At 48.2% G+C, this 115,343-nt stretch carries 111 protein-coding genes, 2 tRNA genes and 5 pseudogenes (2 of these 118 running past the window's edge); 46 read left to right on the top strand and 72 right to left on the bottom strand.

The genetic code is table 11. The annotated features are described in order from the left end of the window. The 3 genes in view from FERRO_RS07835 to FERRO_RS07825 are tightly spaced (each overlapping or abutting the next) and all read left to right on the top strand, a layout consistent with a single transcriptional unit that may run on beyond the window. Positions 1-413, top strand: partial view of a DUF6088 family protein gene (locus FERRO_RS07835; RefSeq protein WP_056930310.1) — the 3' portion only. The gene continues 208 nt to the left of window position 1, outside the view; the window shows 413 of its 621 coding nt (coding positions 209-621); the start codon falls outside the window, past its left edge; its stop codon occupies positions 411-413. Further along, positions 406-1,422: a nucleotidyl transferase AbiEii/AbiGii toxin family protein gene (locus FERRO_RS07830; protein WP_056930309.1), complete on the top strand. Its 1,017-nt coding sequence runs from the start codon at positions 406-408 to the stop codon at positions 1,420-1,422. The genes FERRO_RS07835 and FERRO_RS07830 overlap by 8 nt, the downstream gene beginning before the upstream one ends. Then, entirely contained in the window at positions 1,403-2,332 is a 930-nt protein-coding gene (locus FERRO_RS07825; RefSeq protein WP_056930308.1) for a phage exclusion protein Lit family protein, read from the top strand. Before FERRO_RS07830 ends, FERRO_RS07825 begins: the two co-directional genes overlap by 20 nt. Positions 2,333-2,334: 2 nt before the next feature. Here FERRO_RS07825 and FERRO_RS07820 read toward each other — a convergent pair whose 3' ends face one another. The 4 genes from FERRO_RS07820 to FERRO_RS07805 are packed head-to-tail and all read right to left on the bottom strand — an operon-like array spanning position 2,335 to position 4,858. Continuing rightward, complete coding sequence (locus FERRO_RS07820; protein ID WP_056930307.1) at positions 2,335-2,784, bottom strand: hypothetical protein; 450 nt, start codon at positions 2,782-2,784, stop codon at positions 2,335-2,337. Beyond that, positions 2,781-4,136 carry a recombinase family protein gene (locus FERRO_RS07815; protein WP_056930306.1) on the bottom strand — a complete coding sequence of 452 codons (1,356 nt, stop codon included), beginning with the start codon at positions 4,134-4,136 and terminating at the stop codon, positions 2,781-2,783. The genes FERRO_RS07820 and FERRO_RS07815 overlap by 4 nt, the downstream gene beginning before the upstream one ends. Beyond that, positions 4,133-4,618 (bottom strand): DUF2924 domain-containing protein, encoded by a 486-nt coding sequence (locus FERRO_RS07810; protein ID WP_056930305.1) that lies wholly within the window; start codon positions 4,616-4,618, stop codon positions 4,133-4,135. Before FERRO_RS07810 ends, FERRO_RS07815 begins: the two co-directional genes overlap by 4 nt. Further along, positions 4,619-4,858, bottom strand: coding sequence for a hypothetical protein (locus FERRO_RS07805; RefSeq protein WP_056930304.1), 240 nt, complete (start codon positions 4,856-4,858; stop codon positions 4,619-4,621). It abuts the gene before it with no gap. A 219-nt stretch (positions 4,859-5,077) separates the two neighbouring features. Here FERRO_RS07805 and FERRO_RS07800 point away from each other — a divergent pair, with 219 nt between their 5' ends. The 8 genes from FERRO_RS07800 to FERRO_RS10715 all read left to right on the top strand — a co-directional run bounded on the left by FERRO_RS07800 (position 5,078) and on the right by FERRO_RS10715 (position 10,392). After that, the gene (locus FERRO_RS07800) at positions 5,078-6,199 is read left to right on the top strand and encodes an XRE family transcriptional regulator (protein ID WP_056930303.1); all 1,122 of its coding nucleotides are present in this window, start codon (positions 5,078-5,080) and stop codon (positions 6,197-6,199) included. 12 nt (positions 6,200-6,211) lie between these two features. Continuing rightward, positions 6,212-6,733, top strand: coding sequence for a hypothetical protein (locus tag FERRO_RS07795; RefSeq protein WP_056930302.1), 522 nt, complete (start codon positions 6,212-6,214; stop codon positions 6,731-6,733). A gap of 118 nt (positions 6,734-6,851) precedes the next feature. Continuing rightward, positions 6,852-7,217: a hypothetical protein gene (locus FERRO_RS10340; protein ID WP_204374802.1), complete on the top strand. Its 366-nt coding sequence runs from the start codon at positions 6,852-6,854 to the stop codon at positions 7,215-7,217. After that, positions 7,214-8,122 (top strand): hypothetical protein, encoded by a 909-nt coding sequence (locus FERRO_RS07790; RefSeq protein WP_204374801.1) that lies wholly within the window; start codon positions 7,214-7,216, stop codon positions 8,120-8,122. Before FERRO_RS10340 ends, FERRO_RS07790 begins: the two co-directional genes overlap by 4 nt. Then, positions 8,119-9,084, top strand: coding sequence for a hypothetical protein (locus FERRO_RS07785; protein ID WP_056930301.1), 966 nt, complete (start codon positions 8,119-8,121; stop codon positions 9,082-9,084). The genes FERRO_RS07790 and FERRO_RS07785 overlap by 4 nt, the downstream gene beginning before the upstream one ends. A gap of 218 nt (positions 9,085-9,302) precedes the next feature. After that, positions 9,303-9,548 (top strand): helix-turn-helix transcriptional regulator, encoded by a 246-nt coding sequence (locus FERRO_RS07780; RefSeq protein ID WP_152975731.1) that lies wholly within the window; start codon positions 9,303-9,305, stop codon positions 9,546-9,548. After that, positions 9,545-10,048, top strand: a complete 504-nt coding sequence (locus tag FERRO_RS07775; protein ID WP_056930300.1) for a hypothetical protein — start codon at positions 9,545-9,547, stop codon at positions 10,046-10,048. Before FERRO_RS07780 ends, FERRO_RS07775 begins: the two co-directional genes overlap by 4 nt. Beyond that, positions 10,045-10,392, top strand: coding sequence for a BRO-N domain-containing protein (locus FERRO_RS10715; RefSeq protein ID WP_056930299.1), 348 nt, complete (start codon positions 10,045-10,047; stop codon positions 10,390-10,392). Before FERRO_RS07775 ends, FERRO_RS10715 begins: the two co-directional genes overlap by 4 nt. On the opposite strand, the pseudogene FERRO_RS10015 reads toward FERRO_RS10715, so the two are convergent. Beyond that, positions 10,320-10,598, bottom strand: a pseudogene (locus FERRO_RS10015) (WYL domain-containing protein); the annotation flags it as partial. The gene FERRO_RS10715 and the pseudogene FERRO_RS10015 overlap by 73 nt on opposite strands. 285 nt (positions 10,599-10,883) lie before the next feature. On the opposite strand from FERRO_RS10015, the gene FERRO_RS07765 reads away from it, so the two are divergent. The 3 genes from FERRO_RS07765 (at position 10,884) to FERRO_RS07755 (ending at position 13,085) form a co-directional block, all read left to right on the top strand. Next, positions 10,884-11,630, top strand: coding sequence for a DCL family protein (locus tag FERRO_RS07765; protein ID WP_056930298.1), 747 nt, complete (start codon positions 10,884-10,886; stop codon positions 11,628-11,630). 661 nt (positions 11,631-12,291) lie between these two features. After that, positions 12,292-12,570 (top strand): type II toxin-antitoxin system TacA family antitoxin, encoded by a 279-nt coding sequence (locus FERRO_RS07760; protein ID WP_056930644.1) that lies wholly within the window; start codon positions 12,292-12,294, stop codon positions 12,568-12,570. Positions 12,571-12,581: 11 nt separating this feature from the next. Continuing rightward, the gene (locus FERRO_RS07755; protein WP_056930643.1) at positions 12,582-13,085 is read left to right on the top strand and encodes a GNAT family N-acetyltransferase; all 504 of its coding nucleotides are present in this window, start codon (positions 12,582-12,584) and stop codon (positions 13,083-13,085) included. Between the two features lie 15 nt (positions 13,086-13,100). Here the strand turns inward: FERRO_RS07755 and FERRO_RS07750 are convergent, their stop codons facing one another. Both FERRO_RS07750 and FERRO_RS07745 read right to left on the bottom strand, forming a co-directional pair. After that, entirely contained in the window at positions 13,101-13,541 is a 441-nt protein-coding gene (locus FERRO_RS07750; protein ID WP_056930297.1) for a hypothetical protein, read from the bottom strand. 83 nt (positions 13,542-13,624) lie between these two features. Beyond that, complete coding sequence (locus FERRO_RS07745) at positions 13,625-14,749, bottom strand: Fic family protein (RefSeq protein ID WP_056930296.1); 1,125 nt, start codon at positions 14,747-14,749, stop codon at positions 13,625-13,627. A gap of 1,578 nt (positions 14,750-16,327) precedes the next feature. Here FERRO_RS07745 and FERRO_RS07740 point away from each other — a divergent pair. From FERRO_RS07740 to FERRO_RS10710, 4 genes are all read left to right on the top strand, one after another. Further along, positions 16,328-17,506: a Fic family protein gene (locus FERRO_RS07740; protein ID WP_204374800.1), complete on the top strand. Its 1,179-nt coding sequence runs from the start codon at positions 16,328-16,330 to the stop codon at positions 17,504-17,506. A 198-nt stretch (positions 17,507-17,704) separates the two neighbouring features. Next, complete coding sequence (locus tag FERRO_RS10210; protein WP_160318121.1) at positions 17,705-17,872, top strand: hypothetical protein; 168 nt, start codon at positions 17,705-17,707, stop codon at positions 17,870-17,872. Beyond that, entirely contained in the window at positions 17,842-18,465 is a 624-nt protein-coding gene (locus FERRO_RS07735) for a host specificity factor TipJ family phage tail protein (protein ID WP_239683498.1), read from the top strand. Before FERRO_RS10210 ends, FERRO_RS07735 begins: the two co-directional genes overlap by 31 nt. 134 nt (positions 18,466-18,599) lie before the next feature. Then, positions 18,600-18,815, top strand: coding sequence for a hypothetical protein (locus FERRO_RS10710; protein ID WP_446718622.1), 216 nt, complete (start codon positions 18,600-18,602; stop codon positions 18,813-18,815). Positions 18,816-18,900: 85 nt separating this feature from the next. Here FERRO_RS10710 and FERRO_RS10005 read toward each other — a convergent pair. From FERRO_RS10005 to FERRO_RS07720, 3 genes and pseudogenes are all read right to left on the bottom strand, one after another. Beyond that, positions 18,901-19,083 (bottom strand): annotated as a pseudogene (locus FERRO_RS10005) (IS4 family transposase); the annotation flags it as partial. Between the two features lie 139 nt (positions 19,084-19,222). Next, positions 19,223-19,753, bottom strand: a pseudogene (locus tag FERRO_RS10705) (DDE-type integrase/transposase/recombinase). A 211-nt stretch (positions 19,754-19,964) separates the two neighbouring features. Further along, positions 19,965-20,660, bottom strand: coding sequence for a VIT1/CCC1 transporter family protein (locus FERRO_RS07720; protein ID WP_056930291.1), 696 nt, complete (start codon positions 20,658-20,660; stop codon positions 19,965-19,967). A 730-nt stretch (positions 20,661-21,390) separates the two neighbouring features. On the opposite strand from FERRO_RS07720, the gene FERRO_RS07715 reads away from it, so the two are divergent. Both FERRO_RS07715 and mscL read left to right on the top strand, forming a co-directional pair. After that, complete coding sequence (locus FERRO_RS07715; RefSeq protein WP_056930290.1) at positions 21,391-22,116, top strand: EI24 domain-containing protein; 726 nt, start codon at positions 21,391-21,393, stop codon at positions 22,114-22,116. Between the two features lie 25 nt (positions 22,117-22,141). Further along, positions 22,142-22,591, top strand: a complete 450-nt coding sequence (gene mscL, locus FERRO_RS07710) for a large conductance mechanosensitive channel protein MscL (RefSeq protein ID WP_056930289.1) — start codon at positions 22,142-22,144, stop codon at positions 22,589-22,591. 82 nt (positions 22,592-22,673) lie between these two features. Here mscL and FERRO_RS07705 read toward each other — a convergent pair whose 3' ends face one another. From FERRO_RS07705 to FERRO_RS07690, 4 genes are read right to left on the bottom strand one after another with little or no spacing between them, the layout of a single operon-like run. Further along, positions 22,674-24,119 carry an acetamidase/formamidase family protein gene (locus FERRO_RS07705; RefSeq protein WP_056930288.1) on the bottom strand — a complete coding sequence of 482 codons (1,446 nt, stop codon included), beginning with the start codon at positions 24,117-24,119 and terminating at the stop codon, positions 22,674-22,676. A gap of 29 nt (positions 24,120-24,148) precedes the next feature. Next, positions 24,149-24,556 (bottom strand): RidA family protein, encoded by a 408-nt coding sequence (locus FERRO_RS07700; RefSeq protein WP_056930287.1) that lies wholly within the window; start codon positions 24,554-24,556, stop codon positions 24,149-24,151. A 15-nt stretch (positions 24,557-24,571) separates the two neighbouring features. Further along, complete coding sequence (locus FERRO_RS07695; RefSeq protein WP_056930286.1) at positions 24,572-26,134, bottom strand: amino acid ABC transporter permease/ATP-binding protein; 1,563 nt, start codon at positions 26,132-26,134, stop codon at positions 24,572-24,574. Positions 26,135-26,155: 21 nt separating this feature from the next. Further along, positions 26,156-26,983, bottom strand: coding sequence for an ABC transporter substrate-binding protein (locus tag FERRO_RS07690; RefSeq protein WP_152975747.1), 828 nt, complete (start codon positions 26,981-26,983; stop codon positions 26,156-26,158). 766 nt (positions 26,984-27,749) lie between these two features. Between FERRO_RS07690 and FERRO_RS07685 the strand changes: the two genes are divergently transcribed. Beyond that, a complete protein-coding gene (locus tag FERRO_RS07685) occupies positions 27,750-28,139 on the top strand; it encodes a hypothetical protein (protein WP_056930284.1) in 390 nt (129 codons plus the stop codon). A gap of 551 nt (positions 28,140-28,690) precedes the next feature. Here the strand turns inward: FERRO_RS07685 and arsB are convergent. Genes arsB through FERRO_RS07670 form a run of 3 tightly spaced genes read right to left on the bottom strand, consistent with a single transcriptional unit; the run spans position 28,691 to position 30,551 of the window. After that, positions 28,691-29,707 carry an ACR3 family arsenite efflux transporter gene (gene arsB, locus FERRO_RS07680; protein WP_056930283.1) on the bottom strand — a complete coding sequence of 339 codons (1,017 nt, stop codon included), beginning with the start codon at positions 29,705-29,707 and terminating at the stop codon, positions 28,691-28,693. A gap of 8 nt (positions 29,708-29,715) precedes the next feature. Then, positions 29,716-30,213 (bottom strand): arsenate reductase ArsC, encoded by a 498-nt coding sequence (locus FERRO_RS07675; protein WP_056930282.1) that lies wholly within the window; start codon positions 30,211-30,213, stop codon positions 29,716-29,718. Between the two features lie 5 nt (positions 30,214-30,218). After that, positions 30,219-30,551, bottom strand: a complete 333-nt coding sequence (locus FERRO_RS07670) for an ArsR/SmtB family transcription factor (protein ID WP_056930281.1) — start codon at positions 30,549-30,551, stop codon at positions 30,219-30,221. A 107-nt stretch (positions 30,552-30,658) separates the two neighbouring features. On the opposite strand from FERRO_RS07670, the gene FERRO_RS07665 reads away from it, so the two are divergent. Both FERRO_RS07665 and FERRO_RS07660 read left to right on the top strand, forming a co-directional pair. Beyond that, on the top strand, positions 30,659-31,090 hold the full coding sequence (locus FERRO_RS07665; protein ID WP_056930280.1) for a c-type cytochrome: 432 nt from the start codon (positions 30,659-30,661) through the stop codon (positions 31,088-31,090). 494 nt (positions 31,091-31,584) lie between these two features. Further along, entirely contained in the window at positions 31,585-32,766 is a 1,182-nt protein-coding gene (locus tag FERRO_RS07660) for a type II and III secretion system protein family protein (RefSeq protein WP_056930279.1), read from the top strand. 22 nt (positions 32,767-32,788) lie between these two features. Here FERRO_RS07660 and FERRO_RS07655 read toward each other — a convergent pair whose 3' ends face one another. From FERRO_RS07655 to bioF, 4 genes are read right to left on the bottom strand one after another with little or no spacing between them, the layout of a single operon-like run. Beyond that, positions 32,789-34,204 (bottom strand): sodium:solute symporter family protein, encoded by a 1,416-nt coding sequence (locus tag FERRO_RS07655; RefSeq protein WP_056930278.1) that lies wholly within the window; start codon positions 34,202-34,204, stop codon positions 32,789-32,791. Between the two features lie 49 nt (positions 34,205-34,253). Continuing rightward, positions 34,254-34,934 (bottom strand): dethiobiotin synthase, encoded by a 681-nt coding sequence (bioD, locus tag FERRO_RS07650; RefSeq protein ID WP_056930277.1) that lies wholly within the window; start codon positions 34,932-34,934, stop codon positions 34,254-34,256. Next, entirely contained in the window at positions 34,931-36,232 is a 1,302-nt protein-coding gene (gene bioA / locus FERRO_RS07645) for an adenosylmethionine--8-amino-7-oxononanoate transaminase (protein ID WP_056930276.1), read from the bottom strand. The genes bioD and bioA overlap by 4 nt, the downstream gene beginning before the upstream one ends. Beyond that, the gene (gene bioF / locus FERRO_RS07640) at positions 36,229-37,380 is read right to left on the bottom strand and encodes an 8-amino-7-oxononanoate synthase (protein WP_056930275.1); all 1,152 of its coding nucleotides are present in this window, start codon (positions 37,378-37,380) and stop codon (positions 36,229-36,231) included. Before bioF ends, bioA begins: the two co-directional genes overlap by 4 nt. 87 nt (positions 37,381-37,467) lie before the next feature. Here bioF and FERRO_RS07635 point away from each other — a divergent pair, with 87 nt between their 5' ends. Further along, complete coding sequence (locus FERRO_RS07635) at positions 37,468-38,244, top strand: ferredoxin--NADP reductase (RefSeq protein ID WP_056930274.1); 777 nt, start codon at positions 37,468-37,470, stop codon at positions 38,242-38,244. A gap of 6 nt (positions 38,245-38,250) precedes the next feature. On the opposite strand, the gene FERRO_RS07630 is transcribed toward FERRO_RS07635, so the two are convergent. Genes FERRO_RS07630 through typA form a run of 7 tightly spaced genes read right to left on the bottom strand, consistent with a single transcriptional unit; the run spans position 38,251 to position 47,031 of the window. Further along, complete coding sequence (locus FERRO_RS07630; RefSeq protein ID WP_056930273.1) at positions 38,251-41,289, bottom strand: efflux RND transporter permease subunit; 3,039 nt, start codon at positions 41,287-41,289, stop codon at positions 38,251-38,253. A gap of 13 nt (positions 41,290-41,302) precedes the next feature. Further along, positions 41,303-42,451, bottom strand: a complete 1,149-nt coding sequence (locus FERRO_RS07625) for an efflux RND transporter periplasmic adaptor subunit (RefSeq protein WP_056930272.1) — start codon at positions 42,449-42,451, stop codon at positions 41,303-41,305. A 26-nt stretch (positions 42,452-42,477) separates the two neighbouring features. Beyond that, on the bottom strand, positions 42,478-43,938 hold the full coding sequence (locus FERRO_RS07620; RefSeq protein ID WP_056930271.1) for an efflux transporter outer membrane subunit: 1,461 nt from the start codon (positions 43,936-43,938) through the stop codon (positions 42,478-42,480). A gap of 3 nt (positions 43,939-43,941) precedes the next feature. After that, on the bottom strand, positions 43,942-44,397 hold the full coding sequence (locus FERRO_RS07615; protein WP_056930270.1) for a molybdenum cofactor biosynthesis protein MoaE: 456 nt from the start codon (positions 44,395-44,397) through the stop codon (positions 43,942-43,944). Between the two features lie 3 nt (positions 44,398-44,400). Further along, positions 44,401-44,658: a molybdopterin converting factor subunit 1 gene (gene moaD / locus FERRO_RS07610; RefSeq protein ID WP_056930269.1), complete on the bottom strand. Its 258-nt coding sequence runs from the start codon at positions 44,656-44,658 to the stop codon at positions 44,401-44,403. A gap of 20 nt (positions 44,659-44,678) precedes the next feature. Further along, entirely contained in the window at positions 44,679-45,167 is a 489-nt protein-coding gene (gene mobB, locus FERRO_RS07605) for a molybdopterin-guanine dinucleotide biosynthesis protein B (protein ID WP_056930268.1), read from the bottom strand. A gap of 46 nt (positions 45,168-45,213) precedes the next feature. After that, positions 45,214-47,031 carry a translational GTPase TypA gene (gene typA, locus FERRO_RS07600; RefSeq protein ID WP_056930267.1) on the bottom strand — a complete coding sequence of 606 codons (1,818 nt, stop codon included), beginning with the start codon at positions 47,029-47,031 and terminating at the stop codon, positions 45,214-45,216. An 87-nt stretch (positions 47,032-47,118) separates the two neighbouring features. On the opposite strand from typA, the gene FERRO_RS07595 reads away from it, so the two are divergent. From FERRO_RS07595 to lplT, 4 genes are read left to right on the top strand one after another with little or no spacing between them, the layout of a single operon-like run. After that, complete coding sequence (locus FERRO_RS07595) at positions 47,119-48,048, top strand: polysaccharide deacetylase family protein (protein ID WP_056930642.1); 930 nt, start codon at positions 47,119-47,121, stop codon at positions 48,046-48,048. Between the two features lie 6 nt (positions 48,049-48,054). Beyond that, positions 48,055-48,513 carry a peroxiredoxin gene (locus FERRO_RS07590; RefSeq protein WP_056930266.1) on the top strand — a complete coding sequence of 153 codons (459 nt, stop codon included), beginning with the start codon at positions 48,055-48,057 and terminating at the stop codon, positions 48,511-48,513. 36 nt (positions 48,514-48,549) lie between these two features. Then, positions 48,550-49,950 (top strand): PhoH family protein, encoded by a 1,401-nt coding sequence (locus tag FERRO_RS07585; RefSeq protein WP_056930265.1) that lies wholly within the window; start codon positions 48,550-48,552, stop codon positions 49,948-49,950. A gap of 5 nt (positions 49,951-49,955) precedes the next feature. Next, on the top strand, positions 49,956-51,260 hold the full coding sequence (gene lplT / locus FERRO_RS07580) for a lysophospholipid transporter LplT (RefSeq protein WP_056930264.1): 1,305 nt from the start codon (positions 49,956-49,958) through the stop codon (positions 51,258-51,260). A gap of 6 nt (positions 51,261-51,266) precedes the next feature. On the opposite strand, the gene FERRO_RS07575 is transcribed toward lplT, so the two are convergent. The 3 genes from FERRO_RS07575 to tsaB are packed head-to-tail and all read right to left on the bottom strand — an operon-like array spanning position 51,267 to position 53,175. Beyond that, positions 51,267-52,022 (bottom strand): uracil-DNA glycosylase, encoded by a 756-nt coding sequence (locus tag FERRO_RS07575; protein WP_056930263.1) that lies wholly within the window; start codon positions 52,020-52,022, stop codon positions 51,267-51,269. After that, positions 52,019-52,462 (bottom strand): ribosomal protein S18-alanine N-acetyltransferase, encoded by a 444-nt coding sequence (gene rimI, locus FERRO_RS07570; RefSeq protein ID WP_056930262.1) that lies wholly within the window; start codon positions 52,460-52,462, stop codon positions 52,019-52,021. The genes FERRO_RS07575 and rimI overlap by 4 nt, the downstream gene beginning before the upstream one ends. Then, the gene (gene tsaB / locus FERRO_RS07565; RefSeq protein ID WP_082601244.1) at positions 52,462-53,175 is read right to left on the bottom strand and encodes a tRNA (adenosine(37)-N6)-threonylcarbamoyltransferase complex dimerization subunit type 1 TsaB; all 714 of its coding nucleotides are present in this window, start codon (positions 53,173-53,175) and stop codon (positions 52,462-52,464) included. The genes rimI and tsaB overlap by 1 nt, the downstream gene beginning before the upstream one ends. A gap of 50 nt (positions 53,176-53,225) precedes the next feature. Between tsaB and ompR the strand changes: the two genes are divergently transcribed. Further along, on the top strand, positions 53,226-53,954 hold the full coding sequence (gene ompR / locus FERRO_RS07560) for an osmolarity response regulator transcription factor OmpR (RefSeq protein WP_056930641.1): 729 nt from the start codon (positions 53,226-53,228) through the stop codon (positions 53,952-53,954). Next, complete coding sequence (locus FERRO_RS07555; RefSeq protein ID WP_056930260.1) at positions 53,954-55,288, top strand: ATP-binding protein; 1,335 nt, start codon at positions 53,954-53,956, stop codon at positions 55,286-55,288. The genes ompR and FERRO_RS07555 overlap by 1 nt, the downstream gene beginning before the upstream one ends. Here the strand turns inward: FERRO_RS07555 and FERRO_RS07550 are convergent. From FERRO_RS07550 to clpB, 3 genes are all read right to left on the bottom strand, one after another. Continuing rightward, positions 55,285-57,216, bottom strand: coding sequence for an ATP-dependent DNA helicase (locus tag FERRO_RS07550; RefSeq protein ID WP_056930259.1), 1,932 nt, complete (start codon positions 57,214-57,216; stop codon positions 55,285-55,287). The genes FERRO_RS07555 and FERRO_RS07550 overlap by 4 nt on opposite strands. A 4-nt stretch (positions 57,217-57,220) precedes the next feature. Beyond that, on the bottom strand, positions 57,221-59,920 hold the full coding sequence (gene mgtA, locus FERRO_RS07545) for a magnesium-translocating P-type ATPase (RefSeq protein WP_056930258.1): 2,700 nt from the start codon (positions 59,918-59,920) through the stop codon (positions 57,221-57,223). Positions 59,921-60,370: 450 nt separating this feature from the next. After that, the gene (gene clpB, locus FERRO_RS07540; RefSeq protein WP_056930257.1) at positions 60,371-62,950 is read right to left on the bottom strand and encodes an ATP-dependent chaperone ClpB; all 2,580 of its coding nucleotides are present in this window, start codon (positions 62,948-62,950) and stop codon (positions 60,371-60,373) included. Between the two features lie 133 nt (positions 62,951-63,083). Here clpB and FERRO_RS07535 point away from each other — a divergent pair, with 133 nt between their 5' ends. Continuing rightward, the gene (locus tag FERRO_RS07535) at positions 63,084-63,809 is read left to right on the top strand and encodes an MlaA family lipoprotein (protein ID WP_056930256.1); all 726 of its coding nucleotides are present in this window, start codon (positions 63,084-63,086) and stop codon (positions 63,807-63,809) included. A 218-nt stretch (positions 63,810-64,027) separates the two neighbouring features. Here FERRO_RS07535 and FERRO_RS07530 read toward each other — a convergent pair whose 3' ends face one another. From FERRO_RS07530 to alaC, 4 genes are read right to left on the bottom strand one after another with little or no spacing between them, the layout of a single operon-like run. Next, entirely contained in the window at positions 64,028-64,471 is a 444-nt protein-coding gene (locus FERRO_RS07530; protein ID WP_056930255.1) for a GNAT family N-acetyltransferase, read from the bottom strand. A gap of 20 nt (positions 64,472-64,491) precedes the next feature. Beyond that, entirely contained in the window at positions 64,492-65,610 is a 1,119-nt protein-coding gene (thrC, locus tag FERRO_RS07525) for a threonine synthase (RefSeq protein WP_056930254.1), read from the bottom strand. 19 nt (positions 65,611-65,629) lie between these two features. After that, positions 65,630-66,949, bottom strand: coding sequence for a homoserine dehydrogenase (locus tag FERRO_RS07520; RefSeq protein ID WP_056930253.1), 1,320 nt, complete (start codon positions 66,947-66,949; stop codon positions 65,630-65,632). Continuing rightward, entirely contained in the window at positions 66,946-68,130 is a 1,185-nt protein-coding gene (alaC, locus tag FERRO_RS07515; protein WP_056930252.1) for an alanine transaminase, read from the bottom strand. The genes FERRO_RS07520 and alaC overlap by 4 nt, the downstream gene beginning before the upstream one ends. Before the next feature lie 57 nt (positions 68,131-68,187). On the opposite strand from alaC, the gene FERRO_RS07510 reads away from it, so the two are divergent. Beyond that, entirely contained in the window at positions 68,188-68,553 is a 366-nt protein-coding gene (locus FERRO_RS07510; RefSeq protein WP_056930251.1) for an Mth938-like domain-containing protein, read from the top strand. A gap of 14 nt (positions 68,554-68,567) precedes the next feature. Here FERRO_RS07510 and FERRO_RS07505 read toward each other — a convergent pair whose 3' ends face one another. Continuing rightward, positions 68,568-69,494, bottom strand: coding sequence for a histone deacetylase family protein (locus FERRO_RS07505; protein WP_204374798.1), 927 nt, complete (start codon positions 69,492-69,494; stop codon positions 68,568-68,570). A 34-nt stretch (positions 69,495-69,528) separates the two neighbouring features. Between FERRO_RS07505 and FERRO_RS07500 the strand changes: the two genes are divergently transcribed. Then, positions 69,529-72,006: a bifunctional acetate--CoA ligase family protein/GNAT family N-acetyltransferase gene (locus FERRO_RS07500; protein WP_082601243.1), complete on the top strand. Its 2,478-nt coding sequence runs from the start codon at positions 69,529-69,531 to the stop codon at positions 72,004-72,006. 56 nt (positions 72,007-72,062) lie between these two features. Here the strand turns inward: FERRO_RS07500 and FERRO_RS07495 are convergent, their stop codons facing one another. The 5 genes from FERRO_RS07495 to aceF are packed head-to-tail and all read right to left on the bottom strand — an operon-like array spanning position 72,063 to position 77,192. Continuing rightward, positions 72,063-72,647, bottom strand: coding sequence for a murein hydrolase activator EnvC family protein (locus FERRO_RS07495; protein WP_056930249.1), 585 nt, complete (start codon positions 72,645-72,647; stop codon positions 72,063-72,065). Next, positions 72,647-73,309, bottom strand: a complete 663-nt coding sequence (locus FERRO_RS07490) for a protein-L-isoaspartate(D-aspartate) O-methyltransferase (protein ID WP_239683497.1) — start codon at positions 73,307-73,309, stop codon at positions 72,647-72,649. The genes FERRO_RS07495 and FERRO_RS07490 overlap by 1 nt, the downstream gene beginning before the upstream one ends. Further along, complete coding sequence (surE, locus tag FERRO_RS07485; RefSeq protein ID WP_056930638.1) at positions 73,306-74,052, bottom strand: 5'/3'-nucleotidase SurE; 747 nt, start codon at positions 74,050-74,052, stop codon at positions 73,306-73,308. Before surE ends, FERRO_RS07490 begins: the two co-directional genes overlap by 4 nt. Positions 74,053-74,072: 20 nt before the next feature. Then, positions 74,073-75,494 carry a dihydrolipoyl dehydrogenase gene (gene lpdA / locus FERRO_RS07480; RefSeq protein WP_082601242.1) on the bottom strand — a complete coding sequence of 474 codons (1,422 nt, stop codon included), beginning with the start codon at positions 75,492-75,494 and terminating at the stop codon, positions 74,073-74,075. A gap of 12 nt (positions 75,495-75,506) precedes the next feature. Continuing rightward, positions 75,507-77,192, bottom strand: a complete 1,686-nt coding sequence (gene aceF, locus FERRO_RS07475) for a dihydrolipoyllysine-residue acetyltransferase (RefSeq protein WP_056930248.1) — start codon at positions 77,190-77,192, stop codon at positions 75,507-75,509. A gap of 142 nt (positions 77,193-77,334) precedes the next feature. On the opposite strand from aceF, the gene FERRO_RS07470 reads away from it, so the two are divergent. After that, entirely contained in the window at positions 77,335-77,889 is a 555-nt protein-coding gene (locus FERRO_RS07470; RefSeq protein WP_056930247.1) for a TlpA family protein disulfide reductase, read from the top strand. A gap of 179 nt (positions 77,890-78,068) precedes the next feature. On the opposite strand, the pseudogene FERRO_RS10700 reads toward FERRO_RS07470, so the two are convergent. From FERRO_RS10700 to FERRO_RS10690, 9 genes and pseudogenes are all read right to left on the bottom strand, one after another. Then, positions 78,069-78,409, bottom strand: a pseudogene (locus tag FERRO_RS10700) (recombinase family protein); the annotation flags it as partial. Between the two features lie 388 nt (positions 78,410-78,797). Then, on the bottom strand, positions 78,798-78,938 hold the full coding sequence (tnpA, locus tag FERRO_RS10695; protein WP_446718618.1) for an IS66 family insertion sequence element accessory protein TnpA: 141 nt from the start codon (positions 78,936-78,938) through the stop codon (positions 78,798-78,800). Between the two features lie 284 nt (positions 78,939-79,222). Further along, positions 79,223-82,321 carry an HsdR family type I site-specific deoxyribonuclease gene (locus FERRO_RS07465; RefSeq protein ID WP_056930246.1) on the bottom strand — a complete coding sequence of 1,033 codons (3,099 nt, stop codon included), beginning with the start codon at positions 82,319-82,321 and terminating at the stop codon, positions 79,223-79,225. After that, positions 82,318-83,343, bottom strand: a complete 1,026-nt coding sequence (locus FERRO_RS07460) for a Fic family protein (RefSeq protein ID WP_056930245.1) — start codon at positions 83,341-83,343, stop codon at positions 82,318-82,320. The genes FERRO_RS07465 and FERRO_RS07460 overlap by 4 nt, the downstream gene beginning before the upstream one ends. 1 nt (position 83,344) lies before the next feature. Next, positions 83,345-84,505: a restriction endonuclease subunit S gene (locus FERRO_RS07455; protein WP_056930244.1), complete on the bottom strand. Its 1,161-nt coding sequence runs from the start codon at positions 84,503-84,505 to the stop codon at positions 83,345-83,347. A gap of 20 nt (positions 84,506-84,525) precedes the next feature. Beyond that, positions 84,526-85,131, bottom strand: coding sequence for a protein adenylyltransferase Fic (gene fic / locus FERRO_RS07450; protein ID WP_056930243.1), 606 nt, complete (start codon positions 85,129-85,131; stop codon positions 84,526-84,528). Next, positions 85,128-86,693 (bottom strand): type I restriction-modification system subunit M, encoded by a 1,566-nt coding sequence (locus tag FERRO_RS07445; RefSeq protein ID WP_056930242.1) that lies wholly within the window; start codon positions 86,691-86,693, stop codon positions 85,128-85,130. Before FERRO_RS07445 ends, fic begins: the two co-directional genes overlap by 4 nt. Before the next feature lie 434 nt (positions 86,694-87,127). Then, positions 87,128-87,328, bottom strand: a complete 201-nt coding sequence (locus FERRO_RS10135) for a hypothetical protein (protein WP_152975730.1) — start codon at positions 87,326-87,328, stop codon at positions 87,128-87,130. Then, entirely contained in the window at positions 87,232-87,441 is a 210-nt protein-coding gene (locus FERRO_RS10690) for a DNA-binding protein (protein ID WP_082601241.1), read from the bottom strand. Before FERRO_RS10690 ends, FERRO_RS10135 begins: the two co-directional genes overlap by 97 nt. A 1,166-nt stretch (positions 87,442-88,607) precedes the next feature. Between FERRO_RS10690 and FERRO_RS10685 the strand changes: the two are divergent. Continuing rightward, positions 88,608-88,969 (top strand): annotated as a pseudogene (locus tag FERRO_RS10685) (transposase); the annotation flags it as partial. Between the two features lie 68 nt (positions 88,970-89,037). Here the strand turns inward: FERRO_RS10685 and FERRO_RS07425 are convergent. From FERRO_RS07425 to FERRO_RS07370, 12 genes are all read right to left on the bottom strand, one after another. After that, positions 89,038-89,114, bottom strand: a tRNA-Pro gene (locus FERRO_RS07425). A 119-nt stretch (positions 89,115-89,233) separates the two neighbouring features. Next, a complete protein-coding gene (locus FERRO_RS07420; RefSeq protein WP_056930238.1) occupies positions 89,234-89,653 on the bottom strand; it encodes a MerR family transcriptional regulator in 420 nt (139 codons plus the stop codon). After that, on the bottom strand, positions 89,625-89,936 hold the full coding sequence (locus tag FERRO_RS07415) for an integration host factor subunit alpha (RefSeq protein ID WP_056930237.1): 312 nt from the start codon (positions 89,934-89,936) through the stop codon (positions 89,625-89,627). Before FERRO_RS07415 ends, FERRO_RS07420 begins: the two co-directional genes overlap by 29 nt. 10 nt (positions 89,937-89,946) lie before the next feature. Beyond that, positions 89,947-92,310 (bottom strand): phenylalanine--tRNA ligase subunit beta, encoded by a 2,364-nt coding sequence (gene pheT / locus FERRO_RS07410; RefSeq protein WP_056930236.1) that lies wholly within the window; start codon positions 92,308-92,310, stop codon positions 89,947-89,949. A gap of 6 nt (positions 92,311-92,316) precedes the next feature. Next, positions 92,317-93,336: a phenylalanine--tRNA ligase subunit alpha gene (gene pheS / locus FERRO_RS07405; protein ID WP_056930235.1), complete on the bottom strand. Its 1,020-nt coding sequence runs from the start codon at positions 93,334-93,336 to the stop codon at positions 92,317-92,319. A 39-nt stretch (positions 93,337-93,375) separates the two neighbouring features. Continuing rightward, entirely contained in the window at positions 93,376-93,735 is a 360-nt protein-coding gene (gene rplT / locus FERRO_RS07400; RefSeq protein ID WP_056930234.1) for a 50S ribosomal protein L20, read from the bottom strand. Positions 93,736-93,747: 12 nt separating this feature from the next. Continuing rightward, positions 93,748-93,945: a 50S ribosomal protein L35 gene (gene rpmI, locus FERRO_RS07395; RefSeq protein WP_056930233.1), complete on the bottom strand. Its 198-nt coding sequence runs from the start codon at positions 93,943-93,945 to the stop codon at positions 93,748-93,750. Between the two features lie 98 nt (positions 93,946-94,043). After that, a complete protein-coding gene (gene infC / locus FERRO_RS07390) occupies positions 94,044-94,643 on the bottom strand; it encodes a translation initiation factor IF-3 (RefSeq protein ID WP_056930232.1) in 600 nt (199 codons plus the stop codon). 49 nt (positions 94,644-94,692) lie between these two features. Next, complete coding sequence (thrS, locus tag FERRO_RS07385; protein ID WP_056930637.1) at positions 94,693-96,606, bottom strand: threonine--tRNA ligase; 1,914 nt, start codon at positions 96,604-96,606, stop codon at positions 94,693-94,695. A 20-nt stretch (positions 96,607-96,626) separates the two neighbouring features. After that, positions 96,627-96,703 (bottom strand) — tRNA-Val (locus tag FERRO_RS07380). 23 nt (positions 96,704-96,726) lie between these two features. Continuing rightward, positions 96,727-98,979, bottom strand: a complete 2,253-nt coding sequence (locus FERRO_RS07375; protein ID WP_056930231.1) for an arginine/lysine/ornithine decarboxylase — start codon at positions 98,977-98,979, stop codon at positions 96,727-96,729. A 37-nt stretch (positions 98,980-99,016) separates the two neighbouring features. Beyond that, a complete protein-coding gene (locus tag FERRO_RS07370) occupies positions 99,017-100,642 on the bottom strand; it encodes a long-chain-fatty-acid--CoA ligase (protein ID WP_056930230.1) in 1,626 nt (541 codons plus the stop codon). 65 nt (positions 100,643-100,707) lie between these two features. On the opposite strand from FERRO_RS07370, the gene moaA reads away from it, so the two are divergent. Genes moaA through FERRO_RS07335 form a run of 8 tightly spaced genes read left to right on the top strand, consistent with a single transcriptional unit; the run spans position 100,708 to position 106,634 of the window. Further along, on the top strand, positions 100,708-101,733 hold the full coding sequence (gene moaA / locus FERRO_RS07365; protein ID WP_056930229.1) for a GTP 3',8-cyclase MoaA: 1,026 nt from the start codon (positions 100,708-100,710) through the stop codon (positions 101,731-101,733). A gap of 3 nt (positions 101,734-101,736) precedes the next feature. Further along, positions 101,737-102,309, top strand: a complete 573-nt coding sequence (mobA, locus tag FERRO_RS07360) for a molybdenum cofactor guanylyltransferase MobA (protein WP_082601240.1) — start codon at positions 101,737-101,739, stop codon at positions 102,307-102,309. Beyond that, positions 102,302-103,573 (top strand): molybdopterin molybdotransferase MoeA, encoded by a 1,272-nt coding sequence (gene moeA, locus FERRO_RS07355; protein WP_056930227.1) that lies wholly within the window; start codon positions 102,302-102,304, stop codon positions 103,571-103,573. Before mobA ends, moeA begins: the two co-directional genes overlap by 8 nt. Before the next feature lie 2 nt (positions 103,574-103,575). After that, complete coding sequence (locus FERRO_RS07350; protein WP_056930226.1) at positions 103,576-104,319, top strand: arginyltransferase; 744 nt, start codon at positions 103,576-103,578, stop codon at positions 104,317-104,319. Between the two features lies 1 nt (position 104,320). Continuing rightward, entirely contained in the window at positions 104,321-105,322 is a 1,002-nt protein-coding gene (locus FERRO_RS07345; protein WP_056930225.1) for a quinone-dependent dihydroorotate dehydrogenase, read from the top strand. 6 nt (positions 105,323-105,328) lie between these two features. Then, entirely contained in the window at positions 105,329-105,553 is a 225-nt protein-coding gene (locus tag FERRO_RS10680; protein WP_275044307.1) for an RnfABCDGE type electron transport complex subunit B, read from the top strand. A 3-nt stretch (positions 105,554-105,556) separates the two neighbouring features. After that, on the top strand, positions 105,557-106,189 hold the full coding sequence (gene nth / locus FERRO_RS07340) for an endonuclease III (RefSeq protein ID WP_056930224.1): 633 nt from the start codon (positions 105,557-105,559) through the stop codon (positions 106,187-106,189). Then, positions 106,182-106,634 (top strand): DUF1841 family protein, encoded by a 453-nt coding sequence (locus tag FERRO_RS07335; RefSeq protein WP_056930223.1) that lies wholly within the window; start codon positions 106,182-106,184, stop codon positions 106,632-106,634. The genes nth and FERRO_RS07335 overlap by 8 nt, the downstream gene beginning before the upstream one ends. Here the strand turns inward: FERRO_RS07335 and dnaQ are convergent. The 3 genes from dnaQ to FERRO_RS07320 are packed head-to-tail and all read right to left on the bottom strand — an operon-like array spanning position 106,611 to position 108,519. Beyond that, positions 106,611-107,312: a DNA polymerase III subunit epsilon gene (gene dnaQ / locus FERRO_RS07330; protein ID WP_056930222.1), complete on the bottom strand. Its 702-nt coding sequence runs from the start codon at positions 107,310-107,312 to the stop codon at positions 106,611-106,613. The two genes, FERRO_RS07335 and dnaQ, sit on opposite strands and share 24 nt — an antisense overlap. Then, on the bottom strand, positions 107,309-107,749 hold the full coding sequence (gene rnhA / locus FERRO_RS07325) for a ribonuclease HI (protein WP_056930221.1): 441 nt from the start codon (positions 107,747-107,749) through the stop codon (positions 107,309-107,311). The genes dnaQ and rnhA overlap by 4 nt, the downstream gene beginning before the upstream one ends. 20 nt (positions 107,750-107,769) lie before the next feature. Then, positions 107,770-108,519, bottom strand: coding sequence for a class I SAM-dependent methyltransferase (locus FERRO_RS07320; protein ID WP_152975745.1), 750 nt, complete (start codon positions 108,517-108,519; stop codon positions 107,770-107,772). A gap of 45 nt (positions 108,520-108,564) precedes the next feature. Between FERRO_RS07320 and gloB the strand changes: the two genes are divergently transcribed. Further along, positions 108,565-109,371, top strand: a complete 807-nt coding sequence (gene gloB, locus FERRO_RS07315) for a hydroxyacylglutathione hydrolase (RefSeq protein ID WP_204374796.1) — start codon at positions 108,565-108,567, stop codon at positions 109,369-109,371. A 45-nt stretch (positions 109,372-109,416) separates the two neighbouring features. Continuing rightward, a complete protein-coding gene (locus FERRO_RS07310) occupies positions 109,417-110,403 on the top strand; it encodes an aldo/keto reductase (RefSeq protein WP_056930220.1) in 987 nt (328 codons plus the stop codon). A gap of 54 nt (positions 110,404-110,457) precedes the next feature. Here FERRO_RS07310 and FERRO_RS10130 read toward each other — a convergent pair whose 3' ends face one another. Continuing rightward, positions 110,458-110,583, bottom strand: a complete 126-nt coding sequence (locus FERRO_RS10130) for a small secreted protein (protein ID WP_152975728.1) — start codon at positions 110,581-110,583, stop codon at positions 110,458-110,460. An 87-nt stretch (positions 110,584-110,670) separates the two neighbouring features. Here FERRO_RS10130 and FERRO_RS07305 point away from each other — a divergent pair, with 87 nt between their 5' ends. Continuing rightward, on the top strand, positions 110,671-112,209 hold the full coding sequence (locus tag FERRO_RS07305) for a transglycosylase SLT domain-containing protein (RefSeq protein WP_056930219.1): 1,539 nt from the start codon (positions 110,671-110,673) through the stop codon (positions 112,207-112,209). Here the strand turns inward: FERRO_RS07305 and FERRO_RS07300 are convergent. The 3 genes in view from FERRO_RS07300 to FERRO_RS07290 are tightly spaced (each overlapping or abutting the next) and all read right to left on the bottom strand, a layout consistent with a single transcriptional unit that may run on beyond the window. After that, positions 112,196-113,869 (bottom strand): ABC transporter ATP-binding protein, encoded by a 1,674-nt coding sequence (locus FERRO_RS07300; protein ID WP_056930218.1) that lies wholly within the window; start codon positions 113,867-113,869, stop codon positions 112,196-112,198. The two genes, FERRO_RS07305 and FERRO_RS07300, sit on opposite strands and share 14 nt — an antisense overlap. Next, positions 113,870-114,919 carry an ABC transporter permease gene (locus FERRO_RS07295; protein WP_056930217.1) on the bottom strand — a complete coding sequence of 350 codons (1,050 nt, stop codon included), beginning with the start codon at positions 114,917-114,919 and terminating at the stop codon, positions 113,870-113,872. Continuing rightward, positions 114,916-115,343: the 3' end of an ABC transporter permease gene (locus FERRO_RS07290; RefSeq protein ID WP_056930216.1), read on the bottom strand. The gene runs 511 nt beyond the window's last position; the window shows 428 of its 939 coding nt (coding positions 512-939); its start codon lies beyond the right edge, outside the window — the gene reads right to left on this strand; its stop codon occupies positions 114,916-114,918. Before FERRO_RS07290 ends, FERRO_RS07295 begins: the two co-directional genes overlap by 4 nt.

Genomic DNA, 115,343 nt, shown 5'->3' with positions numbered 1-115,343 from the left:
AGGTTAGTCCCTCGCCTTTGAAGGTCGCCGAGACGGTCGCCAAGACCACTGGCGCCGTCGTCCAGGTTCACGGTGCCGAAGCGGCGCGTCGGCTCGAGCTGACCACGCAGGTTCCGACCCAGTCGGTATTCGTGACATCCGGCCCGTCGAAGCGCATCCGCGTAGGGAAGATGGAGATCCGTCTGCAGCACGTCTGTCAGCGCAAGTTGGCCTTGGCGGGTCGACCCGCCGGGCTCGCGCTTGCGGCGATGTGGTACCTCGGCAAGACGGAAGTAACGCCGGCTCTCGTCGAGAAGATTCGGCGCAAGCTGGGATCAAGCGAATTCGGGGTGCTGAAGTCAGCCACCAGTTCAATGCCCGCATGGATGAGCGACGCCATCTTCCGGAGCGAGCGGACGGTTGTTCATGCCTGAGTCCTTCCTGCACCTGAAAGCTCAAGAGCAGTCCCAAATCTATCGGGCACTGGCTCCGCAGCTTGCCCGCTCGCCCGTAGTCCTGGAAAAAGATGTCTGGGTCTGCTGGGTGCTGCAGACCCTGTTCACCATGCCCGGCCGACTTCCGATGGCCTTCAAGGGTGGCACCTCGCTATCCAAAGTGTTCGGAGCCATCGCACGCTTCTCCGAAGACGTGGACATCACGCTCGACTACCGTGGCTTGGACGGTTCCTTCGATCCGTTTGCCGAAGGCGTCTCGCGCAATCGGCTGAAAAAATTCAGCGAGGATCTCAAGTCCTTCGTGCGCGATCATGCTCATGGTGTTGTGGCACCGCACTTTCAGCGGACACTGGCAGCCGAGTTCGATGCCGGCGCATTCCAGCTTGAAGTCAGCGATGACGGCGAGCAGTTGCGTGTGCACTACCCGACCGTGCTTGATGCGCCGGGGGACTACGTTGGCAACAGCGTCCTGATTGAGTTCGGTGGTCGCAACATCACCGAGCCGAACGAAAAGCATGAGGTACGGCCCGACATCGCGGAGCATGTCGCTGCGCTCGATTTTCCTCGTTCGAAGGTCAGTGTGCTGTCCCCGGCGCGTACCTTCTGGGAGAAGGCGACGTTGATGCACGTCGAGTGTCAGCGCGACGAGTTCCGTACTGGCGCCGAACGTTTGTCACGCCACTGGTACGACCTGGCCATGCTGGCTGATCTTGCCCATGGGCAAGCCGCTCTGGCCGATCGCGCTCTGCTCGCGGATGTCGTCAAGCACAAAAAGGTCTTCTACAACGCGAGCTACGCCAACTACGACGCATGCCTGGCCGGGCAGCTCAGACTCATTCCGGAAGATGCCGCACTGGCCGCGCTGCGCGATGACTTCCAGCGCATGATCGGTGCCGGCATGTTCATCGGCGAGCCACCCGCCTTCGACGCCATCGCCGATCGTCTGCGCGCGCTGGAAACAACGATCAATGGGTGCAGCAATGGTTGAAGCAGTCATCGCTGTTAAGGCTCTGCTGCAAGGCGCCACGCCTGAGCGAAAACAAGACATTGAGGACCTATGGGATCGCTATGCACCCAAGATCTGCCTAGTCGACGACGCTCGAGGCGTGAACATCAGCGCGGGCAAGGGTCGCATCCAGTTTGACCACAAGACACTCGAGGCAATCTGGCTGCTCGGTTTCAATGGGTGGAGATCAATCGAGACGTACTCTCCAGCGATCATTCTCGCCGGCATCACTGGTGGGGCCCTTGAAGACATACTGCGCGCCGATGGCGAGCTTGCTTCTTTCGAGATGGATTACAGGTCTCGCTCAAATTCAGCTCGATCGATCATCGAAGGGCAAAGTTCGGTGCACACCACCTGGCCGCAAGATGTTCCGCGTCCTGAAGCCGATAGAGAAACGCTCGGCAGCCATCAAGAAATGGCGGCTTTCGACTTAGTCTGTCTGGCGACCGCCTATGTCTTTCTTCATGAACTTCGGCACGTGAAATTTCTCAGTGACGGCGACTACCCCGCCGACCGGCGCGAAGAAGAGATTGCATGCGATGTCTGGGCAAGGTCATTTCTGACCGACAAGATTGGAAACTATGCCCAGTCTGTTGGCCAGGCTTTCAGAAGGGTTCTGGATAAGCGATCAATGGGAATCGCACTCGGTGCAATGATCTTGCACGAAATAACCCCGGAAAGCGCTCGGTGGGGAACAGCGGAATATCCGCCGATTACTACGCGCATCCAGACGATGATATCCGGCAGCCCGCTCGCCAAGGAGTCGCACTACTGGCTCTTCACGGCGTGCTTACTTGTCGGGATATTTCGACAAGCACAGCGACAGCTGCCAACGTACGCGCCGAGCACGAATGAGTTGGTGGAAAAGCTGACAGCTGACCTGGTCACGTAGCATCAACCGCTCACTGTAAGTCTCGCCCGCTGCTCATCCCACAGCGCTGGCGGATCAACCGCCAGATCAAACAGCGTGACGTGGTTCGGCAATGCATCGTCCAGGATGGCCGCCACGATGTCGGGTGCCAGCGTGGTCAGGTTGACCATCCGGCTGACGTAGCTGTTGTCGATCCCTTCCCGGGCGGCGATCTCCTTGAGGGACTTGGCCTCGCCCGACTCCAGCATGGCCAGCCAGCGGTGACCCCTGGCCAGCGCCAGTTGCAACGGCGTGGTGGCCGTGTCCCAGGGTCTGGCCTTGGCTGGTTCGCCCGTCACCGGGTCGATCGGCAGCGTGACCAGCTTGCGCCCGCTGCGCCGCTTGATCTGGATCGGCACCGACAAAGTCAGCCGCCCATCACTGGCCTCGATGACGTCGGGCTCGCCCGTCTTCTGGATGCGGATCTCGCTCATGCCAATGCCTCCTCGGGCTGGGCCGCGCCGGCTGGCTGCAGTTCCAGCACCAGACGCTCGATGCCGTTGGCGCGCAGCCGCACTTCCAGGTCGTTGGGCGACACGATCACCTTCTCGACCAGCAGCTTGACGATGCGCGTCTGCTCGGCTGGGAAGAGCTGCTCCCATATGGCGTCGAGCCGCGTCATGGCGACGGTGACCTTCGCCTCGTCGAGGCTGGGGTCGAGTTCGATCGCTCGTGGCAGGACGTCGCCCAGGAGATCCGGCGATCGCAGGACCGCGCGCAGTTGGTCCAGCACGGCGGACTCAAGCTCTGCAGCCGGCAGCCGTGGCAGCCCAGACGCGCCCGCGTGCTCCTTGTTCTCGCGCTGCGGCACGTAGTAGCGGTAGCGGCGACCGTTCTTCTTGGTGGTGTGAAACGGCGACAAGGCGCGACCGTCGTTGCCGAACACGATGCCCTTGAGCAGGTACGGCACCGTCGCCCGGGTGGCGTTGCCGCGAACCCGACCGTTGGTGGCGAGGATGGCGTGCACCTTGTCCCACAACTCTCGGTCGATGATCGGTGGATGCTCGGCCTGGTACCACTGCTCCTTGTGGCGCAGTTCACCGAGGTAGGTCCGGTTGTTGAGCAGCTTGTAGATCAGCCCCTTGTCGATCGGCTTGCCGTCTCGGGTCTTGCCGTCCTGCGTGGTCCACGCCTTGGACGTCACGCCGTCGAGCTTCAGCTCCTTGAACAGCATCGTGCTGGAGCCCAGTTCAACGAAGCGCTGGAAGATGTGCCGGATGAGCTTGGCCTCACGTTCGTTGGGCACCAGTCGGCGGTTCTCGACGTCGTAACCGAGGGGAGGCACGCCGCCCATCCACATGCCCTTGCGCTTACTGGCGGCGATCTTGTCGCGGATGCGCTCGCCGGTGACCTCGCGCTCGAACTGTGCGAAGGACAGCAGGATGTTCAACATCAGCCGCCCCATCGACGTGGTGGTGTTGAATTGCTGGGTGACCGACACGAACGACACGCCATAGCGCTCGAACACCTCGACCATCTTGGAGAAGTCCGCGAGGCTGCGCGTCAGGCGGTCGATCTTGTAGATGACGACCACATCGATCTTGCCGGCCTCGATGTCGGCCATCAATCGTCGCAGCGATGGGCGTTCCATGTTGCCGCCCGAGAAGGCCGGATCATCGTAGTCGTCTGCCACCGGAATCCATCCCTCGGCGCGCTGGCTGGCGATGTAGGCATGCCCCGCATCACGTTGTGCGTCGATCGAGTTGTATTCCTGGTCCAGCCCCTCGTCGGTGGACTTGCGCGTGTAGACCGCGCAGCGCATACGGCGTTTCAGTGCTTCGCTCATCGACAACCTCCTTTCTTGGAGGTGGGTTTCGTAGCTGACGGCTTGAGCCCGAAGAACAATGGACCAGACCACCGTGTCCCGGTGATCTCCCGTGCAATCATGGAGAGGCTTGGGTACATACGCCCCTGAAAGTCATATTGACCATCGGGGGTTGCCACCACTTTGTGAATTACTCCCTTGTACTCCCGAGTCAACAATGTACCGGCAACCGGACGGTGATCGCGATCGCGCTTTTTGTTCTGGCCCGTTTCTATGATGGTTTTGATGCGACGGTCATTCCGATCCATCAGGTTACGATCAATTTTGCGAAACTCGATTTCCTGCAGTCGGTAGGCAATACGCCGTTCCAGAAACTGACGGTTGTGCGTGGGCATGGGGGTGGCGAAAATCTGTTGCCACAGCGATTTGATTTCTTCGAATGGTGTGTCGGGCAGGTGCGCGATTCGGCCGATCACGCCTGAGACTACGGTTTTCTTGCTCATTCAAACTCCTTTCTGTTTGGTCAGCAGCACCTCGCGGATGGCGCTGCGAACTCGTGATGACGGGTTTGTATGAACGCGTTGTGGTGGGCAGAAGTCAAGATAAGGCGGTTCATTTTTCTCGGCCAACGCATCCGGCTTCGTTCGCAACCGCATAACGCCGAGCGCCAGTATCGATGCGACTTCCGCTCGTCGTTCCTCGATGGTCATTCGGGTTGGGTCAATCAAGTTTGCTGTCATCATGGTCGGGCACTCCATCAATAAAAATTACTTGATGGATATTCTGGGCAAGGAGATCGTCTTTCTCCATCGCAGAATTGACAAGCGTTGCGAACGTCTGCAGGTGACTGCGGAAGTAAGGTCACAGACCACACTTACGCACAATTCATGCAAATAACAAGTAGCAATTAATTCTTGCCTTTCTAAATACGCAATACTAAAATACTGGTTTAGGGGGTAACCATGCTCGAAAAGATTTCGCAAAAATTGATCGGCTACCGCGTCAAAGCCGCGCGCGATGCGGCGGGCTGGACGCAGGATCAACTCACCCAGGAATTGGGCCTGAACGACCGCCAGTCGATTTCTGACATCGAAAACGGCAAGCGCGCGCTGAAGCCCGAGGAACTGCTGGCGCTGTCCGACCTCCTGGATCGTGACATCGAGTTTTTCGTGGATCCTTTTGCCGTGGCTGGAGAAGCACAGTTCTCGTGGCGGACGGCACCCGAGGTTCCTGAGGACAGTCTGGACGGGTTCGAATTGAAGGCTGGTCAGTGGATTGGCCTGCTCCGCTGGCTGCGTGAACGGCAAGGCGGCCGGGCAAGCGTGCTCAAGCGCGCGTTGCGTCTGTCTGCCCAGTCATCGTTCGAGGATGCACAGGATCGTGCAGAGAGTCTCGTTGCCGAACTGGACCTGGGTATCATTCCGGCAGAAACCCTGATCGACAAGATCGAGCGCGAACTGGACATCCCGGTGCTGTTCGTCGATACGGTTGACGCTGGCGAAGGACAATCCATCTCGGGTGCGACATGCCACCTCGAGGAAATGGGCGTCATACTCATCAACCGCAACGAGAGCGAGGCGCGTCGCTACTACGATCTGGCGCACGAGCTTTTTCATGCGCTCACCTGGGATGCGATGCAACCCGATCATCGGGAATCGAATTCCATCGAGGAACGCAACAAGGGAAAACGCATCGAGCAATTGGCGAACAACTTTGCCGCTGCCCTGTTGATGCCGCGCATTTCATTGACCCAACTGATCGATGGCAATCGCCGGGATGACATCCCCCACCTGTGCGAAGTCGCAGCGCTGCTGCGCGTGGCGCCGGTGGCATTGGCGTGGCGGTTGTTCAACCTCAAGCTCATCAGTGACGACACCCGTCGCAATCTCTGTCAAGAGAAGCAGCGACCCTCGGTGTCAGGCCCCCCCAAGCGGTTCTCCGTTGCCTTCGTGCGCATGCTGCACGAGTCATTGGAGAATGGACGACTGTCGGCCCGCAAGGCAGCAAAAGCCATGGGGCTGGGTCTTGGTGGTCTGACCGAACTGTTCGCCCAGTACGATCTCCCAGCACCGTTTGAGTTATGAGGTGCGGACCGTATGCCGAAAACCCGAGTCTTTGCCGATACCAACGTCATCCTCGAAGCATTTCGAACCGGCTGCTGGACGGCAATCAGCAGCCATTTTGCGATCGAAACAGTTCAGAAGTGCGTCGAGGAGACGCTCACCGGCAACCCGTCTGATCCCCGTCACATCGCGGTTCCTCCTGCCGAACTGAACGAAGGTCTTGCCGGACAGCATCCGGTGACGCGCAAGGAACTGGCGTCCGTGGTACTCGCCCATCCGTCCTGCGGCACGCTCGACGATGGTGAGAAGCATCTGCTGGCCTGGCTGCTCGCCAACAACCTGTTGCCTTCGGCCATCGTGGTCGTGACCACCGCCGATAAGGCGGCATTGATTGCCACACACGCACTCGGCTGGCTCGACTGCGCAGTCTCTCTGGAATATCTGGCACGCCAGGCAGGAGTCGGTCGCGCCAACCTCGATGCATTTGCCCTGCAATACCGGGAAGACTGGCTTTCGAGCATCAAGACCAAGATTCGGATGGGCATCATTCCATAGCCGACGGCATGATGGCGCCGTGGTCTTGATTCGTAGACAAGAAATCCGGGCCAACTTCCAGTCATGCCGGGAGGATTGCTTATGAATTTTTGAATGGCTGAATGAAAGGGGAACAGGAATGAAGGTTTTCAACGCTCGGCACTTTCTGCGGCATGTCTCGATGCCGACGCTTCAGGAATTCACTGACGGGCATATCCTTGGCGCGAGGCTGCTCGTCGACTGGACGCAACCTCCCGAGACGCTACCCGCCGCCGTGGCTGATGCGGTTGAAGCCCTCGATGCTTCTTTGCGCGATCCCGCTATTGACCCGACAGGGCGCAAAGCCATCGAGCATGATTTGTGGCTCTGGCATGATGACCTGCGTCGCGCCCACATGATGTCAAACAATCTGGCCATTCAGGAATTCCGCTGTGCCTGTGCCGATGATCAGGCCTCCAGGAGGACTTCGCATCGCGCGACGAGCGTGAAAGCGCCCTCTGGATGATGACCAACCGTGAAAAGACGTTCCGTGATGCCGAACTGCACATCGCCTTCCAGGCCAAGACCAATGGCAAGTACTGGAAGAAGCATCGCATCCAGGCGGGACTCGACCCCACGCGCGACCGCACCCAACTCGAGGCTTTCTGTCACGATGTCGCCAAACTCTACAAGAAGGACGGCGCTGGCGACGGCATCCATATCGAGGTCAGCGAGCGCCCGGTCGATGAAAGCATTCAACTCACGATCTATGTCGAAGGGCCTGTGACTGCCCTCGCGCACTTTGCCCAGAACAATTTTACGCGACTCACGACCCGCATTGCGCTGGAAACAGCCATCGTCTACCATCCCGGCTCAGGCATCGTGGAGACCATCGTCAAGGGAGGTGCGAAGAACCACACCGCCGTGCTGCAACTGTTCGGCAAGCATGTCGTTGCCCAGGAACTCACGCCTGAGGTGATCGAAAAGAAGCGCTACCAGCTCAATGCCCTGCGCGACGGGCTGATGGAGCCATTCGAGGACTGGTCGACCCTCGGTATCGACAAAGTCCGCTTGCGGCGCGCACGTTTCTGTCCGTCAGGAAGTACTGGAATCGCCTTTCAGGTGGAGGCATCCCCCGACAAGGATCAGGACGATGCGATCCGGATTGCCCTCAATGCGCTGAAGGTCGATCGCTCCTTCGAGGCGGAATACAACATGGAAGGAGCTAGCGTCATCGTCTATACAGATACGCGTGACAAGGGAAAGAACCATTATTTCAGCTTTGATCTATTTTCGTCGGGCTCCTCAACGATCAAGAACCTGTCCGCGCAGAATCAGGCCATCGCCAATGCCGTGCTGCTTGCCTTGAATGTCGTCGAGCCAGACGAGCCGACTGAGATCGCCTCGACCGGGGACGAGGAAGGCGAATGAGTCAGGCGCAGGTCGATGCAACGGCGTTGTTTTGCCGGCTTCTGGATCTGGCGAAGCCGGAAATCAATGGGCAGTCTCTTTTGGAAGGACGGGACAAGGTCGCGGCCACGCACCTGCTTCGTGAACGTGTACTGGTGCTGGGCAAGCCGCTCGACTGGGTCACTTGCCCGGAATGCGGCATCGAGACCGCGCACGTGGTACGAGAAAAATCGCCTGGCGAGTTTATTCTGCACTGTCCGGAATGCGCCGACGTGGTGGCACCTGGGCATTTGCGCGAAACCTACAAGGTGGCATTGCAGAAATTTGTTTCGAGCCTGCTGAACGGGCTCGAACTCTCGGTCAACGGCATGAAGCAGATCGAACTCGATCTGATCTGGCGGCTCGGCACGACCGAGAAACAGCGTGGCAAGCCGGTGACATGGTATTTCGCTCGCCGCCTGCATCGGCCGGAAATTGCGATTCGCCTGCGCGAACAGATCACCACAGAAAGAACTACGCAATCCTGCGTCATTTTGACCAGTAGCGAGGTACCGCTTCCGGCGGGCTCGGCACTGACCGAATTCGACGTGCGCCCGCTGTTCACAGTTGGCCGCGTCGGCCAGAGCAAGTTCGAGTTTTTCCCTGAGCGCCAATCGGCACCTGGTCCTCAAATTCTGGATGAGGCATCGCCAAACACCACACTCCGCTACGTCAGAGACAAAGCCAAGGCGTTCATCGATGGTACCGAGTATCCGCTGGAGCCACGCCAACAAAAGATCCTGGTTGCACTGATCGACGATCTGGATCATGAATTGGATAAGGAATCGCTCAAGACCGCTTGCGGATCGCAATCCCAGCGGTTTTCACCCAGCAAGGAGTTTGAGCGCAATCCAGAAGTCTACAGGGCATTCATCCGTTACCTGCGCGACGATGAACGCTACGCTCTGATCATTCCTGACGACGACCGCGACTGGTTGCACTGAACCACCTGTCACCCCTCGCTTCTCCGCAATAACCCGGCTCTGGTTTCAATCCAGCCGGGTTTTTTGCTTTTTAGACCCACCGATTCAATTTGAGGAACGATCTTGAGGAATCTGAGGGACGGTCGGGGGCATCTCGCTTGATGAAATGGACGCATCGGTTAGCAGTGCTGATCCAGGCACCAGCAACCGGTGAACACCCATCATCGAAGGAGATGCAAATGTATGACGAACATCTGAAGACCAGGCATCTGACCCAGCGGGAACTTGCGGATCGCTGGAACAAGTCGGAAGCCACCATAGAACGCTATCGGTCCGATGGCGTCGGCCCCAGGTACCTCAAGATCGGCGGCAAGGTGATGTACCGCCTTGAAGACATCGAGCAATTCGAGCTCGACTGCCTGCACGAGAGTCCGAGCACTAGGGTTGTTCCAGCCTCAGCCACCACGGGGAGGGATCGCATATGAACGATTCCACCATCACAAATGTCGTGTTCGGCCACGTTCTGCCTCTGGCCGAAATGAGCGTCGCTCAGATCGCTGCGTTGCCTGTAGCGCAGTTGCAGGAAACGCATACCAATCTGCTCACGTTGCAGTCGGCCATCAAGGGTGTGCTGGAACGCTTCCATGCTGCTCTCGACCAGCGTTATGCCGAACAGGCTACGGCCGCCCGTCAGGCAAATGGACGTGATTTCGGCGTCTGCCATCTCGATGACGGTCCGCTGCGGATCACCGTCGATGTGCCGAAGCGTGTCGCGTGGGATCAGGTCCAACTGGCCGAGATTGCTCATCGCATCACGGCTTCCGGCGACAAAGTCAGCGACTACATCGACATCGAGTACTCGGTTTCTGAATCCCGTTTCAACGCCTGGCCTGCAACGCTCAAGGAGTCGTTTGCCAAGGCCCGCACCGTCAAATCGGGCAAGGCCAGCTACCGCCTTGCTCTCGTAAAGGAGAATCAACAATGAGCAATATTATCCCGTTTAATTTCGAGAGTCATTCCATTCGCGTTTGCCTCGACGAAACCGATGCGCCTTGGTTCAACGCCAAAGATGTGTGCGGAGTACTGGGTTACAGCAATGCCCGTAAATCGGTTGCCGATCACGTTGATCCAGAGGATGTCACGAAACGTGACACCCTTACAGAAGGAGGCATCCAGCCAACCAATCACATCAATGAATCCGGACTGTATGCGCTCATCCTTGGCAGTAATCAACCCAACGCCAAGAAGTTCAAGCGCTGGGTCAACCACGACAGCACCCGATCCGAGGGGAAGTCGAAGACGGGCCGGAAGTCTGGCCCCAGGACGTAGGACTTGCCCTTGGGGTCGTAGTCGATGTTGCCGGGCGCCAAGTCCTTGTACGGCGCCAGATCCCTGGATGCGGCGGCGGACTGGATGCCAAACCGCGTGACCAAGTCCTGGCGGCGTATCTCCCCGATGAAGCGCACGCGCAACTCCACGAACGCGAGCCGGTCGCGTTGTGGCTGGGTTAGATCTGCAAGCTGTTCGTTCGACATCCTGGCTGGCTCGTTCGGGTTAGCGAATGCTTATACGGGTTATTGCGGAAAGTATATGATCTGCCCTAGAATTTGTCCATTGCTCTATTTTGATTTGTTTGTACATCGCATTGTGATAACCACAAGCGGCGTGGCGATAAAAGGATCGGTACGAGCGCCATGCAGAATTTCGCAGAGCTTCACCTCAAGCCAGAGACGCTGGCGTGATTTACTTTGATGTGCGGGATCGAGCTGTTTGTCGGTAGCGTCGTATCTGCTGTTTGTCAGTAGTGAGGAGAGGAAACCATGGCAAAACCCGTCGAGATTGGACCCCGCAGCTTCCGGACCCAGAAAAGCGCACTGGACCATTACAAGGCACTGCTACACCGGTACCAGGACGGGGATCGTATCTCTGACCCGGGGGACCACGCCGACCTCGTTGCCCTCATCGAACGATATGACCCGATTCTTGAGGAGGTCGGAGAACCGACGAAGGGTAGCGGCCAAATCGATTACTTTGAGCGGCGCTTGAATACTGGTACTGGCTGGAGCAATTCCGGATTCTGGGTCGTACGTCAGGACGGTTCCGCCACAGACTTTTCTTACATCTGGGCCGTCAAAGGTCTACCTGGGGACCGGTCAAAAGACTTCTATGGAGCATGCCGGGAGGCTGTGGCGCTCGACCTCGTTCTGGCCAAGAAGCGTGCCTTCGCAGAGCATGGGGATGCTCAGGGGCAGGTTGCGTGCGAACTGACTGGCGTGATGGTCAGCATCGACGACGCCCATCTGGATCACGCCTGGCCGCATTTTTCACACATCGTTAGTGGTTTTCGGGCTGCTAGGGGATGGTCAGGTGACATCCCAGACGGAGTCGTGTCCCCACCCGCTGACGGGCAGACGACGCCCACATTCGTCGAGAAGGCAGTCGCAGATGCCTTTCGGATCTATCACCACAGCCAGGCAATCCTGCGGATTCTCTCCAAGTCGGCCAACCTCCAGACCGCCAGCCAAGCTCGAAGACCTAAGATTGCACGCCCGGTGCGGCTGCTTTGATTAATTACGGACGCGGGTTCGATTGCGAAAACGGGGATCGAACTGATTGGTGATCGGGACATGTTGACAGAGCCAATTTGAGGCGAAAGCCACGAGACACGAGAGCGGCGGGTAGTAACATTATGATTCCGCGGTGTTCCGCGCCAATCCTCACATGTTCGCAATCACGTAACAGACATGGTTTGAACCTGGCGGCGATTCCACCACCAATAATGAAACCTCAACCGTTCTCGGTTGGGGTTTCTTCTTGTCCGATGGCGCCAGTTCCCGCGTGTTTACGAGGGTTCGTGCGAAAGCCTGCGGACTTCACCGATCAGCCAAAGTGCCCACCCAAGGCCTCTTTCCACTCTCTCCCAGCCATTCTTCTCTCCGACTTCGCTCTCCGAATCCAACCCGAAGTCCGCAAAGGCCACAAGTCAGCGCCATACCGATCAAAGTGTTACGCGCGGATGAATCAAGCGGTTGGATTGCGGCATTGGGTGGCGAAGGGAACCACCATCTTTGCGTTTTGTCGGTAGTTATCGACAACTCCTGACGTATCGCAACGCGGATGCACACGCATATGGCTGAGAGCAGAGGCAACAAAATAGGCAACAAAAAGACTTGTCAGGACAGCGTCCGGACAACTATAATAAGAGCATCTAAAGTCCGGAGGGCCACCATGAGCACCCTGAATATTTCCAAGACCGAACGCATTGACGTCCGAGCAAGCACACCAGTCAAGCAACTGCTGCAGGAAGCTGCGCGCGCTTGTCACAAAAACGTCAGCGAATTCCTGCTCGACGCGGGCGTGACGGCGGCAGCCCAAACACTGGCTGATCGTCGCCAGTTCGTACTGGACAAGGCGCAATGGCAGGCCTTCCAGGAAGCGTTGGATCGGCCGGTGCAAAGCAAGCCGCGCCTGAAGAAGTTGCTGAGTGAGCCCGGGGTCTTGGGTTGAGCGGTGACGCCATAGCGTCACCCTACGCCCCCGTTCGCAAACTGGCAGCAACGGATCAGACCGATGCCTTCGATTGTGGTCAGTCCGGGCTGAACCAGTTCCTGCAGCGCTACGCGCTCGTCAACCAAAAGGCCAACAGCGCGCAGACCTACGTCTGCTGCCAGGGCGAGGTGGTGGTCGGCTTCTACAGCCTCGCTGTCGGTAGCGTCGATCCGGAAGCCGCACCGTCGAGGGTGATGAAGGGGCTGGCGCGCCACCCGGTCCCGGTCATGATCCTGGCCCGGCTCGCGGTAGATAAGGAACATCAGCGCCGGGGACTGGGCCAGGCTCTGCTAAAGGACGCACTGCTGCGAACAGCACAGGCCGCAGACATCGCTGGCATCCGCTGCCTGCTTGTGCATGCCAAAGACGATGCCGCGCGGCAATGGTACGAATCCTGGGAATTCGAGCCCAGCCCGACCGACCCGTATCACCTGTTCCTCATGTTGAAGGATCTCAAAAGCTTATTGAACTGAGGTGATGTCATCACCTCAGAGCACAACCCGATCACGCTGTTCATCCCACAACGCCGGCGGATCGACCGCCAGATCGAACAGCGTGATGTGGTTCGGTAGCGTGTCGTCCAGGATGGCCGCAACTGTCCACGGCGACAACAGCGTCAAATTGATCATCCGGCTGACGTAGCTGTTGTCCACACCCTCACGGCTAGCCAATTCCCGCATGGTTTTCACCTCTCCCGATTCCAGCATGGCCAGCCAGCGATGACCTCGGGCCAACGCCAGTTGCAACGGCGTTGTCGCAGTGTCCCAAGGTTTGGGTTTGATTGCTTTCCCGTTGGGTAACGTAACCAGTTTTCGCCCACTGCGTCGCTTGATCTGGATCGGCACTGACAAGGTCAGCCTTCCATCGCTGGCCTCGCTGACGCCCCAACGGGCGGCCAGTTGTTTTTTATTGAAGTGAACAATATCCATCTTGGTCTCCTTTCGAATGAGTTGGCAGGAGTCCATGAAGGCGTTGTTTTGCCCTCAAGTCAAGGCAATTTCAGGAAGCGCCGCTACTCCGGCAGATCGTTCAGCTCGTAACTGGTGCTCCGCCCGCCCGCATCCAATTTCCGCAGCACGCCCCGCTCAAGCAGGTCGTTGATATCGCGCAGCGCGGTGTCCGGCGAACACTTGGCGACCGCCGCCCACTTGCTGCTGGTGAGCTTGCCTTCAAAGCCGTCGAGCAGCTTGTTGATCAACTTCACCTGTCGCTCGTTTAACGGTATGGTCGCCCAACGCTGCCAGAACCGCGCCTTGGTCAGCACGGCATCAAGCGTGTGCTGTGCTTGGTCGACAGCGCGATGGAGCGTGTCGAAGAACCAAGCGAGCCACTCGGTGACGTCCAGCGACTGTTTCTGGGTCCGCTCCAAGATGTCGTAGTAGGCCTTACGTTCGCGCTGGATCTGCGCCGAAAAACTGTAGAACCGCTGTGGACTGCCATCGGCACGGGCCAGCAGCAAATCACCGATGGCCCGAGCGATACGGCCATTGCCATCGTCGAACGGATGCAATGTGACAAACCAAAGGTGACCAAGCCCGGCCTTAAGCAGCGGCGATTCGTTCGATACACCGTTCACCCAATCGAGGAAACGGCTGGTTTCGTTCTCGAGGCAATCGGCGGGCGGCGCTTCGAAATGTACCCGTTGGCGGCCGATGGGGCCGGATACCACCTGCATCGGACCGGTGGCGTTGTCGCGCCAAGCGCCGATCTTAATCCTGGAAAGTCCGGAGTAGCCAGTAGGAAACAGCGCGGCATGCCAGCCAAACAGCCGCTCCCGCGACATCGGCGCATGGCAGTTGGCGGTGGCATCAAGCACCATCTCGACCACGCCTTCGACGTGCCGATCCGCCGGGGCCAGGGCACCAATGTCCACGCCCAATCGGCGCGCGATGCTCGAACGCACCGATTCGACATTGAGTTGCTCGCCCTCGATCTCGCTGGTCTTGACCACGTCCTCGGTCAGTGTTGCCAGGCTCGCCTGATCGCGCAGGGCCATGCCCACGTCGGCCAAACGGCCCATCAACAGTCCCTGGGCGCGACTGACCTCGGCCATGGGTTTAGCCAACGCCGCCAAGTCGAAGCGCCAGTTCGGCCAGTCACTGGCCTGCCAGATGTATTTATAATCACCGTTATTCATGCGGAGATTATGGTTCACATTCTCCGCATGTGCAAGTTATTCGCCGCACATCGTACGGTGATAAAGATCACCATTCGACGCACAGCAGGCTGCCTCACCTTGGAATGGGTGTAAATGGGTGTGCTTTTGGTCGCTGGACGGACGCGGGTTCGATTTCGAAAACGGGGATCGAACTCATTGGTGATCGGGACATGTTGACAGAGCCAATTTGAGGCGAAAGCCACGAGACACGAGAGCGGCGGGTAGTAACATTATGATTCCGCGGTGTTCCGCGCCAATCCTCACATGTTCGCAATCACGTAACAGACATGGTTTGAACCTAGCGGCGATTACACCACCAATATTAAGGACTCAGACACTCTCTGAGTCCATTTTCTTTTCCAAGAATCCCGCACACGGCGGCTTTGTTTTTAACAAGTTGCGGACTTCACATCACGCCACTGCCTTCAAGATCGAGGGCCATTTTCTCTCTCCGCGCCGATATTCTCTGCCGACTCTCCAACCATGCCGATGCCGAAGTCCGCTAAGGTAAAAATTTCATCTTTTTTTCATTGGATTACGCGCGAACTTGGATGAACGGTTTGATGAAAGAATTGGTAGTGGAAGATATTCTGCCACCGGAAACGTCAACTTTTCGATGCCAAAGCAGCCAGTTCGACTAATGCAAAATTTCATTCGCTTTGAAACGTTCTTCAATGCTTCAACATTCGGGTGTGTGCCCGTAAATAGGCAGAGCACCCCGTACAACGAAGTGGTAGGGCTTGATGAGGCCCCATTGAACTTGCGTTTCGCGGTTGTAGAAGCCGTAACCATTGATCGGGTAGGATGTCCACAATCTAAGAGGTTTCCTTTGCAATCACTCCGTCTGCAATAAGTGTGAGTCTGTATCTACCTGATAGAATGACTGAAAGTGATTCTGACACGGCTTCCTTTGCAATCTCTGCTCGACGCCGTTTCTTGTGTCTCTGGTTTTGCCTACCCCGATTACGGATGACATATTCCGGATTTGAACCCGGTATTTCTTCGAGTAGTCTGGATTCTTGGCTGCCCAGTGATGACTAGCTTGGGCGTGATCCAGCAGTCAATCCTCTGATCGGCTGCGCTTCTGCTGGGCTTTGCGTCGGCGCTCACGCTAGCAGGCCGGGTCGGAGCAGTATCGCTGGTTGGGTGTTTGCGGCACTGGCCGGAAGGTTTTGCCACAAGATGCGCATCTTTTTGTTTGCATTGCTTTTCTCCATAGGTTATTGAGGGATTGGAGACGCAACGGCAGTTATTTTTCAACCCCAGTCGCTATGAAATAAGCAGTTATCCGGAAAATTACGTCCAATTCATCGCGGTATTTACACCAGCGATCTGGACACACCACTCGAACAAATCGTGCGGCCAAACTGGCGGCAGATTGCCGAGTATCTCTATCCCAGATCGGTTCTCGGCTATCGCTCTGCGCAAGAGGGAAAGCCAGATTTGGAAGGGCGAGTTTTTCTAGTTCAGGGAAACCGGGCACGTCGCACTGAATTGCCCGGCCTCACGCTAATCACCATTCCTGGCCCCGGTCCTGTCTTGGGCTTGGAACCTGAATTGAATGACACACCTTACGGCAAATTGTTTGTTTCGTCCGAAGCTCGCCGTCTTCTGGAAAATCTTTATACCGGTCGGGATTCCGCCATACGGACAATGGGGCGCACATGGGTGGAATCACACCTGAGTCGGCTTTGCACGCTGCGCGGCGAATACAAGGTCAACGACCTGCGCGACACTGCCCGGCGTTTGTCAGAGGTGCTGGGACTGGATGCTCAGTTCAAAATCCTGAATGGCATCGTCTCGGCATTGATGCAGACCGGCAAAGCTAGACGTTTAAGTTCCGTTGATGCGCTCGCGCGTGCCGCAGGAAAACCCTACGACCCTGATCGTCTGGTTATTTTTGATGCGCTATTTACCGCTCTGCGGCAGTCGTTTCCGCAGGTACCCGATCCAACCACACCGGGGTTGAGCAGTATCAACTTTGCATTCTTTGAATCCTATTTCTCCAACTACATCGAGAGCACGATTTTCACCGTAGAGGAAGCTAGCGAGATTATTTTTGAAGGCAAGATGATCGAAAAACATCCCGAGGACTCGCATGATGTGCTCGGCACGTATCAGGCCATCACCCAGCAACCTTTCCGGTCAAGCCCTCCGGACAATGAAGATGAATTTCTGGAATGGCTGAAACTCACCAACCATATGGTGCTGTCCAGCCGCCTGGAGAAACATCCGGGACAGTGGAAAGTAAAACTCAATCAGGCTGGTTCTACCTTGTTTGTACATCCCGAATTGGTGCAAGGCACTCTGCGTGAAGGATTCAAACGTGTTGCGCTGCTGGAAGACCCGTTTGCCCGAGCATTGATGGCGATGTTCGTCGTAACCGAGGTGCACCCGTTTCAGGATGGTAATGGCCGAACTGCCCGTTTGGCCATGAATGCCTATCTGACCCAGGCATCCGCCTGTCGCATCATTATCCCGACGGCCTACCGTGAGGATTATTTCCTCCCCCTTAAAGCACTTTCCAGGAATGCCGACCCGGTTCCATTTCTTCGTTCAATGACTCGCGCTCAGGCATGGTCGGCTGCATTTAACTATTCCAACCTCCAGACCACATGGAAACGGATGGCAGCATGCAACGCTTTTGCCGATGACATAACCAGAAACAAGTTACTGTATCCTCACGAAGTGCGCAGCCTCGTTGACGATAATGTCAGCAATAACAAGTCTTATTGACTGAACGACTGGCTGACGTGGGAGAATTTGCTGTTCTGTTGACCCCACTAACATACGGCACGCCTTCCGGTTCAATTCCCAAACGCGCAATTGAACCCGTGTCCACAGCCACTCAACCAGCAACGAAACACCCAGTGAGTTTCCTGATAAGATACTTACCGAATAAGGGATTTTAGTAGGTTTTCGCAGCAGTTCGCAATGAATCGCAGGCGTTGGGAGAACTTAATTGACACGGGGTTTTACCCCACCACCAATACTTTAAAAGCCAACACTAACCGGTTGGCTTTTTTTGCCTGCTACCGCGTGGTCTCTACTACGCCAACGACACCGGTGGCTTGGAAGTCCACAGTGCAAGCTGGAAGATAGAAGTCAGAGCGATTGATGCCGAAGGCGATTCAGTAGGCAACTGGTTTATGCTTGGTAGCGAGAGTATGAGCGCCGCCACAACCACGCCGCAGAGACTGTTTTTCCAATATCCAGTTAGCTTGGGTCGCTATAAAGTGCGTGCCACACGTTTAGATAGCAAGGACACCAACTCCTGTGTCGGGCAAGAGGTGCGCTGGGGTGAGGCCAGAGGCTATCTGGCCGGTGGCGTTGCCTTCCCTGACAACGTCAATTTGGTTGCCATGCGCATGCGCGCCACCGACAACCTGTCGCAACGATCAAGCCGTCTCATCAATTACATCGTGACGCGCAAGCTACCAGTCTGGTCCGCAGACTCTGGATGGTCATCTGCTGTGACCAAGCGCTCGATCGCATGGGCATACACAGACATCCTGCGCGCGAGCTACGGGGCCAAACTCACCGATACTCGAATCGATCTAGCTGCTTTGGCGCAGCTCGATCAGGTCTGGACAAGTCGGGGGGATAAGTTCGACGGCGTGTTTGACCAACAGGTTACTGATTGGGAAGCGCTGACTCGGGCGGCACGCTGTGGTCGAGCGGTGCCTTTCCTATAAGGCGGCATCGTGCGACTTATACGCGATGAGTCTCGAACCATGCCGGTGGCGCTTTTCAGTGCGCGCAACATCGTCAAAAATAGCCTCTAGCATTGGCACAGGTATGCGCGATGTAGGTTGGGAATGGTCTACTCCTGACACCGAGCATTGATCACCTCTTTGATCGTGGATTCATTAGCTTCGAAAATAATGGAAAACTCATAATTTCCCCGGTAGCCCACCGGCCTTCTCTTCAACGCATGGGCATCGACATTGAAAATGTCTATAACGTTGGCGGTTTCTCTGATGGGCAGAAACGTTTTCTCGACTTCCATCGGAACGCGGTCTTTCTTGAATCTCTGCGCAAATAATTGTCCGCTTTCTGGTACATCTATCTGTCCGGTTTTGGCCGTGATCCGCCGAATCACTTTAATATATTCAATCACTAGTGTCCGGTTAAATTCCTCGTAAAATCAACTGATTATTGATATGGAATGCATCTAAAGTGTTTTTTGTATTTGTAAGTTCTTGTTGTAGCGTATTTTTTTCGAACAGTGTGAGAGATAAAATCTGTAGCAAAGTGTAGAGCGAAGCCTCCAAATTAAGGCGTTTTTTGACAATGGCTACGAGAACATAAACCGGACATGGACGCCCCTAGTTTGCCAAGTTTTCAATCGATGATAGCCAGAAGGAAAAGATTGCACCCATACATTCGAACTTTTGGCGGGATAGTCAAGTTAACTGATCTTGGACGAAATAGCCCCATCATTCGGTCACCTCAGGCTGCTTCCAGTGCACAAATATCACGCCAATCTGCAAAACGTCGCCCCATCACCTCACGGTAATGTACTTTTTTCAGTAGATGCAGGCCAGGGCGAAAATGATTGTTAATGACAGAAAACGTGGAAAGAAACCACTGTGCCTCACCAGGGGACTTAAAATGACGTCTCCGTCGCTCCCGTTCTCGTGTTAGCTGATGAGAATTCTCGGCCCGGTTGTTGGTGCCCATATCCCGAATATGCTCAACACTCGGCATCACATCCGCTTTGGCTGCTGCATAGCTCCCCTGTTTATCGGTAACGATGCATCGGGGTGTACTTTCTTATCAACTCATCCAGATGCGAGGTATCACCCGCTCGACCCTGCCGAGCACGTAGTCTGCGTGCATAGTCACCTCCGAATCTTTTGCACCAGTTGTGAGGGAATACATCGCTGACAACACTCCTCTCATAACCATTCTCTCCTAAATATCGAGGTAACTGAGGTAAAAACGAAAATACAGCCAGACACAGTGGCTGATGATGTCCATGGGACAGTGATGGCAGTCATAGCGAAGGTCACGGTATTCATGGATCTATTGCATCACGATCACCGTTAAGTTGATAATACCGATACGCGCTATCTACTAAACCTCACCAACTTCAATCTTAACTTCCGTCTTTGTGATGCTGTATTAGTTTTAGTACCAACGTAAAATAAAAATTTTTAGAGCAGCCTCAGCGCACTGGTGTTTTACTGGGTTAAACTGCCACATGAAACAAACCACCCACAACAGCTGTAAAAACCATGGCTAAAATCCCCCAAAAAGATACCCGTAAAATTCCCTTAAGGATATTTGCTCGCCCCGTATAGGCAGCCAAGGCACCCAGTGCTACCAAGAAAAACAATGAGGTTATGCCTACATAGAATGGTAGTGATGCAACCGGCAATAACCACGCGCATGCTAAGGGTAAAATTGCCCCACCTGTAAAAGATAATGCAGAAGTCAGAGCAGCTTGCAGGGGTTTGGCACTGATCATTGTTGATAAACCAAGTTCATCTCTAAGGTGGGCCCCGAGAGCATCCTTGGCCATTAATTCAATGGCCACCTGTCTTGCCAGTTCTTGACTTAACCCCCTCTCCTCGTAGATACCAGAGAGCTCCAGTACTTCATGCTCGCGGTTATGTTCTAGCTCAATTTTTTCTCGCGCTACATCCGCTTCTTCAATATCAGCTTGAGAGCTCACTGAAACATACTCGCCAGCCGCCATGGACATGGCCCCAGCAATTAATCCTGCTACAGCAGCAAGGAGCACCTCAGAGTGGTCCGCTCGCGCCGAGGCCACCCCAATAATTAAACTCGCGGTAGAGACTATACCATCATTGGCACCCAATACAGCAGCCCGTAACCAGCCAATATGCTCTGTGCGATGGCTTTCACTATGGTGTCTTGACATGTCCACCACCCTCTTCTACTAAAGGTATCATAGTAACACTAGCTAAATAATGGTTGAGGTAATACACGATTTAAAAAGCTGAAATAGTTGATTTTGTGAGTTTTCTCCATAATCAATGATAGGTTATAAATAAAAGAAAAAAATCATAAAAGATTTCAATTACTTCAGTTATCCCTTTAAACTACTACAAGAGCACACAGGAAATTCATAGTATGATTTTTTATAGGATCTACGTCAGTTCTGCTAAAGACCTACTTGATAAAAGATAATTACTAAATATTCTTGAGAAAGCCAATAAAATTAATCGTACGTAAAATATCACTGACATATTACTGTACAAAGACGGAAGTTTTACGCAAGTAATAGATAAGGGCTTTATGGAGGAGAGGATTTTTGAAAACTGGTCAATGGGTTTTCGTAACCTTAACGATATTTCATATGAAGAGTCTCAGTCCTTAGGAGGATGTTCGGTTTTTTAAATCGCAGAGGGGATTTATACAATATGAAGGATGATAAAATTGGAACACCGATGCTACTCCAATTGTTTAAGGACAAAGGGTAATGTTTATTCGTAAATCTTTTTTAATTTAAGCGCAAACAGCACCAATCAATCTACTCTATCAACGCTATCTTAGTAAAAATAAATCACTAAAGCAATCCAACCTAGGCGTATCATGGTCTTTGAAGTAAACCCAATCATTGATTTATCACTTTCTATACATATCAAACCATGAATGATGTTATTTATGCCATGTGGCAAGCCACCAAAAGCCAGTTCAATTATAAAATGATGGCATTGGTATTTACTCCCTTTTTGATTTCTATTGTTTTCTGGTCGGTGATTACCTATTTTTATTGGAGTGATTGGCATCAATCTATGATGCTCTGGATGAATGATCTGATCCCTTCTTCTTGGTTTTCTCGTGGGATGGTGTCCGTGGCATCGGGCTATTTCATTTCATTGTTAATTCTATTTATGCTGGCCCCAGCGGTGTACCTCTCCACCCTACTGATCACCGCTTTTTTCTCCATGCCCATCATTGTGGAACATGTGCATTACAGGGATTTTAGAGATCTCTCGCCAAGGGGCAACAGTTATTTTGTCAAGAGCCTAATGAATTCATTCATTGCTATAGGAGTTTTACTCGTTGGCTGGATACTGGGGTTTCCGCTGTGGTTACTCACCCCACTCTCACCCCTCATCTCACTTCTACTCACCGCTTATTTCATACAACGGCTATTTCGTTATGATGCACTTTCAACCTATGCTAGCGATGAGGAATTACATCAGATTGTCAAAGGATCATTACATAAGTTTTTTTTGCTTGGCATCATTGCCGGATTATTACAATTTATTCCGATCGTTAATTTATTTGGTGCCACTTGGGTCGGTTTAGCTTATACCTATTTGGCACTGGGAGAATTACGAGATTTACGATACACAACAGCAATCTAAAAAACAGATTAAGGAGAGGTAGGAAATGGGAATTTTAAAAGACTTCAAAGAATTCGCCATGAAGGGCAATGTGATTGATTTGGCTGTGGCGGTGATCATTGGTGGCGCCTTCGGAAAAATCGTCACATCCCTTGTGGAAGATTTGATTATGCCACTCATAAGCGCCATTATTGGCAAAATTGATTTTTCAAATCTTTATATTGTGTTGGGCGACCTACCCGCGGGAGCTGCCGATAACCTAGACAATTTAAAGAAACTTAAAATTCCTGTGCTGGCCTATGGTCACTTTATTACCGTATCGATAGATTTTTTAATATTAGCCTTCATCATTTTTTTAATGGTGCGTTTAGTGACTCACTTAAAACACCAGAGTAAGGAAGAGGACAACACAGAAGTGGTTGCTACACCCACTTCAGAGGAAATATTACTCCTTCGGGAAATTCGTGATTCTTTACAGACAAAAAAGGAAAATTAAGGGATGTGCCAGTGGAGTGGTGAGTGATCTTCAGCTGACACCTTGGGGGATCCAATTACCAAGGTTTTTCTGACGAGTTCACTCAGCCCGATTGAAAAATACATTTTTTAATCGAAGCATGAATCCCCCAGTTTCCATCAACAACCTGAGTTATACCAAAGTCCACCGCTACAGACATTAATGAAATGGCCTCATCCTCACTTAAGTCCTTAGCACTCATTAAAAAATGACGCATCTTATGGTATGCATCGCGCATAGCCTTATCTAAAGAGGATTTGGCAAATATGGTACTTTGCCCCTCTGCCCCTAGTTCCGCTAAATAATTTGAATAACTAAAACCGTGTACAAGCCATTCATTGGAGGTTTCCAGTAAAGGATAATCCAAACCGACTAAATGGGGATTAGTGATGGATTCTTTTTTATGTAAAATAAATTGAAATGTTCCAGTTAGAGAACACTCAATGGCTGTGCCACATAGCTCTGCATCACCTTGCGAGGCATGGGGATCGCCTACAAAAAATTTTGCTCCTTTAACCGCTACGGGGTAAAAAATCGTGGCTCCCTTACCAATTCTCCAGTTATCTATATTGCCGCCCGTATAACTCGGTGGAATCGATGAGACGATATTCACTTCCTTTGGAGCCACGCCAATTGTTCCAAAATGTGGTCTGACGGGAACTCGGATATTATTAAGAATATGATTATTTTTAATAATAGTATTGTGGTCAACTTTGACACCCGGGTAATCAATGGTTGTGTGGACTACTCCATAAGGATCAACTTGCGGAGTCCACCTGAAATTATAGACCGCCCGCGCCCAGGTGTTCTCGCCAGTGGCATCGATTTCGTAAATGGTCACCACTTCACGTTCTTTGGGCTCAGTTAGGGTGTCCCCATAATGAAAACCCCAATTAGCCGCTACATTGGAACCAAAACTTTTCCCATGGTATAACTTATTTGCGCTAGGTCGTGGTGAGACATCAATAATTCTTACTTCAAGCACATCGCCAGGCTCTGCCCCAGCAATTTCAATGGGACCAGTACATAAGTGAACCCCGAGTCCTGCACCAGAACCGTTAGTGGCAGACATCGCCCCTGCACCACGTCTGTCTATTCCTTTGCCATGGCTATCCCAATGAAAAATGCCTTGAACGTTAGCATCACCATACACCATTCTATCGGCATCATCATTGGCGTGATGAGTAATCGTTTCGATGGTAACAAAATCGCCGGATTGAATAGTTATAACCGGCTTTGCCACTTGACTAAAATATCCCCAAAGTACCGTATCTTTTGTTGCAGGAATATAATAGTGAACACCTGTTTTAAATTGCTCATTAGTGTGATCGATTAAGGCTGTATCTTGGGATGCCAATGTCGAATGGGGGCGAACAGTCTCCTTTAAGGAAGAATCATTGGCACCCAATAACCTCTTCTTTGCCTCAGATATCTCAGCCAGTCTATCTTCTGGTGTGAGATCCACATCTGCCCCATGGTGGCAATTTTCATTACAGTCATGATCACTCATACATTCCTCAGTTCTAATTACAGAATAATTTAATTGACCGACTTTTGTTTAGGAATACCTAGAATCAAATCAATTTCTACCAGAGCACCGAGTGCCAAGCCATGCACGCCTACACAGGTACGACTCGGTAATGGTTGAGTAAACCATGTTTTATAGAAGTCATTAAAGGCCGCATAATCATCGAAGGACTCCAAGTAGACTCTCACCATCAGTGCATCGTCTAAGGTGAGTCCAAAGTGGGCAATCACCGCCTCAAGATTTTTTTTAACCTGCAATGACTGGGCATTAAGCCCCCCTGATACAATTCCCCCTGTTGCAGGATCCGTGGGCATCTGTCCGGTTACAAATAAGAGATCTCCCCAACGGGTGGCATGTGAAAAAGGTCCTACGGGCGGTGGGACACCGGATTCCGGGGTAAATATAAAGGATTTTTTCATATTTTTCTCTCGACTTTAATCTGCACTCATCATGTTTAAAAAACGCTGTGTTAAGGGATGCTGGGGTGCCGTTAACACTTGTTCAGCGCTGCCACTTTCAATGATTTTTCCACCTGATAAAAACACCACACGATCGGCTATGTCTCGGGCAAACTTGAGTTGATGAGTGGAAATAATCATAGTGAGTTTATCCTCCACCGATAACTTTCTGATCACCGATAACACCTCATGTACTAATTCCGGATCTAGAGCCGAGGTGGGTTCATCTAACAATAAAACAGAAGGGTAAGGTGCTAGGGCACGAGCAATGGCTACCCGTTGCTGTTGCCCTCCTGATAGGTGTCTTGGCAGTGAGTAAGCTTTGTCTACTAAATCCACACGGTTTAACAATTCCATGGCTCGCGCGAAAGCTTGCTCAGTTGGCACTTTATGTACCCAGCGCAAGGGACCTGCTACGTTTTCCAAGACCGTTAAATGCGCAAATAAATTAAACTGTTGGAATACCATGCCCACCCCCACCTCTGACCTTTGCAGCGCCAATTCGCTGGGTGACATTGTTCTTCCACTATGGGTGACCCCCATCCATTGCCCGGCAATATGGACAGATCCACCACTTGACACTTCTAATTGGTTAATACAACGCAGTAAGGTGCTTTTACCCGATCCACTAGGACCCAGTAACACAACCACCTCATTTTCGTGAACACTTAAATTTAATTCATTCAACACAACAGAATCGCCGTATTGTTTTATTAACTTATTAATTTGAACCGCAACACCCGTATGGTTTAGTGTATTAAGTTTCATTATTTTGCTTGCATGATGATCTGGATTCTTATCCAAATTATTTTTTTCATTATTTTTTAAGGAAAATAACCCAGAATGGTGTTGAGTGTGGCGAGCAGTCTGTGTTCCTGAAGGTGAAACCCGTCGATCTAGGTCCAACACATATTCTGCCAACAACTGAATCAGACTGATGGTGCCAGTTAATGCCAAATAGAGTACGCCAGAGGCACAAAAGATGGAGAAAAAATCAAAAGTTGAAGAGGCCAATTGTGTGCTTCTTAGTGTTAACTCTTGTACTGAAATAAAGGAAGCCAAGGAAGAGTTTTTTAGGGCGCTCACAGCCTCATTACCAAAGGCTGGGATCATGGTTCTGATTGCCTGAGGGGCGATGATGCGTCTCATTAGTACCCTAGGCGTCATACCAAGCGCCTGCCCAGCCATCCATTGGCCGCGATCTACCCCTAACACACCAGACCTGAGAATTTCTGCTATAAAAGGCGCTTCATTGGCAGCCAGTGCGAAGCCTGCAGCGGTTAATGCAGACAGCATTACCCCCAAATGAGGTAATGCGTCATAGAAAAAAACCATTTGTAAAATTAACGGAGTACCACGAAAAATAACCGCATAGGTGCGGGCGATACCCGATATCCAAGGATGCCTTGAAATAAGCATGCCGGCCAAAAGTAAACCGAGCAAGAACCCTCCCAACAAACCTATCGCTGTAACCTGGAGCGTTAACAGAATGCCAACTGCCAGATATTTCATCGATAAATAATGAAAGAAGAGTTCCATGATTACTCTCGAAAAAAAAGACTATTTACTGGAAATAATGGCAGGTTCAGGAATAGATCCCGCATCAAGACCCCATTTTTTGAGCATCATGGCTGCCTTACCGGATCCAATGACCTCTTTTAATGCAGCAAACATAGCGGCTCTAAAAGCTGGTTTATCCTTTGGTACTCCAATTCCAACATAGTATGGAAGGGTCACAGCAACTGCTTTTTCTAACTTATCAGGATAAGCCTTAACCGCTTGGTCAACGGTATTCACATCATTCACATAAGTATCAGCTCGCCCCGTTAATATGGCCTGGATGCAAGCGGCATTGTTGTCATAGAGCTGTACTGTTGGGATACCCTTACTCTCTGCTGTACAGTGTGGGGCCAGATTTTGAATCAGTGGAACCTCCACATACCCGGTGTTTTCTGCGGCCACAGCCCCACACATAGAGCTATTAATGCCGGAAATCTTTTTGGGATTATTCTTAGCCACCAGCACCCCATCTGATACTTTTGAATAGGTAATGAAATCCACCGCTTTGGCCCTCTCCTCTGTGGCATAGATATCAGAAATGACCAAGCCGGCTTGGCCACTTTGAAGGGTTGGAATGAGAGCTGAAAAAGCCACGGGAATATAAGAGACTTTGAAACCCAAACAACTGCCGAGCTCCTCCGCTAAATCAATATCAAAACCTACATATTGACTAGGGTCTTGAGGGTCTAACGCTTCATATCCAGGAGTGTGAGGATTAATAGCATCCACAATGGTTACCCCCTTAAATTGGGGATATTGTTCTTGTAGAGCCAAACAACCCTGACTGATCTGTTTGGCATAGGTGGGGTGTGCGCCAGACAATAGCATCACCAAACCCACCGCGGAGACAACTTTTATCAGTGGCGTGAAAGCAGCGCCACTGAAAAGGTGAATACCCCTTCTACTCTTAAATAATCTAAACATAATATTCTCCTAAATAAAAAAATCGGTACATGTCACGGGATGGCTGGGTGAGGATTCCGCGCAACAATTTAGTTTTTTCAATGCATCCATAACTAATCTGTCATGACATGTTTTGAGTTCTGCCAAACGATGTTTTTTTGAACGCCCATTTCATTTTTACTGAAATCATTGTCCGTGCTAATACGTGAAAATACTTAGATAACTGAGTGTTAACTAGCAGATTGTTAAAGCAGTAAAAAAACTTAACTTTTGGTGTATGCAATGCCTGTCAGCGACAAAACAAGAGTAGCTAAGACGAACTCACTACAGTCCTTAGTACACCTATACCGTAAAACGATCCCATTAGAAGGGATTAATTGTGACCACCTTGGGGGCTAAGATTGTTCTCTACCGGCGAGACACCGAGAGACACAAGGCATCTTGTTCAACATGAAGTCTCTTACCGTCCATGGGTAGCACTTAATTTTTCAGACGGTTTCTAACCTTAAATTAAAGTGTAGAGTATTCTGCTTCTTAACAATCCTTTTTCACTAACACCCACAGTATATTTCTAGCTAACCACTCAAGCAGTGTCATCAGCGGCACACACTTAGTGGTAGCGGGGTCGTTAATCGAGGGTGTACAATTTTAAAAATTATCGATTTAAGTAGGCAATTTATTTAGGTGGGTTATGAATTTATATAATGCAAATATCATTGAGTGGGATTTTGTTTTATTGGTGTTCTTCTCTTTTATTGCTCCCTTTGGTATCTATTATTTCCTATCCGTCATTCAATCCATCTCCAGAACCAAAGTAGTAATGATGGCTTTTTCTTTACTGGTCATCTCTGGCGTTGATGTGACTTTGTTACAAAGACTCAGTCACAAGGTCATGCATTTAAACGAACCTTCCTATAGTAAATTTTTTCAAAATGAATTCTCCTTAGCCTTATATATACTGCCTGCTCTCTTTGCTGGAATTGCCATAAATTTAATTTCCCACGTGTTAATTGAGCACATTCATCTTGCCGAAAAACGCTTTGATGCAGAGCAAAAATCCAAGTCCCAGCATCGCCCTTAATGGATCATTTTTCAATCACATTGTGATGCTACAATCTAGCAACTTTCTCATTAATGACAAATCACTGTACGGCTTTGCCATAACAGAGATACCAAGCGGTGTTTGATTCAAGGTTAATGGCCTGTTAATTTGTACTAAACCCATTAAATCGGCTATGGATAAAAACTGAAATGAAGATTGCCTAGAATAATCAAATTCCTGTTGACTTGTACCCAAAGGTGAGGGTAAATCACCAAGGATGGGGATCAACCAGACACCAACCCCAGTGATCTGACTGGCAAATATTAGTCACTCTGTAACCAAATCGCTGATGCAGTCACGGTTTTATTTGTCACAATCTTGATACTCTTGTGCTATTTCATCGCCCTGTATGATTTGAGATAGCTGTGCACATTGAGACAAATCCAAACTCTGCACACAGAGAGGAGTGAATCATTAGAGGAGAGCAAAAACTCTTCCCAGGTGCCTGGTGAGGGCTTTACTGGGTGAATCTGGGCTCTGTTCACAACTCAGCATAGGGCATTAAAGTAGGACAAAGCGTATCAACGAGATTACGATTTACTATACCAAGCTTCACTTTTTTTCACCCAGTACACGACACTGAGCATCACTGGCACTTCAATTAAAACGCCCACCACGGTGGCAAGCGCCGCACCGGATTTAAAACCAAATAGACTGATGGCGGTGGCTACCGCTAATTCAAAAAAGTTACTGGCACCAATTAAGGCTGAAGGACCTGCTACACAATACATTTCCCCACATTGCTTATTTAACCAATAGGCTAAGGTGGAAGTAAAATAAACTTGAATGGTAATGGGGACAGCTAGCATGGCAATAATGAGAGGTTGCTCAATTATCTCGTTACCCTGAAAGGCAAACAATAAAATCAAGGTTAACAGTAATGCACCAATGGCAACAGGACCCAAGGTTTGCAAGGTTTTTTCTAGTAAATTCTGTTGATGAACGATTCTTTGACGCCATAATTGGGCAATGGCCACGGGCACAATAATGTAGAGAATCACGGAGGTCATTAAGGTTTGCCAAGGGATGGTGATAGACGAAATTCCTAATAATAGGGCTACCATGGGAGCGAAGGCAAAGATCATAATAGCGTCATTGAGAGCCACCTGGCTTAAGGTAAATAGGGGCTCACCATTGACTAAGCGACTCCACACAAACACCATGGCAGTGCATGGCGCAGCAGCTAACAAGATGAGTCCCGCAATGTAGCTATCCACCTGATTGCCAGGCAAATAAGACATAAACACATGGCGAATAAAAATCCAGCCCAGTAACGCCATGGAAAAGGGTTTGATGCCCCAATTAATAAAGAGTGTAATGCTGATACCACGCCAATGAGATTTAATAGCACCCATGGCTGCAAAGTCCACTCTGAGCAACATGGGAATCACCATGACCCAGATTAATAACCCCACAGGCACATTCACCTCTGCAATTTTAAGGGCAGCTAACACATGAAATGGCACCGGAAAAAAATGGCCTAATAATACACCAGTAATAATGCACAAAAATACCCATAGGGTTAAATACCGTTCAAAAATACTCATGGCCTCCCCTACTCTTGAACTCGACCAATGCTAGTCAATTCATTCTGTAGAGCTAACCGGTCAAGTTTTTCAATGGGTAACTCCATGAATAACTGAATACGTCTGGCTAATTGACTGTAGGCTTTTCTGAAGGCATGAGCTCTGGCTTCAAGGGGCTCAACATGAGCGGGATCAGGAATCCCCCAATGGGCCGTCACAGGATGTCCTGACCACACAGGGCAGACTTCTCCGGCAGCGTTATCGCAGACCGTAAATATAAAATCAAAATGAGGAGCACCCTCAACGGCAAACTCATCCCAACTTTTACTTCTGAGACCCTCGGTGGGTAAGCCCATTTCTTGCAATAGCGCTATGGCCATAGGGTTTACCTGCCCGTTAGGGGTGCTTCCTGCACTGTAGGCTCTGAATCTTCCTTTACCCAAGGCATTAAACAACACTTCGCCCAAGATACTGCGTGCTGAATTACCGGTACAAATAACGAGTACGTTATACACCTGAGACATCATTTCTCCTAAGTACTATGTGGTTCACAAACTAAATGGCTGGGCTGTTGACAACTCTCCCCTAAACAGCAATTTTCCGTTAAAAAAGCCATGAGACTATTCATCTTGTCAAAATTAGCGGTATAAATAACAAAGCGTCCCTCATGGCGGGAGGCGATCATGCCGCCAATCACCAGTTCTTTTAAATGAAAAGACAGCGTGGAGGGAGGAATGTGACACACCTCACTAATTCTCCCAGCTGCCATACCAACGGGACCTGCCTTTATTAACAAGCGAAAGATCTCCAAGCGCGATTCCTGCGCTAAGGATGTGAGTGCCATGACGGCCTGTTTATTTTCCATATTTCTATAATAATAGAAATATAGTATTAAATCAATGATTTTTAGATTAGATTACTTAATCTTTAATGTTATGATGCCCAGTATCAAAAAATTGAGATAATCTTTCCATGAAAAAAAATGCTTTTATTTTTCTTTTTATCGGTTCCATCCTACTCTTCATCATTGTCACCAATTTCATGCACATGCGCTTAGCGCGCAGTACGATGATGATGGGCAATAGGATGAGCCTGCATCCTCAACAACCCCACACAACACCCAGTACCATCTTTGTGAACGCAGGAACCGAAGAGGTACTTACTCGCTATATATTATCTCACCACCTTCGATGCTTAGAGTGCCATGAGATTAATCAAAATAAAGTAGGTCCCGCCTATGTCTTAATTTCTCAAAAATACCCAGAGAATCCAGAGGCTGTGAGTACTCTCACGCAGCACATTGCCAACGGTTATGGCGCCATGCCAGGGGAATTGGCTACTGCAGAAGAAGCCCATGATTTAGCAGCAATGATCATGAAATTAACTAAAAAACTTGGGCAATAAATATTGTCTAGTCCTCAGCGAAATAGGAAGCATATGGATGGCATCGGTTGACTGACCGGTTAACTTCAATCGATTCCTTTTCGCCGTGGGGTCACGCTTCTACAGCCCCGATTAAATGAGTATCACCATGAACTGAAGCAATCGAAAGAGTAACCATAAAGCCTCCTAAAATTTACATCCTAAGACCCTAAAATTTATCGTATTACGATCGTGACTAAGTTTTGGCCATTAGGGAGGTATTTCCCCAATCCCCTCTCGCACAAATATCATCCTTGCTTAGCGTATCAAAAGCATTAGTGATACTGACCATAACAGTATTATTGGCAGAAAATGTGGAATTGCACTCCTAAATAAATACCCTCGCATTCTATTACTTGTCATCGCCGGGGTGAGTATGGGTTAAAAAAGAGAGTTAATTACTCTTTTACATCTCATTAAAACACATCGCTTCCTTCACCATAGTAGGTCCATGATTTTGAGGATAAGTAACCACAATGGTATCCAGAAAACTCTATGATTTCGTTGCCCATGTTCTTATTTTAGGTATTTCATTAGCAGGCGGTCACTTGGTATGGGCTGAAGACTCAGACCGTTCTGTGGTGATTACGGTGGGAGAAAATCAAGTATTAACCCTGGGCAAAATGAATAAAATCATTGTTGCCAATAGCAAAGTGGCGGACGTTCAAAACGTAACTCAGGAGAGTTTATGCTTGGTGGGTAAAGAGTTGGGACAGACCTCAATACTGATTTGGCGAGGAAAGGCGCAGATTAAAGTCAGGGTGGAGGTGGTGGCAGACATATCCGCTATTACCGACAAAGTGAAGGAGCTTTATCCTGAGGAAAAAAACATTCATATCAAATCTCTTTTCGATCAGATTATTGTGTCCGGAGAAGCCTCATCAACCTTGGTCAAAAATAGTGTTCTTTTATTACTCAATCATACTTACAAGAATCATGTGACGAATTTACTAGCGGTCAAGAACAATCCTGAAATTGAGTTGGATGTTAAAGTCATTGAAATTCAAAAGAACTTTGAGCAACGATGGGGCTCACAATTGTATGGCTCCAACACAACCCACAGTCTAGGCGCAATGAGTCATTTTGGGACGGGCGCCTTAGGGCAATTAACAATTTTAAAAGGAGGTATCACTGAGATAATAGATGCCCAGTTATCAAGTAATCACGCAAAAATTCTAGCGCAACCTAATATTATCTCCTTAGATGGAAAAATGGCGAGTTTTCTTGCGGGAGGTAAATTATTTATCCCCATCCCCATTGCCACGAATCTCGGTGTGAGTTCAGTATCGTTGCAGGAGGAAAATTATGGAGTCAGCTTACAATTTACCCCCAATATTATTTCTAGTAAACGAGTATTATTGGCCATTAACTCTGAAGTTTCCGAGCTCGCTGTCTCCTCTACTACCTATGGTACAGGCAATAATCTAACCACCATTCCCACAATTATGACGCGTAAAGCCAATACGAATATCGAACTGAATGACGGCGACAGTCTGGTAATTGCAGGATTATTACAAAACAATATTAGTCAATTACTTCAGGCTTTTCCGGTACTCTCTACTATTCCCGTTTTAGGTTTACTCTTTAAAAGTAATGACTACCAGCAAAATAAAACAGAGCTAATTTTTATTGTTACTGTCCACTTGATTAATCATTAGTTTATATGGTTGAAGGCTATAACTAAGCACTTTGCACTAATTTACGATTCACCACGAGAGAGCCTAGCACCATGCCAATACAACTGGCCAAGAGCCCCGCTAATTGGGGTGGGATGGCCGCCTCTGGCGTGACCCACTCGCCAATCAACCATACTCCACCGCCCAACACCACAGACAAAAGCCCGCCAAGAGGTGTGGCTCTTTTCCAGTAAAGGCCACAGACCAATGGAACAAAGGCGGCTACTAAGGTAATTTTATAGGCGTTTTCTACCATTTTAAAAATTGACAGTTCTGAGTGAATAGCAATATAAGTAACAAGAACTGTGAAACAGAACACAATGATACGCATCACTTTGAGTAATTGATCATCGGTCATGGTTTTATAAAAACCCTTCACAATATTTTCTGCAAAAGTCACTGAGGGAGCTAGCAATGTGGCGGAGGCACAGCTTTTAATGGCTGACAATAAGGCTCCAAAGAACATGATTTGGGCAAAAAGTGGTGCTTTTTCTAAGATTAATTTTGGCAGGATTAATTGTGAATCGGTATTTAAATATTGACTCACTAAATCTGGTGCAATGAGCGTAGCAGAATAGGCTAAAAATATGGGGACAAAGGCGAACAGAAAATACAAACTGCCACCCAACACCGAGGCATTGCGGGCAGTTTTTTCGTTATTGGAGGAGGTTACCCGTTGAAACACATCCTGTTGCGGGATGGAGCCTAACATCATGGTGATCCAGGCAGTAAAAAAAGCCACCATATCGGTCAGGTTAGCCTTGGGCCAGAAGTTAAATTTACCCTCGAGGCTGGCATGATGAATCACATTAGCGACCCCCCCCGCGGGGACACTCAAATCCCAACCAATGTAAAGCATCCCCACCATAATAATAATCATTTGGATAAAATCAGTGATGGCCACTGAGAGCATCCCGCCAAAGAGCGTATAGATCATGACGGTGGCCGCACCAATGATCATACCCGTATCCTTAGAAATGGCCTCCTCTGACACCACATTAAAAACGAGCCCTAAGGCTTTAATTTGTGCGGCCACCCAACCCAAGTAAGAGATAACAATACAAAGTGTCACCAATACTTCAACACTTCGACCGTATTGGTGGCGATAGAAGTCACCAATGGTAAGCAGTTTTTTACGATAAAGCTTGACTGCAAAAAACAACCCCACTAAGACGAGACATAGGGAGGAGCCAAAGGGATCGGCCACCACGCCATGTAAACCTTCCTTTAAAAAAGTGGCAGGAATACCCAATACCGTTTCAGAGCCAAACCAGGTAGCAAACACCGTGGCTGTCACCACAGGAAGAGGCATGCTATGTCCAGCTGCGGCATAGTCTGCCGTATTGTGAACGCGTAAGGCCACCCACAGACCAATGGCCACCGAAATAATCCAATACGCTACGACAAAACCTAATAACATGATCTAAAATTAACTGTTAACAGAATTCAGCAAAATAGTATAACCATATTTAATCATGATTAAACACCTCTCCCTTATACCATATGATATTTTTCTTATCTGCGTGTTGATAAGGAATTTCAGCCAAGAGTGGCGAGCGCATTAATGCTATTAATGTCGCCTTGTTCTCCTCATAGTAACCCATGTTTGGATGAATCTGATTCGCCACCCATCCCACCACACGCAAACCCTGGCTGACAACACATTGCTCCGTTAAGAGTGCATGATTGATGCATCCCAAACGCATGCCTACCACAATAATTACCGGTAGACGGAGTTCAAGGCACAGATCAATAGTGAGCCTCTCGCCCGCCAGGGGCACCAATATCCCCCCTGCCCCCTCAACCACCACACAATCCACTCTCGAGGCCACTTGGGTAAAGTGATTGTGAATAACTGCAAAATCTATCTCAATCCCCGCCTCCCGGGCGGCGAGGTGTGGCGCTATAGCAGGTTCAAAGCAATAGGGATTAATCTTATGGCGCTCAATGGCGGTATTTGAGGCACCCTGTAATGCCATTACATCATCATTTTCTAATTGACCATGACGCCATGTGGCGCCTGAGGCCACGGGTTTAAAACCACAAACTCTAAGGCCTTGGTGCGCTAAATAATCTAGCAATAAGACACTAAAAGTGGTTTTTCCCACCTCGGTATCAGTGCCGGTAATGAAAAACGCACTCTGCTTCATCCCGATACTCCATTTAATACGCATAAGGTTCCTGTGACCAACTCAATAAATTCCTCATCGGTGATGGTGTAGGGCGGCATAAAATAAAGCTGGTTGCCGATGGGTCGAATGAGAATATGGTGGCGTAAACCCAACTGATAACACTCTCTAGCAAAGGAAGGGTTTTGTGTATCAATACTAAAAACCCAAATCATACCCAGTTGACGCCAAGAGTTCACTCGGGGATGGTGCACAAGGGGTAATACTAATTGGTTTAATAGTTCAAGCCGTGATTGGTTAGTCTGGAGTACCCTCTCTTCATCAAAAATATTTAACACTTCAAGGGCCGCTCGACAGGCTAAGGGATTACCGGTGTAGGAATGGGAATGTAAAAAACCATGCGCAATATCATGACTGTAAAATTCTTGATATACCTCCTCGGTGGTTAACACTGCTGACAGAGGTAAAAATCCACCAGTGATGCCCTTTGATAAACAAATAAAGTCAGGCTGGGCCGTACTTTGTTGATAAGCAAAAAAACTACCCGTGCGCCCAAAGCCCATGGCAATTTCATCAACAATCAAATGGACTTGATAGGCTTTAGCCAGTTGTGATAGTCCTGCAAGATATTGCTTTGGATAAAAAAGCATGCCAGCGGCCGCTTGAACCAAGGGCTCCACAATCATGGAAGACAGTTGTTGATGATGCTCCTCAAGATAGGTCTGCGCCACAGCCAAGCATTGCTCTATTTCATGGGCCTCATGGCTATAGGGCACTGGGAGTAATGGCGCAATGTGAATTAAATCCTGGTAAGCCTGTTTAAAGAGATCAATATCCGTCACGCCCAAGGCCCCCATGGTTTCACCGTGGTAACTATTTTTCAAGGCTAAAAACTGGTGCTTGTGGGGAAAACCTTTATTGCGCCAGTAATGGACGCTCATCTTCAGTGCAATCTCCGTGGCCGAGGCGCCATCGGAGGCATAAAAAGCATGGCCCAGCTGATAATTGGTTTTAGCACTGAGCCGCTCTGAGAGTTCAATTACCGGTTTATGGCTAAAACCCGCCAACATCACATGTTCAACCTGGTTTAATTGTTCAATCACGGCTTGTTTAATACGCTCATTTTGGTGACCAAATAAATTCACCCACCAAGAGCTGATGGCATCAATATAACTGTTCCCTGCTTCGTCAAAGAGTTTTACTCCACGGGCCTCTTTAATTACAACAGGTGCAAAGCCTTCATGAAACTTCATTTGCGTACAAGGATGCCATACGGCCTGTAAACTTCTCTCGTCCCAACTACTGATAGTTTTTTTCATAACACCTTTGTTAACACGTCCACCAAACGATCAATATCACTCAACTTATGATTAGCACAAAGACTAATTCTCAATCTCGCACTCCCAGGGGGCACGGTGGGGGGTCTGATGGCCGGCACCCAAATACCCTCCCCTAATAATTTTTCCATTACCCTCATCACAACATGACTCTCACCCATAATTAATGGATGGATGGCACTGTGGGAGACATTGGTATACTGTGTAAAGTGAGCTAGTTGACTAGACAAATAAGCGATTAATTTTTTTAACTGATAATTATAGCTCGAGTCCTTCTCAAGAATTGATAAAGCTTTGAGAGCTCCCGCAGCAAGAGTCGCGGGCGTACCCGTGGTAAAAATATAGGTTCTTGATTGTTGCATAATCCAATCGATTAGCACCTCGTCACCTGCCACCAAGGCGCCAAACACCCCCATCGCCTTACCGAGAGTGGCCATATATAAAAGACGTGGTGAATTGAGCGAAAAATGCTCCAATATGCCGCGCCCACTTGTCCCCAATACGCCAAAACCATGGGCATCATCCACATAAATAAACGCATCATAGCGCTCAGCAAGATTCAGTAATTGATCGAGGGGCGCTATATCGCCGTCCATACTAAATACGCCATCGGTGACTATCCATTTATTACTCTGCCTTGAGCTCTTGAGTGCCTGTTCTAAATTATCCACATCAAGATGAGGATAAATATGCAGGGTACTGCCTTTACTCAAACGCAATCCGTCAATTAAGCTCGCATGGTTTAATGCGTCGGAAAAAAAAGCCGTATCCTCTAAGGCCAAGGCCTTTAATACACCCAGGTTAGCCATATATCCCGTAGAAAAATGTAAGGCCTTTGGTAAGTTATGATATTGCGCAAAGCTTAACTCTAGCTCATGAATTAACGTGTTATGACCACTCACCATGGCCGAGGACCCTGACCCTGCGCCATACTGAGCTAGGGCGTCCTGCATGGCTTTAATTACTTCGGGTTCACTGGCTAAACCTAAATAATCGTTACTGGCAAAAGATAAAAGGGCTGTTCCGTCTGCCACCAAATGAGGGCTTTGTGGGGTAGAAATAATTTTTCTTTGCCGCAAAAGTCCCCTCTCTTGCCAGCTCAAGAGGTGTTGCTTAAACAAATCATGCATATCAATATAAGGAATCGTTCTTTATTGGAAAGTTAATTACTATTATAATGTTGAATTCTATTTATTAATCATTCAGTTATTTAAATTATGGCAGCTTTTGGCACAGAAAAAGTACTTTCAGTTCATCATTGGAACGACACACTATTTAGTTTTACCACAACCCGTGATGCAGGGCTTCGTTTTGAAAACGGGCATTTTGTTATGATCGGCCTTGAGGTGGAGGGGAAACCCTTAACCCGCGCCTATAGTATTGCGAGTGCCAATTATGAAGAGCATTTAGAGTTTCTCAGTATCAAAGTGCCCAATGGTCCATTAACGTCACGCCTACAGCACATTCAAGTGGGCGACAGTGTGCTCGTTAGTAAAAAACCGGTTGGCACCCTTGTCATTCATGATCTACTGCCTGGTAAACATGTGTATCTCTTTGCTACCGGCACGGGGTTGGCGCCCTTTATGAGTATTATTAAAGACCCTGAAACCTATGAGCGTTTTGATAAAGTGATTCTCGTGCATGGCGTGAGGCAAGTATCGGAGCTCGCTTATCGCGACTTCATCAAGCATGAGCTACCTAACAATGAGTTCTTTGGTGAAGAGGTTAGACAAAAACTGATTTACTACCCCACTGTCACACGGGAAGAGTTTGAGACCACAGGACGCGTCACTACCCTCATTGAAACGGGACAATTATTCAAGGATATTGGCCTACCAGCCCTTGACCCACAGGTTGACCGAGCAATGATTTGTGGCAGTCCAGGCATGCTCAAAGACATCTCAAAGCTTCTTGATGAGCGGGGTTTCAATATCTCTCAAGGCGTTGGAGAGCCTGGTGACTACGTGATCGAACGCGCCTTTGTGGATAAATAGTAGGACTTAGTCCTGTGCCCTTTGGTGCGTTTGAGCCAGGACCAAATATACCGCAGGCACCACAAATAACGTAAATAACGTGCCAATGGATAGCCCTGAAAAAATCACAATTCCCATGGCCCGGCGCCCAGCCGCCCCGGCACCGCTGGCTATCACTAGGGGTAACACCCCTAACACCATGGCCGCGGTGGTCATTAAAATAGGTCGCAAACGAATAGTAGCAGCACTAATTATCGCGTCTAGTTTAGACAGGCCTTCCTGTTGTTTTTGATTGGCAAACTGCACAATTAAAATTCCATGTTTACTAATGAGTCCCATTAGGGTAACTAGCCCAACCTGGGTATAAATGTTTAAAGTGGTGACGCCTAAATTAATAAAAATTAATGCGCCAAATAAAGCCATGGGCACTGAAAAGAGAATCACTATGGGGTCTCTAAAGCTCTCAAAGAGCCCTGATAACACTAAATACACCATTAATACAGCAAAAAGTAACGTCACAACAAAACTTCCTGACTCCTTCACATATTGTCTTGAGGCGCCAGAATAATCAATGTTGTATCCTGAGGGCGCATATTTTAAGGTGGTTTTTTTAAGGAACGCTAAGACTTGATCTTGGGTGACAAAGGGCGTCGCAACTCCGGCAATGGTGGTAGCATTGAGTTGCTGAAAGTGGCTCACCACCTCAGGCACTACCTCTTGGGTCATTTTACCAATGGAGCGGGCACTGACCATTTGGCCACTGGCCGTTTTAAAGTGTAAATCTAACAACTGGTCAGGATTAAGACGCTCCACCTGCTCCACCTGCGGGATCACTTTGTAGGAGCGTCCTTCTATTGAAAAGTAATTTATATAGCCTGCTCCCAACGCACTATTTAAAGTCGTGGCAATATCCTTTTGCGTTAACCCAAGATTACTCGCCATATTTCGGTCCACCACAAAGGTAGACTGGGGCTTATCAATTTTAAGATCCTTATCAATGAAGAAAAACATCCCACTATTTCTGGCCTCATCCAACACTTTTTGTGCGACTTCATTTAAATTAGCAAAAGAATCGGTGGTGTTAATCACAAACTGGACGGGTAGCCCTTGAGTGCCGGGCAATGGCGGAAACTGAAAGGCCGCCACCCGAGCTCCTGGTAAAGCACCCCATTTCATTTGCAGGTCTTTTTGCAAGACCTCAGCGCTCCTCTTACGTTGGTCCCAAGGTTTAAATACCACTCCACCAATACCCTGATTAATCACAGGTGAGCCCGTTATTTGAAACATTTGCATATACTCGGGTTCGGTTTTGGCAATACGATGCAATTCATCAGCATAGTGTTGCATCTCATCGGAGGAGGGGTTAGGAGGCCCGGTCATGGAGTAGAGAACAATACCTTGGTCTTCCGTGGGCGCCAACTCCTTCGCGGAGGTCATAAATAAATAGACCGCGCCAAGCAATAATAATACCCCCATGACCACAAGAACTGACTCGGTTTTTAACAGCGCCGTTAACACCCGCTGATAGCCTTGATGAACCCTTTCAAACTGACGGTCAATCCAATGGGCAAAGGCGTTACCATGCTGGTTATTGGTAAAAAATTTAGAGCACATCATGGGCGAGAGAGTAAGTGCAATAATCCCAGAGACAGTCACCGCCCCAGCTAGGGTAAAAGCAAACTCGGTAAATAGTGCCCCCGTTAACCCTCCTTGAAAACCAATGGGAATATAGACTGCTATGAGCACAACCGTCATCGCTAAAATGGGTCCTCCCAATTCCCTGGCTGCTAAGAGCGAGGCCTCCCAAGCAGACTTGCCTTCCTCATTCATATGGCGATCGACGTTTTCTACCACAATAATGGCGTCATCCACCACAAGACCGATGGCAAGAACCAAGGCAAGTAACGTTAAGAGGTTAATGGAGTAACCCAAGATTAACATAACCAAAAAGGTGCCGATTAAGGATAAGGGCATAGCCACCACAGGAATGACTACCGCCCGCAGATTTCCTAAGAACACAAAAATCACTAAAGTCACAATAATTAAGGCCTCAATGAGGGTTTTCGCTACCTCATGTATGGAGGTTGTAATATATTGAGTGGAATCATAGACAATATTGCCAGTGAGCCCGGTGGGCAGTTTAGCTTTAATAGAGGGGAACACTTTACGCACACGCTGGGCTACATCGAGCACATTGGCATTAGGCGCCACTTTAATGCCGATAAATACAGATTTCTGACCATCAAAGGCCACATTAAAATCGTAGTTATCAGCGCCTAACACTACCTTGGCCACATCCTTCAATCGCACAATGGTATTACCCGATTGTTTGACAATCAGATTGTTAAATTCCTCTACACTGTGTAAATCGGTATTCGCCGTTAAATCAATACTGACGGCCTGTCCCTTGGATGACCCAATCGCAGCCAAGTAATTGTTAGCAGCTAAGGCTGCGGCCACCTCTGCCGCACTCACCCCAGTGGCTGCCATCTTGCTATCAATCAACCACGCCCGTAGCGCAAAATTACGCGCGCCTAAAATCTCTGCGGTTTGCACGCCTTCAATAGAATCTAGTTGGGGCTTCACTTCCCGTAATAAAAAATCCGTAACATTATTAGTGGGCAATACATCACTGTAAAAACCCATATACATCGAGTCAATGGTTTCGCCAATTTTGACGGATAACACCGGTTGCTGAGTACCCGTTGGCAATTGATTCAGTACGGTGTTTACCTGAGTGTTGATCTCTGTTAGCGCTTTATTTGGATCGTAATTAAGACGCAGTGTGGCGGTAATGATGGAGGTCCCTAATAAACTGTTTGAGGACAAATAATCTATCCCCTGAGCTTGCGCAATGGCGGACTCTAGGGGCTGGGTGATGAAACCGGCCACGGTTCTGGCATCAGCGCCAAAATAATTAGTGGTAATGGTAACCACAGCATTTTGTGTCCGCGGATATTGGTTAACGGGTAAACCAAAAATAGAACGCAAACCCAATACCAGAATAAAACAACTCACCACCACTGACAAAACGGGTCTTCGTATAAAAATATCTGTAAAAGACATTATTGCAATCCTATTAATGTTCTTGTGGTGTGGGGGCGGGATTATTGGCTGGCTCAACAAGGTGAGAGACAGTCACAGGAATCCCTGTTTTTAACTTTAATTGCCCGCTCGTCACCACTAAATCGCCTGGCTTCAAGCCTGAGAGAACGGCAATTTGATCGCCTCTTGTGGCCCCGGTGGTCACAAATACCTGCTCGGCGGTGGCCTTACCTGCTGCCCCCTCCTTCACCACAAACACCGTGGCTCCGTAAGGGTTAAAGCTAATGGCACTTTGTGGCAGAGTAAGGTAATTCCGAGGCTCACCATATTGCCAATGAATCATCACAAACATGCCAGGCAATAGGCGTTCCTGCACATTATGGATAACTCCTTGGATAGCAATATTGCGGGTAGCCTGATCAATATCAGAACTTAAGGCATCAATTTCACCCTTAAAAGTGGTGTTAGGCCACACATCGGTGGTCACTGAAATACTCTGTTTGACTTTGAGCACACTTAACAGCGATTGCGGAACGTTAAAATCAGCTAACAGAGGAGATGTTTGCTCTAAATTCACAATTTTATCCCCCACATTAACATATTGCCCGGGATTTACCGAAGTAATACCCACTCGTCCTGCAAAGGGGGCACGGATGATTTTTTTCTCCACCAAGGCCTTTTGCGCAGCTACCTGCGCGAGTTTACTGTGATAATCCGCCTCATCATTTTGAAGTTGTAACAAACTGATGGCTTTGACGCGATATTGTTTGCGATCTCTCTCAAGAACGAGTTTGGCTAAATTGAGAGCCGCTTTTAGCACTTGTAATTGCGCTAACTCGTTATCATTATTGATCACCACTAAGATTTGCTTCTCTTTTACTCGTTGACCGGAATGAAACAACACCTGTTTAATGAGGCCCGCCGACTCAGTACTGAGGGTGACACCGTGCAGAGCTCTTAAGCTTGCTACCTCTTCCACAGTAGGGACCCATTGACTAGTAGACACCCTCATGGCTGTAACACTTTGCGCAGGAACCCCCGCAGCACTCATGTATTTTTTGATGGCATATTGTTTGAATAAATTAAACCCAACGATAGCACCCATTAAAATGACCACGAAAATTAACATGATCATCATGCGTCGTCTGGTTAAAGATTGCTTTGTGCCCTGTTGACTGTCCATTGTTTTTCTCTTCAATACCGAATAAGTTATTGTTTAGAAGAAAGCGTGTCGCTATTCCATCCGCCACCCAAGGCCAAGAAAAAAGCCGCCGTATCATTCAGGCGATCCGCTTGCGCCTGCAGTAAACCAATTGCAGATTGTTCTTGATGAAGTTTTGCATTCAGCAATTGAATATAGCTCATGGACCCCGTCTCAAACTGCGTTTGCATCACACTCAATTCCTCCAGGGTAGCTTCAAAGCTTTGGTGGCTTTGGTCTAGATTTTGCCCGTCCGCTTCAAGGGTAGTCAGGCTATCAGCCACATTCTGGAAAGCATTCAACACCGTTTGTTGATAGGTTAAGGCTGCACTTTTTAAGGAGGCTTTAGCAGCCGCCGTTTGCGCTTCTAAGGCCCCACCGTGAAATAATGGCTGGACGATACCAGAGGACAAGCTCCACACCGCTGAATTTCTAGAAAAGATGGAGTTGGGGTTAGCTGAGAGTGTGCCGTAGGTGGCATTTAACGTGATATTGGGGTATTCACCGGAGAGAGCCACCCCCACTTGCGCCGTGGCCGCATGAAGAAGTGCCTCGGCATTTAAAATATCAGGGCGTTGGCGAATAAGCGTTGAAGGCACTGATAAAGGGAGGTCTTGCGGTAGTTGTATAGTTGACAGATCAAGATCAGCCAACCGACTTTGTGCTGGAGTTTGCCCTAAATAAACTGCTAACTGATGATCAAGACGCTGATAACGGCTGATCAACGCAGGCAACGACTGTCTCATTTGCGCGAGGGACTCCTTGGCGCTCGCCACGTCCGATGGCGAGAGAGCTCCTAACTGATAACGTGTTTTGGTGATGCCGAAGAGCTCCTCCTGCTGCTGAATCATGGTACGGGTGAGTACCAGTTGATTCTTCACTTGCGCCCGCGATATAGCGGTGGTAATCACATTAGCAATCAACGTTATTTTTGCAGCTTCATAGGTGTACGCTTGACTTTGCGCCTCGGCATAACTGGCTTCCAATTGTCGGCGCACTCCGCCAAATAAATCTAAATTATAAGCAACGTTGACCGAGGCATTAGTTAAACTAAAAATACTAGGTGGACTGGGTTGACCGAAGGATGCCGGATTAAAACGCTGTTTGGTTTCAGAGAGATTGGCGTTCACACCAGGCAAGGATAAGGATCGATCAAGAGCCAGTGCATTTTGCGTAGCGCTCACCAGAGTTTGTTGTAAGGACTCTAAGTTGGGATTGTGATGAAGAGCCACTTGTACCATCTGGTTTAACTGCTCGTTACCAAAGGCTTGCCACCATTCTTTTTTAACGCTGGCCTCTGATAAATGTTGGGTAGCGCCATGAGTATCCTTCTCATTCGCCGAAATGGCAGAGGGATTCCCTTCTTTAACGTAGGAAATAACCTGTGGTGCAGCAGGACTCTTAAAGTCCGGCCCAACCGCACAGCTACTTAATCCTAATATACAGCATGTAAAATAAATGAACCGCATGGCTTAGCTCTGACCCCAACGTAAATAGGCTACTTCATCACTGTGTTTTGCATCTACCCACTTCTCTTGATCCTGGGTCACTTCTTTTTTCCAAAAAGGCACCGTGGACTTTAAGGCATCCATAAGAAACTGAGCGGCCTCAAAGGCCTCAACGCGATGCTCACTTAATACCACCACACACACAATATCCTCAGCCACCGCAAGGCGTCCCACTCGATGAATCATTAATGTGTCGATGAGTGACCAACGAGAACGAGCTTCATTCTCTAGGCTAACCATGGACTTTTCTGTCATACCAGGATAATACTCCACCTCAAGATGAGTGAGTTGACCCAGTGTCCCCATCTCCCTCACCGACCCCACAAAGCCCACCACGGCACCTACTTGGTGATGTCCGGCCTTGAGTGCGTTAACTTCAACCCCTAAATCAAAGGAATTGGTTTGGATCCTAACAGACACAGTTTACCCTCCTGTGACGGGCGGGAAAAGAGCTATTTCATCATTATCAGAAAAAATATCCTGCCATGAAGCTCTTTCTTGATTAATAGCGATTTGTAAGGGGCCTGTCTCCTGAAATACTTTCTGCCATTGCGGGCCCCTCAAACATAAAAAAGCTTTTAATTGATCACCCTGATTAACCCCCTGAGGTAGCGTTAATTGCTCTTCAGAGAGGTTTAGTTTTTCCCTTAGGGACGCAAAATATTTAACGGTAACATTCATGGTGTAATAACCTTGATGAGTTAAGTCATTTCTAAAATAAAATCTACAATGGCTTGGGGCTGATTAATATCAAGTTGAATTAAATTATCCGTGGTGTTCTGGTCACTGGCAATAGCCACCACAAAGGGATCCGTTGGCGCAATCCGAGGGTGCCCAGTACTCTCTCGCCATACTTCGATTTTCTTGATGGGATGGGTCTTAAAGCCTTCTACAATAACAATGTCAGGATCCGTAAGCTTAGCCAGTAATTGATCCAGGTCAGGCTCCACTTCATGGCGCAACTCATGCATCAGCACCCAGCGATGACTGGAGGACACTAATACTTCCGTGGCCCCCGCTTCGCGGTGACGCCAGGAGTCTTTGCCGGGCACATCAATGTCAAAGCGATGGTGAGCATGCTTAATCACTGATACCCGTAAACCCCTTGCCACCAAGAGGGGTATCAATTGCTCAATGAGTGTCGTTTTTCCAGAACCAGAATAGCCTGCAAAACCAATAATCTTAGCCACTAAAACTCCCTTAATCCTAATAGAGTGAGAGGGTTAATATAGGATTTTACTCAGCGCCTCTTGCTGCTTTTTTACGGTCATGCTCGAGCAAGTAGCGTTTTCTTAAACGTATACTATCAGGGGTAATCTCCACCAATTCATCATCGGCAATAAATTCAATGGCCGACTCCAAAGTCAGTACAACGGGGGCATTTAAAATCACGGCCTCATCTTTTCCAGCCGCTCTGATGTTGGTCAATTGTTTGGTTTTAACCGGGTTCACAATTAAATCATTGTCACGACTGTGAATACCAATAATCATGCCCTCATAAACTCGATCTCCTGGCACCACAAACATGCGGCCCCGATCTTGCAATTTCCATAGAGCATAGGCCACAGCCTCACCCTGCTCAGCGGAAATCAATACCCCGTTATGGCGAGCTGGAATATCTGGCTTCATTTGATCATAATCATCAAACACGTGGCTGATTAAACCAGTACCGCGGGTGAGCGTTAAAAACTCCGATTGAAAACCAATTAATCCGCGGGCAGGGATACGGTAATCTAACCGCACACGACCACGGCCATCGGACTGCATGTCCTGTAAGTCGCCCCGTCTTTCCCCTAAGGCCTGCATAACAGGCCCCTGATGTGTTTCTTCCACATCCACGGTCAGCATTTCAAAGGGCTCACATTTTTGACCATTCACTTCTTTTAGTAACACGCGAGGGCGTGAGACGGCCAATTCATAACCCTCACGACGCATGTTTTCTAACAGAATCGTTAAATGCAATTCACCACGCCCGGACACTAAAAAGACGTCAGTATCATCCGTGTCTTCTACTCGTAGCGCCACATTACTTAATAACTCACGATCTAACCGCTCACGCAGTTGACGGCTTGTCACAAACTTACCCTCTTGTCCAGCAAAGGGCGAGGTATTTACCTGAAAATTCATGGTCAAAGTAGGCTCATCAACGGCCAGCATAGGTAATGCCTCCGGTTGACTGACATCGGTAATGGTGACTCCAATACCAATGTCTTCAATACCATTGATTAACACAATATCCCCCGCTTCAGCCACCTCAAACTGAACACGCTCCAGTCCCTTAAAGCCCAACACTTGGTTCACTTTGGCTTTTTTAGGCGTAGAATCAGGACCGCGCATGACCATCACTTCCTGATTAGGCTTGATGCGGCCACGGTGAATGCGGCCAATACCAATACGGCCCACAAAACTCGAGTAATCAAGAGAGATAATTTGTAATTGTAAGGATCCTTCTGGGTTACCTGGGCGCTCGGGCACATATTTCACCACGGCATCAAAGAGTGCTCTCATGTCAGTGGCTGATTGAGCTGGATCTAAGGTGGCGTAGCCTTGCAGTGCTGAGGCGTAGACCACGGGAAAATCCAGTTGCTCTTCCGTAGCGCCCAGCTTATCAAATAAATCAAAGGTATGATTTACCACCCAATCTGGCCGTGCACCCGGGCGATCAATTTTATTCACCACCACAATGGGTTTTAAGCCCTGCGCCAGGGCTTTTCTCGTCACAAAACGGGTTTGCGGCATCGGTCCTTCCACGGCATCCACCAGTAACAGCACCCCATCCACCATGGACAGCACTCGTTCTACTTCACCACCGAAGTCGGCGTGTCCTGGGGTATCCACGATATTAATATGCGTGCCTTCATACTCCACAGCACAGTTTTTAGCTAAGATCGTAATCCCACGTTCTTTTTCAAGATCGTTACTATCCATTACCCGCTCAGATACCGATTGGTGGGCAGCGAAGGTACCTGATTGTTGTAATAACTTGTCCACCAGGGTGGTTTTACCGTGGTCAACGTGAGCGATAATTGCAATATTACGAAGTTGTCGTGCCATAATAAGTGGATCCAATAATATATAGCCCTCTATTCTATCATGCCTCGGGGGTTGCTTATCCGAGAAAAATTAGCCATAGTCACAACTATGACAGCAAAAATAATATTAAAGATCGATGTGGATACGCTAAGGGGGACGTTAGAGGGGGTGCCCAACCTCCTGAAATGTTTCAACGCACACAAGGTACCTGCCACATTTTTGTTTAGCCTTGGCCCTGATAACACGGGTCGCGCCATTAAAAGAGTGTTCAGGCCTGGCTTTTTAAATAAAGTTTCGCGCACCTCAGTATTCGATCATTACGGCCTCAAAACGCTCCTCTACGGGACCCTTCTGCCTGCCCCTGATATTGGTGTAAGAGCACGTTCCATTATTCAACATACCGCAGCCCAAGGTTTTGATGTGGGTATCCACACTTGGGATCACATTACCTGGCAAGATGGCATTAAAGAAGCAAGTAACGCCCACACGCTGGAGCTCATGAATAAAGCCTTGCAACGTATCGAAGATATTCTCGGTAAACCCTGCACCATTCATGGTGCAGCGGGTTGGCAAATGAATGATTTCGCTTATCAATGGCTAGATACCAAAGGTTTTAAGGCCTCCTCAGACTGCCGCGGCGCTTATCCATTTCTACCCATGATCCATGGTAAGCCACTGAACTGCCCCCAACTCCCCACGACGCTACCCACCCTGGATGAGCTCATTGGACTGAATCAACTGGATGCCTCGAATGTGGCCCAACACATTCTCTCGCACACCGAGACATCTGATAAAGCACTAGAAGTATTTACCCTGCATGCAGAACTTGAGGGAATGAAGTTACTCTCAGTATTGGATCAGTTAATTACCGGCTGGAAAAAACAAAAGTATACATTTGTCACAATGAGTGATTATGCTTCTCAAATTACCGACCCTCTACCTTGGTGTGAAATCAATTGGGCTGAGGTGCCAGGTCGTTCTGGATCTCTCATGTGTCAAAACACTAACAATCATTTGATATCAATTTTAGGAGGATAATACAACATGGAATTAATGAGCCTTGTACCCGATTTCACACTTCCCGCCACCGGGGGATTTAACTTTCAGTTGAGCGCCATGAGGGGAGCCCCATTAGTGTTATATTTTTATCCTAAAGATGACACACCAGGTTGCACCGATGAGGGCTTACAATTTAAAACCCTTTATGAGGAATTCAAACAATTAAAATGTTCTGTCATGGGTATTTCCCGTGACAGTATTGCCTCCCACGAACGCTTTAAAAGTAAATTCGACTATCCCTTTCCTCTGCTCAGTGATGCCGATGAAATTGCCTGCACACTATTTGATGTGATCAAAATGAAAAATATGTATGGCAAACAAGTTAGAGGTATTCAGCGCAGTACCTTTGTCATCGATAGTGAGGGAAAACTCAGACAAGAGTGGCGCGGGGTGAACGTTCCGGGACACGCTCAAGCGGTTTTAGACTGTATTAAGAGCCTATAATTATATATTTACCTATACCTAAGGAAATCCGAGTTCATGGTTAAACAATCCGCTACAGAAAAAAAACTGTTTGTTCTTGATACCAATGTATTGTTACACGATCCCACCTCTCTGTTTCAATTTGAAGAGCATGATGTCTATCTGCCCATGATTATTTTGGAGGAGCTCGATAACAATAAAAAAGGGATGACTGAGGTAGCTCGCAACGCAAGACAAGTGAGTCGTTTCTTAGATGAGATTATTACCAAAGACAAGGGCGATATTACGAGTGGAATTCCTCTGGCAAGAGAGGGCGAAAAAAATGTCACCGGCTCTTTATTTCTTCAAACAGTAACAGGGGGGATGCTCTCATTGCCCTTGAATTCTGAAAAGGGTGACAACCAAATTCTAGCGGTTGCTCTGGAATTAAAACATGCCCAACCTAACCGCTTGATAATTTTGGTTAGTAAAGACATTAATATGCGCATTAAAGCCCGGGCACTGGGCGTGGACGCAGAGGATTACTTTAACGATAAAGTATTAGAAGACAGTGATTTACTCTACACAGGAACTCGTGAGCTGGCCCCTGAATTTTGGGATAGCCATGGAAATGATATCGAGTCCTGGCAAGAACAGGGGAAAACTCTCTACCGTATCAAAGGACCCATGGTGAGCTCTTTTTTACTCAATGAGTTCGTCTATCAAGATGATGCTGAAACTCCCTTTTATGCTTTCGTCAAAGAAAAAAATAACCAGTTCGCCGTCCTCCAAACCCTTCGCGATTACACCTCACAAAAAAATAATATCTGGGGTATCATGGCCGCTAACAGAGAACAAAACTTTGCTCTCAATCTCCTGATGGATCCTGACATTGATTTCGTGACCCTTTTGGGTCAGGCGGGTACGGGTAAAACATTACTGACTCTCGCCGCAGGTCTCATGCAAACCCTTGAGCATCAAACCTACTCAGAGATCATCATGACGCGCGTCACCGTTCCTGTGGGAGAGGATATTGGCTTCTTACCCGGCACAGAAGAGGAGAAAATGATGCCGTGGATGGGCGCCTTAGAGGATAACCTTGATGTGTTAAACAAAAATGATGATGAAGCGGGTGATTGGGGACGCGCTGCCACGCGCGACTTGATCCGTTCGCGCATTAAAATTAAATCCTTAAACTTTATGCGTGGTCGAACATTCTTAAATAAATATTTAATTATTGATGAGGCGCAAAACTTAACCCCCAAACAAATGAAAACCTTAATTACTCGGGCAGGTCCTGGCACCAAGGTGGTGTGTTTGGGTAACATTGCCCAAATTGATACGCCATACTTGACCGAAGGCAGTTCTGGATTAACTTACGTGGTAGACCGCTTTAAGGGTTGGCGTCACAGCGGACACGTGACACTGCAAAGAGGCGAAAGATCACGTCTTGCTGATTACGCCGCAGAAGTGCTTTAACATTCATGAATCGTGGCTTTTATATCATTCTGAGCGCTCAGTTTTTATCGGCCTTAGCAGATAACACTTTGCTCTTTGCGGCTATTGCCTTGCTTAAAATGCTTTCAGCACCACCGGAGTATGTACCGATTCTGCAGCAGTTTTTTGTGGTCTCCTACATCCTCCTGGCGCCCTTTGTAGGGGCTTTCTCCGATGCCCTACCAAAGGGACAGGTGATGTTTATCAGCAATTTGGTCAAGCTCTTGGGTTGCGTCGCCATGCTCTTTGGTGTTAATCCCCTCTACTCATACGCACTAGTGGGTTTAGGGGCAGCCGCTTACTCTCCAGCCAAGTATGGCATTTTAACGGAGTATCTCCCCTCCTCCCTACTGGTAGTGGCTAACAGCTGGATGGAAGGTTTGACTGTACTCGCCATTATTATGGGAGCCGTATTAGGCGGTCTGATTTTAAACGAGCATTTTTGGGCTTATGGTTCATTCAATCATCTCTTAGAATCTCTCATGCTACCCACCATCAATAGCCCACAGTTTTCCATACTCATTGTGTTGGTGCTCTATATTCTGGCTGCTTTATTTAATTTAAAAATCCCTCAGGTAAAACTGGATCATAAACTTAAAAACAATCATCCCTTTTATATTATTTTAGATTTTGCGCGCTCCTTTAAAATGCTTTGGCAGGATCCCTTAGGAAAAGTCTCCCTCGCAGTCACCACTTTGTTTTGGGGCGTGGGCTCAACCTTACGACTCATTGTGTTAGTCTGGGCCGGCCTACAACTTCATTTCTCTTTAGAACAAGCCACGCAAATCACTGCCGTATCTGCCATTGGCATCGCCATAGGCGCCATTGCGGCCGCCAAACTGGTCACCCTCGAAAACTCACTGAAGGTGTTGCCAGTGGGCATTGCTATGGGGTTTGCGATTTTTGGCATGTTGTTCATTCATGACTGGCACAAAGCCATTGCTCTCTTAATCTTAGCTGGCGCCATGGGGGGATTTTTTGTGGTGCCTATGAATGCCTTACTGCAACATCGCGGCCATCAATTAATGGGCGCAGGACACAGTATCGCAGTCCAAAATTTTAATGAAAACATCAGTATTTTATTGATGATGGGTGTCTACGCACTAGTGATTCGTGCAGACCAACCCTTGAATCGTCTCTACCATTTTTTGGGTATCAGGCATTTTAAAGAAGCGATATTGCTACCAAGTGAGGCGGCCTTTTATACCAGCGTGATATTATTAGCGGGCTTTATTAGTGGGGTGATGTATTGGCTATACCGTCGTTACCGCCACGTCAATTATATTGATTAATAACGTTCACATACTCAGTTTTTTGGCATACATGAAATCCCGCCAGGCGCGGGATTTTTCCTGCGGTTGTCTTAATAAAGCACCCATATCCAAGGTAACAATGGTATTAATACCAGCTAGGGTGTAAGTTTTCTGTCTCATTTCAGACAAAGGCACATCCAGGTTAAGTAATAACTTAGCCACGATCCTCCCCATTAACACGATGACTCTGGGCTGTAAGAGTGCCATTTCCTCCATCAGGTATTGACGACAGGCGATAAACTCCTCTTCTCTGGGGGGACGGTTATGCTGTGGACGACACTTAACGAGATAGCAATGATAGGTGTCGGTCAAGGCAGTGAGCTCTACTGCCTGCAGTAAATTCTTGAGCACCTCTCCTGCCGTTCCCTGTAGAGGAAGGTTATGTAAATCCTCCTCAGCACTGGGCGCCTCTGCAATCAATAACCATGTTGCACTCTGACTGCCCTGCCCCACCATGGCCTGTGTTCTGACACCATGAAGAGCGCAAGCGGTACATTGATTCACCCTCTCAAGGAGTGAGGTGGATATATTCGTACTGTGGCTTGGCGCAGGAGAGGGCGGAGTCAAGACCGCCACTTTCTCATGGTTGGTCTCAGGGGTCACAGGAACAACCGTGGGCGGCAACTTTGTTGGAAGCCTCGACTCTTCTTGTGCTAAAGAGGGGGGAGCGTGTTGGCTCTGGAACAAGGCCAGAGTGGACCACAGATTCATTTCGCGTAATAGCGCTTCGTCACGATTCATAGGGTTTTTCTCATCACCACAGCATCCTCTCGACCCCGCTCAAGGGGATAGTATCCTCGGCGTCGACCAATTTCCATGAATCCCACCTTGTCATAAAGATGACGAGCGCCATGGTTACTCTCCCGCACCTCCAAATAGATTTCTTTAAGGTGTTGACTTACCGCCAACTCCAGCACTCCTGAAATAAGTCGTTGGCCCAAGCCACGACGGTGGTGTTGGGGATCTATAGCAAAATTTAATATATGTAACTCATCTATGACTGGCATGAATACAGTATAACCCAGCCCTTGCTGATTCACTGTCAACATGAGGCCCATGGCCCCTGAACCGAGTGAGTCCTTAAAATTTCGCTCAGACCATGGGTGAGAAAAAGCAACCCGCTCGATCGCCATCACCTGCGGTAAATGCTCCTCCACCATGCTCTCAAGACAAAACTCCATTACGGCTGTTGTCTCTCTAGCGTAGTCAAGGCCACCTTATCTCGCACGTAAACAGGAATCGCCTGATCAGCACACAGGGTGCGACCCTGCTGAAACTCATTGAGGGCATAGTTCATTAGCCAGCGCGCGTGGGGTTGAATACCCGATACCATCGGCGGTAATCGTTTATCCTGAACGGCGGTGAGCTGTGCTTGATAGATGTCAGCGCCACTACCCACCAGCACAGAACTATCAACCAATTCCTGAGGCAGACTCTGTGGCTCGTATAAGCCAGCCGGCAATGTCTCTTGCCACAGTAAGCCTTGCCTCTGGTAGCGAGCACCATACACCTGTCCCATTCTGGCATCCAGCAGCACCGTGACACTAGGGTAATCCATCTGTTGTGCTAACATCAATAAAGTCGGTACTGGGATAACTGGAATATCATAGGCCAAAGCTAAACCTTGGGTGACGCCGCAGCCTGCCCTGAGTCCCGTGAAGGAACCAGGGCCTTGAGAGAAAGCAATGACCTCAATATCAGCCATGTTGACTCGCCCCTCACTGAGCAAGTCTTTGATATGCTGCAAGACGGATTCCACATGCTTGAGCGCTCCGCTCCACTCACTACTCACAAGATGACCATCATGGGTTAAGCACACCGACCCTTGCTCCGTAGCCGTATCAATAAGAAGCATGGTGGGGGAATGATTAAGAGTCACGCTGTGATGGATCATGTTACAAATTGATATATAGTAATGTTAAAAAAAAGGTTAGCATAATGGCTATGGATAAAAAGCCCTCTAAAATTATTGTACTCGATGATGACATGCGTCTTCGAGAATTATTAAAACGTTACCTCTCCGAGCAGGGTTTTACCGTGGAGGCTGTGGCCGATGGTAACTCTTTAGAGCGAGCTTTATCAAGAGAAAGATTTGATTTATTGGTGCTAGATCTCATGCTACCAGGGCAAGATGGCCTATCCATTTGCCGTCATTTACGGAGCAGCAATAACTCTATACCTATTATCATGCTCACTGCCATGGGCGAGGATGTGGACAGAATCGTGGGTTTGGAAATGGGGGCTGATGATTATTTATCCAAGCCCTTTAACCCGCGAGAACTGTTAGCTCGTATCCATGCGGTACTGCGTCGTCAACCCAGTAACGGCATTCCAGCGGCGCCCACGGTGTTACCTGAAGGGCAACATATCATTGAGTTCGGCCCCTTTGAATTTAATCTCAATAACCGCACCTTGTTTAAACACGGACTGGATGTGAATCTCACCAGTGGTGAATACGCTCTTTTACGGGTTCTTGTGACCCACCCTCGTGAACCTCTGTCGAGAGAAAAACTCATGGATATGGCAAGGGGCCGTGAACACGAGGTGTTTGATCGCAGTATAGATGTGCAAATTTCCAGGCTACGTCGCCTCATTGAAGTGGATTCTAGTAAACCACGTTTTATTCAAACCGTTTGGGGCTTTGGCTATGTATTTGTCCCCGATAACAATTGATGAAATTAATTCCTCACTCGCTACTTGGTCGAACTGCTTTATTTGTTATTTTCTTAGTCATCTTAACCCAACTTGCCACCACTTTTGTGGTGCAACGCTTTTACACCCAGCCCCTACAAAACCGGTTAATTGATGACCGGGTTAACCAAATAAAAACTTTAATTAACTCCCTGGGCTTGTTAACCGACAGTGAGCGCCCAGATTTTATTCATACCATTTTAACTAATGAACACGGCACCATTGTCTCTGACAGAGTATTGTCTCCACCACCAGAAGCCACCCATGCCCGTGAACAGCGTCTTGTCTATCTTGAAAATCGTTTACAAAAGGAAGTGTCGCCGGAATCACGGATTTATATTTCCGACGCCCATACTATTCCTAAAATCTGGATTTATCTTGTCACCACCAAAGGTAACTACTGGTACATCACCGAACGCCTGCCCTTTGATGCGGACTTTCCCCTGCGCTGGGTGATAGCGTTGTTTTGTTTGGTCCTTTTGTCATTGGTTGGCCTGTATTTTGGCGTGAGTCATTTAATTCAACCAATCAATCAACTGTCTAGCGCTGCTCAATCCATTGCTCAAGGACGACTCACTGACCCCGTGTCCGAGCAGCAAGGACCGGAGGAGATAAAAACTCTCTCTCGTATTTTCAATGAAATGCAAGTGTCCCTGGAGGAGGTGGAGAGTAATCGAGCAGTGATGCTAGCAGGGGTATCCCATGATTTAAGAACCCCTCTCTCGCGACTTCGTCTCGCCATTGAGCTCTCACACTTTGGTGATGATAAAAATACCGAATCGATGATCCAAGACTTAGAGGAAATTGACAGCACATTAAATCAGTTTTTAGATTACGCCCGTATTCAAAATGAACATTGGCTGACACACACCAACCTTAATTATGTGGTAGAAAAGGTGGTGCAATTCCTGCTTGCCCGCGACTATCCTCTTACTTTGGTATTAGCCAAATCCATGCCATCCACGGAAATTAATCCCAAATCGATGGAGCGAGTAGTGATTAATTTAGTGGAAAATGCTAGGCGGTATGGCCGCCCTCCCATCGAAATTCGGACCAGTGCGGATGAGTCTTGGGTACATATCTCCATTATTGATCACGGCGAAGGCTTAACCTCTGAGGAAGCTACCCATTTATTAAAGCCCTTTACTCGTAAAAATCACTCACGCACGGGCATTTCTGGTACCGGTTTGGGTCTTGCTATTGTGGATAAAATAGTCAGATTGCACCATGGGACCCTCACCTTTAAAAAAATTCCTGAACAGTATTTTGAAGTCCGTGTCTCGTTACCCATTTCTGGGGCAAGCTCCCTCTCTTAACACTGACTTAAAAATTCTATTGCCTCCTCGCTACTGCGAGTTCGCTTCATGGCAGGCAAACTCATCCAAATCCGCCGGCCATAGGATTTATCAATTAAGCGAGGGTCACAAATCATCAATACGCCTTTATCCTCCTCATCTCGAATTAAACGCCCTGCCCCTTGTTTTAAGGTAATCACTGCCTTTGGTAACTGATAATCCATAAAGGCGTTACCGCCAGTTCGATTGATAGCCTCAAGACGCGCGGCGGTAACAGGGTCGTCAGGGGGTTGAAAGGGTAGCTTATCAATAATCACTAGAGATAACGCTTCTCCCTTCACATCCACTCCCTCCCAAAAGGAGTGGGTGGCACACAAAATACCGTTCATAGACTGCCGAAATTGATCAAGGAGCTCAATTTTTGTTTGCTCACCCTGCACAAAACAGGGAAACTCAAGACCCTCACGTTGTAACCACTCTCTGATGAGTTCTGCCCCCGTGAGCAGAGCACGGTGGGTGGTAAATAATAAAAAAGCACGACCACGGCTCGCTAACAAAACAGGTTTTGCCGCCTCAATGACTGCTTCAGTGAAGTGACTCTCCTGGGGTTGAGGAAGCTGTTGGGGAACATACAACAGGGCATTTTCTTGGTACTTAAAAGGACTATCCCAACAATGAGTGATCGCCTCCTCAAGTCCCATATCGCGCTGAAAATGTGAAAAATCGCCCTTCATGGCGAGGGTCGCGGAGGTAAATATCCAGGCCTTAGCCTGCCTATTGATCTCCTCCCTAAACAGCTCAGCAATGGATAAGGGTGTGTAATGCAACTGCATCGATTGACTGAAACAATCACACCAACGAATGGCTTCACTGTTGTCTTGTTCCTGATTGAGCCAGAGTGAAAGAAATTCTTCTGCTGTATGCCATTGACTGATGACCACATCAAAGCCCTCAGTGCGCCCGGCAAAGGGCGCCAAGTAGCCGTTTAGTTCGCCCAATAGTGTGAGGAGCTGCTGGCCCACTTGTGTAAAACCCTGAATCGCTCGGGCGCTCTCGTAATTGAGCTTACCCTCCCGCTGACCAAACAACAGACGCAGGTCACGAAGCGCTTTTTCAATGGGCAGTAAATACTGCTCTAGCTCCTGCCTAGCCATTTGTAAAGCCAACCCCTCCACAAGAGTTTGCCTTGCTAACTCTAGCCACTGGGCAGTGGAGACGCTTTGTCCAAAAAAAAGGGTAGCCACATCTGGCAAATGATGGGCTTCATCCAATACCACGGTATCGGCATTGGGGAGCAATTCAGCCACTCCCTCATCGCGCAGCATGATATCAGCAAAAAACAAATGATGATTAACCACCAAAAAGTCCGCTGCCGCCGCTTTTTTTCTGGCATTTAATACATAACATTGACTTTGATGAGGACAATCTTGACCCAAACAATTGTCACGGGTGGAGGTCACCTGTGACCAAATGGGAGCATTTTCCGGGACACCTTGGCATTCACTTTTGTCCCCCGTTTGAGTGATGCCGGCAAACTCTTTAATGGTGTTAAGTTGTCTCACCTGATGACGCTCGCGCAAACGCCCTTCCTTGAGGGTTAAATTGAGATAGTAATGACATAGATAATTAGCCCGCCCTTTCAGTAAGGCCACATGAATGGGCAGCTTCATCACCTCTCGCAAAAAAGGCAGATCGCGATGAAAAAGCTGATCCTGTAGTGTTTTAGTACCGGTGGAAATAATGACTTTGCCAGAGGACAACAGAGCTGGCACAAGATAAGCGTAGGTTTTACCTGTACCCGTGCCCGCCTCGACAATTAATAGGCTCTTATTCGTTATGGCTTGATCAATGGCAGTGGCCATGGCCATTTGTTGTTCACGCACACGAAAGCCCTCTAGCGCTTGAGCAAGAGGGCCCTTCTCATTTAACCAATAGGGAACATCATTCATGCTATTAGTTTAAGCCATAACGGCGGATAACCCAGGTTTTCATTAAATGAGCGAGAATTAAATAACCGAGCAAAATAGGAATAATATAGCCCCAGTAAGCGATGGGTAAAGCAGTGAATCCCAGCGCATGGGCAAAGGGCGAATAGGGTAACCAAACGCCCACTGTACAAATCAAGAGACTGGTGATAAACATCGGTAAGCTCGCACGACTTTGTAAAAAGGGAATGCGACCGGTTCTAATAATATGAATAATTAAGGTTTGTGAGAGTAGGGATTCCACAAACCAGCCAGTTTGAAACAAAGGAGCTCCAGCCACGGTATTGGCTTTGAACACATAATACATAATGGCAAAGGTGACATAATCAAAAATGGAGCTGATGGGGCCCACCATGACCATAAAACGAGTAATATTGGCAATATCCCATCGCCGTGGCTTGGCAATATATTCATCATCCACATTGTCGGTGGGAATCGCTGTTTGTGAAAAATCATATAACAAATTATTGGTTAACACCTGAATAGCCTGCATGGGCAAGAAAGGTAACCAGGCGGAGGCCCCTAACACACTGAACATGTTACCAAAGTTAGAACTCGCCCCCATCTTGATGTATTTCACAATATTACCAAACACGCGACGCCCCTCAATCACGCCCTCCTCCAAAACCATTAAGCTTTTTTCAAGCAGAATAATATCCGCCGACTCCTTGGCGATATCCACAGCGGTATCCACTGAAATGCCCACATCAGCGGCCTTTAAGGCGGGCCCGTCATTAATGCCGTCACCCATAAATCCCACCACGTGATCGCGCATGTGTAAGGCTTTAATCACTCGCGCTTTTTGCGCTGGCGAGAGTTTAGCAAACACGGACACCGTTTCAGCGGCCTCAGCGAGCTCTTCATCTGTCATCTTCTCCAAATCGCTACCCAGCACAATCCGATCCACTTGTAACCCCACCTCACGGCAGACTTTACGGGTCACCACATCGTTATCGCCGGTTAGAATTTTAACGGCTACGCCATGGCGATTCAGGGCGGCGATGGCTTCTCTCGCGCTATCCTTGGGCGGATCCAAAAAGGCAATGTAACCCACCAGAATTAACCCCGCTTCATCTTTTACTGAGTAAGTTTGTGGGGTGGCAGGAGTTTCCTTATAGCCAATGGCGATGACTCGAAAGCCATCCTCGTTGAGCTCGCGAGTGACCTCTAGGAGTTTAGTTAAATCTTCATGACCTAAGGGAATACGCTGACCATTGACCTCCGCTTCGCTACAACAGGAAAATATTTCCTCAACAGCCCCTTTACAAATCAACAGGTGACGACCTTTACCCTCCACCACTACGGACATACGGCGACGTTGAAAGTCAAAGGGAATTTCATCCACCTTACGGTAATTGGCACCGGTTCTTAATTGTTCATTTAGGCTTGCATATTCCAGCACCGCCACATCTAATAAGTTTTTTAAGCCCGATTGGTGAAAACTATTAAGATAAGCATACTCCAGCACATCCTCGTTCTCTTGACCATAAATATCCACATGTTTTTCTAGGATAATTTTGTCCTGGGTGAGGGTCCCCGTTTTATCGGTACATAGCACGTCCATGGCACCAAAATTCTGAATGGAATTAAGGCGCTTCACAATCACTTTCTTGCGTGACATAGCAAGGGCCCCTTTACCCAAGTTAACGGTCACAATCATGGGCAGCATCTCCGGGGTTAGCCCCACCGCCACCGCCACGGAAAAGAGAAAAGCCTCCATCCAGTCGCCCTTAGTAACGCCATTAATAACAAATACCAGGGGTGTCATAATCATGATGAAGCGAATCATCAACCAAGTAAATTGATTGATACCACGATCAAAACTCGTTAACTGACGAACACCACCCACCATTTGCGCGAGGCTACCAAAGTAGGTGTGTGAACCCGTTAGAGCAATCACCGCTGTAGCGGTACCACTCACCACGTTTGTCCCCATAAAACATATATTATTAAATTGCAGGGGATCCTTGCCCGCCACCTGTTCAGTGCTGGCAAATTTCTCCACTGGTAATGCTTCTCCAGTGAGGGAGGATTGGTTCACAAATAAATCTTTGGCGGTCAGTAAACGCACATCCGCAGGAATCATGTCGCCGGCAGAGAGCTGAATAATATCCCCGGGGACCAAGGTATCAAGGGGAACCTCACGGCGCTGTGGGCCGGAAGGCGAGAGATGGATATTAAAGTAACGGTTTACCTCGTCGGGAACACCACTACGCCGATCTTTTCTTAGTACGGTAGCGGTAGTACTCACCATGGCGCGTAAACGCTCAGCGGCATTACTGGAGCGGTATTCTTGGACAAAGGTTAAAACAATACTCACCGCCACCATAATGACGATAATTAGAGAGGCTTCCTTGTCACCGAGATAGAAGGAAATGGCCGCTAGAATAAGCAGTAATATATTTAAAGGATTCTTAAAATAAGATAATAATTGCTTCAGGGGACCCTGGTGTTTTTCATGAATTATGGCATTGGGACCGTATTGCGCTAACCTCTCCTCCACCTCGCGATCCAATAAACCTTCCATGGAGCTATTTAGGCGACGCAAAGCAATATCCCCATCCGAGCTGGCCACCTCAGAGAGCAAACTTTGAACCCGATGGTTTGAGCTGGGAGTGGGGGATTGGCCTGGATTAAAACGTGATAATAATTGGTTAATGTAGTCCATAATTCCTCAATTCTTTACCTTTAGAATTGAGTCATAGAAACATTACAAGATGATGACAGGAGACAATTCTAAAGAAAAAGTGGCAAAGTTAAGTGTATTTCAGTCGCACAATCCAAGATGGATCTACTCCCACAAAAATAAAAAAGTAATTTTCCTCTGCGCGCCAATGCCTGTCAACCTTTATTGAATGATCCCGCTGATCTTGTCTCGGGCTTAAGGCAGGATCGTTGCCTCACCATAACTTCTAATGGACAGCGAGTCTTACGCAAAGAGATTGGGTGGGCATAGCCTATAAACTGGCCTAGGGTGGGATTCACGTACCCTAGGCCGATCCCAATATCACACTCCAACGCAACGGTCACTTAACACACTCGTCACCTCTCCACTCCTGTCAGAGCATCTTGACTTGTACTTTCCCCACTTGCCTGCAGTTAGGTAGAGGATGCCAGATCATACCTGAGTAAACACAAATTTTCCTTGTTTATTCACATCCACCACCACTTCGTCCTTGGGTGCAAAGGAGCCATCTAGGATTTTCACCGCCAAGGGGTTCTCCAATTCATTTTGGATAGCTCTTTTCAGGGGTCTTGCACCGTATACCGGATCAAAACCCACCTCCGCCAACTGATCTAAGGCGGCATCCGTCACACTTAAGGAAAACTCCATTTTCTCTAAGCGCTGACGCAAGGACTGCAACTGAATAGCGGTGATCGAGCGAATTTGTTTTTGTCCCAGGGTATGAAACACCACAATCTCATCCAAGCGATTCACAAACTCAGGTCTGAAATGAGTTTTCACTTCTCCCAAGACAGCAAGTTTTATCACCGCATGATCATCGCCTTCCATTTGTTGAATCATTTGCGAGCCCAGGTTTGAGGTCATGACAATCACCGTATTTTTAAAGTCCACCGTACGCCCTTGCCCATCGGTTAAACGTCCATCATCGAGCACCTGAAGGAGTACATTAAATACATCAGGATGGGCTTTTTCCACCTCATCCAATAGAATTACACAGTAGGGTTTGCGGCGCACCGCTTCGGTTAAATAGCCACCCTCCTCGTAACCCACATACCCTGGAGGAGCACCGATTAAACGGGCCACCGAGTGTTTCTCCATGAACTCTGACATATCAATACGAATTAAATGCTCTTCAGAGTCAAATAAAAATTGAGCCAAGGTTTTACATAATTCCGTTTTACCTACCCCGGTGGGCCCTAAAAACAAGAAAGAACCATAGGGCTTATTGGGATCGCTTAACCCTGATCTGGAGCGACGAATGGCATTGGAGACAATTTCTACTGCCTCCTCCTGACCCACCACTCTCTCGCGCAAATAGGATTCCATTTTAAGGAGTTTCTCTCTCTCCCCTTGCATCATTTTAGAGACCGGAATACCCGTGGCCCGTGATACCACCTCCGCTATTTCCTCTGCACCCACTTGGGTGCGCAGCAGACGATTCGCTGTCACGTCAGGATGCTGACTGGTGAGCTCAAGTTTGGCTTCAAGTTCGGGAATTTTGGCGTATTTGAGTTCGGAAGCCTTTTGTAAATCACCGCTACGCTGCGCTGCTTCCATTTCTGCGCGCACGCGATCGAGTTCCTCTTTCACATGCTGTGTGCCTTGCAGTTGGGCTTTTTCAGTTTTCCAGATTTCCTCTAAATCGGCGTATTCCACTTCCAGCTTCTGAATTTCCTCTTCCAGCAATTGCATGCGTTTTTGTGAGGCTTCATCGGTTTCTTTTCTGACCGCCTCCCGCTCAATCTTTAATTGAATTAAGCGACGAAACAGTTTATCCATGGACTCTGGTTTTGAATCAATTTCCATTTTAATTCTGGCCGCCGCCTCATCGATTAGATCTATGGCTTTATCGGGCAAAAAACGATCAGTAATGTAACGCTGTGATAGCTCCGCCGCAGCCACAATGGCAGGATCGGTTATCTCCACCCCATGGTGAATTTCATATTTCTCCTGCAAGCCACGCAAAATCGCGATCGTGTCTTCCACGGAGGGTTCTCCTACCAACACTTTCTGAAAACGTCGCTCCAGGGCCGCATCTTTTTCAATATATTGACGGTATTCATTTAAGGTGGTGGCACCGATACAATGGAGCTCCCCTCTTGCTAAGGCAGGCTTTAACATATTGCCAGCATCCATAGCACCCTCAGCTTTGCCAGCTCCCACCATGGTATGCAGCTCATCAATAAAGACGATGGTTTGCCCTTCATCATGGGCCAATTCTTTTAACACTGATTTTAAACGCTCCTCAAACTCACCGCGGTATTTAGCCCCCGCTAACAGAGCAGCCATATCTAGGGAGAGAACCCGCTTATTTTTTAATGAATCAGGCACTTCGTCATTAACAATGCGTTGCGCAAGCCCTTCCACAATGGCAGTTTTACCCACTCCAGGCTCGCCAATTAATACCGGATTATTTTTAGTACGGCGCTGTAAAATTTGAATCACTCGACGAATTTCATCGTCCCGACCAATCACCGGATCCAATTTACCCATTTGGGCCCGCTCAGTTAAATCCAGAGTATATTTTTTTAAAGCTTCCCGTTGTGATTCCACCGCCGCATGAGTGACCGACTCGCCACCACGCAGGGCCGTGATGGCACTCTCTAAGCTTGAGCGCTGGCCACCATGGCTTTTCAATAGACGACCGGCCTCCCCTTTATCTTCCAAGAGCGCCAGTAAAAAAAGCTCTGAGGCAATAAATTGATCTTGCCTTTTTTGCGCTTCACGTTCGGTGTTGTTGAGAAGACTATTTAAATCCCGCGACACATTGATCTCGCCAGAGCCACCTTGCACCCTGGGCAGACGACTGATCGCCTCTTCCAGAGAGCGCTTTAGGGCATTTACCTGCACATCCGCTCGAGTGAGCAGGGAGGCGGTACTGCCATCGGTCTGATTAAGCAGTGCAGCGAGTAAATGCAGGGGTTCAATAAAGCCATTATCATGGGCCAAGGCCAAAGACTGGGCATCGGCAAAGGCCTCTTGAAAACGACTAGTCAGTTTATCAAAGCGCATGGTAAATCCTTTTATAATAATGAGTTAAGTTAATAAATAAATGGGGGAGGTTTAGATAAAAACAAGGGGCGTTCAGGGGAATTTATGTTAGCATACGAACTAAATATTTCCTCTAAGATTTAAGGGTTTTACTATGCGCTACCATCCTTTGCTCGGTATCCTTCTGCTCAGTACCACGCTGGTACTGTTATCTGGTTGCGTGAGCATTCCACCGGGCCAAGAGGATCCCAAGGATCCACTACAAAGCTATAATCGCACCATGTATTCCATTAATGACACAGTTGACAGTTACGTCATCAAACCCGTGGCCAAGGGGTATAAGGCAGTCACTCCCAATGTAATGCGCGAGGGGATCAGTAATTTTTTCAGTAACATCGGGGATATCACAGTTTTTATAAATGATTTATTGCAAGGTAAATTGACTCAAGGTGGAGAGGACGCGGGCCGCTTTGTGGTCAATACTACCGCTGGTATTGTAGGATTTTTTGATGTGGCGAAACACATCGGTCTTGAAAAACACAATGAAGACTTTGGTCAAACACTAGCGGTATGGGGTTGGGAGGACAGTCCCTACCTCGTTTTACCTTTGCTGGGCCCCTCCACCATTCGCGATGGCTTGGGCTTGGTAGCAGCCTACCCCTTTAGTTTTTATGCGAATAGTCATGCTAGCACAACCCATCTCACAGAAATTGGGGCCCTCGAAGTGGTTAATACTCGGGCCGGACTCTTAGCCGCCTCGAATGTACTTAACACTGCCGCCTTAGATCCCTATACCTTTGTGCGTGATGCGTATCTTCAACGCCGGCGTAACTTAATTTTTGATGGTCATCCCCCGCACAATAAAGAAGACGATGAGTGATAACACTATTGCCCAATAGTGAGGCTGGGTAAGACCTCACCAGCACTCATTACGGGTGTAAAATTGATACTCAGCCTGACCAAAAAGACAGTGATTCATACCACGCGCGTTGAGCGCTTTGTCTGTCATCAAAATCCACCAACCTTAGACTTCTTCACTAGAGGAGTCTCGCTCTGTCCTCAGGCAATGTATAAGGTGTTACAGGGCCACCACCTCTATCAATCCTTCAAGGATTGCTTGAAGCCAAAAGCCTTGATCACAAAGCCTTCTTTAAAATAAAAACGATGGGCCTGATCGCGCTGTGTTCCTGATTCCAGTTCAAGACTCACACAACCCTCTTGTTTACCCAACTCCTTCAAATAATCCATCATTAAGTGTCCTACCCCTTTCACGGGCGCTTGAGGATCTGCCACCAAATCCTCACTGTAGATTTTTTTACCCACCATGGTGTTAGTAGTGATGCGATAGACCACCAAACCACATAAATGATCGCCTTCCATGGCCACAGACATCTGAGCGCCCGAACCAAACACTGCCTTCATGGAAGTCACGTAAGGCTCGGGAATAGCCGGACGAAGGGTTCGATGCAGCGCCTCGGCTTGATGCAACAAATCCTCTCTCAACACAGAGTGGTTGGGTCCTGTAATGGCAATCATTTCCATGGTAGCTTCTCCTCGCTGTTTTAGCGAATGTATTGTTCCATTAAACGGCTAATGGCGCCCTTCTCTGCCGCAATTTGATGGGGTTGTTCACTTTGCATAATAGCCGTATCAGGGTCTTTCAAGCCATGACCCGTGAGAGTGGCGACCACAACAGCACCTGCTTTAAATTTACCACGCTTGAGATCTTGTTTAAGCCCAGCAAGGGATGTGGCTGAGGAGGGTTCACAAAACACTCCCTCAAAACGGGCCAGCTCTTTTTGGGTAGCGAGAATGTCCGCATCGGTACACTCATCAAACCAGCCCTCCGACTCCTTCACCGCCGCCCACGCCAAGTCCCAGGACATGGGATTACCAATACGAATGGCTGTGGCAATGGTTTCAGGGTTTTTCACTGCCGCCCCGCGCATAAACGGTGCAGCGCCAGCCGCTTGGTAACCCACCATAATGGGGCGAGAAGTAGTTAAGGGTTCCAGATGATAGGGACACTGACCATGACATAAACCGCAGGCAGCAGTTTGCTGACAGGTGGCTTCACTATAGCCCATCCAGTGGGCGCTAATATTCCCTGCGTTACCTACCGGCAGTACATGGTAATCGGGAGCACGCCCTAGAGCTTCTATAATCTCAAAAGCAATGGTCTTCTGGCCCTGCAGGCGATAGGGGTTCACTGAATTCACTAAGGCCACAGGTAAGTCTTTTGCAAGCTCTTGCACGAGCTGCATGCCATCATCAAAGTTACCTTGAATTTGCAACACAGTGGAGCCATGCATCATGGCCTGGGCGAGTTTACCCAGCGCAATTTTTCCGTCTGGGATGAGGACAAAGGACTGGATCCCAGCCCGTGCTGCGTAAGCGGCAGCAGCAGCGGAGGTATTCCCTGTGCTGGCACAAATAATGGCTTTAGCTCCTCCTTCAACGGCCTTGGTTACGGCCATGGTCATGCCACGGTCTTTGAAGGATCCCGTGGGATTCAAGCCCTCAAACTTAACTAAAATACGACCATCAAACCCCCATTGCTTGGGCAGATGATGAAGCTCAATTAAGGGTGTATTCCCCTCATTCAGAGAGATAATTGGCGTACTGTCAGTGACAGGTAAACGCTGACGGTAGCGGTGAATTAAACCTTGGTAGTGACTCATATTCTCTCTCCCAATACAATTACGAAGCTAAGTTTTCAAGACGGATGCGCACCAAGGGTCCTGAAATGGTATCCAGTTGTTCTATCTCTTGGATGGCTTGATTCACATCGCGCTCAAGAGCCCTATGGGTGAGTATAATCACATCCACTCGCTCCTCTCCCACTGAGGGCTCACGCTGCAGCATGGCTTCAATTGAGATATTTAAGTTAGCTAAAATGCGTGTCACATCAGCCAGTACTCCGGGGCGATCCAGAGCACTCATTCTCAAATAGTAGGAGGTATACACCTCGGCAATCGTTAACACGGGATCATCCATTAGACAATCCGCTTGGAAGGCCAAATAAGGCACTCGCTGATGGGCGGCCGCATCGGTCATGCGGGCCACATCCACTAAATCGGCGACCACGGCTGAGCCCGTGGGCTCAGCGCCAGCGCCTGGACCATAATATAAAGTGCTCCCCACCGCATCGCCTGACACTAAAATGGCATTCATGACCCCCTCCACATTGGCAATTAAGCGCTTCTCTGGAATTAAGGTGGGGTGAACCCGCAATTCAATGCCTTGATCTGTGCGTTGCGTGATCCCTAAGAGTTTAATGCGATAACCAAATTCCTCAGCATAGCTGATATCCTTAGCCGTTAACTCACTCACCCCCTCGGTATAGGCCTTATCAAACTGAATAGGAATACCAAAGGCAATGGCTGACAACAAAGACAGTTTATGGGCTGCATCTACCCCCTCCACATCAAAGGTGGGGTCAGCCTCGGCATACCCTAAGGCTTGCGCTTCTTCCAAAGCCTCAGCAAAGCTGATACCCCGCTCACGCATACTGGACAGGATAAAATTACTGGTACCATTAATAATACCGGCAATCCACTCTATGCGGTTGGCACTCAACCCCTCACGCAAAGCCTTGATAATGGGAATCCCCCCTGCCACCGCCGCTTCAAAGCCGATCATGACACTCTTGTCATGGGCGGCCTTAAAAATCTCATTGCCATGCAAGGCTAACAACGCTTTATTGGCGGTGACCACGTGTTTACCTAAGCTGATGGCTTTGAGTACCAATTCCTTAGCGGGATGGATACCGCCCATCACTTCAATCACAATATCCACCTTCGCGGACTCCACTACCTGATGGGGATCAGTAAAGAGCTCGATGGTATTGCCCACTCGCTGACTCACCAACTCAAGATCTTTCTCTCTCACCGCAGCACAGGTGACCACAATGTCCTTACCCGCTCGTCTGGCAATCTCTTCACCGTTACGCTTTAGAATATCAAAGGTGCCGCCACCCACCACGCCCAACCCCAACAATCCTACTCTCAAAGTCTTCATAGTATTCCATCCTTCCTGAACATATCCTTTATTCCTCGTAATGCTTGTTTGGTTCGCTCTTCATTTTCAATTAGCGAAAAGCGGATATGATCATCACCTAGCTCGCCAAAACCAATGCCTGGCGAAACCGCGACTTTTGCCTCAGCCAATAACTTTTTAGAAAACTCGAGGGATCCTAGAGCTTTATATTTTTCAGGGATTTTACCCCAAACGAACATGGTAGCCTTAGGGTTTTCTACCATCCACTCTAATTGATGAAGACCTTGCACTAATACATCGCGCCGCTTTTGATAGGTCATTCTGATTTGTTCCACACACTCCTGGGGACCCTCAAGGGCCACAATGGAGGCCACTTGAATAGGCGTAAAAGTACCATAATCATGATAACTCTTCATGCGCCCTAAGGCCGCCACGAGGGTAGGGTTACCCACCATAAAACCCACTCGCCAACCGGCCATACTATAACTTTTGGAAAGCGTAAAAAACTCCACCGCCACGTCCTTGGCACCCGGCACTTGCATGATGGAGGGCGACTGATAACCATCATAGACAATGTCGGCATAGGCCAAATCATGGACTACATAGATACCATATTCCTTAGCAATATTGATGATCCGTTCAAAAAAAGCGAGGTCCACGCATTGCGTGGTAGGGTTACTCGGAAAATTCAAAATCAATAACTTGGGTCTCGGGTAGGAGCCACGCAAACCCTTTTCTAGTTCCTCAAAGAAATCCACCCCTGGAATCATACTAATGTGACGTATATCGGCACCAGCGATCACGGGGCCGTAGATATGAATGGGATAGCTGGGATTAGGGACTAACACCATATCTCCCGAATCCAGCATGGCCAACATTAAATGAGCAATACCTTCTTTTGAACCAATAGTAAAAATGGCTTCACTCTCCGGATCAAGCTCGACGTTATAGCGAGTTTTATACCAATTACAAATGGCTTTACGGACCCGAGGAATCCCCTTGGACATGGAGTAACCATGAGTATCGTTGCGTTGCGCCGCCTCCACTAATTTGTCAACAATATGCTGGGGGGTAGGCTGATCAGGGTTACCCATGCTAAAGTCAATAATATCCTCACCGCGACGACGCGCTGCTGACTTTAATTCACCGGTGATGTTAAAAACGTAGGGAGGTAAGCGCTTTATCCTTGAAAACTCTGACATGATATATGGTCTATTATGGCTACAAAAGGAATAATTTTACCTTAATTGGTGGGTCCTATGAAACTAATCAATCATTTACCGCAAGCTAACTTTAACATCACAGGTCATGGCAGGGGCTTTGTTACGGTCAACAATGAACGCCATGAAAAGAGTCTGGTTATCAGTCCCACCCGTCTGGAGACAAGTTGGCTCACGACACTTGATGAACTCAATGAGGAGCATTGCCGAGCACTCCTTCTTTGGCAGCCCTCTATTTTATTAATTGGTACGGGAGCCAAGCTCCTCTTTCCGCGCGCCGAGCAGCTCAAGGTTGTCATTGAGGCGCAAATTGGCTATGAAATTATGGATACCCAAGCGGCCTGTCGAACCTATAATATTCTAGTGAGTGAAGATCGCGCAGTGGTGGCCGCTTTAATCGTCTAAATTCTCATAACAGCCTAGCCTTCCAAGAGGACGCGAATATGGCCCGTTGCACTGCGTCCCAAGGCTTCAAGGTCATAGCCCCCCTCAAGCATGGACACAATTCTGCCCTCACTGTGCTTTACCGCCACTTCTTGCAAGCGTTGCGTGAGCCATATAAAGTCAGACTCCGTCCAGCGCAAATGGGCGAGTGGATCCAATTTATGAGCATCGAAGCCTGCAGAAATGAGCACCAATTGTGGCGCAAATTCGTCGATCGTCGGCAATGCCCTCTGCGTCATGATCTCTCGCATCAGCGTCCCATCGCTGCCCGCTGGTAAAGGGAAATGGAGCAGGCGTTCGCTCTGGCTGACCGTGCCACTATAGGGAAAGAAGGGATGCTGAAAGGTGGAACAATAAAGTACCCGCGGATCATCCATGAAAATGTCTTCAGTACCGTTGCCATGATGCACATCAAAATCCACAATTGCAACGCGCTCTAGTTTATACTCTTCCAATGCGTGGGCTGTGGCCACAGCAATATTATTAAAAAAACAAAAACCCATGGCCCGGTTGTGTTCGGCATGATGGCCTGGTGGTCGAATTGCACAAAAAGCGTTGTGAACCTTTTTTTTCATCACGAGGTCCACCGCCATTACTCCAGCGCCAGCACCACACAAAGCCGCCTCCAAAGAATGAACATTCATTACCGTGTCGTCATCTATGTGGTGAAATCCTATGGAGGGTGAAGCATTAAAAATATGGTTGATATAGTCTTGACTGTGAACTTGTTGCAAATGAATCAGTTGGGCCCTAGGGGCTTCATAGGGAATCAAGAAATTCATTAAGCCTGAGGCGATCAATCGATCATTAATGGCAGCCAAGCGGTGAGGGCTTTCAGGATGATGCTCACCCATATTGTGTAAACCGCACAAGGAATGAGTAATGTAAGCTGTGTTGATCATTATAATTATTCTCTAACTAATTGTGAGACCCGTGATGAGACCTCATTATCTAACCCCGTTTTTTATGCCCCGATCTGTCGCCATTGTGGGGCCTCTCTCACGCTCTGATTCACTGCCAAGATTAGTATACGACAATCTGAGTTTAAACCACTACCAGGGTAAACTCTTAGCGGTGGATACCCTCACCCCCGCCAGAGTGAATGCTACCTTTTATCCAGATTTAACAGATTTTCCTCTTACCCCCGATTTACTCATACTGGATGTACCTGCTGCAGACATTGAGCATTATTTAAAAAAGTGTGGTGAGCTGTCGATTAAACACATCGTCTTGTTAACTAACGTCACTGAGCTCGATAAGCGTCTTCTAGAAGAATATAAAATTGCTTGGCGCGCTGTATTAAAGCTCTATAAATTGCGAGTCATGGGGCCCAATTGCTCTGGCGTGATGCGACCGCAAATAGGGATGAGCTCAAGCCTCATCCGGTCAGGAACTCTGGGCATGCTCTCGCAGTCCACCGCTTTAACTAGCGGTGTACTAGATTGGGCGAGCGGCAACGCCTTAGGCTTCTCTGCCGTGGTATCCCTTACCGGCTCCATTGATATTGATTTTGCTGATATCGTTGACTTTCTGGTGTCCGATCATCAAACCCAGAGTATTTTAATTTTCGTGGAAGAAGTGATGCAACCTCGTCAACTGATGAGTGCGCTAAGGGAAGCGGCGCGCGTCAAGCCCACAATAGTATTAAAAGCTGATAAGCATGCACTCCTTAAAACAGGCAATATCCTCTCTGATGTGGCTTACCAGCAAAGTGATGGTATTTTTAATGCCGCCCTGCGACGGGTGGGGGTAGTGAGAGTGCGTACCATGACGCAACTGTTTGCCGCCGCCAGAGCCTGCTCACTGCGCTATCGCAAAAGCGGTCCTAATTTAGCCATCATCTCAAACGGTGAGGGACCCGCGGCCCTGGCGACGGATCGCGCCTTAGATAATTTTATTCCGATGGCACCCCTGTCCACAGCAACTCAAGAAGCACTCGCCGCTATCATCAAACTGCCCGCTGGCAATCCCTTGGATCTTGGCGCCGCAGCCAAAGCACAGGACTATCGCCGTGTCACCACTATTTTATTAGAAGCGCCAGAGGTGGATAGTCTTCTGGTCATTTTATGCCCACAGCATGGAGCAGAAATTGACCTCACGGCCTATGAGATGGCCGAGCTCGCTAAAAAAACCAATAAACCCATCATGGCCTGCTGGATGGGAGATCAAAGTGTGGTGCCGGCCAGACGCTTATTTAGTGCTCACAATGTGCCTAACTTCAGAACGCCAGAGTCTGCCGTGGATGCTATTCGCTATATCAATCAATATTTGCATAATCAGCAAATGTTATTTCAAACGCCAAGCTCCAGTATGATTGAAACAGCACCAAACTTAGAGCGTGCCCGTCAGCTCATTACTGAACAGGTGACACTTAATCATCTCAGCTTAAGTCCCCTTGAAACTGAAAAACTCTTAGCCACCTTTGGCATGAGTTATCGCGCTAATATGCCCATGCCGCCTAATACCTCCAAGAGCGCACGGTTAATGATAGATCTTGGGGTAGTGAGGGACAGCACCTTGGGACCCAGTCTATATATTAGTCCGGGGGGCCTCGCTGCCCATCTGCCACAGGCCAGAACCTATGCTCTGCCCCCCTTAAATCAGTTTTTAGCTGAGGAATTTATTGGTCGCAGTCAATTAGCACACTTAACGCACCATGACTCGCAGCGGCCCATTAGTCAGCACCCAGCCTTACAAAATCTTATATTACGCCTCTCGGACATGTGTTGCGAGTTAGCTGCCATTGAGTGCATAGAATTAAATCTCTGGCAACAAGATGATGACTACATAGAAATTTTACATGCTCACATTACGCTCAACACGGCACCACTCATCCCCTTTGACTATAAGCATTTAGCCATTCATCCCTACCCCTCTGATTTAGTTAAAACAATAACGCTCAAGAATCACCAAGTGGTTCAAATCCGACCCATTCGTCCAGAGGACGCTGAAATGGAACAGGAATTTGTCAGACATCTCTCAGAGGATAGTCGCTATTTTCGCTTTCTTGATGCCCTGAAAGAGTTACCCAGCCAATTACTGGTACGTTTCACTCAATTGGATTACGCCACTGAAATGGCTTTTATTGCCACGACACTTATTGAGGACAAAGCCATTCAACTGGGCGTGGCGAGATATACCACTAATCCTGACGGCACGTCCTGTGAGTTTGCTTTGGTGGTCTCAGATCAATGGCAGAAAGAGGGCTTGGGGACTGTGTTAATGAACGAACTTATTTTATGTGCTAAGAAGAGACATTTGGCCGTCATGAGTGGTGAGGTGTTAGGTAATAACTCTATCATGCTGCACCTATTGCAAAAGCTAGGCTTCACCACTCGGGTGGCGGAGGAGGAACCAAGCTTAAGATGGGTATCTCTTGACTTGCCTAATTATCGTTCTCAAGACTCTGATTAATATTACCCCCCTTTTTCCTGAAGGGGGCAGGCCCCCTAGAGCATCTCAATGGCTTGTTATTTTTTTAACACTAGCTTGGGGTTAAGGGGTTTTCCACGATAACGGATTTCAAAATGTAGGGTGGCTGTGTGCTCAGCATCCTTTGGGATCAGCTCAGCTACCACTTGCCCCGCCTTAACCAACTCTCCCTCTTTGACAACAATTTTTTGATTGTCCGCGTAAACACTTAATATATTAGCGTTATGTTTGATGACTACCATTTGTCCATAACCTTTGAGCGAGTCTCCCACATAACTCACTGTCCCAGAGGCAGCTGCCGTCACTTCCTGCTTATCTGTCACTTGAATATCAAGCCCCTTGCGTTCATGATGATAACGGGCACTTTTGTATTGCTTCACGGGCCATAACCAATGAACTGACAACACCTCCGCTGGAATAGTACTGTTATCATCTTGAGTGATTGATGATCTGTGTTTTTTCTTAATGGAGCTAGCTTGTGCTGTGCTATGCGATGGGCTAGCGCGCTCATTTTGTGACTTGCCTGAAATACTTTGATCTGATACTGGGGCTGGATTAAGGGTTGAGGAACAACCACTCAGACACAGTACACACACTAAAAAAAGAATATTGAGTCGTGTCATCAAATGCTACCTTCTCTTAATGGGACAAACTTAACTGCCTCAATGATCTGTTGGCTATAACCCCCTTCATGGCGGTCAACAACGGTGAGTTGTTGTTTATTCCCACCCACAGGGATCACCAAGCGCCCTCCTACTGCCAACTGATCCAGCAGTGACTGGGGGATGGTTTGCGGTGCCGCTGCCACAATAATACCATCAAAAGGTGCGGCCTCGGTTAGGCCTAAGCTGCCATCGGTATGCATTAAACGCAAATTATGAATACGCATAGACCATATCCGGGAGCGAGTTTTCTCCAGCAACTGACCGATCCGTTCCACCGAGTACACTTCTTTAAATAACTTAGAGAGTATCGCTGCCTGATAACCACAACCTGTTCCCACCTCAAGTACTTTCGTGAGTGGGCTGTTGGCCTGGCGCAGTAACTCAATCATACGAGCCACGATATAGGGAGCTGAAATGGTCTGTCCATGGCCAATGGGTAGTGCTGTATCCTCATAGGCCCGTGAAGCAATGGCTTCATCCACAAAACCATGACGCGGCACCGCCAAAATAGCATTAAGTACTGCTTCATCTAAGATGCCCGCCTGCCGCAAACGCTCCACCATTCTCTGACGGGTACGCTCAGAGGTCATCCCATTACCTTTACCAAGAGAGCCAATCATGAGTTTAACCAATCTCTCACTCTATCTAACTGTTGGTAATGGGTGAGGTCTGTTTGTAGTGGGGTAATGGATACAAAACCTTGGTTGATGGCATCAAAATCCGTGCCCTCCCCCGCATCGGCGGCAGGTCCTGCTGCCCCCACCCAATAGACAGTTTGTCCGCGAGGATTCATGGCTTTAATAACGGGTTCCGCCTTATGGCGCTTACCTAAACGGGTGACTGTCATGCCCCGAAGCTCTGCCATCGGGCAATCGGGCACATTCACGTTGAGAAGCATCGGTTCACTGAGTTTCTTGTCATGAATGTGTTGAATTAACTTAGCTACCACCTCTGCCGCAGTGTGATAGTAACCCTTTCCCGATTCATTCACTAAAGAGACGGCAATGGAAGGGATGCCCAATAAAAATCCCTCTGTGGCCGCGGCAACGGTTCCTGAGTAAACCGTATCATCGCCCATATTCGCCCCATGATTAATGCCTGAAACAATCATATCGGGCGTCTCATCTAATAATCCTGTGACTGCCATATGCACGCAGTCGGTGGGGGTTCCATTCACATGATAAAAACCGTTGGGAGCCTGTTTCACTATCAAAGGACGGTCAAGGGTTAATGAGTTACTTGAACCACTTCTCTCGGCATCGGGAGCGACTACAGTTACCTCAGCCATACTCTTAAGATGATCATACAACACATTGATTCCTTTAGAGAAGTAGCCATCGTCATTACTAATTAAAATACGCATCATACAAACTTTATAGCCTTTTACTTTTTAGGGGGTAAATCGGTGCATACCCCTTCTAACCACTCTGCCGCCATACCAATGGACTCACCTAAGGTGGGATGAGGATGAATGGTTTTACCTATATCAGTGGGATCACAACCCATTTCAATAGCAAGACAAATCTCACCTATCATATCGCCTGCCTGAGTCCCCACAATAGCGCCCCCTATTAGCTGATGCGTCTTGGCATCAAAGAGTAACTTGGTAAAGCCCTCATCACGGCCATTGGCAATGGCGCGACCAGAGGCCGCCCAAGGAAAGAGAGCTTTTTCAACGGCAATACCTTGTTCTTTGGCTTGCTCTTCAGTGATCCCCGCCCAGGCTACCTCAGGGTCCGTGTAGGCCACGGAAGGGATTTGTTTGGCATCAAAATAACTGCGTCGCCCCTCGGCAGCTTCCGCTGCCACATGCCCCTCATGTACCGCCTTATGAGCTAACATGGGTTGCCCCACAATATCGCCAATGGCAAATATATGTGGCACATTGGTTCTATTTTGACGGTCTACAGGAATAAAGCCTCGTTCATCCACATTAACACCCGCCAACTCCGCACCAATGAGTTTGCCGTTAGGACGTCTGCCCACTGCCACCAGCACCACATCATAGGTTTCTTGGGAAGTAGTCCCTTCTGGCCCCTCAAAAGACACCACAATCCCCTTTTCTGTGGCCTCCATGTGGGTGGTTTTGGTGTTCATCATCACACGGTCAAAGCGTTTTAAATTCCTCTTCTCCCACACCTTTACCAAATCACGGTCCGCACCCATCATCAGACCCGATTGCATTTCTACCACATCAAGACGAGTCCCCAAGACTGAATACACCGTAGCCATTTCAAGGCCTATGATCCCGCCACCTACCACCAGCATTTTAGCTGGGATGTGACTTAACTCAAGAGCTCCAGTAGAATCAATAATCCGTGGATCCTGTGGAGCGAAGGGTAATTTAATGGCTTGGGAGCCCGCTGCAATGATGGCTTTATTAAAGCGAATGACTTGCTTCGCTCCATCCTTAAGAGTCACGGACAAGTGCTGACTATCAAGAAACTGTCCAACTCCTTCTACCACCTGAACTTTACGAGCCTTAGCCATCATAGCAAGGCCACCAGTGAGTTTACTCACCACCGCTGACTTCCATTGACGCAAAGCAGCCAAATCAATTTGTGGTGGACCAAATTTGACCCCATGTTTTTCTAAAGCCACCGCCTCTTCCGTGACTGAGGCCACATGGAGCAGTGCCTTAGAAGGAATACACCCCACATTAAGACAAACTCCTCCCAAAGTATTGTAGCGTTCCACCAATACTGTCTTTTGTCCTAAATCAGCACTTCTAAAGGCTGCAGAATATCCCCCAGGGCCGGCACCTAACACCACCACTTCACATTCTAATATTGCTGTTTCTGCCATATGTTAAGTCTCCTAGAGCGTGGCTCGTCTTAAATCGGCGAGCAACTCCACTAAATAAGTGTTAAAACGAGCTGCTAAGGCTCCATCAATCACGCGGTGATCATAGGATAGAGATAAGGGTAGAATTAAACGTGGCTGAAACTGATTCTCTCGCCAAACCGGTTTAATACTAGACCGGCATACCCCAAGAATAGCTACCTCTGGGGCATTAATAATGGGTGTGAAGTACGTGCCACCAATCCCCCCTAAACTGGATATGGAAAAAGTACCGCCTTGCATGTCAGCAGGAGACAGTTTGCCATCGCGAGCTTTTTTGGCGAGTTGAGAGGCTTCCTGAGCGATCTGCAACACTCCCTTTTTATCTGCATCCTTAATAACTGGCACCATTAAACCATTTGGCGTATCCGCGGCAAACCCAATATGGTAATAGTGTTTCACCACGAGATTATCACCATCTAATGACGCATTAAATTGTGGAAACTTACGCAGAGCGTTACAGACAGCTTTAATTAAAAACGCCAACATAGTGACCTTGATGTCTGCTTGCTTGTTCTCTGAGTTAAGCTGCACACGAAAGGCCTCAAGTTCAGTGATATCAGCATCGTCATTATTGGTCACATGGGGGATCATGACCCAATTGCGGTGCAAGTTTGCGCCAGAGATTTTTTTAATTCGGCTAAGGGGTTGCACCTCAATAGCACCAAACTTTGCAAAATCCACTTGCGGCCAGGGTAACAAACCCAGTCCTAAACCTGCTGACACCCCAGGGGTTGCACCCTGCACCCCTTGCGCTAAGGCACTTTTAACAAAACTTTGTATATCCTCTTTAACAATTCTCCCCTTCGGAGCACTGCCTTTCACTTTACTCAAGTCTACTCCAAGCTCTCTAGCAAAATGTCTGACGCTGGGGCTAGCATGGGCTTTTGTAAAAGCCACTTGATCTATCACAGATTGAGCCTCTGGAGCAAGGGGTTTTTGTGGACTTGGCACCGTGACAGGGGGAGTTTGCGTTACCTCCTTCGTTAACCGGGGCTCTCCTGTGCTTTGTGCTGTAAGCTCTTCTTGCACAGTATCCCTCACGGCGAGAGAGGCGGTGGTCATCTTGGCAATCGCCACACCTTGAGATACCTTATCTCCAAGCTTAACGAGAAACGCCGTAATCACCCCCCCTTGAGGGGCCGGCACTTCCATGGTGGCCTTATCCGATTCCAAAGTAATCAAGGGCGCATTGGCTTCAACCTTATCTCCCACCTTGGCCATGATTTCAATGATTGGAATATTCTCAAAATTACCAATATCAGGAACTGTAATCGTAATTTCTTCAGCACTACTCGCCTGTGACGACGTGGTGCCAGTTTGCTTTGTTGGAGCCGCACTTTGAGCAGAGGAAACAGGTTCGTTCCGGGTATCTTGGGGGGACTGGGGAATTGGCGTCAAAGCCTCAGTGTGAGTACTCGATACGTTAGCCTCCTCCAGAGTTAAAATTAAACTCCCCTCGGAGACACGATCACCTAATTGAACATGTAAAGCCGTCACCGTACCGCTACGACTGGCGGGCACTTCCATGGTAGCTTTATCAGATTCCAAGGTGACTAAGGGGTCATCTTTTTTAACAAGATCACCGACTTTAACCATTAATTCGATGACAGGGATGTTCTTAAAATCTCCAATATCTGGAACTTTAACCTCGACAGGCATAGATAGTTTCCTCCTCAAGAGCTAGTGGCTCAGATTATTTATATGAACTAATATGTGTCAATTGGGATCTATCCAAAAACACAATTAAACAAAGTTAGTTTAACATGTTAGTGTTGTCTGGGCTGTTAATTGAGGAATTTCCATGAAAATATCTGTACTTAAAATTATTGTTATTGCTGTGATTGTAGGGGTAATTATTGAAGGTGTTTCTATCTATCGTAGCCTCAATTATTGGGGGCCACACCAACACAGCCAAAATGAGGTCTCCCCAAGCGCCATCCCTTTTTTACAACTGAACCTAAAGGACCTTAAGGAGCATTCCCAAGCACTTAACCAATGGCCTGGTAAAACACTAGTGATTAATTTTTGGGCAACCTGGTGCGAGCCCTGTAAGGAAGAAATGCCCATGTTAAGCCAACTACAAAATGATTTAAGAGATAAACAAGTTCAATTTGTTGGTATTGGGGTGGATGAGGAGAAAGATCTTAAGGCATGGTTACAAACGCGATCTATTAGTTATCCTATACTGGTGGGTAATGATAGTACCCTTGAGATGACAAGAACTTTGGGCAATGAACAGCAAGGTATTCCCTTTACGCTAGTAATCTCACCCTCTGGCATAGTTATTTATAAAAAACTGGGAAAAGTGAAAGAAGAGGACATTAAGAATATTTTACAAAAGTACGTGGCCTCTTAACTCCTACATCAAGGCTATACTTTTATCAACTTTATTCACACCGTTTATTTGGATCCCCCATGGTTTTATCATCTTCTATCCTTATTTGCCCCAGACCTGTTCAAATACAAAAGGCAACATCCCAAAAAAATCTCAGTACTAGCTAAACTAAATCAATCGCTAAACCCTAAATTCAAGCAATACTGCGCCAGTGCTCCGAAGACGTAGAGGATGAGTCGTCCGCTCGGCATGTTAATGTCGATGGCTTTAGTCAGCGATTTTAAGCTGAGGCCCGCGCTTTCAGCGCGCTTAGGGTCTCCATGAGGTGTGACATCGAGCATCCCCGAGTCAATCCAGCCGCCAGACGGTCAGCACGTCACCATCGCGCAGGTAGGTCAGCGCATCAGTGAGGCCTGTTGGCCTTGGCCCCGGAAGCCGTGTCCTCAAAAATCCGCTCGCAGCCTGCCTTATGCAACGCATCCGTCTGCAAAGCGGTGTCCTGTTCCGCTGTCGATATCCGCGCATCACCAAACTGTGCCATTTGCCTCCGCTTTTATCCGATATCCGCGCATCACCAAACTGTGCCATTTGCCTCCGCTTTTATCCGATATCCTGTCCTTCTATAACAATGTCCGATAACTCCTAAATTAAGCACGTTTCTAGACAATATCCGGCATGACCAACTAACGATCGTTTGACGGACAGAGTAGAGGGCGGGTCAAGGGCGTATGGGTGGCTTGGCGCGGCCCGCAGCCGAAGGCGAGAACACGGGCCACCCAGAAGAGCGTAGCGTCCCTTTACGCGCCTGGAACGACCCACCTTCAGGCTAAGGGGGTGGGGGTTTGGGTTACATCGAAACAACCACCCAAAAATGCCGTTAATAAAAAACAACGAACCAGGGGGTTTTCGATTGTGCTAGTTACCAAAGGTTATGCTTGCACAACCGGAACCAGCGTCAATTTCTTCTCATCACGCTGCAGTCGTGCTGACCAGTAGCCCAAACGGCCAAACCCCACCCTTTTCTGTGAGCAGTATTCCTTTTGCGTCAGACCGCTGGCTTTCCAATCCACCACCCGCTATTGCCATTCGCCCCTTATCGATTCCCGCTGCATTTCCAGTTCCCCTGTGCAAAACCACAGAGTGCCTTCATCAAGCGACAAATAATAGGTGCCTTTACCGAACCCTTACTTAGTCACTACCCCCAGCGCACCGCCGTTCGGGATTTTCTAAGCTGCCTGTGCGGCAGTGAACGCAACGCGGCAAGTTGGCTGTTGACCACAATATAGGGCTTGACGATGTCGTTGGCAAAGGAGCACGCGGTACGGATGACACGGAGTCTGCTCATAGTCATTTCTCAGACCTGCCCGCCCACGCCTTTGAACTTTTCAACAAAAGCCGCGATCTTCTGGAACACGCTTTGCTTTTTGGCCAGGTACTGCGGGTTTAACGGGCTCATCTTGGGCAGCACAGCATTGAGCTCTGTGCCGCTGTCACTGGCAAATTCCCGCTTGAGCGAGGTGGTGATATAGCGTCTGGCCGCTTCGGCATTCAGATTTTCGGCGCTGATCAGCTCTTGCGCTTCACGCTGCTGCTCCGCTTGGGCAAAAGTGAAGAAAGCGTCGATTACGCTGGCCTTGTCACCAATCTGGTCTAGATCGGTCTGGTTGATGAAGTCAACCAGCAGGCTTTCTTTGGCGCGGTTGCCCAAGCTGGCGCGAATAACCCGGCGCACTTCATCCACCAGCTCCGATTTGCTCTTGCTCTTCTTGTTGTGCTCGAAGATCAATTCCAAGATGTAATCCAGATTGATTTCCTGCGACTTGAGCAAGTCCACCTCGAAGACCACGTCATCCCAATCGATGGTTGACTTGTCCTTCTGATCCGAAGATTTTTCTCGACGCTGCCAGTCGCGAACATCGTTGTAAGTGGATCGGTAATCCTGGATTTTTCGCTCAGCAGGTAGCGTGATGGATTGCAGTGCGATTAGATCGTCATCGCTCAAATAGTGCTTGGCCTTGTACGCCTCCACTGCCGCTGGGTCGGTCATGTCGACATTTTGCATATCCTTCAAGCTGGCGAACTCGTCATAGTTCTGCAGCACGTTCTCAACGCGCAAATATTCGCCAAACAGTTTCGCAAAGGCTTTTTTATCCGCCTCTTTTTCAATGGCAGCGGGATCAGGAAAACGCTGCTCCAGCTCCTTCACCACTTCTACAAAGCCACGCCGCGCCTCGCCGGTGGTCGCATCGGTGAAGCCTTCCATGTATTCTTTGTAGCTCTTCTCCAACACCACGTTCTTGGTGTTCTTGTCGCCAAACAGGGTGATAGCGTCGATGGTCGCCTGCTCGAGGTCACGGAAGGTGACAATATTGCCGAAGGTTTTGGTGGCGCCAAAAATGCGGTTGGTGCGAGAGTAAGCCTGCATCAACCCATGAAAGCGCAGATTTTTATCGACAAACAAGGTGTTCAGCGTGGGGGCATCAAAGCCGGTCAGGAACATGCCCACCACGATGAGCAGATCGATTTCCTTGGCCTTCACCTGCTTGGCCAGGTCCCGGTAGTAGTTCTGAAACCCGTTGCTGTCTACACTGAAGTTGGTCTTGAACAGCGCGTTGTAGTCGGCGATGGCTGCGCTCAAAAACTCCTTAGCGCTGCTGTTCATGGCGGACACATCAAAACTTTCGTCCTGAATGTCACCTACAGCATCCTGCTCTTCGTTGGCCGCAAACGAGAAGATGGTGGCCACCCTCAGCGACTTGTCACTGCCCTTCTGTAGCTCACGGAACGATTCGTAGTACAGCTTCGCAGCATCTACGCTACTGACCGCAAACATGGCGTTGAAGCCCTTATTGCCCGGTTGTAGGCGATGGGTCTTTTGTCTGAAGTTATTCAGGATGTACTGCGTGATCTCACGAATGCGGTCGGGGTGAAGCAAGGCCTGCTTGTTTTCTGCGGCACTGAGCTTTTTCTCGTCCTGCTCAGTTTCAACGGCTTTGAAATGCGGGCGCACATCGTTGTAGTCCACCTTGAACTTGAGCACCTTCTCATCTCGTATCGCATCGGTGATGACGTAAGAATGCAGCTCACGGCCAAACACGCTGGCGGTGGTTTCCGCGCCCAGCGCGTTCTCGGGGAAGATCGGCGTGCCGGTAAAGCCAAACTGATAGAACTTCTTAAACTTCTTCTTCAGGTTCTTCTGTGCTTCACCGAAATGGCTGCGGTGGCATTCATCAAAAATGAACACGACCTGCTTGCCGTAGATGGGCAAGTCAGCTTCGCTTTTCATCAGGTTGTTGAGCTTCTGGATGGTGGTGACGACGATCTTGTTATCGTCCTTGTCCAGGTTACGCTTCAGGCCAGCGGTGCTGTCAGAGCCATTCACGCTGTCTGGCGAAAAGCGCTGGTACTCCTTCATGGTCTGGTAGTCCAGATCCTTGCGGTCCACCACGAAGAACACCTTGTCGATGAAATCCAGCTCGGTGGCGAGACGCGCCGCCTTGAAACTGGTGAGGGTCTTTCCCGAGCCGGTGGTGTGCCAGATGAAACCGCCACCTTCAAGATTGCTCCAGTTTTTTGCCTGATACGCGCTGTTAACCTTCCACAGAATGCGTTCCGTGGCGGCAATCTGGTAGGGGCGCATCACCAGCAAAGTATCGCTGACATCAAACACCGAATAATGCATCAGCACATTGAGCAGGGTATTCTTCTGGAAGAAGGTGGCGGTAAAGTCCTTCAGGTCCTTGATCAGGCTATTATCCGCCTTCGCCCAGTTCATGGTGAAGTCAAAGCTATTTTTGTCACGCCTAGTGGTGTTGGCAAAGTAACGGCTATCGGTGCCGTTGGAGATCACGAACAGCTGCAAATACTTGAACAAGGAATGCTCGCTGTTGAAGCTTTCCTTGCTGTAACGGTGCACCTGATTGAAGGCCTCCCGAATAGCGACGCCACGCTTTTTTAGCTCCACTTGAACCAGCGGCAGGCCGTTGACCAGAATCGTCACGTCATAACGGTTGGCATGGCTGCCGGTCTGCTCAAACTGCTTGATCACCTGCACCTTGTTGCGGGCGATGTTTTTCTTCTCCAGCAGGTAGATGTTCTGGATGCGCCCGTCGTCGAACACAAAGTCATGAATGTAATCGTCGTGAATCTTGCGGGTTTTCTCGACGATGCCATCACTGGGTTTGTCCAGCCAGGTCTCGACAAAGCGCAGCCATTCGCCATGCGCAAACTGCACGTTATTGAGTGTTTGCAGCTGCACGCGCACATTGGCCAGCAAGGCCTCTGGCGCATTCAGGTCGGGTAGGTATTCATAACCCTGATTGACCAGATCTTGGATGAACTCACGCTCCAGCTTGCTCTCGCTCTGGTAGCCTTCCGCGACCTTCCATTCCGGGGCATATTTGTCCAGAACGATGAAGTTTTTCGATTCAGCAATGGTTTTGTAGTCCGTCATGGTTGAACCATCCAATGGCCGGTTTTATCAGAACCGATGCGTTTGATTTTTCCCGCTTGTTGCAGCTTGGCCAGTGCTCGGCCAATCGTGCGTATGTCTTTACCGATGGCGTTAGCCAGTTGCTTGCGGGTCAGCAAAGGATTCGCCGCGAGCAATGCCAAAATAGCCTCAGGTGTTTTAAGCCCTGCCACTGAAACTAAGGCATTTGCCGGAACATTTACAGAGGCGTTTACAGAGGCGTTTACAGAGGCGTTTACAAAGGCGTTTACGGGGGCGTTTTGTGCCAGGGTTTCGGCAATGACCGACAACATAAAGTGAATAAAAGGCGTGCTATCGGCTTTTTCGTCAGCCTCTTCCAGTGCCTGATAGTAGAGTGGTTGGTGGTCTTTAATCACACTTTCCAGCGGCAAGGACAAAAACAAGGGATGCCATTGCGACAAAATCAGAGTTTGCCACAAGCGCCCCATACGGCCATTGCCATCACTGAAGGGGTGGATAAACTCAAACTCGTAATGAAACACGCTGCTGGTGATCAATGGGTGATCTTTTGTCTGTTTTAACCAGTGGGTTAAATCGGCCATCAATCCTGAGACCTGATGCGCGGGCGGGGCAACATGATGCACCACCTTGCCTTTCTGGATGCCCACCGCCTTGTCACGAAATCGTCCTGCATTGACCAGAATATCCGACATCATCAAGCCGTGCGCGGTGAGCAAATCCTCGATACTGTCCGGCTTCCAGGTGGGCAGGGCATCATAGGACGCAATCGCGCCTTTCACTTCCGCCAGTTCACGCACACTGCCCATCACGGACTTACCGTCAAGGATCGCCGTGATCTGTTCTTCGGTGAGCGTATTGCCTTCAATCGCCAGAGTGCCAACCAGGGTTTTGATGCGGTTTTGCTTGCGTAATTGAGGTGAAGCATTCAGCGCACTGGCATCCAGCCGACCGACTTGCTGGCTGATGTCCGCTACCAGATTCAGGATATCGCGGGTAATGGTAAAAGGCGGTTGATAACTCATATCAGGCGGCTACTTCTTCCGGCTTGGGGAAGCTCAGTAGCAAGTCGCGGTAATACTCGTATTGCTTCTGGCGCAGAGCAATTTCGCGCGGCAAGCCTTCCGTAATGGAGTTGGTCAGGGCGTCGAATTTGTCGAGGATTCGGACGATTTCGGCTTGGATTTCGAGCGATTTTTGTGGGTTTTCTGGGCAGGGGATGGGAATTAATGTCTGTTGCGCAGTTGACCAATGCCTTTTGTAGCTCAATTTCTTCGTATAAAAGTTCAGGAAGGTATGGTAGATGTACTTGGCATTAGCCGAGATAGGGCTAAGAATTTTTAGTCCATCAGCGCCTTGAACAAAAGGAAAGTCTACATACTTTATGTGTTCAGAATGATCGCCAAAAATTACGTATTCTCCAGCTTCAACGGGAGTTATATTCTCGTCAGTATAGCCGGCGATGAATTCGACACCCTGATCAACAATTGGAAGTCTTCCTGTTGCGCGATAGGCTTGGCTTTTGAGCTTTGAGGGTGCCGTTACAGTTTTTATCACTTTACCGAGCGCCTTCCACTCCACTTCGCCTTCTTCAAAACTCAACAACTGGTCGCGGTAGTAGTTGTATTGTTTTTTGCGGGCGGTCAGTTCGGCGGTCAGTTCGGCGGTCAGTTCGGCGGTCAGTTCGGTGAAAGTGTCCAGAATGCGGACGATTTCGGCTTGGATTTCGAGCGATTTTTTTGAGTTTTCTGGGCAGGGAACGGGGACCATGAACTTGTCAGTGTCAGGTGTAGCAATTTGCGGCATTTGCATTTTGCTTCCCAGTTGCTGAAAGTGAGGTTCATTCAACTTCAAAAAATGGTAGAAAAACTTAATGTGGAAGTGATCAGTATTGGAGTGATACGACCACATTTCATTTTTGTGAGAAAACGGCTTGTCGTAATACTCAAACTCAATCACGCCACGAGATTTGACGATGATTGAAGGCTTGCGATTGATATCTTTTGCCGGGATATCTTCAAGGTTGACAAACGCTACAGTTTTTCCCCCTGCAAATATTTTTACGACCCCGTCATCTTTATGCAGCCCCTTCATTTGGCCTGCAGTGATCTTTGTACCTTTGGTACGAACAAGCACTTCGCCTAGCGGTTTCCACTCAACCTCAACGCCATCCAGCAGCTTTTCCATAAAGCTAATATTACTCGTGCTCACAGCTCCTCCGTCTTGAATTCGCTATAGCCTTCGTAGTAATAGCTGACATCAATACCCTTCATGAACAAGGTGCGGTCGTTAATTTTACTGGTAAGCGCCTGCTTAATTAGTGCTTTGATTTCAAGGTCTTTTACCACGCTGCGCTGCATGGCCGAGAGGTATTCTTCTTTATCGACCCTGTTCCAATCCACCACCTGTTGAATTTCTTTTTTAAGCATCAAATCCAGCCAGATGCGGGTGGCGCGACCATTGCCTTCACGGAAAGGGTGGGCGACATTCATCTCGACATATTTTTCAACGATCTCATCAAACATGCTTTGCGGCATGGTGTCGATATGTTTTAACGATGCTTCCAGGTACATCAGGGGAGCAAAACGGAAGTTGCCTTTGGCGATATTGACGTCGCGTATTTTTCCGGCGAAGGCGTAAATATCTTCAAACAAGTAAGTATGAATAAAGCTCAGCCCAGCAAAGGTGCCGACTTCCACTTTTGTTATATCGCCAGAGTCGAAAAGCTGCTTGGCTTTTTGCTTGCTGATTCTTTCTTCGGCTTTGGCCAGTTCAATTTGGTCGGTGATGATGAGTTTGTTTTCCAGAATCATGGGCTCGCTCCCTCTGAATCTACGCCATCAATCTCGGCGACGATGGCATCAATGTCTTTGCGCAATTTGTCGATTCGGGCTACGGTGGTTTTCAGCTCGGCATTGAGCTTTGCAATATCCACCACCTCGTGGCTGTCCTTCGCTTCGACATAGCTGCTCACCGACAGGTTGTAGTCGTTGGCGGCCACCTTCTCAAATGGCACCGATTGGGCGAAATGATCCACATTGTCCTTGCTGTCGAACACCGCCATGATCTGGTCGATATGCGCGTCCAGCAGCACGTTGTTATTGGTCTCTTTCTTGAACAGGCCGCTGGCGTCGATGAACTGGGTGGTGGTGTCTGTTTTGTGTTTGGAGAGCACCAGAATATTGACCGCAATCGTGGTGCCATAAAACAGGTTGGGCGCGAGCGAAATCACCGTTTCCACATAGTTGTTATCTACCAGATATTGGCGAATCTTCTGCTCGGCTCCACCGCGGTAGAAAATACCGGGGAAGCAGACGATGGCGGCGCGGCCCTTGCTTGAGAGGTAGCTGAGTGCGTGCAGCACGAAGGCAAAGTCGGCTTTGGACTTGGGCGCAAGTACACCCGCTGGGGCAAAGCGTTCGTCGTTGATCAGTGTGGGATCGTCGCTGCCTATCCACTTCACCGAGTATGGGGGGTTGGAGACGATGGCATCGAAGGGTTTGTGGTCGCCGAAATACGGGTCAATGAGGGTGTTGCCGAGCTGGACGTTGAACTTGTCGTAATTGATGTTGTGCAAGAACATGTTCATCCGCGCCAGGTTGTAAGTGGTGTGGTTGATTTCTTGCCCGAAAAAACCATCTTCGATGATGTGCGCGTCAAAGTGCTTTTTGGCTTGCAGCAGCAGCGAACCTGACCCACAGGCCGGGTCAAAGATCTTGTTGACGGTGGTTTGCTTGTGTATGGCGAGCTGGGCAATCAGCTTCGAAACATGCTGCGGGGTGAAAAACTCACCGCCGGATTTACCGGCATTGGCGGCGTAGTTGGAGATGAGAAATTCGTAGGCATCCCCGAAGAGGTCGATGTTGCTACCTTCGAAATCGGCAAAGTTCAGCTCAGCCACGCCTTTGAGAACAGCGGCCAGACGGGCATTCTTGTCTTTAACGGTATTACCGAGGCGATTGCTGGTGGTGTCGAAGTCGGCAAACAGGCCTTTGATGTCGTGTTCAGAGGGGTAGCCGTTGGCAGAGGACTCGATGGCGGCAAAGATGGCGGCGAGATCGGTATTCAGGCTTTCATTGGTATTGGCGCTGGCAGCCATCTTGGCAAACAGCTGACTGGGGTAGATGAAATAGCCCTTGGTCTTGATGGCGTCATCTTTGATGTCCGGAGTGATGAGGCTATCGGCCAACTCGGCGTAGTGGATGCTGTCATCACCACCTTCGATGTAACTGGCGAAGTTTTCACTGATAAAGCGGTAGAACAGCGTGCCGAGCACGTATTGCTTGAAATCCCAGCCGTCGACTGCGCCACGGACATCATTGGCGATTTGCCAAATGCGGCGCTGCAGTTCGGCGCGTTGTTGGGAGCTGGTCATGGTTAGCTTCCTATTGAGTTATTCATATTTTTCTTCATCCACGATACCCAATTAAAGGCACAATTCTACACTAATGTGGTGCGATCTCAAGACCGGGCACCCGTGTTGGCACCAAAACCACCTATTTATGGCCGTGCTCGTTGAGGGTGCCTAGCTCAAGTCAACATTCCATGCCATTGCTTTCAACCATGGGCTTGGACTGCTAAACCTCCAAATTACCCCTTAGTTTAGAGCGTCGACAATCGCTTTTTCTGCCTTGTCCTCGGCATCCTTTGTCGCCACACGTTCCTGTACCAGCAATGCGGCCAGACCACCTGCCCACTTCGCGCTTTTATTATAAGCTGATCAGCTTGTATCCCGGTATGCTTGCGCGCTTCGATCTGCTTCTCGATCTGAGACCGCGCTGCATCGAGCTCAGTGGCTACTTGGTCTGCTTATTCAATGGCTTCTCGCGTGCCTATTCCATTTCCTTTCGCGCAACCACCACGGCTTCGCGTTTGCTGGCTAAACAGTTGTTTGCTATGCCCATAGCAACGTCCTAAATTCCGACAGAAAGCCCGCTGGCTTTGTCGACAACTGCTGCGAGTACTGCCTTGCGCATCGGCTGCGCGACTGATATTTTTTGCGGTCTCCATGACTTCATAGCCTCGGAAATCGTCGTAAAACTGCTCTCACCGATGGTTCTACATACTGCTGCAAACGTGGGTGACTGTCCTTCGGCGGCAGCGTGTCTGTCTGCGTTTGTGATGGCTACTTATGAGACTCTTGTGGTTTGCCCTAAGTAGTATAGGATTAAACATATAACAAACTACAAGCGTTTTTTTGTTATCGATTTACCCTCATGACGACTCTACGATAGTCCTTCAATTTATCTCATAACTCATCGTTCCAATCCTTCCCAATGCTCGGTCTCGGTCTTTCGCGTACCGAGTCAGGACGCCATTGTCGTACCAAGTCTGCGTATATATAGCCCTGCTTGTCGTCATTGGGGCGATGACCAAGGCGGGGGCACTCATTACCATAACGATACGCCAACATTGCCGCCCTCACACTCGTTATTTGCGTTGCTATACACATCATGACCGTCCACCTTCCCGGTGAATTCGGATCTTCTTAGAACCGCTGCGCATAACATGGCAGTCCTTGAACGACACGCGGCGGTCTAGCTTGAAACCCTTAGTCACTGCATATTCTGTCAAACTCATTCGTCTCTTGAAGACTTTTGGCTCGTGTGAATTATTTTGTATCATTTTGATATACCCTTGCTCAAGATCTTTACTTGCCGCGCCTTGCTCTGCACTTGATTCGATAGGTCGTTCAATTATTTCAAGACAACAGTTGATTGATCGGTTAAGCGATTCCGATCTCGGCATTGGCGATTATTCTCGGCATCATCAATAAGGCTAACTGTTGGTCGAACGGCGAGATAAGAAAAATGTTCTTCAGCATTGGCGTTCATGTTGGCGATGGCGGTTGTGAATCCTGGGATAGTACGCGGGATTACACCCTGGGACGTTCCAAAAAGCCCCAAGAGGCTATATATTCAGGTCTAGTGGTGGGATATTGGCGAAAACGCCCTGGTGGGCTTTTGCTCTGCCCAGCTCTCCACCAAACAAGGGGTGCTCTTTAATTGTGTTTATCTTAACTAACCTCATGATTTTGCCATGAAAAATGAGATTAAAGTGCTCAAGAATTATCTTATCCTAAATTGACCAGGTTTTCTACAGTAAAAGTCAGGGGTTATCAACCTCTATGGAAGTGAAGTGCAATCGCTTGGCCCGTTGTAGCCATAGCCACAGTAAACAGGTACGTCCAACAGATTCCTATTCCTATACACGAAACAGTTCATCATGAACTATTGGGCCTCAGGCGCACTGTGTTAAGGTTACTCGCCCATAAGTTGTACCGCCCAATAAAAAGGCTAAAAGAGATCTGTTCTTAGACAGGTATCCAGCTATTGCAGCCATTTATCCATTCCAACAACCACTTCATACGCTATTGATGAAAAGAGCTTTAACGCAACGGGCATGTGGTGAAGTGATTCCTGTATTCCTAACGATGTTAACTGAGTTAAAACAAGTGCCTTTAAACCAGTGGCTGCTTTAGGTAAAACACTCAGCTCATGAAAAGAAGAGAGTGCCAGAATGTGGCGGTTAAGTAAATCTAATGGCATTACAGAAGGATGCCACCGTAAGATGAAACTGATTCAGAGAAGAGCTGATGGGTATAGAAACTTTGAGAATGCCAGAGTGCGTGTTAAGGGGCTCTGTGGATGATTAAAACTGCCCTCTTAAATGGGAAAGAGCCTGAAGAGCCCGTTATTTCTATAACCATTAGTTATTAATGGTCGGGGCGAGAGGATTCGAACCTCCGACCACTTGCACCCCATGCAAGTACGCTACCAGGCTGCGCTACGCCCCGAACTTGTAATTATAACAATATTCCAGCACCACGTTAAGAACATTGGTCACAAATTTGAAAAATAAGTTTTAACCCACTTTACTACTTTCCTATTTTCTTTAGAAACTAGGCCAAAGAGTTTAACTTAGTAATACCAAGATAGCCTGTAACTCTTCCACAATCATCTGCTTAGGAATGAACCTCTGTGGCGGAGCAGAGACAGTTTTTCTCTTTTTCTCTTCAAGTAACTGCTTGATGGCAATTTTCTCTTCTGGAGAGGATAGAACATGGCGTGCGCCATTGATAGTAAAACCACGATCATAAAGAAGGCTTCTGATGCGACGGATCAGTAATACCTCATGGGGTTGATAGTAACGTCGATTACCACGTCGTTTAACGGGTTTGAGCTGATTAAACTCCTGTTCCCAATAACGCAATACGTGGGGTTTTACTGCACAAAGAGCTCCCACTTCACCAATGGTGAAGTAACGCTTATCAGGAATGGGAGGAAAAGATAACACCTCCTCATTATTAGATGTTGTCGCTGTTACTATCTCCATGACGGTTTTCCACTAAGCCCTTTAGTTTTTGACTAGCATGAAAAGTCACCACTCGGCGAGCTGAGATGGGAATCTCTTCACCGGTTTTCGGGTTTCTACCAGGACGCTGTGGCTTGGTGCGTAGCTGGAAGTTACCAAACCCCGATAATTTAACCACGTCTCCCTTTTCAAGAGCTATCCGTATTTCTTCAAAAAAAGTATCTACTAAGTCCTTAGCTTCACGTTTGTTTAGCCCTACTTTTTCAAATAATAAATCAGACAACTCTGCCTTAGTTAGTGTCATGGATCACCTCTTAACGTAATTCCGCCTGAAACTCAGACTTCAATTTTTGCAACACTTTTGTCACTAATAAATCTATATCAATGTCAGTTAAAGTTTTTTCAGTATCTTGCATAACTATACGAAAAGCAAGGCTTTTTTTACCTTGTGGCACTCCAGGTCCACGATATAAGTCAAACAAAAACAAATCTTGTATAGGGGGAGCAATAAGCGGCTTGAGAGTGGCTAATAGAGTTCCCACAACCACCTTATCCTCTACTATTACCGCTAAATCTCTGGTAACGGGTGGGTATTTTGAACTCTCACGATAGCTAGGTAGCTTATTTAAATTAAGACTATCAAGATCTAACTCAGCTAACAAACAGCTTTGTGGCAATCCCAACTGTTTCACCAACCTCGGGTGTAACTCGCCCAAATAACCCACGGCCAAATCACCGATAAAAATCCGTGCCTGACGGCCGGGATGTAGACCTTTATGTTGCGAGGCGTCAAAACTCACCTCTTGCCCATGTAGCAGGGCTTCTACATCAGCTTTCATATCATAAAAATCAACGGTTCGACTTTTTTCACCCCATTGATCATTCAATTGTTTACCGTACGCCAACAACGCCAGTTTTTTAGGTTGCTCAATCTTACCGGATTCCTCTTTGTAAAAGCATCTGCCCATTTCAAACAGACGAACGCGCTCCACTTGTTTAGCCAGATTAACCGCTAAAGCCTGCAATAAGCCTGGCCAAATACTAGTGCGCATCACACTTAAATGACTAGCAATAGGATTAATCAAGGTTAAAGATTCTTGCTGAGGGTCAGTAAAACAAGCCTGCCACTCTTCACTGATAAAACTGTAACTAATTGCCTCTTGGTAGTCACGGGCCACCAATTGCTCCTGCAATTTATACTCCAGCTGCAATGACGCAGGCTGACTATACATTTTCAATTCACCCACAGCAGGCAACTCAGGAATATGATCATAACCAATGAGGCGAGCAATCTCTTCGATATAATCTTCTTCAATAGATAAATCAAAACGATAGGAGGCGGGAGTTACCTCCACATCCTCTCCTTTTTGCTCGGCTTTCAAACCCAGTCTCGTGAAAAGGTCCAGTATCAAGGCCTGGGTAACGTGCATACCCAACACGCGCTCCACCCGCTTAACTCTAACCAAACATGAGGGACGGGAAGGCAGAGTACTAATATGTTTAATTAACGGCAGTGCCTCACCACCACAAATCTCAATTAATAGGGCCGTGGCACGCTCTATGGCATGCACGGTATAAGCAAAATCAACACCCCGCTCAAAACGATGGGAGGAGTCCGTGGAAAGATTAAAACGCCTTGCTCGCCCAGCAATGGCCTGCGGTGTAAAAAACGCCGCCTCAAGAAAAATGTGTCGACTATTCTCGGTTACGGCACTCTCTAAACCACCCATAATGCCAGCGATAGCTAGAGCTTTCGATTCATCAGCAATCACTAACACATCATTCGACAAACTAACCTGTTGCTCATTTAATAACACCAAGGGTTCTTTGTCATGGGCCCAACGCACCACCACTGCCCCCTCAATCTGTTGGTCGTCAAAGGCATGCAAGGGTTGCCCCGTCTCTAATAACACGTAATTGGTAACATCCACCACAACGCCATGGCTCTTGATACCTGAGCGCTGCAGGCGCTCTACCATCCATGGTGGGGTAGCGGCGGTTGGATTGGTCAGATTAATTTGCCGCCCCACATATTGTGGGCAGGCTTGAGGTACCTGATTAATCACCTCCCTGGTTATTGCATTAAGGGGTTCAACAAGAGTAAACACAGGGGGGGTAATCGCAAGATTGGTCAGTGCCGATACTTCCCTTGCAACCCCCAGTAAACTCAAGCAATCAGCACGGTTAGGGGTCAATTTTAAAGTCAAGACCTGATCGTCGAGTCGCAAACTCTCACGAATATCCTGCCCCACCTTGGCCGCAGGATCCAACACCATCAAACCATCGGCTTCCTCTTTTAAACCCAACTCTTTCTCAGAGCACATCATGCCAAAGGAAGCAACGCCACGTAGCTTAGCTTCCTTAATTTTAAAGTCTCCGGGCAGTATGGCCCCCACTGTAGCGCAGGGAGCCTTCATACCCACCACCACATTACTCGCACCACACACAATTTGTAACGGGCTCTCTCGCCCCACATCCACAGAAAGTACCTTGAGGCGATCTGCTTCAGGATGCTTGTGGGCACTTAACACCAACCCCACCACCACCCCGGAAAAAGGAGGAGCCACCGATTCAAGGGCCTCTACCTCAATACCTGCCATAGTGAGTGAGTGAGCAAGCTCAGTGCTTGTCCAGGGATAATTAATAAGGGTTTTTAACCAGGATTCAGAAAATTTCATTTAAAATCAATTAAATTGCGTTAAAAACTTCAAGTCGTTTTCAAAAAACACTCGTAAGTCATTGACTCCGTAGCGTAACATTGCTAAACGCTCAACTCCTAAACCAAAGGCAAAGCCCACATAGCGCTCCGTATCAATGCCCAAGGGCGCTAACACATTGGGGTGGACCATTCCGCATCCTAATACTTCCAACCAACCTGTATGGGAACACACACGGCAACCCTCACCATGACACATGACACAGCCAACATCCATTTCCGCAGAAGGTTCGGTAAAGGGGAAAAAAGAAGGTCTAAAACGAGCTTTTAGTTCTTCCTGTTCAAAGAATCGACGCATAAACTCAATTAAAGTAGTTTTAAGGGAGCTAAAGGTGACACTCTCACTAACCCACAATCCTTCCACTTGGTGAAACATAGGGGTATGGGTCATATCCGAATCACAGCGGTACACCCTACCCGGCACAATTACTTGGTAGGGGGGCTGACGCTTTTCCATGTAACGCACTTGCATGGGAGAAGTATGAGTTCGTAGCACATGATTAGCATCAAGATAAAAGGTATCATGCATAGCCCTTGCGGGATGATTTTCCGGAATATTGAGGGCCGTAAAGTTATAATAATCGGTCTCAATTTCAGGGCCCTCAGCCACCTCAAAACCCATGGCAGAAAACAAGTCGCGAATGCGCCGAATAGTTAAGGTGACAGGATGCAGGCCACCTACCCCATGACCACGTCCGGGTAGCGTAACGTCTAAGGCCTCAGCAGCCAATTGCCGATCCAATTCCAATTGAGAGATTTTCTCTCTTTGCATCCTGAGAGCTTCTTCAATGGCAACTTTTACTTGATTAATTTCAGCGCCGCGTAGAGGACGCTCCTCTGGAGAGAGTTTTCCTAAAGCCTTGAGATGCTCAGTTAATAACCCGGTTTTACCGAGATATTTCGCCTTACACTCCTCTAGCAAAGCCGGGCTTTCTATGGCACTCAAGGAGGCCAGAGCCTCCTTGAGTATGGTGTGCAGTTCTTGCATAGATTGTTGACACCCGGTTACCCGGGCGCATTGATAAGTTTAATGAGCCAAGGACGCCTTAGCGGTATCCACCATTTTCATGAAGGCTGGCTTATCAAACACAGCGATATCAGCCAACACTTTACGGTCAACTTGAATCTCTGCCTTTTTCAAACCATTCATGAAGGTACTATATTTCATACCACACTCACGGGCTGCTGCGTTAATCCGAGCAATCCACAATACACGGAAATCACGTTTACGACGACGACGGTCACGATAGGCGTACTGCCCTGCTTTCATGACCGCTTGTTTGGCAATACGGTAAACGTTATTGCGACGACCGCGATAACCTTTGGCTTGAACTAAAACTTTCTTGTGACGGGCATGAGCCGTAACACCACGTTTAACTCTTGGCATTGCGCTCCTCCTTTATGCGTAGGGCAACATGGCTTTCACTGAAGCCACATTGGTTGAATGAATTTCGGCGGTACCACGTAACTGACGTTTATTCTTAGTGGTCTTTTTTGTCAAAATATGACGTTTGAACGCTTGTGAGCGCTTGATGCTGCCGCTTCCGCGCACTTTAAAGCGCTTGGCTGCACCACTTTTGGTTTTCATCTTGGGCATTACCCATCTCCTTATTTTAACCAGAACAGGTGGTTAGGAACCCCCTAACACTTGTTAACCTAGAACGGCCTTATGTACAACTTTCCTACAACTTGATACTAAACCGAACCACCGCTTTGGGTTGATTCAGTAGGGGTGTCCTTGGGCTTAGGAGCCTTAGCTTCTTTAAGCAATTCTTTTTTCTTGGGCGCGAGGACCATCACCATTTGTCGTCCTTCCATTTTAGGAAACTGTTCCACCACTCCGTGGGCAGACAAATCGGCCTCTACCCGCTTTAGAAGATTAAAGCCCAATTCTTGGTGACTCATTTCACGTCCTCTAAAACGTAAAGTCACTTTGGTTTTATCGCCTTCGCTCAAAAAACGAATTAAGTTTCTGACCTTAATAGCATAATCGCCATCATCGGTACCAGGACGAAATTTAATTTCCTTTACCTGAATTTGTTTTTGCTTTACTTTTGCTTCATGTAGTCGTTTGCTTTCACGATATTTATACTTACCGTAATCCATCAACCGACACACGGGAGGAGCAGCGTTAGGAGCAATTTCAACCAAATCAACGGTTGCCTCTTCAGCCAGGCGTAAGGCCTCAGCTATTTTTACAATCCCTAACTGCTCACCTTCTATTCCAACAAGCCTTACCTCAGCGAGACTAATTTCGCTGTTAATCCTTAATTCTTTAGATTGAATGATGGTCAAACTCTCCTAAAAAAAACAATCACGTTGCCCACTCAAAGGGTGTGCAACACTAAAAGGTCTTCACGAACAGGGATTCTTGCTGCAGTAGCGCCAATAAAGCCTCTTGCGTCATAATTCCCAAGTCTTTGTCAGCGCGACCCCTCACAGATACTGTCTGCGACGCCATCTCCTTGTCACCAACAATAATTTGGTAAGGAACCTTATCCATACTATGGGCTCGTATTTTATAGTTTATTTTCTCATTACGCAAGTCTGCGATGGCCCTGAAGCCTTTTTCTTTCAAGGTGTTAACCAATTCTTCCGCATACAAAGCCTGATTTGAAGTAATAGTCGCCACCACCACCTGAACGGGCGACAGCCACAGAGGCATCGCTCCGGCGTAATGCTCAATCAAAATACCAATAAATCTCTCAAGGGATCCTAAAACAGCACGGTGCAACATGACGGGTACTTGTTTGGAGTTATCTTCTGCCACATACTCAGCACCAAGGCGCCCGGGCATAGAAAAGTCTGCCTGAATGGTGCCACACTGCCAGGTTCTACCAATACTGTCGCGCAAATGAAACTCGATTTTAGGACCATAAAAAGCCCCCTCCCCAGGCAACCGCTCGAAGTGAACTCCCGTACTCTGCAGAGCGTTTTCTAGAGCGCTCTCGGCTTTATCCCAAATGGCATCAGAGCCCACTCGCTGGGCGGGTCGAGTAGCCAATTTATATTGTATATCATCAAAACCAAAGTCTTGATATACCCTCTGTAGTAACTTAATAAAAGCCAACACTTCCGCTTGAATTTGTTCCTCAGTACAAAAAATATGGCCATCATCCTGGGTGAAAGCGCGCACCCGCATCACCCCATGTAATGAACCAGAAGGTTCGTTACGGTGACAGGAGCCAAACTCTCCATAACGTAGGGGCAATTCCCGGTAACTTCTTAACCCTTGATTAAATACTTGCACATGACCTGGGCAATTCATGGGTTTAATGGCAAAATCCCGTGCCTCAGACTCCGTGGTGAACATATTCTTCTGAAAGTTTTCCCAGTGACCAGATTTCTCCCATAGGGTTCGGTCAAGAATTTGGGGGCAACGAATTTCTTGGTAACCGTTGTTACGGTATACCTGACGCATATATTGCTCTACCGCCTGCCAGAGAGCCCACCCCTTAGGATGCCAAAATACCATCCCCGGGGCTTCATCCTGAATATGAAACAAATCCAGCTGCTTACCTAAACGACGATGATCTCTTTTTTCCGCCTCTGCAATTCTAAAAAGATAAGCCTCAAGATCTTCTTTTTTAGTCCAGGCGGTGCCATAAACGCGGGTGAGCATTTCATTCTTAGAATCCCCACGCCAATAGGCACCAGCCACGTGAGTGAGTTTAAAGACTTTTAATTTACTCGTTGAGGGCACATGGGGACCACGACACAAATCCACAAATCCACCTTGCCGATACAGCGATAAAGTTTCAGTGGAAGGAATACTGGTGATGATTTCAGCCTTGTAGGCTTCCCCCAATCCTTTGAAATAATTGATGGCCGCATCACGTTCCATCTCTTCGCGCTGAATCTTAAAATCCTGGTTAGCCAGGATTGCCATACGCTGTTCAATTAACTCAAGATCCTCAGTGGTAAAAGCTCTTTGGTAGGAGAAATCATAGAAAAAACCATTTTCAATAACAGGACCAATTGTCACCTGCGCTTCAGGAAATAATTCTTTAACGGCATGGGCTAATAAATGGGCTGTGGAATGACGGATAATCTCTAAACTTTCGGGATCTTTGTCCGTGACAATAGCAAGCTGCACATCGTGATCAATGGTGTGCGACAAATCAACCAAGCGACCATCCACACGACCAGCAAGCGCCGCTCGAGCGAGGCCAGAGCCAATGTTAGAGGCCACCTGAGCCACCGTCACTGAGTGCTCAAAGGAGCGTACGGAACCATCTGGTAAATGAATATTTATCACTGTTTCATGTCTGAAAAGATTGGTAGGCGCGATTGGACTCGAACCAACGACCCCCACCATGTCAAGGTGGTGCTCTAACCAGCTGAGCTACGCGCCTAATAAAACCATAGATTCTATCTGTTAATCTTGTTTCACGCAATCAACATAGAAACGAGCCACCCCATCCACCACCACTTTTGATAAACCATGAACGTCGGTTTCAAAGCCTGGGAAGCGTTCATTAAAGGCGTGAGCGAACTTTAAATAACGCACAATGGTGGCATTAAAGCGCTCCCCTGGAATCAGTAACGGAATACCGGGAGGGTAAGGAGTTAACAATACTGCCGTGATCCGGTCTTCCAGGTGATCCAAGGGTACTCGCTCAATTTCTCGATGGGCCATTTTAGCAAAAGCGTCGGCAGGCTTCATGGCCGGTACCATGTCTGACAAATACATCTCGGTGGTTAAGCGAGCCACATCATTATCGCGATAGACCTCATGAATTTTATCGCACAGCTCTTTCAACCCCCATTTCTCATAACGGGGATATTTGGCTACAAACTCAGGTAGTACGCGCCATAGGGGCTGGTTACGGTCATAATCATCTTTAAATTGTTGCAACTCCGTTACCATGGTGTTCCAGCGCCCCTTAGTAATACCGATAGTGAACATAATAAAAAATGAATACAGACCTGTTTTTTCAACTACCACACCATGCTCTGCCAAATACTTAGTGACCACCGCAGCGGGAATACCTATCTCATGGAAATCTCCTCCCACATCAAGTCCTGGAGTGATCACGGTGGCTTTAATGGGGTCCAGCATATTAAAGCCCTCTGCGAGGTCACCAAAACCATGCCAACGGTCATTGGGTTTCAGCAACCAATCCTCTTGGCTACCAATCCCCTCTTCGGCGAAATGCTCAGGTCCCCACACTTTAAACCACCAATCCGCTCCCCATTCTTCATCCACTTTACGCATGGCACGCCTAAAATCTAAGGCTTCCTTAATGGACTCCTCAACGAGGGAGGTTCCCCCGGGAGGCTCCATCATCGCCGCAGCCACATCGCAGGAGGCAATAATGGCGTATTGCGGGCTCGTTGAGGTGTGCATCAAATAAGCCTCGTTAAAGGTGTCACGGTCGAGCTTTCTCGTTTGCGAGTCCTGCACTAAAATTTGGGAGGCTTGACTTAATCCTGCCAAGAGTTTGTGGGTAGACTGGGTTGACATGACCATTGAATGCTCACAGGGCAACCGATCGCGACCAATAGCATGCATATTTTTATAAAAATCACTGAAGGAGGCGTGCGGCAACCAGGCTTCATCAAAATGTAGTGTATCAATGCGGCCATCTAACATGGTTTTAATAGTTTCTACATTATAAATAATCCCATCATAGGTGCTTTGGGTAATGGTGAGCACACGCGGGGGCGCGCTATTTTGTTTAGCAAAGGGGTTAGCAGCAATTTTCTTCTGGATATTCTCAGGCGTAAATTCAGATAAAGGAATAGGACCAATAATGCCATAGTGATTCCGAGTGGGCATTAAAAACACCGGCACCGCGCCAGTCATCATAATGGCATGCAATACTGACTTGTGGCAGTTTCTATCCACCACCACCACATCCCCCGGTGCCACCGTTGAATGCCAGACAATCTTATTCGAGGTGGAAGTACCATTGGTCACAAAGAACAAATGATCGGCATTAAAAATACGGGCAGCATTTCGCTCTGAGGCGGCAACAGGCCCCGTGTGATCCAATAATTGTCCTAATTCATCCACCGCATTACACACATCAGCACGCAGCATATTCTCGCCAAAGAACTGATGGAACATTTGCCCCACTGGACTTTTCAAGAATGCCACGCCACCTGAATGACCAGGACAATGCCAAGAATATGACCCATCTGAAGCGTAGTGAGTGAGTGCTCTAAAAAAGGGAGGCGCTAGAGAATCTAAATAAACCCGGGCTTCTCTCACAATATGTTTGGCCACAAACTCAGGTGTGTCCTCAAACATATGAATAAAACCATGTAATTCCTTTAATACATCATTGGGGATATGGCGTGAGGTTCGCGTTTCACCATATAAAAAGATAGGGATATCCGCATTACGCCAACGTACCTCTTGGACAAAGGCACGCAGATGTTTTAGAGCCGATTCCATTTCCCCAGCTGAGCCCGCACCGAACTCTTCATCATCGATAGATAAAATAAAACTAGAGGCCCGGCTTTGCTGTTGGGCGAAGGAGGTCATGTCACCAAAACTCGTCACTCCAAGTACTTCCAACCCTTCGTTTTGTATGGCATCGGCTAAGGCTCGCACACCAAAACCACTGGCGTTCTCAGACCGAAAATCCTCATCAATGATTACCACCGGAAAACGGAATTTCATAGTTTCTCCCTAATTAAGGCCGGATTATAGAACGCCACTAAGAATTAAGGGGATTTTTTTTAAGTTCATCCCCCCATGTCTTGCGTAAGCTTAATTTATTTAGTTTGCCAGTGGCCGTATGGGGCAGTTCCTTCACCATCAATACTCGATCGGGAACCCACCATTTAGCGACATGCTGTTGAAGATGATTCAGGAGCTGCTCGGTATCAATGTCCACCCCCGCCTGCGGCACAATAAAGAGCAAGGGGCGCTCTCCCCAATACTCATGCTGAGCAGCGATCACTGCCGCCTCGGCCACACCATTAAAAGTGGAGGCGATTTGCTCCAGAGTGAGGGAGCTTATCCATTCTCCGCCACTTTTAATCATATCCTTAGCACGGTCAGTGATCTGCATAAACCCAGCCTGATCAATGGTGGCCATGTCACCGGTAGCGAGCCATCCCGCTTTAAGAGGTGACTGATCGTTCTGATAGTAAGCCTGACACACCCAATGCCCCCGTACATACAGCTCACCCACCGCCTTGCCATCCTGAGGCAACTCTTGGCCTCCCTCATCGACTATCTTCATGTCCGCGCCATAGAGAATCCGCCCTGATTTGGTTAACCATTGTAGTCTCTCTTCATCACTCATCTGGTGTTGAGAATATTTAGGTTGCATCAAGGTGACCACAGGGCTCGTTTCTGTCATGCCCCAACCTGGCATAACACGTACCCCTCTTTGTTCAAAAAATTGAATAATGGGTAATGGGCATTGTGCACCACCCACACCGAGGCGCTCTAAATGGGATAGGCTCTCCTGAGTGTGCTGCAAGTGATTGATTAACCCCTGCCACACTGTGGGTACTCCCGCGGTGACAGTGACCTCCTCTTGCTTTAACAGCGTAGCTAAATGAGCTCCTCCTAACTCATGTCCTGGCAACACCAGTTTAGCGCCCACCATGGCAGCAGCATAGGGTATCCCCCATGCGTTGGCATGAAAAAGAGGCACCACGGGTAATACGCTATCGCGCGCTGACAACCCTAAAGAATCAGGCAACGCCACGGCAAAGGCATGCAGCACCGTGGAGCGATGGGAATACAACACGCCCTTTGGCATACCAGTGGTGCCTGAGGTATAGCACAAACTGGAGGCATCATTCTCTTTTAGCTGTGGCCATGACCAAGCACCAGGCTCCACGGCCTTCAGTAATTGTTCATAATTTAAGGTGTTATAGCGACTTGATAAAACAGAGCTATCCTGATCCATCACCACGAGGCTAAGGGCTTCGTTATTGAGCTTTAACTCCTCCATCAGCGGCATAAACTGCTTTTCAATGAAAATCAGTTTATCCTCGGCGTGGTTGATAATTAAACTAATTTGTTCCTTAAAGAGTCTGGGGTTAATGGTATGACATATTGCTCCTATGCCTGAGATGGCATAGTAGGCCTCAACATGGCGATGGGTATTCCAGGCTAAGGTGGCTACTCTATCGCCTGGTTGTATCCCGTGCTTGATTAAGGCTCTGGCTAATAATTGGCTACGCTCGTGTACTTCCCGCCAATTGCTGCGATACATCGTGCCATCCGCTTCCTTGGACACAATAGGTGTATCAGCGTGGTGTTTGGCTGCGTGCTCAATTAACGAACTGATTAATAGGGGTGAATGCATCATCAGGCCAAACATGAAAGGGCTCCTAAAACCAACAAATCAAATGAATAAAGCATCATCAGAGGTTATAATAGTAAACTATGAATGATAACCGTTTAGCCTTTAAATTAGTGGACCAATTAGAGCGGCCCCTAAGAGATCTGCGTATTTCAGTAACCGACCGCTGTAATTTTCGTTGTAGCTACTGTATGCCGCGCGCCGTATTTGGTCAAAATTACCCCTACCTTCCGCGCCCTGACATTCTGAGCTTTGAGGAGATTGCCCGCGTCGGTCAAGTGTTTAGCACGTTGGGTGTTAGAAAAATCCGCTTAACCGGTGGAGAACCTTTACTCAGAAAAAACCTCGAACAACTGATTAGTCAATTATCTCTGTTACCTAACGTGGAAACCGCTCTCACTACTAATGCATCATTGCTCGCCAAAAAAGCCTATGCCTTAAAGGAAGCGGGGCTCAATCGGCTGACCGTCAGCCTTGATGCGCTCGATAACGCCACTTTTCAATTAATGAGTGACGCTGACTTTGATGTGGAAGATGTGCTTCAGGGCATTGAAGAGGCTCATAGGGTGGGTTTTGAGAACATTAAAGTGAATTGTGTGATTAAACGTGGCGTTAACGATCATGCGCTAGAAGATTTAACGCGCTATTTCAAAGGCACCGCCATCACGGTACGTTTTATTGAATACATGGACGTGGGTTCCACCAACAACTGGCACGCCAAAGAAGTGGTTCCTGCAAAAGAGATGAAGGAGACCATAGAGCGCATGTTTCCCCTTAAAGATGGGGAGCAAAGCTATCCTGGAGAAGTGGCAAAAAGTTATCGCTATGAGGATGACAGCGGCAAAGTGGGGTTCATCACCTCGGTCACCCAACCCTTCTGTGGCGATTGCACCAGAATTCGTTTGTCTACGGACGGTAAACTCTATAGCTGTTTGTTTGCTACCACAGGCTTTGATCTGCGCCAACAACTCCGCAGTGGGGCGAGTGATCAGGCTCTGTCAACGATGATTATTGCTTTGTGGCAAAAACGATCCGATCGCTATTCCGAGCTCAGGCAAATCGCTAGCGGAGAAAAGAAAAAAATTGAAATGTCCTACATTGGTGGCTAGAGTATGAACATAACAGGTTGCGTTCTCTCGGGTGGACAAGGCTCAAGAATGAGTGGGGAGGATAAGGGTTTAGTGCTGTTTCAAGAGCGTCCCCTCATCGCTCATGTATTGGATAGATTAAAGCCCCAGGTGCAGCAAATTATCATTAACGCTAACCGCAATCTAGAGCGCTACCGGGCATGGGGTTACCCAGTTGTTGAGGATGAAGTTGATCTCTACTCAGGACCCTTAGCTGGTATAGAGAGGGGGTTGGCAATGGCTACTACACCTTGGGTAGCCTTTGTGCCTTGCGACTCTCCTTTTATCCCCTTGAACCTCATTGAGCGGTTGTTTGAAACCTTGATAGCGCAACAGAGTCAATGCGCCTATGTGGTCAGCGCTGAGGGTCCGCAACCCGTGTTTTGTCTACTCAACAAAGAACTCCATGACGATCTCTTAGCAAGCTTAAACGCGGGTCACAAAAAATTAATCGCTTGGTTACACAAGCATTCTTACAGTGAAGTATTTTTTGATCATAATGAGTTTTTTATCAATCTTAACACCCAAGCCCAATTAGAGCAGTATAGCCATGACTAACAACACCTCTCTACCCGCCATCAATAATACCGACGACTATGATCCCAACTCCTTGAGTGTGGATCAAGCCCGCAGTATTATTCATCGCTATTTAAATCCCATCCGACGCATTGAAGAGATTGCGGTCTATGATTCCTTAGAACGGATCACCGCTGAGGATTTAATCGCTCCCCTGAGTGTTCCCTCCAGTGATTACTCCGCCATGGATGGTTATGCTTTTCACAGCGGCGAATTACGCAACCATGATGTCACCTTACGAGTGGTAGGGAGTGTTTTTGCCGGCCATCCCTTTCAGGACAAGGTGCCCCCTGGATGCGCTGTGCGCATCATGACCGGAGCTGTTATTCCAGAATCTCTCGATACGGTCGTCATGCAGGAGCTGGTGGTGCGCGAAGAGGAGATAATTCGTTTTTCCAGTCACGGCATTACCGCCGGTCAAAATATTCGGCGACGAGGTGAGGATATCAGGGAGGGCGCCATCGCCATTCCTCGAGGCACCCGAATCACCCCTGCCCACATGGGACTCATGGCCTCTCTAGGCATGGTGAACCTTAGAGTCTATGAGCCACTTAAGGTAGCCTTCTTCTCCACAGGTGATGAACTGGTTGGCGTAGGGCAGCCCTTACAAAATGGCCAACTATACGACAGTAACCGCTACAGCCTAAAGGGGTTATTAACCTCACTCAGGGTAGAGGCAAGAGACTTTGGTGTCGTGCGAGATGATCCCCAAGCCTTAAAGCAAGTGTTTCATGAGGCGAGTCTATGGGCTGATGTGATTATTAGTAGTGGTGGCGTGTCGGTGGGTGATGCGGATTTCATTAAAAATCTCATGGCCCAGTTAGGTCAAGTGGTGTTTTGGAAGTTGGCCATGAAACCCGGTCGGCCCCTGGCCTATGGCAAAATAAAAAACAGTCACTTTTTTGGACTACCAGGCAATCCGGTGGCGGTGATGGTAACCTTTTATCAGTTTGTGCAGCACGCCCTAGCCTCTCTTGCCGGGCAAGAAATAAGAGAGAGCGTGCCCAAGGTGCGCTATCCCTTAGCAGGGCAAATCAAAAAAATACCTGGGCGCATGGAATTTCAACGTGGCACAGTGTTTCAAAATAGCGCTGGGCAATGGCAGGTAAAAACCACTGGCAATCAAAGTTCTGGCGTATTAAGCTCCATGACTGAGGCAAATTGCTTTATTGTGCTCCCCATGGACAGTGGCTCGGTCAATGACGGAGAGTGGGTCGAGGTTGAGTTATTTCAGGGTATTCTCTAACCATGGCCAATCCCCGCGATCTCCCCCTTGATTCTTTACAGTTTTATTTAACTGCCCCCTATCCTTGTAGTTATTTAGATCAGCATGAGGCTCGCTCTCAAGTTCTCTCGCCCAATAGTCCCCTTAACAGGGTGATCTACAGCGCGTTAGTACGTCACGGTTTTCGTCGCAGTGGTGGCTTTACCTACCGCCCCTATTGTGATCTGTGCCAAGCTTGTGTGCCGGTCAGAGTGAATGTTGCCGACTTTAATTGGCGCAGGATCAATCGCCGAGTCGTTAAAAAAAACCAAGATTTAATTATTCACCATCGCCAGCTCGCTTTTGATGAGTCACATTTTAAGCTCTACCTCGCCTATCAACAGGCACGCCACCCGAAGGAGGAGAGTGAACCGGATAGTAAAGAACAATATATCCATTTTTTGATTCACTCCCCAGTTCACTCAGAGTTAATTGAATTTCGTCTAGAGGAGCAGGTGGTGATGGTTAGCGTAGTGGATTATTTAGAGGATGGATTATCCTCTGTTTATACTTTCTTTGACCCTACCCTAGAGCATCGCAGTCTTGGGCAATTTAATATTCTTTGGCAACTTGAGCAATGTCGCACTCTTCAATTACCCTGGCTCTACCTAGGCTATTGGATAAAGGAGTCAAGAAAAATGAATTATAAAATTCAATATCAACCCCTAGAGGGGTTAATTAATGATATTTGGCAACCCCTCGTTGTGTCGTCACAGGAAACTCTTTAATATGCTCTATCAATTTCTTCGACCACTGCTTTTTTCCATGGATCCTGAGAGTGCCCATCTTGTGGCCATGATGGGACTTAATCAAACAGCCAAGTGCAAAGCCCTCCATGGGCCTACACCTTCGCACCCGGTAAACATAATGGGTATCCCTTTCCCCAACCCCTTAGGTATTGCTGCAGGACTTGATAAGAATGCTGAATATCTGCCAGGTTTAGCGTCCCTTGGCGTGGGCTTTATTGAGGTGGGAACCGTCACTCCTCGCGCGCAACCTGGTAACCCTAAGCCGCGTATGTTCCGCCTCATTGAAGAGCAAGGCATTATCAATCGTTTGGGCTTTAACAATACTGGCGTTGAGCATCTGCTTGAAAACATTCAACGCGCACACTATCGCGGCGTACTGGGTATTAATATTGGTAAGAATTTTGATACTCCTCTAGATAAAGCCCATGAAGATTATGCTTATACGCTGGAGAGAGTCTATACTCATGCCCATTACATCACCATTAATATCTCATCGCCTAACACCGCACAACTGCGTCAATTACAATTGGGCGACGAATTAATAGTACTATTGCGCACCCTCAGTGACACCAGAAAACGACTAAGCGACATCCACCAGCGTGTTGTTCCCATGGCTGTTAAAATTGCCCCAGATCTGACCCAGGATGAAGCGAAATTAATTGCCGATCAACTCCTAAAGTTTGACATGGACGCCATCATCGCCACTAACACCACCATAGACCATAGCCGTGTTCAGCATCACCCCCATGGTAGGGAACAGGGCGGGTTAAGTGGCGCACCACTCTTTGATAAATCCTTACAGATGGTCAGTTTATTGAACTCTCACCTGGGCAAACAACTCCCCATCATGGGTGTTGGGGGTATCACAAGCCCTGAGCGAGCCCGGTCGATGATGCAAGCGGGCGCCTCCTTGATCCAACTCTACAGTGGTTTAATATTCCAAGGGCCCGCTTTGATTCACTCCATCCTCAAAGCTTTATAAGCCATCGTGATCACCGTTGAAAAACACCACAGGTTAGATAATCGAGTGCAAACCGCCTGGGTGGTTGAGGAGGCATGTATCGGCTGCTTTCGTTGCGTAAAAGCTTGTCCAGAGAACGCCATTGTGGGCGCCTCACGCTTGATGCATACCGTGATTCAAGCATTGTGCACTGGGTGCGAAGCGTGTCTCGTCCCCTGCCCCGTTGACTGCATTGAAATGAAAACACTCTAGAGTATGAAAAAAGAAAACATCATCGAACTGTTTCGCCGCTTTCAACAGGCCAACCCCCACCCTAAAACAGAACTACGCTATGGCAATCACTACCAACTGCTCACCGCCGTGATTCTCTCAGCACAGGCTACGGATAAAGGAGTGAATCGGGCCACCGCACCTTTATTTAAAATCATTAAGAAGCCACAGGACTTACTTGATATGGGAGAGGAGAAATTAATGGCCGCTATCTCCTCCATCGGTCTTTTCCGCAGTAAAGGCAAGCATCTCATGCAAACCGCCAAAATCTTGGTGGAGCAACATAATGGGCGTGTGCCCAAAAGCCGTGAGGCCCTAGAGGCCCTTCCTGGGGTGGGCAGAAAAACCGCTAACGTACTACTCAATACCGCCTTTGGTCAACCCACCATGGCCGTGGATACTCACATTTTTAGAGTCTCTCAGCGCCTAGGGCTCGCTCGCGGTACTACCCCCTTAGCCATTGAACAAAAATTAATCAAAGTGATTCCACAAGAGTTTATGATGAATGCCCACCACTGGCTGATTCTTCACGGCCGGTACACCTGTACCGCCCAACGACCCAAGTGTGAGACATGCCTCGTCGTAGACCTGTGTGGCTATGGAGCTAAACATGTTTGATGTATCCCGGTCAGAAGTTCGTCAATTCTTTTTTGATGTCAGAGAGAAAAGTAAACGTGCTCAGCCTCTCACAGCCCTTGAGGATATGGCCCTATCCATCATCAGTCATCATCCTGAATACCATAGCCTGCTTGATCAGCCGGAGCGCTTTAGAGACAAAGACTGGTCAGTCAGTGAGGGCGACAGTAATCCATTTTTGCATTTGAGTTTACACTTGGCCATTGAAGAACAGTTATCTATCGATCAGCCACCTGGTATCAAGGAGTCTTACCATAAACTGTGTTTGGCTCTAAAGGATGAGCATTTAGCTCGTCATGAATTGTTGGATGCCTTAACTGAAATGGTGTGGCAAGCAGAAGTCAATGGTCAGCCGCTCGATAACCAACGCTACTTAAGTCTTGTGGCGCAAAAGCTGAACACTCTAAATATTGCGCTGAGACCATAGACACTGACCTTTGCTGTCTTTGTCAATGCGTAGCAATTGTTGTTGGTGTTCATCCAGTTCATCGAGCGTAGCATAGACCACTTTCAAGGCTGTGCGATCTTGCTTTATGTAATGATCGGTGTCCGATTGCCGTACCATATGCTCATCCACAATTAACGCTTCCTGCCCGCGCGTCATTGCAAGATACACATCACCTAATAATTTAGCATCCAGCAACGCGCCATGGTAAGTTCGATGTGTGTTATCAATGCCATAGCGATCGCACAGAGCATCCAAGGTATTGCGTTTACCAGGATGCAATTCGCGGGCTAATAGCAGCGTATCAATCACCTCATGGTAATGATTTTTTAGAGGAGCTCTACCCACGAGCTTCAGTTCATAATCTAGAAAACCAATATCAAACACGGCGTTATGAATGATCAGAGTAGACGCTTCAATGAACGCTAGTAAATCCTCTGCAATCTCTGTGAAACGCGGTTTATCCGCTAAAAACTCTGTGGTTAAACCGTGTTTTTCAAAGGCGCCTGGTTCACTGTCGCGATCAGGATTTAAATAATGATGAAAAGTTCGTCCGGTTAATTGACGATTAACAATTTCTACCAGCCCAATTTCTACCACTCGGTTGCCCTTAGCGGTTTCAAGACCCGTGGTCTCTGTATCCAAAACGAGATATCTCATCGTCTACTCATTTCATCAATACCAGAATTAGCCAATTGATCCGCTCGCTCATTACCTGGGTGGCCTGCATGCCCTTTTACCCATAGCCATTGAATCCCATGTTGCCCAGCTAACTCATCTAATTGTTGCCACAGATCGGCATTTTTCACCGGTTTTCTGTCGGCGGTTTTCCAGCCATTTTTTTTCCAATTAATAATCCATTGGGTAATGCCGTTTTTCACATACTGGGAATCCGTGTGAACCGTCACTTCACATTGGCGTTGCAGTGCTTCGAGGGCTTTAATCACCGCCATTAACTCCATGCGGTTATTGGTGGTATAAGACTCACCGCCAGAGAGGCTTTTTTCATGACCCTGATAACACAGTAGCGCACCCCATCCGCCAGGGCCTGGATTACCGCGGCAAGCCCCATCCGTATAAATCTCAACCTTATCCATGAGTTTACTCACACCTATTCTTAACTATTTTCTTGAGGAGGAAACAAGGGCACAATTTTAGCTGACAAATCCTGTTGGCGTGAAGCCGCTTGAACCGCTGGCGAGAGGACTTTCTCTGACATACTCACTTGCCAACGAGGAGTGATTAAGCGAACACCTTGCACGCGCTTAATGGCTTCCAAATAATACACCCCCCCACCCACTCCCCACCAGCGATCACCTGCTAATTCCATAAAACGAAAACGTTGACGTAATTGTTCGCTTCTAAAGGGGGGGACATAGGCGAGAAATCTTCCTGCATTTAATTCAAAACCCAACAAAGACAACCAATCCTTTAAGCGATTTAAGGAAATAAACTCGCCATTCCACGGAAAGGTTTTGGGTTGCATGGAGAAAAACTGCCTGACTCCCCACAAACTCAATGGATTAAAGCCAGTGATAATGATCCTCCCTTCAGGCACCGTGATACGATCAATTTCTCTTAACAGAGCATGGGGATATTCTGAGAACTCCAGCTGATGAGGCAATACCACCAAATCAACACTGTGACTTGCAATGGGTAAAAATAAAGGGTCAGCTTGTAGTTGACAGTCTTGATTCATGCCAAGGCGAAAGCGGTTTGGAATACGGTTTAGGCGCAAAGCATCAAGACCTGGCAAGCAGAGCTGCAAGGCATTGAAACCAAAAATATTTGCCACCGCTTCGTCTAGGATAAGCTGTTCTTGGTTTAGAATGTATTGTCCGAGGGTTGAGTTTAACCAAGGGATCATGTGCTCTGTATTCATGGGTTTATTTTAGCGGAAAACACTCCTTTCATGGCAAATTACATGCAAACCATTCATATTCAGCGCCTCCACGCTTTTTCAGATAATTATATTTGGTTATTGCATAATAACAAACAGGCCTTAGTGGTGGATCCTGGACAGGCGCAAGGGGTATTGAACTTTCTCAAGACCCATGATTTAACGCTGACCACTATTTTGATTACCCATCACCATGGAGACCACACTGGCGGCATAAAAGAGCTGACAGAGCAGTATCAGCCAAGTGTTTATGCTCCTCTAGCAGAAAATATTAGCGGAGTCACCCATGCTCTGACACCGCACTCAAGCATCCATATCGAGGATCTTGACTTACACTTTGATATTCTTAATTTTAGTGGCCATACCCTGGGCCATATTGGCTACTACACACAGGGCATACTGTTTTGTGGAGATACCTTATTTAGTGGGGGCTGTGGACGTATTTTTGAAGGGACCCCAGAGAGCATGTTTGCAGCACTGCAATCCATTAAAGTCTTACCCCAGGATACACTTGTTTACTGTGCTCATGAGTATACGCAGAATAATCTGCAATTTGCCTTGGCGGTGGAGCCCCATAATCCCCAATTACAAGCTTATGCCAAGCAAGTGGAGCGATTACGAGAAGAGTGCGAAGCCACTATCCCAACCTCCATAGAGCGCGAATTAGCCATCAACCCTTTCTTACGGACCGATCAGCAGAGCCTGATCAAGGCTCTGACCTCACGTTTTCCAACTCTTAACCCTCATCCTCTTTGTTTATTTGCATTTCTGCGTTCATGGAAAAATAGCTACCCAAGCCCCCCTTCTCTTTGTCTATAATCTGACTTACCATATAGTTTGTGTTCAAACTAATTAGGGGTTGCTATGCAATTAAAGTCTTTAGGTCAACAAGGTCTCAAGGTCAGCGCAATAGGTTTAGGCTGTATGGGTATGTCTGAATTCTATGGTCAGCGCAACGATCAACAATCCATCTCCACCATCCACCGCGCCATTGATCTTGGCGTGACTTTTTTTGATACGGCCGACATGTACGGCCCGTTTATTAATGAGGAACTGCTGGGTGAAGCGCTACGCGGTAAGCGTGATCAGGTGATCATTGCTACTAAATTTGCCAATGTACGCGGCCCTAATGGTGAGTTTTTAGGTGTTCGCGGCGACCCGCAATACGTGAAAGAGTGTTGCGAGGCCTCCCTCAAACGCTTACAGGTGGACACCATCGATTTATATTACCAGCATCGTGTGGATCCCAAGGTACCCATAGAGGAGACAGTGGGGGCCATGGCGGATTTAGTCAAAGAGGGAAAAGTGCGTTTTCTGGGCCTATCAGAGGCGGCGGCCAGTACCATTAAACGCGCTCACCGAGTTCATCCCATTAGCGCATTACAGACGGAGTATTCACTATGGAGTCGGGATGCTGAGCAGGACATTTTACCCGCCACCCGTGAGCTCGGTATTGGCTATGTGGCTTACAGCCCCCTGGGTCGTGGATTTTTAACGGGACAATTTAAGACACCGGAGGACTTTGATAGTGAGGATTATCGTCGTCGCTCGCCACGTTTTCAGGGAGAGAATTTTACTAAAAATCTAAGCTTGGTCAAAGTCATTGAAAGCATGGCGCAACAAAAAGGCTGTACCCCAGCACAGCTCGCCATCGCTTGGGTGATTCATCAAGGTGCTGATATTGTGCCCATTCCAGGCTCTAAAAGCCGACATCATTTAGAGGACAATATTGGTGCCCTAGCGGTTAACTTAAACCAAGAGGAACTACACTTGATTAACGAGCACATTCCACAAGGTGCAGCAGTGGGTGAGCGTTACGCTGGTCCTCAAATGCTAGCCCTCAACCGTTAACCAGATTGGGGTCTGAGTTGCCACAGAAGGCACTCAGGCCTCTTCCCTATCAACTTATGGCATATGGTTGCGGGTCCAATCTGCTGTTTTTTCAATATCCTTACCTAACCCTTCCACGGTATTGCACGCACTGAGTAAAAAGCTTGCCATCACTAGCATCAACAATACTTTTGCTGTCATATTTTGAGACTCCCTAAGAAAGCAGCGGTTGACCAATGACTATACCTCAAGATAGTATCAATTGTTTAGGTAATAGATATAGTGGGTATGGACAGACGCTTTCCCTTTAAAATTCTGGTAGCCATGGGTCTGTGGTGTTGCCTGTTTGGCGCCCAAGCAGTGAGTGAGCTTGGCGTCCCTGAGGAGGGCAATTTAATCTCTGTACCAGATGCTATTGCTAGCGTTAAAAAAGACAATAAGAATCTTCAACCAAGCCTTGATAACAATCCGGATAACTCTGTCCTCAACCCAGAATCGCCGGAGGTCATTGATGGGCCAGCAGATGATCTGTGGCAAAGAATTCGCACTGGTTTTGCGATGCCTGATCTTAACGATCCCAAACGTATTCAACGACAAATTGATTGGTATGCGGCAAGACCCGATTATGTGGAGCGCACCGTTGAGCGCAGCAGAAAATATCTGTTTTTTATAGTAGAAGAAGTACAAAGGCGTAAAATGCCCACGGAAATTGCATTACTCCCTATTGTGGAGAGTGCCTTTAACCCCCATGCTCTGTCCAACAGTCAAGCCTCAGGCATTTGGCAATTTATTCCCGCCACAGGACGCCACTATGGCATGGAGCAGAGTTGGTGGTATGACGGTCGCCGCGACGTGGTGGCTGCCACCAATAGTGCTTTGGATTACATCCAACGTTTGCACGATGAGTTTGGCTCATGGGAATTAGCTCTTGCGGGATACAATTGCGGTGAGGGTAAAGTGCGTCGTGAAATTGCCTATAATCGAGCGCGTCATTTACCTACTGACTATTTAAATCTTAATCTGCCTGATGAAACCCGTAATTACGTACCTAAGTTACTGGCCGCAAAAGCCATTGTCATGGATCCTAAACGCTATGGCTTGAGTTTAGAATCTATTGCTAATGAACCGTATTTTGCTGTGGTCACCACCAAAAAACGCATTGATACCAAACTGGCTGCTCAATTTGCAGGCATGAGCGTGAATGATTTTGTGATGCTGAATCCAGCCTTTAATCACAGTATTATTACCCTTAACTTTAATCATGAACAAAACATCTTAGTCCCCTCCCCCATGGCCGATAGTTTTGTTGCCAAACTAGAGGACCCACAAGTTAAGCTTCAGACCTGGAAAACGCAACATTTAACACGGGGTGAATCCCTTGACCAAGTGGCTAACCGCTATGGGATTTCCACCGAAGAACTAAAACAAGTTAATGGCATTGCCTATAATAAGAAAATCGCTGGCGGAGGCACAGTATTAGTACCCGATGACAATGGCAGTGGTGATCAAAATTCTGAGCAAAGCACTAATGCTGAGGGGTCCATCCCCTCCCCCATCGCCAACCAAAAAACACTGCGGATAATCATTCATGCCCACGATACCCTTTACTCACTGGCGAAGAAGTACCATATGAGCGTGGCACAATTGGCTGCCTTGAATCATCTTCAGTTAAAGAGTCCTCTCAAACCAGGACACTATTTAGTGGTGGCAGGGAACGCTAGACCTGTTCATCCCACTGTCACCTCGGGCAAGAGAGTTCACCACAGACAAAAAAATTTGGCCCATCGACACTCCCACAAAGTGCGCCATACCTCTAGCGCGAAATAGAGTAGGCCTTGGGAATGGCAGCGATTAAGCTCTTTGTATAAGACTGTTGTGGGGATTGGGTGAGTTGATCACAATCGCCCATTTCCACCACTTGCCCTTGATGCATAACCATGATGTGATCTGACATATAGCGCACCACCGAGAGATCATGGGAAATAAATATTAAACTGATTTTGAATCGATCCTGCAAATCCTGTAATAAGTTTAATACCTGCGCTTGTACCGAAACATCTAAAGCCGATACCGATTCATCACATACCAGCACCTTTGGGTTAAGGGCGAGGCACCTCGCAATAGCAATACGTTGTCTTTGTCCCCCAGAAAATTCATGGGGGTAGCGGCTTAACATACTCTCATCAAGACCCACCCAATTGAGCAATTGTAGGACGGCCACATGTCGATCATGGGGAGAGAGAGCGCGACGATTGAGGAGTAAGGGTTCCTCTAAAATTTGAAATACCGTAAAGCGTGGATTCAAGGAGGCGTAGGGATTTTGAAAAATAATTTGAATGAGCTCAGGAGAACCTCTTAAGGATTCTAGCTCAGGATGGTATTCAATCGCCCCACTCGTGATAGGAATAATTCCGGCGAGCATCAAGCCCAAGGTGGTTTTACCTGACCCCGACTCGCCCACTATGCCTAGAGTTTTACCGCGATAAATATCACAATTCACCTCCTTGACCGCCGTAAAATAGGTGCGCTGAAAGATCCCTGAGGTCAAGGAAAAGCGTTTACTGAGTCCGCGCACACGTAACAATACTTCATCCTTCGACTCAATACCTCGCTCTCTTTGGGGTACCTCTTTTATGTGCTCAAGAGAAGGACCTAACATCTCCTCCACCACCGGCAGATGCCAAGGTCGCTCATTAAAGCTAGGGCGGCATAGCAACAGGGCTTGGGTGTAAGGGTCTTGGGGCTCTGTAAAAATGGCTTGGGTATTACCTGTCTCTCGCACCATGCCATGGCGCATCACCACCACTTGATCGGCAAACTCCCCCACCAGGGCAAGATCATGAGTAATAAATAAAACCGCCATCTGACGCTCATGGGTTAATTCTTTGATCAGCTCAAGTATTTGTCTTTGGATGGTGACATCTAAAGCGGTGGTGGGCTCATCGGCAATTAACAATTGCGGTTCCCCACATATGGCCATAGCAATCATGACCCGTTGTTGTTGCCCCCCTGAGAGCTGACTGGCGTAAGCCTTCATCCGACGAGTAGGCTCACTAATGCCCACCTCGGTAAGTAATTCAATAGCCCGCTCCTGAGCTTCACGGTGAGGGACATTTAAGTGGAGTTGAATGCCTTCTATCAACTGCTCTCCAATCGTTAATACTGGGTTGAGGGCGGACATTGGGTCCTGAAAAATCATCGCCATCTCGCGCCCGCGCAGTAAGCGGCGCTGACTTGATGAGTAATTGAGAATATTTTCACCGTGCCAAAAAATACAGCTGTTATCATCGATCCGAGCCAAGTCCTTGGGCAACAAACCCATGATGGCGAGGGCACTCACAGATTTACCACTACCCGACTCACCAACCAAGGCGAGGGTTTGCCCTTTGTGCAGAGAGAAGGATAAGTGATCGAGCACTTTTTTTTGAGTCCCTCCCTGTGAAAAGGATAGGCTGAGCTGATCTATACGTAATAGGGGATCAGTCACTTATGCCACCACCTTAGGGTCCAATGCATCACGTAGGGCGTCAGTTAATACACTAAAGGCGGTGACCAGTAGGGCCATGGCGAGGCCAGCGGCGAGGAGTTGCCACCATATCCCTAAAACCAATTCATTTTGTGCTTCATTGAGCATGCTACCCCAGGACACCACCTCCACGGGGACACCAAAGCCCAGAAAGCTTAAAATCACCTCTGATTTAATAAAACCTACCACGTTAATCGATAATTGAACTAAAACAACATGCAAGGTATTGGGCAGAATATGAATAAACATGCGTCGAGTGTGGGAGGCACCCATGGCCTTGGCTGCCAGCACATATTCACGCTGGGCGTGCTTCAAATATTCTGCGCGAACGAGTCGAAACACTCCCGTCCAGCCGGTTGAACCTAAAATTAAAATAATCGTACTCACCCCTTTTTGATGTAATACCGCCGCAATAGCAAAGATTAATAACAAATAGGGAATTGCCGTAAAGACGTTATAAAACCAGTTAAGCAGATCATCCACCCATCCCCCAAAGTAGCCAGCTAAAGCACCTAATAGGGTGCCAATAAAAGTGGCCACTAAAGCAGCTATGAGTCCCACTAAAATTGAGGTTTCACTTCCCTTAATCGTTTTTAACGCCACACTCCTACCCCATTTGTCTGCGCCAAAGAACAAATGAGTCAATTTTTGTTGATCATTGGCGTTCTTTAAATCCTCAGGATGAGCTACTTCTAATTGGTCCAAGATCGACGATAAGGGGTCTGTGAGGCCGTAGAGGTTAATGGCAGTGCGTACTGGAGGAGCTGGGCTCTGCCTCGTTGCCCCCTGCTCACTCTCCGAGGCGCCAATCCAACTGGGCGGAGCGTAATTAATAGCCACCTCATCCCCCCAATGCTTGGCAATGAAACCAAAATAAGAGGCAATACTCATCAAAATAAATAGCATCACTATTGTAAAAGCCGTTAAAGCCACTGCATCACGACGCAAACGAGCCTGTGCCAGTCCCCAAAAACTAGGGGTAAAAGCCTGGTAAGAGAGTTGTTCGCTCATTTTAAATTCACTCGCGGATCAAGGTAGCGGTAGAGAATGTCTGCTAATAAATTTGCCAACATAGTCGCCACCGCCACGTAGACGGTGGCCGCCTTAATAATCGGAAAATCGCTTCTCTCCACCGCTAAAATAATTTCTCGCCCAATGCCAGGTATAGCAAAAAAACGCTCTAACAGAAAAGCTCCCGTGAGCAATCCCGGTAAACCCATCAATAAGTTGGTGAGAATTGGAATAGCGGCATTTTTAAGAACATGTGTAAACAATACCCGTGTTTCAGTTAATCCCTTAGCGCGTGCAGTTCTCACATAGTCTTGGTTAATTTCATCGAGGATAAAAGTGCGGTAGAGTCGCAAAGAGGGGGCGATACTGACCATGAGACCTAATAAAATCGGTAATGGCGCATAAACAGTGATATCGCGCCACA

The organism is Ferrovum sp. JA12, assembly GCF_001431705.1.
Classification (GTDB): domain Bacteria; phylum Pseudomonadota; class Gammaproteobacteria; order Burkholderiales; family Ferrovaceae; genus PN-J185.
Note: the sequence above shows the minus strand (reverse complement) of the source record. Positions and strands in the feature narration are given on the sequence as shown.

Bases quoted from the DNA above. Each gene is read 5' to 3' on its own strand.
- ompR (WP_056930641.1), top strand. From the start codon at position 53,226: ATGGATAAAAAGCCCTCTAAAATTATTGTACTCGATGATGACATGCGT.
- moaA (WP_056930229.1), top strand. From the start codon at position 100,708: ATGAATGATAACCGTTTAGCCTTTAAATTAGTGGACCAATTAGAGCGG.
- FERRO_RS07305 (WP_056930219.1), top strand. From the start codon at position 110,671: ATGGACAGACGCTTTCCCTTTAAAATTCTGGTAGCCATGGGTCTGTGG.
- FERRO_RS07585 (WP_056930265.1), top strand. From the start codon at position 48,550: ATGGTTAAACAATCCGCTACAGAAAAAAAACTGTTTGTTCTTGATACC.
- pheT (WP_056930236.1), bottom strand. From the start codon at position 92,310: ATGAAATTTTCTGAATCCTGGTTAAAAACCCTTATTAATTATCCCTGG.
- FERRO_RS07705 (WP_056930288.1), bottom strand. From the start codon at position 24,119: ATGAGTGATCATGACTGTAATGAAAATTGCCACCATGGGGCAGATGTG.
- dnaQ (WP_056930222.1), bottom strand. From the start codon at position 107,312: ATGAGATATCTCGTTTTGGATACAGAGACCACGGGTCTTGAAACCGCT.
- FERRO_RS07825 (WP_056930308.1), top strand. From the start codon at position 1,403: ATGGGTGCAGCAATGGTTGAAGCAGTCATCGCTGTTAAGGCTCTGCTG.
- FERRO_RS07635 (WP_056930274.1), top strand. From the start codon at position 37,468: ATGGCAGCTTTTGGCACAGAAAAAGTACTTTCAGTTCATCATTGGAAC.
- FERRO_RS07620 (WP_056930271.1), bottom strand. From the start codon at position 43,938: ATGCGGTTCATTTATTTTACATGCTGTATATTAGGATTAAGTAGCTGT.
- FERRO_RS07760 (WP_056930644.1), top strand. From the start codon at position 12,292: ATGAGCACCCTGAATATTTCCAAGACCGAACGCATTGACGTCCGAGCA.
- FERRO_RS07800 (WP_056930303.1), top strand. From the start codon at position 5,078: ATGCTCGAAAAGATTTCGCAAAAATTGATCGGCTACCGCGTCAAAGCC.
- nth (WP_056930224.1), top strand. From the start codon at position 105,557: ATGAAAAAAGAAAACATCATCGAACTGTTTCGCCGCTTTCAACAGGCC.
- FERRO_RS07700 (WP_056930287.1), bottom strand. From the start codon at position 24,556: ATGAAAAAATCCTTTATATTTACCCCGGAATCCGGTGTCCCACCGCCC.
- rplT (WP_056930234.1), bottom strand. From the start codon at position 93,735: ATGCCAAGAGTTAAACGTGGTGTTACGGCTCATGCCCGTCACAAGAAA.
- FERRO_RS07505 (WP_204374798.1), bottom strand. From the start codon at position 69,494: ATGATCAACACAGCTTACATTACTCATTCCTTGTGCGGTTTACACAAT.
- clpB (WP_056930257.1), bottom strand. From the start codon at position 62,950: ATGCGCTTTGATAAACTGACTAGTCGTTTTCAAGAGGCCTTTGCCGAT.
- rimI (WP_056930262.1), bottom strand. From the start codon at position 52,462: ATGGAGTTTTGTCTTGAGAGCATGGTGGAGGAGCATTTACCGCAGGTG.
- FERRO_RS07455 (WP_056930244.1), bottom strand. From the start codon at position 84,505: ATGGAAAAGCTGCTGGATGGCGTTGAGGTTGAGTGGAAACCGCTAGGC.
- typA (WP_056930267.1), bottom strand. From the start codon at position 47,031: ATGGCACGACAACTTCGTAATATTGCAATTATCGCTCACGTTGACCAC.
- arsB (WP_056930283.1), bottom strand. From the start codon at position 29,707: ATGAGTATTTTTGAACGGTATTTAACCCTATGGGTATTTTTGTGCATT.
- FERRO_RS07310 (WP_056930220.1), top strand. From the start codon at position 109,417: ATGCAATTAAAGTCTTTAGGTCAACAAGGTCTCAAGGTCAGCGCAATA.
- FERRO_RS07375 (WP_056930231.1), bottom strand. From the start codon at position 98,979: ATGAAATTCCGTTTTCCGGTGGTAATCATTGATGAGGATTTTCGGTCT.
- mscL (WP_056930289.1), top strand. From the start codon at position 22,142: ATGGGAATTTTAAAAGACTTCAAAGAATTCGCCATGAAGGGCAATGTG.
- FERRO_RS07625 (WP_056930272.1), bottom strand. From the start codon at position 42,451: ATGGACAGTCAACAGGGCACAAAGCAATCTTTAACCAGACGACGCATG.
- lpdA (WP_082601242.1), bottom strand. From the start codon at position 75,494: ATGGCAGAAACAGCAATATTAGAATGTGAAGTGGTGGTGTTAGGTGCC.
- tsaB (WP_082601244.1), bottom strand. From the start codon at position 53,175: ATGATCCATCACAGCGTGACTCTTAATCATTCCCCCACCATGCTTCTT.
- FERRO_RS07350 (WP_056930226.1), top strand. From the start codon at position 103,576: ATGGCCAATCCCCGCGATCTCCCCCTTGATTCTTTACAGTTTTATTTA.
- FERRO_RS07590 (WP_056930266.1), top strand. From the start codon at position 48,055: ATGGAATTAATGAGCCTTGTACCCGATTTCACACTTCCCGCCACCGGG.
- FERRO_RS07345 (WP_056930225.1), top strand. From the start codon at position 104,321: ATGCTCTATCAATTTCTTCGACCACTGCTTTTTTCCATGGATCCTGAG.
- FERRO_RS07370 (WP_056930230.1), bottom strand. From the start codon at position 100,642: ATGTTTGGCCTGATGATGCATTCACCCCTATTAATCAGTTCGTTAATT.
- FERRO_RS07720 (WP_056930291.1), bottom strand. From the start codon at position 20,660: ATGTCAAGACACCATAGTGAAAGCCATCGCACAGAGCATATTGGCTGG.
- FERRO_RS07690 (WP_152975747.1), bottom strand. From the start codon at position 26,983: ATGCTATTGTCTGGCGCACACCCCACCTATGCCAAACAGATCAGTCAG.
- FERRO_RS10130 (WP_152975728.1), bottom strand. From the start codon at position 110,583: ATGACAGCAAAAGTATTGTTGATGCTAGTGATGGCAAGCTTTTTACTC.
- alaC (WP_056930252.1), bottom strand. From the start codon at position 68,130: ATGTCAGAGTTTTCAAGGATAAAGCGCTTACCTCCCTACGTTTTTAAC.
- FERRO_RS07530 (WP_056930255.1), bottom strand. From the start codon at position 64,471: ATGGAAATGATTGCCATTACAGGACCCAACCACTCTGTGTTGAGAGAG.
- FERRO_RS07500 (WP_082601243.1), top strand. From the start codon at position 69,529: ATGAGACCTCATTATCTAACCCCGTTTTTTATGCCCCGATCTGTCGCC.
- mgtA (WP_056930258.1), bottom strand. From the start codon at position 59,920: ATGGACTACATTAACCAATTATTATCACGTTTTAATCCAGGCCAATCC.
- FERRO_RS07715 (WP_056930290.1), top strand. From the start codon at position 21,391: ATGAATGATGTTATTTATGCCATGTGGCAAGCCACCAAAAGCCAGTTC.
- FERRO_RS07575 (WP_056930263.1), bottom strand. From the start codon at position 52,022: ATGAATCGTGACGAAGCGCTATTACGCGAAATGAATCTGTGGTCCACT.
- FERRO_RS07830 (WP_056930309.1), top strand. From the start codon at position 406: ATGCCTGAGTCCTTCCTGCACCTGAAAGCTCAAGAGCAGTCCCAAATC.
- FERRO_RS07750 (WP_056930297.1), bottom strand. From the start codon at position 13,541: ATGGATATTGTTCACTTCAATAAAAAACAACTGGCCGCCCGTTGGGGC.
- mobA (WP_082601240.1), top strand. From the start codon at position 101,737: ATGAACATAACAGGTTGCGTTCTCTCGGGTGGACAAGGCTCAAGAATG.
- FERRO_RS07810 (WP_056930305.1), bottom strand. From the start codon at position 4,618: ATGAGCAAGAAAACCGTAGTCTCAGGCGTGATCGGCCGAATCGCGCAC.
- FERRO_RS07510 (WP_056930251.1), top strand. From the start codon at position 68,188: ATGAAACTAATCAATCATTTACCGCAAGCTAACTTTAACATCACAGGT.
- bioA (WP_056930276.1), bottom strand. From the start codon at position 36,232: ATGAAAAAAACTATCAGTAGTTGGGACGAGAGAAGTTTACAGGCCGTA.
- FERRO_RS07695 (WP_056930286.1), bottom strand. From the start codon at position 26,134: ATGGAACTCTTCTTTCATTATTTATCGATGAAATATCTGGCAGTTGGC.
- lplT (WP_056930264.1), top strand. From the start codon at position 49,956: ATGAATCGTGGCTTTTATATCATTCTGAGCGCTCAGTTTTTATCGGCC.
- FERRO_RS07295 (WP_056930217.1), bottom strand. From the start codon at position 114,919: ATGAGCGAACAACTCTCTTACCAGGCTTTTACCCCTAGTTTTTGGGGA.
- FERRO_RS07630 (WP_056930273.1), bottom strand. From the start codon at position 41,289: ATGTCTTTTACAGATATTTTTATACGAAGACCCGTTTTGTCAGTGGTG.
- FERRO_RS10715 (WP_056930299.1), top strand. From the start codon at position 10,045: ATGAGCAATATTATCCCGTTTAATTTCGAGAGTCATTCCATTCGCGTT.
- FERRO_RS07780 (WP_152975731.1), top strand. From the start codon at position 9,303: ATGTATGACGAACATCTGAAGACCAGGCATCTGACCCAGCGGGAACTT.
- fic (WP_056930243.1), bottom strand. From the start codon at position 85,131: ATGATTCTGGAAAACAAACTCATCATCACCGACCAAATTGAACTGGCC.
- FERRO_RS07520 (WP_056930253.1), bottom strand. From the start codon at position 66,949: ATGAAGACTTTGAGAGTAGGATTGTTGGGGTTGGGCGTGGTGGGTGGC.
- FERRO_RS07745 (WP_056930296.1), bottom strand. From the start codon at position 14,749: ATGAATAACGGTGATTATAAATACATCTGGCAGGCCAGTGACTGGCCG.
- FERRO_RS10135 (WP_152975730.1), bottom strand. From the start codon at position 87,328: ATGGAGACCGCAAAAAATATCAGTCGCGCAGCCGATGCGCAAGGCAGT.
- FERRO_RS07815 (WP_056930306.1), bottom strand. From the start codon at position 4,136: ATGAGCGAAGCACTGAAACGCCGTATGCGCTGCGCGGTCTACACGCGC.
- FERRO_RS07675 (WP_056930282.1), bottom strand. From the start codon at position 30,213: ATGATGTCTCAGGTGTATAACGTACTCGTTATTTGTACCGGTAATTCA.
- moaD (WP_056930269.1), bottom strand. From the start codon at position 44,658: ATGAATGTTACCGTTAAATATTTTGCGTCCCTAAGGGAAAAACTAAAC.
- FERRO_RS07335 (WP_056930223.1), top strand. From the start codon at position 106,182: ATGTTTGATGTATCCCGGTCAGAAGTTCGTCAATTCTTTTTTGATGTC.
- FERRO_RS07805 (WP_056930304.1), bottom strand. From the start codon at position 4,858: ATGATGACAGCAAACTTGATTGACCCAACCCGAATGACCATCGAGGAA.
- surE (WP_056930638.1), bottom strand. From the start codon at position 74,052: ATGCGTATTTTAATTAGTAATGACGATGGCTACTTCTCTAAAGGAATC.
- FERRO_RS07795 (WP_056930302.1), top strand. From the start codon at position 6,212: ATGCCGAAAACCCGAGTCTTTGCCGATACCAACGTCATCCTCGAAGCA.
- FERRO_RS07775 (WP_056930300.1), top strand. From the start codon at position 9,545: ATGAACGATTCCACCATCACAAATGTCGTGTTCGGCCACGTTCTGCCT.
- FERRO_RS07555 (WP_056930260.1), top strand. From the start codon at position 53,954: ATGAAATTAATTCCTCACTCGCTACTTGGTCGAACTGCTTTATTTGTT.
- FERRO_RS07765 (WP_056930298.1), top strand. From the start codon at position 10,884: ATGGCAAAACCCGTCGAGATTGGACCCCGCAGCTTCCGGACCCAGAAA.
- thrC (WP_056930254.1), bottom strand. From the start codon at position 65,610: ATGAGTCACTACCAAGGTTTAATTCACCGCTACCGTCAGCGTTTACCT.
- FERRO_RS07820 (WP_056930307.1), bottom strand. From the start codon at position 2,784: ATGAGCGAGATCCGCATCCAGAAGACGGGCGAGCCCGACGTCATCGAG.
- FERRO_RS07445 (WP_056930242.1), bottom strand. From the start codon at position 86,693: ATGACCAGCTCCCAACAACGCGCCGAACTGCAGCGCCGCATTTGGCAA.
- FERRO_RS07785 (WP_056930301.1), top strand. From the start codon at position 8,119: ATGAGTCAGGCGCAGGTCGATGCAACGGCGTTGTTTTGCCGGCTTCTG.
- bioF (WP_056930275.1), bottom strand. From the start codon at position 37,380: ATGCATGATTTGTTTAAGCAACACCTCTTGAGCTGGCAAGAGAGGGGA.
- FERRO_RS07465 (WP_056930246.1), bottom strand. From the start codon at position 82,321: ATGACGGACTACAAAACCATTGCTGAATCGAAAAACTTCATCGTTCTG.
- moeA (WP_056930227.1), top strand. From the start codon at position 102,302: ATGACTAACAACACCTCTCTACCCGCCATCAATAATACCGACGACTAT.
- FERRO_RS07660 (WP_056930279.1), top strand. From the start codon at position 31,585: ATGGTATCCAGAAAACTCTATGATTTCGTTGCCCATGTTCTTATTTTA.
- bioD (WP_056930277.1), bottom strand. From the start codon at position 34,934: ATGAAGCAGAGTGCGTTTTTCATTACCGGCACTGATACCGAGGTGGGA.
- FERRO_RS10210 (WP_160318121.1), top strand. From the start codon at position 17,705: ATGAATCGCAGGCGTTGGGAGAACTTAATTGACACGGGGTTTTACCCC.
- FERRO_RS07490 (WP_239683497.1), bottom strand. From the start codon at position 73,309: ATGATTGGCTCTCTTGGTAAAGGTAATGGGATGACCTCTGAGCGTACC.
- rnhA (WP_056930221.1), bottom strand. From the start codon at position 107,749: ATGGATAAGGTTGAGATTTATACGGATGGGGCTTGCCGCGGTAATCCA.
- FERRO_RS07665 (WP_056930280.1), top strand. From the start codon at position 30,659: ATGAAAAAAAATGCTTTTATTTTTCTTTTTATCGGTTCCATCCTACTC.
- FERRO_RS07320 (WP_152975745.1), bottom strand. From the start codon at position 108,519: ATGATCCCTTGGTTAAACTCAACCCTCGGACAATACATTCTAAACCAA.
- FERRO_RS07790 (WP_204374801.1), top strand. From the start codon at position 7,214: ATGATGACCAACCGTGAAAAGACGTTCCGTGATGCCGAACTGCACATC.
- FERRO_RS07460 (WP_056930245.1), bottom strand. From the start codon at position 83,343: ATGAGTTATCAACCGCCTTTTACCATTACCCGCGATATCCTGAATCTG.
- FERRO_RS07415 (WP_056930237.1), bottom strand. From the start codon at position 89,936: ATGACACTAACTAAGGCAGAGTTGTCTGATTTATTATTTGAAAAAGTA.
- FERRO_RS10340 (WP_204374802.1), top strand. From the start codon at position 6,852: ATGAAGGTTTTCAACGCTCGGCACTTTCTGCGGCATGTCTCGATGCCG.
- FERRO_RS07495 (WP_056930249.1), bottom strand. From the start codon at position 72,647: ATGACACGACTCAATATTCTTTTTTTAGTGTGTGTACTGTGTCTGAGT.
- gloB (WP_204374796.1), top strand. From the start codon at position 108,565: ATGGCAAATTACATGCAAACCATTCATATTCAGCGCCTCCACGCTTTT.
- FERRO_RS07420 (WP_056930238.1), bottom strand. From the start codon at position 89,653: ATGGAGATAGTAACAGCGACAACATCTAATAATGAGGAGGTGTTATCT.
- FERRO_RS07685 (WP_056930284.1), top strand. From the start codon at position 27,750: ATGAATTTATATAATGCAAATATCATTGAGTGGGATTTTGTTTTATTG.
- rpmI (WP_056930233.1), bottom strand. From the start codon at position 93,945: ATGCCCAAGATGAAAACCAAAAGTGGTGCAGCCAAGCGCTTTAAAGTG.
- FERRO_RS07535 (WP_056930256.1), top strand. From the start codon at position 63,084: ATGCGCTACCATCCTTTGCTCGGTATCCTTCTGCTCAGTACCACGCTG.
- FERRO_RS07470 (WP_056930247.1), top strand. From the start codon at position 77,335: ATGAAAATATCTGTACTTAAAATTATTGTTATTGCTGTGATTGTAGGG.
- FERRO_RS07655 (WP_056930278.1), bottom strand. From the start codon at position 34,204: ATGTTATTAGGTTTTGTCGTAGCGTATTGGATTATTTCGGTGGCCATT.
- FERRO_RS07550 (WP_056930259.1), bottom strand. From the start codon at position 57,216: ATGAATGATGTTCCCTATTGGTTAAATGAGAAGGGCCCTCTTGCTCAA.
- FERRO_RS07595 (WP_056930642.1), top strand. From the start codon at position 47,119: ATGACAGCAAAAATAATATTAAAGATCGATGTGGATACGCTAAGGGGG.
- aceF (WP_056930248.1), bottom strand. From the start codon at position 77,192: ATGCCTGTCGAGGTTAAAGTTCCAGATATTGGAGATTTTAAGAACATC.
- FERRO_RS07670 (WP_056930281.1), bottom strand. From the start codon at position 30,551: ATGGAAAATAAACAGGCCGTCATGGCACTCACATCCTTAGCGCAGGAA.
- pheS (WP_056930235.1), bottom strand. From the start codon at position 93,336: ATGCAAGAACTGCACACCATACTCAAGGAGGCTCTGGCCTCCTTGAGT.